This window comes from Mangrovimonas cancribranchiae (genome assembly GCF_037126245.1).
Lineage (GTDB): Bacteria > Bacteroidota > Bacteroidia > Flavobacteriales > Flavobacteriaceae > Mangrovimonas > Mangrovimonas cancribranchiae.
In genome coordinates, this window is sequence record NZ_CP136925.1 from 2,843,432 (window position 1) to 2,958,774 (window position 115,343).

Below are 115,343 nucleotides of genomic sequence, written 5' to 3' on the forward strand. Positions count from 1 at the left end.
AGTAGAGTGCTAACAAAATACCAATAGCTAATATGGTGTTTAAAATATAGGATAATATTATTTTATTACCATAAGCTGGTAACTCCAACTGTTTTAAAACGTATGTATGTATAAAAAAAGCAATTACAGCTGTAATTGCTATTATAAAAATATATTTAAGTAATTGTAAGTTATTCATTTAACTTATTAACTTGCTTTAAAACAACATATAATGATATAGCAACCCCAAGTAACGTACAAATAATTAAGAATAACTTGCCTTGGGTAAATTTAGCATCTAACCACTTACCCAATAATACAAATAGGTAGATTGTTACCCCCATTTGAATAGCTATTCCAGATAAGGTTGCTAAGTTTTTAAGCTGATTGTTCTTGTTTGGTTTTTTGTTTCCCACTTTGGTTAAATTCCTTTACAGCACCTTTCATAGCACATGTTACATTAAACGTGGCGCCAGGTTCTACGGCTAATTTACCAACTACAACTTCGCCTTCCACATAAGCCGATGTTTTTAACGTTAAGGTTCCTTGCAGCGATAGTTTTCCTGAAAACTTTCCTTCAAAATGCGCATCGGTTCCTTCTAGTGTTCCTTTTACAAATCCTGTTTTTCCTACAACAACTTTTCCGGGTGTTTTTACATTTCCCTCAATAGTGCCGTCTATTCGTAAATCGCCTTCACTCACAAAATCGCCTATCAGTTTTGTGCCTTTTGCAATAATATTTTGACTTGATGTTGTTGATTGGTTGTTTTTATCTTTTTGTTTTTCAGAAAACATGGTTAAGTTTTTTAATTATTATTTATTTGGAGCTCTAAATAGGTTTCTAAGTTCTTATGTATTTGAATGGTTCTATAGTTTGTTGACGAGGTAATAAAATATTGATGTATAATTTTATTCTCTTTTTGTTCTTGCAATGATAACGCATAGCCATTGGCACCATCAAAACTGGTTAAACCATGAACAACAACAAACGTGGTATTGCTATTATAAACATCTAACGACGTTTTTAAATTAAACACCTTAACCTCTTTTATTTGTTCGTTTAAAGCTGTTTTAAAGTTTGCAACAACCTCCTCGTCTTTAGTCTTGTTAAAGTAGTAAACCACTTTAAAACTATTCTCGTCTTCTGCATCTGTAAACGTATCATCTTTAAGTGCTGGCAACACTTCGTCTACAATGTTCTGCGCCTCTATTCCCTCGGGTGTGTTGGCATAATTTAATGCCACATAGTTAATTGCCTTGGAGTATTCTTGAAATCCGTTTAACCTTCCAATAGCTAAAGCTTTTAGTAATTCGAACTTTGGCACCATAGGATCGCCTTGAAACAGAGTAATTTTATCGTCGCATTCATCAATTATAAATTGATAATTTTGGTTGCTTAATTCTTTATACAGATTTTGATAAATACTTTCTGGGCTGTTTTCATCTTTTAAATTTGCTTGTTCAGGGTTTAGAAGAATTTTAGCGTAGCGTGATTCTGGATAATTAGTAATAATATCGTTTTTTGCTATTGATGCTTCGTCTTGCTGATTTAAAACCTCATATATTTTGTACAAATTATATTTTGAAGGTAAGATTAACTTCTCCTCTGGATTGTTATCTAAAAGGCTTAAAAACTTATCTTTTGATAATTGATATTCTTTAAACTTCTCTTTATAAATAACACCTAATTGATAGTAGGCAAAGTTTCTTTCTTTAGCGATACTATCTATCACCTTATCATCTTGAGGTAATTGCTCGATATAGTAATTAGGATCGAAAGTTTCCGAATCTGTATCTGCTGTTGCTAATTGGCCTAAATTTGTATTATTGTTTTTGGTAGATCTTTTAGAGGACCAACGCCAATCATCTTCTAGAGGGCGATCGCCCCATATTCTAACAAACTCATTTTTCCCGTAAGCTACTGTAGTTGAATTGTAAAAATAAAAACTAGATTCTTTACCTGAAGGCGTCATGCCTCGAGAGGATTTCCCTTTAATGTCATTATTTACTGTAGCTAAACCCTGTTGCCTTTCTACACTTTTTTGTTTTTCTTTTTCTTCTTCGGCTTGCGCTTTAAGTTCGGTCGTAAAGGCTTCAAAATACGCTAACCTCTCATCGTCGCTCATGGCAACCAATGTTAAAATACTATCTGTAGCTTTTGCAACATCTTCGTAATAAATAACATCTTCTAAGTTATCTCTTTTACGCTTTATGATTCGATAGGGCTTTTTGTTTTTCTCCATGTTTAGCATGGTACTATCGTAATAAGCACCTGCTATTTTATAATTGGCATAATCAAACTCGTAATCTCCTAAAATTTCATAATTTCTTGCTTTAAGCTTTTTATCTCTGGAGTTGGTTCTTAACGATTTGTTATAATTGGCTAATGCTAAAGAATCTGATCCATTAATCATATGGTATTCGCCAATTTGATGATAAATTTTATCTAAAAACGGTCTATTCTCTCTGTTTTTTTCTAAGTCTGTTAGTAGCTCTAAAAATTCTAATTTATTACCATCGTCATAATTAAAGTTTTTTGCTTTTTGAATATGTGCATTAATGAGGTAAACACGTGGTGTTCGCCTGTTTAACTCTATAATTTTATCAAACGCATAGTTGGCGCTGTCTTTTTTTCCTAATTCGTTATACAGTTGCCCTTGTATAAAACGATATCTTCCACGCTCGTCATGACTCTTGGTGTTTTGAGCAGCAATTTCTAATTGCGTTATGGCACTATCTAAAGATTTTGTGTTAATATAAGCTTGCGCTAACATAGATGTTGCATCGGCTAAATCTTGTCCTTCTATGGCGTCTGCTTCTTCTAAAAGTTCTTTTAAATTTTCTATAGCTAGTTCGTCATTTTCTAAACGAATGTTTGTTTTTTCACGCCATACTTTGGCTTGGTTAATTTTATCGCTTGAAGGATATCTGTAAAGGATGTAGTTAAATGCTTCTAGAGCTGGAATAAAGCGTTGATCGAAATATCGTGCTTCCCCCAATAGTAAATAAGCCTCGTCTATTTGTGGATTTTTTTCTTTACCATTAATATTCATACCGTGCATTTGTACGGCTTTGATGGCTTTTTCTTCTGCTCTTGAGAAGTTTTCGTTTTTATTTTGACCTGGAAGCATGACTTCTTCCATAATCTGCATACGTTCTATAGGAAGAATTTCCCAATAGTCGTCTTCGTAACTCTCGTTTAACGATTGACGCCCTAGCTCTAACGCATTATACCCATTAAAAAGGGTGTTGTATTCTGCTGTGACAGCATGATAATTTCGGCTTAAAAAACGATCTTTTTTTCGTGAACAAGAACTCACGACTAATATGATGCTAAACAGAACTACTATAAGTCTAAAAGATGTCTTCAACGTTGATTGTATTTGGTTCATACATAACTAAAAACAGCTACATATATTATGTGTAGCTGTAAAAATAAGCATCTTTTTGGATTAAGCTAAAAATAGGGACGGTTTTTAAACCGCTTCCGAACCAGAGAAATGCGCTTCCAATTCTTTTAAAGTAGCTTCACTAGTAGTAATGTCTTTAATAACTTCGCCTTTTTCCAAAACCACAATGCGCTCACAAACTTCGGTAACGTGCATTAAATCGTGACTAGAAACAAGCACGGTTACACCTTTGGTTTCGGCCAAATCCTTTATAAGGCCTTTTAAGCGGATTTGCGTAGTTGGATCGAGATTAGCAAAGGGTTCATCCAGAATAACAACTTCTGGATTACCAATTAAGGCTGCCACAATACCGGCTTTCTTTTGGTTTCCTTTACTTAAATCGCGTAAATATTTTTTCTGATTTAAAATTTCACCATTGAAGAGCTCCTCAAACTGTGTTAAAAAGGCATCGACATCGGCTTTGTTTTGTCCTCGTAACTCGCCAATAAAGTAGAAATACTCTTCGGGTGTCAAGTAACCTATCAAAAAACTTTCGTCTATAAATGCAGAGGTATGTGGTTTCCAGTCTTCGCTTTCATTAACTTTTATGTTGTTATTCTTCACATAACCTGTTGTAGGCTTTATTAAATCCAGCAACAAGCTAAAATACGTAGTTTTACCAGCGCCATTGTTGCCCACCAAACCAAAACTTTGTCCTTTTGGAATATCTAGGTTTTCTATATTCAATACGGTTTTGCTACCGTAGGTTTTTGAAAGATTAGAAGTTGTTATCATTGTTTTGCGTTATTTTAAGAATCTTGACTAAAAGCGTCTATCATTTTATATTTTGAAGCCAGATATTTACCGACTATGCTTTTCATTAGTTTTTGGTGAAGCACAATGCCCACAACACCAATTAAAGCCAAGGCTAAACAGGCTATTTCAAAATTAACCAACCAATTTACCACACCAAAAATGGCCAATGGCACTAACATAAGTGGAATACCAATTAGCCATTGCACAGCTCCCGTACCTTGATAGTTGAATGCAGCACGTTGGTTTAAATCTATTTTTTTTCTGTTGAAGGAACCGCCCCATAATATTACGTGTGTATTAACACCTATGTTGTAAATGGCGGCTGCCAAATGTGCCAGGAGAATGTTCCACCCAAAATACACATAAGGAATGCTCAACACGAACATCACGACCACACTAAAAGCCATTAAGTTGAATTTTGACTTTAAATACTGCTTGTACTGAATATTTTGGCTCATCAACATTTTGTAATATCCACTATCCCAAGCAGGCACAAATTGCCCAAAATTAATAAGGAAAATTCCCGTCACAAAAATACCTACAAAACCAAACATAAAAGGCTTATCGGCGTAAATGGGGTTGGGGTAGAAAAACAAGCCGTACAACAACCCAATAACTAAAATAAACACTGATGAACGCGGTCGTTTGTTGCGCCAAATTAACCGCAAATCCAATTGCATAAACGGTGCCGAATCGCCAAACTTTCTGGTCCATTCCAGATTGGAAGAATTTACTTCCTTCACATGCGATTTTAAAGAGCTATCCAAGAACAGTTTCTGGCGAAGCATTTTGAAATTCATCATATACAACCCAATTAATACCAAAATTGGAATGCCGATTAATAAAGGATTGTTATAAATACTATTTATGCCGTTTGACACCAAATCGGTAAACGAAATAATATTGAAGTAATCCAAGGCAAACAATCCGCCAGCCAATACGATAACGGGAAGAAAGGATAATTCGGTTTCAGACGAAAAGCTTTCCAGAATAAAATTCAGAAAATTAATAATAAGCGTGATGCACAATAAGGTGAGCATCCAAACCAATACCGAAACCGTTGGGTAATCGTTAATCAACAACATCACACCAAACGGAATAATTGCAAACATTGGTAAGAAGTTAAAAAACGACAACGCTGATTTTCCCAAGACATAATTAACCACCTTGCTACGTTTTACAGGTAAGGTTAGCAAAGGTTTTACACTCATTACGGGTAACTTCTGAAAGAAAAACCGCATCAACACATCGGCAATAATCCAGTAAAACAGGTAACTGTTTACGATTACTAGCGGATCTTGATCTGGAAATTGATCTTTTAACAAAGGATATAGAGCCACACCCAAAGCCAAAAACATCACAACAAAATACAGGGCAAAAAACACCAAAAGGATATTGAGTGCCATACTTTTTTGCCAATACGATGACCTAAAATATTGTTTCCATTCGAGGTTGAGAAAGTGCTTTAATGTCATTTTTTAAGGATGGTTTATTGCATTAGTACACATTTGTAGTGATTTGTTACATATTATATTCAGGATAGGTTTCTTTTAAGTGTTTTTGCGCGTTTTTAGGGATGACAACCGTACTGATATAAACATAGATAATGGTTAGTACATTAAGCAGTGAGAACAAAAAAGCCATTAACATTGAAAAATGTTCAGCCTCAAATACGTTAAGAACGTTATATATCTGCGGAAAGAACAGAATGGGCATCGCCAAGGCATTGCTTAAAATAACTTGCTCCAATAACCATAATTTCTTGCCTTCCTTTTTTTGACGTTTTCGTTTTAAAGAAAATTTAGTTCCCATTACAATGCTGTAAACCGAAACAATAAATAACATTACTCCCAAAATTATGCCCCCCCAATTCAGTTCTAAACAAGGTGTAAAACCCAAGCAACAAACTGATGGTCAATAAAACCTGTGGTAGCCTAAACCAATCCTTGGCATAGCTTAATAGCAGCTTAAAATACTTTTTGTGCATGGCTTTTTCACGGGCTTCCACCACGTCCATAAAACCAAATACACCAAATTTTTTAAAAGATTTATCCCGGGCTTCTTCAAAACTTAGATGTGGATTTTCCTCCCAAATGGCTTCAATATCGTTTGCCATATGGTCTACCAATTCAGTTTGTAAATCGTAGTACTCCACATAATGTTGCCTAGTGAATTTGTATAACTGCTCGATATGTTGCTCGGTAATGGTCACGATACGTTTTGGTATTTGTTTTTGTAATAAATGATGTGTCCTCTTAAGACTTTTATAAAGTTTATGAATAGCATTACATAAATTACTGAAAGCACTAAAGCTGTAATATTTTTGTAACTCTCAGGAATAAACCCAATGATAATATCCAAGACAAAACTAGCACCATAATGAAGAAAAATTAAAACCCACATCAACTGTTCAATCGCAATGTAAGAATCCTTAACAATAAACTGTTTTGACACATACCAAACCAAAACCAATAGAATAACGACAACCAATGATATGGCTTTCCAGTGTGTATATAAATTTCCTAAAGCGTTATATATTAATTCCTGCGAATAAAAGAACACCATAAAAACAAGCAAACCCAGCAATAGCGATACAGGTTTTACCATGGCTTTGCCCAACTCCAAAAACAGACGTTTGGTGGTTTTCTTTCTAAAAACTTTAAAGTCATCCAACAACTGTTTTTTGTTTGCAACCATATAGCTTTTAAACACCTCACGAAAAGATTCGTTTGGGTGTTTTGCCCATTCTTGTTCAATGCCAGAAGCCACGTGATCTATCATTTCCAAACGTACGTCTTTGTATATTACCTCAGAATTTTGCAAATAGGTATCAATAAAATGGATTTGATCTTGATTCAGCTTCATATTAAGTCGTCCATTTTGGATTCAACAAGACTTGCATCGTCTCAATATAACGCTCCAATTCATTGAGCTTGCTTACGGTTTCCTTGGCGCCTTTTTCGGTGAGTTTATAATATTTTCGCAATCTATTATCCACACGTCGCACCTCAACTTCTAGCAAACCGTCAGCCTCCAATTTATGCAAGGCTGGATATAGGGCGCCTTCAGTAATTTTTAATTCGCCATCGGTAAGCGCCTTTACCTTTTGGGTGATTTCGTAACCATACATTTTAGGATGCTCCGACAAAAGCCTTAAAATAATGGTCGTTAAACTACCTTTATACAATTTTGAATTTGACATAAAACAAATATACCTAAAATTCTTATGTATAAAATACTTAGGTATTATTTTTTTCTTAATTTCAACGGTATAAGTCAACGCTTCCTTATTTTTGCCAAAAATTTATTCTATGGCAACGTTTCATAAACTCACTATAAAACATATTATTAGAGAAACTTCTAAAGCAGTAAGTATTGCTTTTGAAGTTCCCGACGAATTAAAATCTGAATTTCTATTTAAAGCGGGACAATACATTACCTTAAAAACCACTTTAAACGGTGAAGAAATCCGCCGTGATTATTCCATTTGTTCAACACCGCAAAGTGGCGACCTAAAAGTAGCCGTAAAAGCTGTTGAAAATGGGACGTTTTCGCAATATGCCAATACACAATTACAAGAAGGCGATACGCTAGATGTTGCGCCACCAAATGGTCGTTTTACGTTTGAGCCTGATACATCGGCCAACAGAACCATTATGGCTTTTGCTGCCGGTAGCGGAATTACACCTGTTATTGGCATTATAAAAACCCTTTTAACTGAAGAGCCTAATAGCAAAGCGGTTTTAGTTTATGGCAACAAAACCCCCGAAGAAGCCATTTTCTTGCAAGAATTAATCGCATTGCAATCGCAATACAGTGATCGGTTTTCCTTGCAATTGGTGTTTAGTCAAACGCAAGAAGACGATGCACTTTTTGGACGTATTGAAAAAAGCTCTATCAATTTCAGCATAAAGAGACATATAAAAGACGCTGATGTTGACGCCTACTATTTATGTGGTCCAGAAGGTATGATTACCACAGTAAGCGACGTCCTAACAGAAAGTGGTATTGCCAAGGACAAGATTAAGTTTGAACTGTTCCAAGCCTCAACTCCAGAGCCTTCTAACGGAACTGATATTTCTGAAGGGCAAACCCAAGTCACGGTTATTTTAGATGATGAGGAAACCACCTTTGTGATGGACAACAAAAAATCGGTTTTGGAAGCAGCGTTAGCCGAAGATCTCGATGCACCATATTCTTGCCAAGGCGGCATTTGTAGTAGTTGTTTGGCACGACTTAAAGAAGGTGAAGTAGATATGCGCCAGAACAATATTTTAACCGATAATGAGGTTGCTGAAGGCTTGGTACTAACCTGTCAATCACACCCAAAAACACCTAAGATTATCGTAGATTATGATGATATTTAGAATTCCTGAAAAGCAGGAATCTCTTAAAAAGAGACACTGAAATCGAAAAGTCGATGAGTCTATCTCGCTTCACTTGAAATGACAACCTGTACTTTATCTACAACCCTTTCAACTGGAATACTTCCGGCTGCATTTTCATAACCTTCAGGAAGTTTATCACCATAAACCGAGGTTGGTATTTTTGGATATTGGTTCCTATCGGCTAGTAAACAATAATCTTCTGGTTGGTTAAATGGTGCAAAACCAGCATACGGATGCGTCACGCCCCAAATGGTAACCGTTTTTATACCTAACATAGCTGCTAAATGTGCGTTACCCGAATCCATAGAGAGCATCACATCAAGATTGGAAATCACATCTAATTCTTCTTTGAACAGTAATCGACCGGCAAGGTTAACTAGATTTTTATTATCGCACCAAGACTCTAAAATTTCGGCTTCGGCTTGGCTACCAAAAAGAATGACTTTATACGTTTTTGAAAGTGTTTTAACGACTTGTTGCATCATTCCCAACGGATACATTTTACTCTCGTGAGCCGCAAATGGCGCCACGCCAATCCATTGTAAATGATCTTGTCCGAGCAATTTTTTGGAAGCTTCAGAAAGTTGCCTGCGTTCTGGAAATTCTGGATTTGATAAATCAACAGGAAACCCTAAGTTTTTAAATACATCGGCATACCGCTGATAGGTTGTTTTAAGTTGCTGAAAACTTTCCCCTAAAACCAAGGCTTTCTTCTCGGCGCGACCTTTATCTATTTGAGTGGTTTTTATTCCGAATAGAAACGTTTTTAAGATTTTTGATCGTAAGACATTATGCAAATCTGCAATGGCGTCAATTTGTAGGGTTTTAAGTGCTTTGGATAGTTTCCAAAGACCTAAAACACCTTTATGTTTTCCTTTTACATCAGCGATATAAACCGTAACATTAGGAATGTCTTCAAAAAAAGGCGCAAAAAAACCGCGCGTAAGCACGGTTACTTTTATATTAGGGTATTGTTTAGTAAAAGCTCTCAACACAGGAACTGTCATCGCTACGTCACCCATTGCGGAAAGACGAATAACAATTATGTGACTGGGCTTTAACATCTATTCCTTAAAGAGATCCTGCTTCTGCAGGGCGTTTTTACTTTCTAGCACGAAGTACTGGGTTAAGCTCGTCGTCGTTGTACATTTTCATTTGCTTGTACACTTTCATATACTTATCGCCATTGGCAATATCGTTAAGCAAATCGTCGATAGCAGTCGATAAATCTACGCGTTGTTCAAGCAACACGTCTAATTTTTTCTGGCAAGCGTCTCGATGGTCTTGAGAAGCATCTTCACGAGTTGCCTCCACATTCATATGATAAATTTTCAAGGCTAAAATAGATAATCTATCGATGGCCCAAGCTGGGCTTTCGGAATTTATTTTAGCATCTGGCTTTACGGTAACGTCTTTATATTTATCTAAAAAATAACTATCAATAAACTCTACCGTATCGGTTCTATCTTGATTAGAAGCATCAATTTTTCGTTTCAGAGCCAAGGCATCAACGGGGTCGATATTTGGGTCTCTAATAATATCTTCGTAAGCCCATTGTACTGTGTCTATCCAACATTTTCTGTATAACAAATGTGCGATTAAATCCTCGTTTTTGTCATATTTATTATGGAAAGGTTGCTCTACGGTATTTTTGATTTTGTACGTGTTTATAGCCTCTTGAAAAATGCGATTGGCTTTGTCTGAAAACATATCTTTTTAATTTTGAAGTACAAATATAGGTGTATTTCTTAACTTTACTCGATAATCGAGATTTGAATATTACAAAACTGTTTGCTAAATAAATATATTACATATGCACCTACATAACCTTGCCGAAACCAATTCTATTTTAAACACATTTATTGCCGAAATGCGCGATGTAAATATCCAAAAAGACACGATGCGCTTTCGACGAAACATAGAACGTACTGGCGAAATTTTAGGGTATGAATTAAGCAAGTCTCTTAACTTTTCAAACAAGGAAATCACGACTCCTTTAGGCTCTGCAAACTCTAATCTTATTAGTGATGATATTGTGTTGTGTTCCATTTTGCGTGCTGGAGTCCCGCTTCATAATGGGTTGTTAAATTATTTTGACAATGCTGAAAATGCGTTTATTTCAGCCTATAGGCATCATAAAGACAATCCTGAAAGTTTTGAGATTATTGTAGAGTATTTGGCTTGCCCAGACTTGAACAACAAAACCTTAATTCTAGCCGACCCCATGTTGGCCACCGGCCAATCTATGGTTTCTACTTTCGAGGCTTTAAAACCTTTTGGCACACCTAAAAATATTCATTTGGTTAGCGTTATTGGAGCTCAAGAAGGGGTTGATTTTGTCTCAAAACATTTTGATACCAATACCCATTTATGGATTGCCACAGTTGATGAAGCATTAAATGAAAAAGGCTATATTGTTCCAGGTTTAGGTGATGCTGGCGATTTAGCTTTTGGGCAAAAATTACAGCACTAAACTAGCCAAAGGTGTTAAAATTAATAGCCAAAGAAGAACTTCTTTAAACCATTTTTCCGAAGCTATTTCAATATAATTTGTTAGAATAATGGATAATGGTGCAAACAAAAAAATGAATTCAGCACCAGACTTTTCGGGTGCAATCACTAAAATTCCCGCTGCTATTAATACAGCAATTAACACCAATATATAAGAAGGTTTGTAACTTTTAGATTTTGCTTTTAAATTTTTTAGGTAATAGAATAACGACCAAATAAAATAGGATAGAATAATGGTTGTTGAAATAATAATTTGCCTAGAGTTTAGGTTAGTAAAGTCAAGACTTATGCTGTAATTAAACTGTTTGAAATAAGAGTTTAAATCATTTCCTAAAACAATTTGAATACACACCGCAATAATGGCGACGGTTAAGATACCCAAAAAAGGAATAACCCAGTTTTTTACATCTACAATTTTAAAAAGTAAAAGTGCAGCAAAAATCAACACAAAAAACAAGCAAGACCAAAAGTACAGTAAAGTCGCCAAGCTTATCCAAAACGCGGCATCAAAGAGTTTTTTCTTTAACTCTTTTTTAGATCGTAGACTTATAATACGTCGCATAGCAAGTAACACAAAAAGATTTGCTATAAGAATTTTAGAGTTTAAAAATGATTGCGGAATCATTATTAAAAACAATGTAAAAAACAGAATACGATAGCTGTTTTTCTTGGTAAGATTGTTTTTTCCTGTTACAAAATCGAACACAAATACCGAAAACAAACACACCCCAAACAACCCCATTTGTTTTAAAATTGAAACGGTATTTAGCTCAACCGTAACTAACGTTGTTTTAGCCCATATAAAAGCCACCAATAGCATTAGGCTAACTACCAAAAAATGAATGGGCTTTGCTTTGCTAAAAAAACTTGAAATCATTGATATTGTTCGTATATTTGCTCTGTAAATATATAGATAAACCCTTTAAGCTCGTAAAGAGCACCTTAAATTATATACAATGAAAGATTTTTTCTACGCTATTCAAGACCTTTTTGTAAATGTATTATTTACACCACTTGACGCTTTAAGAGCATTAGAACTAGACAATTGGTTTGCCGCTAATGGCCTTAACTGGATTTTTATGGCAGTTGGTTTTGTAGCTTTTATTTATTGGATGGGTCAGTTGAAAAAATTCAACGACAACAACGAAGAAAATAAAAGTATTACAGCGCATAAATACTTATAAGTCGAAACCAATATCTTTACGATAATACATCTTATCAAAATGTAGTTTTTCTATATTTTGATAAGATTTTTTTAGTGCTTCTTTGTAAGTTTTACCATAACTAGTCATAGCTAAAACACGTCCACCAGAAGTTACAATTTTTCCATCTTTTACTACAGCTCCAGCATGAAATGGTATAGAACTTTCTATATCTTCTAATCCGGTGATTTCTTTACCTTTTTCGTAAGCTTCTGGATAGCCGCCTGAAACCATCATAACCGTAGTTGCAGCACGGTCGTCAATCTCAACATTAATTGTATTTAATGTTTGATTAGAAATAGCTTCAAAAATATCGACTAAATCATTTTTTAATCTTGGTAAGACCACTTCGGTTTCTGGGTCGCCCATTCTTACATTATATTCTATAACTTTTGGATCGTCTCCTACTTTTATTAAACCAATAAAAATAAACCCTTTATAAGGTAAGTTGTCTTTTTGAAGTCCTAAAACCGTTGGTTTTACTATGCGTTCTTCAATTTTATTAAGAAAGTCTTTAGTTGCAAACGGCACTGGGGAAACGGCTCCCATGCCACCAGTATTTAGGCCTGTGTCGCCTTCGCCAATACGTTTGTAATCTTTGGCTGTTGGCAGTACTTTATAATTCTTCCCATCGGTTAACACAAAACAACTCAACTCAATACCATCTAAAAATTCTTCTATAACAACTTTAGAACTTGCGTTTCCAAACTTCGCATCAACAAGCATATTTTTAAGTTCGGCTTTGGCGTCTTCCAAATCGTTTATAATTAAAACGCCTTTTCCTGCTGCTAATCCATCGGCTTTTAATACATAAGGAGGATTTAAAGTTTCTAAAAATTGATAACCTTCTTCTACAGTCTCCTTATTAAAGCTTTGGTATGCCGCCGTTGGTATATTATGACGACTCATAAATTCCTTGGCAAACTCCTTACTTCCTTCTAATTCTGCAGCGGCTTTTTGTGGACCAATTACAGCAACGTGTTTTAGCGCGTCATCATTTAAAAACATATCGTGAATACCTTGCACCAATGGGTCTTCTGGACCAACAACAACCATATCGATGTTCTTATCGAGAACCAGTTGTTTAATCGCTTTAAAATCGGTTACACCAATGTTTACATTTTCTGCAATTGCGGCAGTACCTGAATTTCCTGGTGCGACATAAAGCTTAGTACATTTTGAGCTTTGGGCCGTTTTCCAAGCAAATGTATGTTCTCTTCCTCCAGAACCTAAAATAAGAATTGTCATAGTTGTGTTGTTTGCCGCAAAAATAATTGCTTTTACGCTTAAAAAATAATTAGATTTGAAAAAAGATACGATGGCTATTTACAAATTGCTTCTTAAATACATGATTTTGCCTATTGGCAATGTGTTTTATGGTGGTCATTATCTTAATTTTTTGACGCAGTGGGATGATTATGATGCCATGTCGGAAGATGAATTGGAACACATTCAAAAGAAAAATCTTGACAGCATTTTAAGCCATGCCGCGAAAACGGTGCCTTATTATAAATCATTATCGTATTCCTCGCTTGCAGACTTTCCTATTTTAACAAAAGATATTTTAAGGAGTCATAAAAATGATTTGGTTTCAAGTGATTTTGATATTACATCGTTAGACAAACATCATAGTAGCGGTAGTACAGGTATACAATCGTTTACTTATATGACCCAAGAACACACCTTTTATTTAAGAGCCTTACAAACACACTGGTGGCGTTGGAGTGGTTATAATTTTGGAGATTATTTACTACAGTTTGGTATTTCACAAAAACGCCCATTGCTTAAAAAATTAAAAGACTTTTTTTATAGATGTTACTACAACAAGGCCTTTGGAATATCTGAAACAACTTTGAGACACATCCTAAAAAACATTAGCAAAAAAAAAGGCATTTACATTGCTGGTTATCCTTCGGTTATTAATCAATTGGCAATGGTTGAAAACAATCTTAAATTAACGCCTAATGTTTCTGGTATTATTTGTTTTGGCGATAAATTATTTAATCATTATACAACCAATATTAAGCAAGCTTTTGGTGACTCGGTTACTATAATAGACACTTATGGTTGTGCCGAAGGTTTGCTTATGGCCTGTAAATATGATTTAGAGCATTACTACATTATGTCGCCTCATGTTGTTTTAGAAGTTGTTGATGATAACGGAACCCCTGTAAAAGATGGTGAAATGGGACATGTTTTGGTGACTTGCTTAACTAACAAAGCAATGCCTTTAATACGATACAAACTTGGAGATTTAGCCATTAAATTACCTAAAGAGCATTATCCAAAAAACCGAAAACTAAACTATCCGTTATTACAAAAGGTTGTCGGTCGGGAAACCGATATTATAAAAACCACAAAAAACATCACCCTTAATATACATAGTTTTACAGGTGTTTTGGAATATTATCAAGAGATTAAACAGTATAAGGTTATTCAAAATAGTTTAGAGTCTATTACAATTCAATATATCGCCGACTCCAATTTTAATGAAGCTTGTTTAGATGAGATTAAAACAAAACTAAATACATTAACCCAACAATGTTTAAATATCTATTTTGAAAAAGTCCCTTATATTGCTCCAACCAAATCTGGTAAACCTCAAATTATTGAATCTAATTTAAATAAATCATAAACATTACTATAGTTGCTGGAGCTCGACCAAATTTTAGAAAAACAGTTTCTAATGTGCTTAAAAAATAGTGTGATATTATAAATGAAAACCATCTGTATTTTAACCAGTTATTTTCCACCAGAAACAGGTGCTGCATCAAACCGTATAGCTCATATGGCTCATGGTTTAACAAAACAAGGCTATAATGTTACAGTAATTACACCGTTGCCTAACTATCCTACTGGCAAAGTGTTTAAACCGTTTAAAGGACGGTTTAAACACACTTCTATAGAAAATAATATCACCATTCATAGACTTTGGATATATGCAAGTAATTCTAAAAATAAAATAAAACGTCTTATAGCCATGCTTTCTTATAGTTTTAGTCTAGTGTGGTTTTTTCTTTTTAATAAACTTCCGCATAAAATCATTATACAATCACCACCGCTTTTAGTGGCTTTTACTTGTATGTTGTTTTTAAGAAAAAGCAAACATAAACTTATATTAAATGTAAGTGATTTATGGCCTATAGCTGGTTTGGAATTAGGAACTTTTAAAAAGAATTTGAGCTATCATATTCTAGAGAAAATCGAACATTATAACTACAAAAAAGCTGATTTAATTTTAGGTCAAAGCAATGAGATTTTATCACATATAACATCTATTCAGGCCAAAAAGGAAACCATTTTATATAGAAATTATCCCGATTTTGAACCACCTAAAATTGATAAAAAACACGTATCAAAAGGGAAAATAAAAATAGTATATGCTGGCTTATTGGGTCACGCTCAAGGCATATATAAACTGTGTCAGAAACTAGATTATACTAACATTGAATTCCATATTTACGGTATGGGTGCTGAACAACAAAAGATTGAAGCTTATATTTCAAAGCATAAGGAGTTATCTATTTTTTATCACGGTGGCGTTTCTCGTGAAGAGCTTCATGTGGCTTTAAAGACATATGATCTCACTATTATTCCTCTATTAAATAGAATTTATGGTTCTGTGCCTTCAAAAATATTCGAGTATGCGAGACTTGGCTTACCTATGATTTATTTTGGTGGCGGCGAAGGTGAAACTGTTATTAAAAAATATGCTTTAGGCTGGATTGCAGAATCTGGTAATTACAACCATTTAAATCGTGTTATTAATTCAATATCCTTATCGCAAATAAACTCAAACGTTAAAAGTGATATCCAAAAACAGGCATTAACACATTTTGATTTTAAACAGCAGCTTAAAAAGCTCTCCAAAGCTCTTTAATAAGCTTTTTCTTCTCCTTTAATCGCGTTTATAAAGGTTTTGTAAATAATTTTTAAATCAAGGAAAATTGACCAGTTTTCTATGTAAAAAATATCAAACTTTACACGACCTATTATGTCTTTTTCAGTTTCAACCTCTCCTCGAAAACCACTTATCTGTGCTAAGCCTGTAATACCTGGTTTAACAAAATGGCGCACCATAAACTTATCTATTTTCTTGGCATACATATTTGTATGACTTACCATATGAGGTCTTGGCCCAACAACCGACATGTCGCCAAACAACACATTAAAAAATTGTGGTAATTCATCAATACTAGTTTTTCTAATAAAACGACCAACCTTAGTAACACGTTGATCCCCTCTAGTAGCTTGGTGTAAATGAGCATCTTTATTAGGTGTCATTGATCGAAATTTATAGCAATCGAACTCCTTATAATTAAACCCATTACGAGATTGCTTAAAAAACACAGGGCCTTTAGATTCTAATTTAATTAAAATAGCTATTATCGGTGTTAACCACGATAGAATAAAAATAATAACCATACTAGAAAATAGAATATCAAAGCCTCGTTTAATAACCAAATTGATAGAATCCTCTAGTGGTATATTCCTTAAAGACAATATTGGAATATAATCGTAATATTCATACTTAAGTTTTTTAGAATAAATCTCTTTATTATCAGGTAAAAACTTAAGAATTTTCAAGTTATTATCTGCAAAATCAACAACTTCGCTTATTTGGGAGTTTGACAATTCTGAAATAGAGCAATAAATTTCATCGATATCTTCCTCTTTAATATAATTAAAATAACCGCTTAAATCGACATTTTTTTTATCGCTAAAACTAAAGGTTTTTTTATGCACATACCCATATTCAGGGTTTTTATTAAAAAAATCTTGTAGTGCCAACGTTTTTTTATTCTCTCCAAAAATTACTGTACGTCTATAATTACCACCAAAAGCTGTTCGATACTTTTGGAGTAAATAATATAATGTGAATTTAAAAATTGTTATTAATAAAAATGAAGCAAAGACATATTTAAAAACCATATTGGGTTTAATCTCTAAATCGGTAAATAACCCAGAAAAAGCAAACACAATTAAGGTGAATAACACAAGCTGCCTAATAATTAAAGATAATATGGTAACCTCTCTCGTGTAACGATAAACTTCATAAAATTTAGAGGGAAAAGAAAGAACAATCCATGCTAAAGAAAAAAACAAAATAAACAACAAAGGGTTTATTTCTTTAAAAAAATACAATAACCCCAAACCATGAATAATACTTAAATCTATTAAGTATGATATAGGTCTTATATATCCTGAGTACCTTCCGTGTTTTAATCCTGGCATATAGACTACTTAATAATATGTTTGGTAAAGTCTTTGTGTTCGCTTCTAAACAATTCTTCTTCGTTTAGCTCTTTAAAATAATCAAACGTTTTTTTCATGCCCTCTTGACGCTGAACTTGTGGCTCCCAACCCAATAGGTTTTTGGCTAAATCTATATTGGGTTGACGTTGCATAGGATCATCTTTGGGCAACTCTTTGTATATAATTTTTTGATCTGTTCCAGTTAATTTAATAATCTCTTCGGCAAAATCTTTAATTGAAATTTCGTTAGGGTTACCAATATTAACAGGTGATGCATAATCGCTAAACAATAGTCTATAAATGCCTTCTACTTGATCATCGACATAACAAAAAGATCGTGTTTGAGAACCATCGCCAAAAACAGTTAAATCCTCGCCACGAAGTGCTTGCCCCATAAAAGCAGGTATAACACGACCGTCGTTTAATCGCATTCTTGGACCATAGGTATTAAAAATACGTACAATTCTAGTTTCCAAACCATGAAACCTATGATAAGCCATAGTAATAGACTCTTGAAAACGCTTCGCTTCATCATAAACCCCTCTTGGCCCTATAGTATTAACATTACCATAATAGTCTTCGGTTTGTGGATGCACTAAAGGGTCTCCATATACTTCAGAAGTTGAAGCAATAAGTATTCTTGCTTTTTTAGCTTTAGCTAAACCTAAAAGGTTGTGGGTTCCTAAAGAGCCTACTTTTAAGGTTTGTATAGGAATTTTTAAATAATCTATAGGGCTAGCAGGCGATGCAAAGTGTAATATATAATCTAACTTACCAGAAACATGGACAAACTTAGAAACATCATGATGATAAAACTCAAAATGTTCTAATTTGAATAAATGTTCTATGTTTTTTAAATCGCCTGTAATTAGGTTATCCATACCAATTACATGGAAACCTTCTTTGATAAAGCGGTCGCATAAATGCGATCCTAAAAAACCAGCTGCGCCAGTAATTAAAACTCTTTTCATTAACCTATAATTTTTCTACCAATGGAGCTGTAATAGAATCCTTGGTTTTTAATATCTTCTAAATCATACAGATTTCTGCCATCAAAGATAATAGGTTTGTTCATATTTTCTTTCAGTTTATTAAAATCTGGTGTTCTAAAGATACTCCATTCTGTACAGATAATCAAAGCATCCGCCTGTTTAGTAGCTGCGTACATATTATCTATATATTGTAAGGTGTTTCCAAATCGCTTTTTAATATTTGGCATGGCTTCAGGATCGAAAACCTGCAATTTTGCACCTTTTTTTAGCAAATGCTCCATAATATAAATAGATGGTGCTTCTCTAATATCATCGGTTTCTGGTTTAAAGGCTAAGCCCCAAATAGCAAAGGTTTTTCCTTTTAAATCACCATTAAAATAAGATTCGATTCTTGGTAATAAAATGGTTTTTTGCTTATTGTTGATTTGAATTACCGAATCCAGAATTTGAAAGTTGTAATCGTTGTCTTTTCCTGATTTATGTAATGCTTTAACATCTTTTGGAAAACACGACCCACCATAACCAATACCTGGAAAAAGGAAGCGTTTGCCAATACGAGAGTCGGTTCCCATACCGCGTCTTACCTTATCAACATCTGCACCAACTTTTTCGCAAAAGTTAGCAATTTCGTTCATAAAGGTAATCTTGGTTGCTAAAAAGGAGTTTGCAGCATATTTTGTAAGCTCAGCCGATTTCTCGTCCATAACAATAATAGGGTTACCTGATCTTACAAAAGGTTTGTAAAGCTTTTGCATTAAAGCTGTTGCTCTTTCAGAGCTTAATCCAATAACAATGCGTTCTGGTTTTAAAAAATCATCTACTGCGAAACCTTCTCTTAAAAATTCTGGGTTGGATACCACATCAAAATCGACATTGGTTTCTTTAGAGATGACTTCGGTCACCTTATTGGCTGTTCCTACTGGCACGGTACTTTTGTCTACAATAACTTTGTAGTCGTTTATTAATTGACCGATGTCTTTAGCGGCTCCTAAAACATACGATAAATCGGCAGAACCGTCTTCATCTTCAGGTGTTGGTAACGCTAAAAAGATAATATCGCCATGGTTAACACCTTCTTGTAAGGAAGTTGAAAACTTCAAGCGATTTGCTTTAATATTTCGGTCAAATAGTACATCTAGGTGTGGTTCGTAAATAGGCACCACTCCGTTTTGCATTTGTTTAACTTTATCTTCATTGATATCTATACAAAGGACATCGTTTCCTGTTTCTGCTAAACAAGTTCCTGTTACCAAGCCTACATAGCCTGTTCCTATTACTGATATGTTCATTTATTTTGTTTTAATTGTAGCAAAAGTAGGGAATATTTAATATGATATAATGTTTGAAAGCTTAATAAATTTATATGAAACCCGTTATGGCTTTAGCCTTTTTTTAAGTCTAGCTTTCATACTGCTGCGAGAAATCAACAAGGGGGTAATGCTTTTGTTGTTTAGTTTAACTAGCGTATAGTTACTTTCTTTGGAGTTGTATATAAGTTTTTTGTTGTTTTTAAAATATAAGTAAAAATCACGATTTTCAATGAACATTTGGTTTTCTGAGTTTTCAAGCAACATACTTTTAATTGTTAAGGTATTATCAATAATGTTCTCGCCTAGGTCAATTTGCATGTCAATAGGTTCTTGTTCAAGGCAAAATTCGATAAACCGCCCTTCTAAAACGCCTTTTACTGTATCTCTTATTTGGTTTTTGGTTCTGTAAATTAACTCTGTTTTGTTGTTTTGATTCATTTGCGTTTCAATCCTAACTCTGAATTTATACTCCTTTCCATTACAACATTCATAACAGGATGTAGTAACAAGTGGGAGAAAGCACAAAACCAGATAAATATTCAAAAATTTTCTCATTTGATAAAAATAATCAAAATATAAATTAAAGATGCTTATTGTTTATCGTATACGATTAATATTGTTAATTTAGATGTTAAATTAATTTGATTGAAATCAATGAAAATTGGAATAGACGCCAAATGGTATTTTAATGGTCACCCAAGTGGCAAAGTTGTTGTAGAAAATCTTGTTAATAAGCTTATTGAAGCAGATTTCTCTAATGATTATTACATTTTTTTAGATAAAAAAGACAAGAATCTTGTTTTTCCGTATAAACAAAGCAATGTTTATTTAATATATGTGCCAAACAGGGTTAATGCTTTTACAAATTTTTTCATTCTTCCCTTTTATACATCCAAGTATGGTTTAGATGTTTGCCTCTATCAAAATTATGCCCCGTTATTTGGCGCAAAAAAAAGAGTCAACTATGTTCACGATGCTTTGTTCATAGATTTCCCAGAATATTTTTCTCTTTCTGAAAGAATCTATTTTTGGCCAATGAAATATTTGTCTAAATTTTCTGATCACGTTATAACTATTTCTCATTCTGAAAAGGAAAGAATGGCAACTCATAGGTTTTCAAAAAAAGATAAAATAAGTGTTGTTCATCATGGTTTAGGCTTAACTAAAGAGCCTAATAGTGCTACTAATAATTTAGATATATTTAAAAAATATAATCTCCCAAAAAGTTATATTTTATACCTTGGTCGATTAAATATTCGAAAAAACATACAGTCGCTTTTAAAAGCTATGCCTAACATTGATGATGCCACTAGTTTGGTAATTGTTGGTAAAGACGACCATAAAACCATGGATTGGGATTCGCTTATAAAACAATTAAACATAACAACCCGTGTTTATAGGTTAGGTTTCGTTCCTGAAGAAGACATTTCGTTTTTGTATAAAAAGGCTTGTGTTTTTTGTTTCCCTTCTTTTGCTGAGGGTTTTGGTCTACCTCCACTAGAAGCTATGTCTTATGGCGTGCCAACAGTTGTTTCAAACACTACTTCTCTGCCTGAGGTGTGTGGTGATGCCAGTTTGTACATAGACCCCAACAACGAAAAGGACATTGCTTTACAGATTAACACTATTTTATCAGATGATAACCTCAAAGAAACTTTAATAAAAAAAGGTAGATTAAGAGCAAAGTCCTTTAGTTGGGAAAAGGCAGCTCGGCAGGTTTTAACCATTTTAGAATCATTATAACTATTAGTTTATGGACTTATCTATCATTATTGTCAATTATAACGGAGAAAAATATTTATCTGATTGTTTGGATTCTATTGAAAAACAATGCCAAAATGTTTCGTATGAGATTATAATTTGGGACAATGCTTCTAAAGATAATTCTATACAATTACTCAAAGACAATTATGGCAATAAAATAAAGCTTTTTGTGTCTAATGATAATTTAGGGTTTGCTGGAGGTAACAATGCGGCTGCAAAACACGCTAAAGGAAAATATTTACTATTGTTAAACAATGATACTATTTTACTAAAGTCTCCTAAGCTTGCAATAAAATTGATGGAAAAAGAAAGCAATGTTGGGGTCGTGGGAATGAAAATGTTAGGCAGTGAAAAAGAATATAGGTATTCTGCAGGAAGGTATCCTAACCCAATAAGATTATTAAAGTTGTCTCTTTTGTTTGAAAAAAGAGGGAGTTTTAAAACTGGGCGTTTTAAAACTAAAACACCGAAAACAATCGATTGGATTGAAGGTTCTTTTTTATTAACTAAAATAGATATTTGGAAGAAATTAAAAGGGCTAGACGAAAGGTTCTTTATGTACGCTGAGGATATTGACTATTGCAAAAGAGTAAATGATCTAGGTTATTTATTAAAATACATTCCTATAAGTGGTTATATTCACTATGGAGGATATGGGGACAGTAGGCAACATATGCTAAAAAAAAGCTTAAACCTTTATGTGGATATACATATAAATGGAATAAGTAAAATTTTATCTAAATTAGCATTAATTATTAATTTTAAGTTCAAAGATGCTAAAAGGTCTTTTAAAAAAAATTCTTGAGAAAAACGGTAAAAATTATACACCAGATCCTAATCTATCAGATAAATTTATTCTACAAGTGTTTAAATCACGTTTTATAATGCTTGTAAGAGGTCTTTACTTTTTTCAACGTAAGATTTTTATTGGTAAAGCTGTAAAAATAAAAAATAAAAGGAACTTTAAATTTGGGGCAAATTGTACACTAGAGAAATATGTTTCAATTGATTGCTATGCTAAAAATAGTGTTGTTTTCGGAGATACAGTTAAAATAGGAGCTTACTCTACAATAGGTGTTACTAGCCATATGTCCAAATATGGTTTAGGCTTGAAGATAGGTAACAATAGTGGTGTGGGTGAATATTCTTTTTTTGGTTGTTCAGGAGGTGTTGTAATTGGAAACGATGTTATTATGGGTCCTTATGTAAGTTTTCACTCAGAAAATCACAACTTTTCAGATAATTCTAAACTTATTCGAGAACAAGGTGTAACTTCTGAAGGGATTGTACTTGGTAATAACATTTGGGTAGGAGCAAAGTCTACTTTTTTAGATGGTTGTGAGATTGGCGACAATTGTGTTGTTGCTGCAGGCTCTGTTGTAAGAGGCTCTTTCCCAAAAAATGTAGTTATTGGTGGTGTTCCTGCTAAAGTTTTGAAATCAATATAATATGTGTTTATAGCCTATCTAGTCGTAGCCATAATTCTTTATTTGAGCCTTAATAGAAGTATTAAGCCACTCTTTTTCTTCATCATTCAAAACATTTTTCCAATTTCCTATTTTTCCTTTGTTAAACGTCGAGCTTTTTGAAGAGAAAATATTGTCACAAATGTTATTTAGTTCTTTATCTTCAATTTCAACTGAAATGAATTGAGATATTTTATTTACAGCCTCTATTTGTTTTTGTTTGTCCCCACCTCCATTAGGTCCAATAAGATGCTCGAATTTTACACACAAAACTTCTTGTTGATCCTTCCAAGTTTGAAACTTATTTAACACTTCAGGAAAAGGTTCTAATACGTCTTTATTTCCTTCAATCATTGCTTTTAGCTTATCTAACCTGGTATCATATTGCTTAATAAATTTGTGAGACTTTTGTGTCGTATCCATTTTTTCTATGTAGTTCAAATGAGATAAAAGTACATCTCTTGGGTCTCGTACAAGGTGAATTATTTTTACATCATTGTTGTTTGCTGTTTTTAATATAGAATCATGATATTGCATATGAGACAGCAAAAATTGTCCTTTTTTTAATGATGATATAGTTGGTAGTTTAGACTCTATTGGATTTTGTGTTTCTATTTTAAGTGTTCTTTTTCCACAATGCCTCATTAATGGTAATTGGAAAAACAAACTCTCTAGAAGGTGTGTTCCTGACTTAGGTAATGAATTTAATACAACTTTAGGTCCAATTTCTCTTCCTAATTTTTGAGATTTTTGTAATCCATGTAAAAAGATTTCCTTTTTCTTTAAAATATAATATTTATATTTTTGATATTTGTTGCTTGCCTTCATTACAATTATTTATTGACATTATTAAAATATACATTAATCCAAAAAACATAATTCCTCTTTGCCTCCATAATACAGACTCTGTAAAAAACAAAGCTATAGTAATAACGGTAAACGGAAAAACAAAATTAAAGTATGCGCTTTTTTTTACTAAAATTATCAAAACTAATGCAAACAAAATAAACCCTATTAAGCCTAATTCTGTTAAAACCTGTATATATTGATTGTGAAAATTATAAGATTGAAAAACTTCAGGTGTATTTAGGCGTTTATGTATTACTTCTATCTCTTTTTCTGAAGCATCAAGACCAACACCAAATACATATTCAAAAGGCTTATTAACAATTTCTTTGAACACTCTAATTTGAAGGAGCCTAGCTTCAAGCCCTGTATATACTCGTCCTTTTTTAAATGATTCATTTTTGAAAATCTCGATATACGAAGTATCAAACTCACTCGTAAATCTATTTTGAAGTGGCTTAACAAAAACAAGAGCGCTTAAAGTTAAAAGCACTACCACCAAGAAACTCAAAGCTTTTAAAAACTTACTTTTTATTCTAAAAAAAATAATTCCCAAACTGGTCAAAATAGTAGTGAAAAGTATCGTTTTTGAACTTAAAAAAACCAAGAAAATAAATAAAAAAGATACGATAGTAAGATCTTTAATGCCTTTTCTTAATGTATTTAATTTAAACAAAAAAAATGAAGAAATAATATATGAAACATAGATGGCGTTTAAATTTAAAGGAGATACCAAATCATGATAAAATAGGAAATTTCTATATTGGTATTTTTGGTACTTTAGTATGGCCATTAAGAACAGTATAACTCCTAAAACACATAATAAAACAGCATATTTTTTAAGCATTAATCGAAATTTTTGTTCTGATATCTCAGGTAAAAAAACACCAACAAGGGCAAACACAAATAAAGGAAGTTGCCTGCCAATACCATGCAATGTTGAGCTCAAATCTTGAGACCACAACAAAGAGATAAAAAAGAGAACAGAAAAAAACAACAAAGGTAAAGCTAGCTTATTAAGCTTAAACTTTTTTTCTTTTATAATCCAAACAAAAGAATATATGGCCCAAATAACAAAAGTTAGGCTACTAAAAAAATACCCAAATGGAATAGAAACAAGCAATAACAAACTCACTCCAAAAAACCCTGAATCCCAAGATTTAGTTATGTTGATCATTACGACACTGAATTAAATAGTCTAAATACTGCTCATTTATTATTGGCCAATTATATTTTTCTCTAATTTTAGAAATATTGTTCTCTATTTTAATTAGATTATCTTGTTTGTTAATTGATATCATTAAATTTGATACCTCATCTACAGATTTAAAATAGAATGCGTCTTCTTCTAAAATAGCTTTGTTGAATACATTTTTATGTGCAGCAATTAAAGCTCTAGAACCCATAGCCTCTAATAAAGATGGGTTTGTCCCTCCAACTGAATGGCCATGAAAATACAACTGACAGTAACACCTTAAATGATTTAAAAAATTTAAATCATATACAGCTCCTATAAAACGAATGTTTTTGTTTTTAGAAAACTTCTCTTTTAAATATCTTCCAAAAATAGTTGTTTCGGCATTACCTACTACACAAAAGGTTTTTTTAGAATTGCTTTTCACAAAACCATCCAATATCATTTCTATATTGTTTTCAGGTTCCATTCTTGCTATTAACACAAAATATTCATTAGGAATCAAATCATAATTAGCAATAATTTTTTCATTTGAAGGCGAAAAGATACTAGAACCGTAGGCTATAAATTTAGATGTTACATCATACTTTGTCTTTATATAATCTTGAATTCCTATTGAGTCTGAAATTAAATAGTCACTTGTTTTAATAGCCCATTTTTCAGCATACATTAAAAACTTTTGAACTTTTTTAGAATATTTGCTTCTTTTCCATTCCAAACCATCCATATTTGTAACTATTGTTGCTTTTTTAGGAAGAAACCTTCCCCAAACCGAACTACTCGTATACCCTAATTGCAATATAATGTCAAAGTTTCTTTTTCTTGCATCTTTTATGCAGTTTAAGTCATAAATAAACTGTCCTACTGTTCCTATTTTGTTTTCTGGATCATAACAATGAATTAAGGTAACGTCCTTATATTTTTTTTCTTGATACGGATGGTTATGAGAGTTATATACAAATACATCATGGCCTTCTGTTTGAGCATGAACAGCAAAAAACTCCGCAAACTGTTCAAAGCCACCATGATGATTAGGTATCCCTCTTGTCCCTAAAATCCCTATTTTCATATATGCTTATTCTTTAAAAGTAAACTTTCCTTTTTAATCTTTAACCCAAGCATTAAACCTAATAAAATGGCTAAGGTATAACCCATATTATAAATTCCTGTTATTACTAACGTAGAAAAAGTAAGATACATACCCAATCCTGAAATTATCCTATTAAACATTATACTCTCATAAGCAGGTGTGCTTTTATAAATACCTGCATATAATGAATGTAACCAGAACAACAAAAATAAAAGACCTAATACACCTGATTTAAAAATCACATATACATAGCCATTATGGATATGAGGAATAAATTGTAAATCCGATTCTCCTAATGGAGCTTCAAACCCTAAATCTACTAATCCTCCTAGACCCATTCCGGAAATGTAAGGTAACAGGCTACCTTCGTTGCCCATCGTATCAAATGCTTTTTTGGCTTCGTAAGCCCTCCAACCATCCCAAAGCTGGCTGTGGTCAGAAGTATCTATTTCAGAATCAAAAATCTCTGAAGGAGCCATTTGTAGTTTATAAAAAAAAGATTCGATTCCTGTTGCTTGTCGATCAATATCCATAAACTGTAGGGACACCATAAATGTCACAAAAAATGCAAACACTCCGATTAAGTAAATGACTTGTTTTTTATTTATTTGAGTAAATCCATAAAAAGATATTAAAAAGATAGCCAAAGCAATAAATGTAGTTCGAGATAAGTATAGTGTGATTGAAATAAAAACAACAACAATAAACCACCTTTTAAATCTTTTAGAAAACAAATCAAACTCTTTCTTTCTCAGAAAAACTACAAAAAAACTAAAAATAAAAGCCTCAAAATCACTACCCTTCCCTCCAATATATCTAATTAAAGCTGTATCCCATTCTCCTTTTAAAAATATTATGATAGTTAAGATATGAATAATGGATGTAATAAAACAAATAAGCACTAAGGCTTTTAAAATAAATCTTTTATTATTGAACATTTGCACAAAATAACACCCAAAACAAATAGCTATTATTGGCTTTGTTAAATATAAGGTGTCTTTTATAATATCATAAAATTGAGGATTGTAAAACACTGAGCTAAATAAAGCTATAATAAAAATAGCTATCAGTGGTAATATCATATTTAAAAAGTCAGTATATACCTTAAATCTTTTTAAAAAAAAGTAGGCGCTAAAAAAAAATAAGACTATAAATTTTAATTCAACTCCTGTTTTTGAATTAAAAAAATACAGTAATAAAAAAAACATTACTGCTAAAAGTTTATCTTTTGATATTTTAATACTCGTTATTCTTTCCAAATTGATAAGTTTAATTCAAGCTTTTTTTCTAGCATTTCAACTTCTTCAATATAGTACTTTGAAAAAAATTCTTTCTTACTTTCTAAAGATAATCTATCTTTTTTTCCCTCTTTTAGGTTAAGTGACTCTAAAGATTGCATAATTTTTCTTTTAAAATCTCTAGATTTTATAAACTTTCCTATTAATTTCTTGAGGACATTATCTTTATATATAAACTTTTGTATTTTTTTAAATCTAGGAGATGATGCAGGGTTACTTATTCTACTAGTATCATAAGAATACTCTGGAAGCCCTATAAAGTCAGAAATCTCGTTAATACTTTTCTCTGTATTCTTGATAAAGTCTTCAAAAAGTACTATTTTAATATTATCAATACCGAAATATTTTTCAAAAGCTAATATTTGATTTAAATAATAACCCCTAGAAAGATAACTATAATGCATCGCATCTGAATCGGTTTTTATACGATCTTTTTCTAAACTTAAGGCTTTTTCAAAAGTTAAGCTTTCTAATCCTCTTCTTTTAGTCATAAGATAATGAGAGTATGCTCTATCTATAGGGTTTCTAATTATAAATAGAATTTTAGTCTGACCAAAAGTCTCATATATACGCTTAGCAGAGTCTTTGAAGTAAGAATACTCTGGGTCAACCTCTCCAATGAACTTTGATTCGTCTCTTTCTTTAAAATAGTTATTAATATAATAGTCTTTACCTTTAGCATAAAGACTTTCATTTGAAAAAAAATGAGTTTCTTTTTTACTTGGTAAACATAAGTCTGGATGCTGGCTTAATATGTCATGAAGCGTTGTAGTCCCTCCTTTTTGTGTGCCTATACAGAAAAAATCAATTTTATTCATTAGTATTTAAATTTAAAAAAACTAAAAAAACCTAGTGTTTTTTTAATATAAATAATACATAAAGTGTTTAATAAAACATTAGATATTAAACTAGCTATCGCAGCGCCTTTAATGCCTAAGCTTTTTATTAAATAAAAATTTAATATAACATTTATAAATGCACTAATTAATGTAAAGTTTCTAAACTGTTTTTGATTATTTGTCATATTCAACACTTGACCAACACTTCCAGACATTGCATTAAAAAGCATTCCCAATGAAATGATAACTAATGTTTGGCCCCCTACTACAAACTCATCTCCAAAAAGCAGTAAGATTTTTGTTCTAAACAAAATTAAAATCATTACCAATGGAAACGCTACCCATGTAATTAATTTTGTTGCTTTTTGAACTTCTCTTTTAATTCCTTCTATATTATTATCTGAAAATAATTTAGATATTTTTGGCGCAAGAACAGTGTTAACGGAAGCAATTATTATAAGAGCTAAAGACGCTAGTTTAAAAGCGACATTATAAACACCTAACTCACTCTTACTTACCATAGCGCCTAGCATAAAAGTATCTGTCCAATTTGAAATAAACAAAAAAGAAGCACTAATCATCATTGGCGTAGATAAACTTAGAATTGACTTATAACCTATACTCTTTTTTATATTTAATGGTATATTAAAAAAGGAAAATAGTAGAATTAACCCAAATATACCATAAGAGAATAAAAACCCTAATATTATATAATATCCGGGAAGTTGAAATTGATATGCAATTAATACACAAATTAAAATTAACAAGTTTGGAAATAAGAAGTAATAGTTTCCAAATTTTGTAAACTTTTCTTGTACTGTCAAAAAACTAGCTGTAGTTTTATGTAGAACAAACATAAAAAAGAAAATACTTATAAAAAGTAAATAGTTTGAAAATTTTTGATTATTAAAAACTTTTATGGCTATTAAATCTTTAAAAAAGTAAAGTAAAACACCAAAGACTAATGACGCTACAAAAGTTAAGATAATAGACTTCTTTAAAAAGTTAGACTGAAGTACTCCTTTAAAATAGTGATCATTAGTTGACCCTAACTTAACAATTGCTGTCTCCAAACCTAAGCCAAAAAACATTGCTCCAAAACTAATAAACATTTGCCCTAAAGATACCAAACCGTAGACTTCAGCTCCAAATAGATTTGTGGTTAGCATTATCCATAAAAAACTTAAAACTAAACCTAAGACTCTTCTTAAAAATACATTTCCAGAATTGACAAAAAGCTTTTCTAAATCAAATATCGTAAGAAGCTTATTAGCTTTGTTTTTTATTTTAGTTATCATAGTAACTATATGTTAACTCTAAAAAAAATACAGCTAGCTAAAAAAACATATTTCTTTAAAGGTTTAACTGTAAAGTATCTTCTTTTAGAAAAAATTAAGATCAATTTTATCCTCTAAAGTCTTTCTAGAAAAAAACATCGGTTTCTGCTTTTCGTTTTTAACTGCTTTAATAGAGTTATTCTCTTTATTATATGATGCTGCTTTATTATGTTTAAAAAACTGGTAGAACAAACTATCAGGTACATCTATTTTATTATCTCCATAGCTTAAAGATACTTTGTTTATTTTTAGGACTTGATCTCCATTCTCTCCAAACTTCACTAAAATTCTCGTTGGAAGGATTTCTTCTGGTAAATTGAAATTTATTGATTGATTACCATTTGAGCCTAAAACTTCTTTTTCTAACGACTGCTTTTTAGATATTTGTTGGGTTTCAGGAGTTAAGTAGTAAAAAACTATTTTGTCATCACTTTTAATTTCAGCATCTAACTTAAAAGAAAAAAAAGGTCTGTTTTTTTCTTTTGTAATCTCTTGAGAAGGACCTACATCTTCTTTATTCGACTCTTTCTTTTCTTTACAAGAAAAGATGACTAAAAATAGAGCTGTTACAATAGTAAATATTCTTTTATTCATAATTCATTTATTAGATTAAACTATCATCCCTGCAGCAACGGTCTCATTTGTTGCATCATCTACTAAAATAATACTTCCAGTCGTACGATTCTCTCTGTAAGCATCAATCATTAATGGTTTTGTGGTACGTATTTTAACTTTAGCAATATCATTCATTGCTAAATCAGTATCGTCACTATTACGCTCTAAAGTATTGATATCGTATTTGTAAACGACTTCTTTAATCATAGCTTTTTGATCGTTAGACGTGTGTTTAATGGTGTATTTTGCTCTAGGTTTAGCTGCACTATTATTTAACCAACATAACATCACCTCTATGTCTTGAGATGGCTCTGGTTTATTATTAGAACGTACAATCATATCACCACGACTTATGTCTATATCATCTTCTAAAGTAATGGAAACAGACATTGGTGCGTAAGCTTCTTCTAATTCTTTATCATGAAGGTTGATACTTTTTACTTTTGAAGTAAACCCAGAAGGCATTACTGTAACCTCATCACCTGTTCTTAAAATACCACTAGCTACACGCCCTGCATAACCTCTATAATCTATAAAACCGTCGCGTTGAGGTCTTATTACAGTTTGTACCGGAAAACGTGCATCTACTTTATTAATATCGCTACTAATATGCATTGTCTCTAAAGTATGTAACATCGGTGCACCTTGATACCAAGGCATGTTTTCAGATTTGTTTACCACATTATCGCCTAACAGTGCTGACATTGGTATAAAACGAACATCTTTTACAAGCATTTTTGAAGACACTTCTTCAAACTCTGACACAATATTATTAAATACTTCTTCAGAAAAATCAACTAAATCCATTTTGTTTACACAAACAATAATGTGTGGTATTTGCAATAACGACGCTATAAATGCATGACGTTTGGTTTGCTCAATTACGCCATGTCGTGCATCAATTAGAATGGTCGCTACGTTAGCTGTTGACGCTCCAGTAACCATATTACGCGTATATTGAATATGTCCTGGTGTATCAGCAATAATAAATTTACGCTTTGGCGTTGTAAAATATCTATAAGCAACATCAATGGTAATACCTTGCTCGCGTTCGTCTCTTAAGCCGTCTGTAAATAATGCTAAATCGACACCTTCGTGACCTTTTTTCTTACTTGTGTTTTCAATAGCTTCTAGTTGGTCTTCAAAAATAGATTTAGAATCGTATAGCAAACGCCCTATTAATGTACTTTTTCCATCATCTACACTTCCTGCAGTTGTAAAACGTAATAATTGATTGTTGTCTAACATGTTATTCTTTATATGAGCTGCCAAATTGTATTCGGCATGACAGTTAATTTTTTATTTAATTTGATTAAAAATATCCTTGACGCTTACGGTCTTCCATAGCAGATTCTGATCGCTTATCGTCACTTCTGTTTCCGCGCTCGGTATTTCGCATACCAGCAACCTCAGCAGCAATCTTCTCTAATGTGTCTGCATTAGACTCTACGCCTCCTGTAATCGTAATATCTCCTAACGTTCTAAAGCGTATCTTTTTTGTAACGATTTCTTCGTGATCTTCTAATACTAAAAACTCAGAATTTGGAATCCAAGAGTCTTGTCTCCAAACTACTTCACGTTCGTGAGCAAAGTATAACGATGGGATAGCGATATTCTCACGTTTAATATAATTCCACACATCCATTTCTGTCCAGTTACTTATTGGGAATGCTCTAAAGTGTTCGCCTTCAAAATGCTTTCCATTAAAAATGTTCCACAGTTCTGGGCGTTGGTTTTTAGGATCCCATTGTCCAAAATCGTCTCTATGAGAAAAGAAACGCTCTTTAGCCCTTGCTTTTTCTTCGTCTCGACGTCCACCACCAATCGCACAATCTATTTTATTGGCCTCAATAGCATCAAGAAGTGTTGTAATTTGAAGGGCGTTACGCGTAGCATTTTTTCCTTTTTCTTCGGCAACACGACCTTCGTCTATAGATTCTTGCACAGAACCAACAATAAGCTGCGCGCCTAATTCTTTAATGATATTATCTCTAAATTCGATGGTTTCAGGAAAGTTATGACCTGTGTCCACGTGCATTAATGGAAATGGTATTTTAGCTGGATAAAAAGCTTTTTTAGCCAAATGTGTTACCAAAATGGAGTCTTTTCCTCCTGAAAATAAAATCACTGGGTTTTCAAATTGTGCCCAAACTTCACGTAAAACAAAAATTGCTTCACTCTCTAATTCATCTAAATAATTTAAATAGTACTTACTCATCGTTACTCGACAATTTTGGTGTTATATATTCTACGATTCGTTGCGCTGCCGCTTCTACCGATTCGTGTTCTGTTTGTATTTCTATATCCGGATTTTCGGGCGCTTCATAAGGCGCCGAAATTCCTGTCATGTTTTTAATTTCTCCTGCGCGTGCTTTTTTGTAAAGGCCTTTTACATCACGACGCTCACATTCTTCAACACTGGTGTTTATATAAACTTCAACAAAGTTAACATCTTTAACAATACTTCTAATGTTCTCACGGTCTTTTTTATACGGCGAGACAAAAGCAGCAAGGGTGACTAAGCCAGCATCTACCATTAAATTAGCTATTTCAGCAATTCTACGGATATTTTCGGTTCTATCTTCTGGAGCAAAGGTTAAGTCTTTATTAATTCCTTTTCTAATGTTATCGCCATCAAGTGTATATGTTTTTATGCCTTTTTGATGCAGTTTTTGCTCAACAACATTAGCTATTGTTGATTTTCCTGATCCAGACAAACCCGTAAACCATATTAAAAATGACTTATGATTATTGTGTTTTTGCCTATCGTTTACAGAGATTTGATAACTATGTGGGATGATATTTTTTTTCATACGTCTTCGTTTTTTCTTTCTGACAGTCCAAAGTCTATTTTATACCAAATACGCTCATGTAGGTAATATAAAACCATTTTTGTAATAATCTCTGCAAATCCTATTTTTAGTGCAGACAAAGGGTCTCCAGAAATAATCCAAGCCAATGTCATCGTATCAATTGTTCCTACCAATCGCCAAGTTATGGTTTTGGCTATATGACGTTTTCTACTCTCTAGTAAAACACCATCTTTTGATAGGTTTATTTTATACCAAACACGTTCATGAAGATAATATAAAACTGTTTTTGTGGTAACTTCAGCTAGGCCTATTTTTAAGCCAGCTAGTGGATTTCCAGTAATTATCCAAGATAGAATAATGGTATCTAAAGTACCAACAATCCGCCAGGTAATAGTTTTTGCAATATGTCGTTTATAGGAAACGTCTGCCATATTATTGACTTACTAAAAAGTAACTGTTTAGTAAATTCTCTTTATTGTATTGAAGGGGTTGATTGGTTTCTTTTGAAATGACTTCTAGGCCTACAGCATTGCAAATAGCTTGTCCCGCAGCAGTATCCCACTCCATAGTTGGTGCATAACGTGGGTAAACATCGGCATTGCCTTCGGCTACTAAACAAAACTTTAAAGAACTTCCTTTAGAGACTATCTCAACCTCTTTACCCTCTGCCTTTAAGCTTTCTACAAAATCTAAGGTGTCTTGATTCATATGCGAACGACTGCCAACAACTGCTACTTTATTGGTATTGTTTTGTTTGGGTTGTAAGGGTTCTACTAAATCCAATATAGTTTCAACAGTAACATCATGTGACTCTAAATTTGCCTTAAACGCTTCGTTTTTTTCTACATCAGCAAAATAGATGGTTTTTACGGCAGGCACATAAATAACACCTAAAATTGGTTTACCGTTTTTAATTAATGCGATATTTACTGTAAACTCGCCATTTCTTTTTATAAATTCTTTGGTACCATCTACGGGATCTACTACCCAGCAGGTTTCCCAAGTTTTTCTAACAGCGTAATCTGTTTGTTTATTCTCTTCAGAAATAATGGGTATTTCTGTTGGAATCAAGAACGAATTAATAACATCATTAGCGCGTTTATCGGCCTCTGTTAATGGCGATTTATCGTCTTTTATTTCTACATCAAAAGCGGTGTCATACACTTGCATGATAACCTTTCCTGCTTGTAATGAGGCTTTTATTGCTGTTTGTAGGCTTTTATTATCCATTGTTTGAAAATAAGAATACAAAATTATCATTAATATCCACTTAATCAAGATAATTATATAAAATAACGTCTTAATTGTAAATGCGTTATGGATACGCCGTAGATTTCCCGTAGATAGTCCGTATAAGTAAGCGATTTTTCTTACAAAGAGCTTAGGTTTATATAGCAAGCATGTTTTGAAGGCTATTTTCCCAATTAATTAGGCCATAGCTAAAAGTCTCCTCGACTTTTTTAGTACTTAGCACACTATAGTTTGGTCTGACGGCTTTTGTGGGAAATTCCGATGATGCTATTGGGATAATTTTTACATGCAACTTTGACAGTTCTTTTATCTTTTTAGCAAATCCAAACCAGCTAGTTTCTCCTAAGTTACTAAAATGATAAACGCCATAATTAGTAGATTGACTTGAAATAATATAATAAATAAACTTAGCTAAATCGCCAGCATAGGTTGGAGACCCTATTTGATCATCGACAACATTTAAAGCGTCCTTTTCTTTAAATAAACGCAACATGGTTTTCACAAAATTATGGCCATATTCCGAGTACAACCATGAAGTTCGTATTATAAAATAACGGTCTAGAATATCTTGTAAAAATATTTCACCTGTTAATTTTGATTCACCATAAATATTAATTGGCGTAGTTGTGTTAGTTTCTTTGTAAGGGGTTCTATTTTTGCCATCAAACACAAAATCGGTAGAAATATGAATAAGTGTAGTGTTATGCTTCTTGCAGACCTCTGCGATATTTTTTACACCTTCAGCATTGACTTTAAACGCTAATTCTTGATTCTCTTCGGCTACATCTACAGCGGTATAAGCGGCACAATTAACGCAAAAATCAAAGTTTTCTGTTTGAAATGCATTTTCAAGTTGATCTGTATTGGTAATATCTAAATCTGAAGAGCTTAAAAACACAAACTCTATAGAAGAGTTATTTTTTAAAACAACATCTTGTAAACATTGACCTAACTGACCTTGACTACCTGTTACCAGTATTCTTAAAACCATTAAAAATATTCTTTTAAAGTTGGTAAATCAGCATCTTTTTCTGATACAAGAATTTCTTCATTAGAAAGTTTCCAATTAATATTTAAAGTGGGGTCATTAAACATAATACCTGCTTCAGATTTTTTGTTGTAATAATTATCGCACTTGTAAGAAAAAATAGCTGTTTTACTTAGCACAGCAAAACCATGGGCAAACCCTCGAGGAACGAAAAGCTGTTTTTTATTTTCTTCTGTTAATTCAATAGATATATGCTTTCCAAATGTGGGAGATTTTGGCCTAAGATCAACTGCTACGTCTAAAACAGCTCCTTTAACAGCTCTAACAAGCTTAGCTTGAGCAAAATACCCTGTTTGAAAATGTAAGCCCCTTACTACTCCTTTAGTAGAAAACGATTCATTATCTTGTACAAACGTAACAGATTTGCCTATTAAATTATTAAATTGTTTTTGATTAAAGCTTTCAAAAAAATACCCTCTATCATCTTTAAAAAGATGAGGTTCAAGAATAAAACAATCTTTAAGCTTAGTCTCTGTTATTTTCATTCTCTTTTTGTATTAGGCCTAATAAATTTTTGCCATAACCACTTTTCATCAATGGTTTTGCTAAATCTTTAAATTGTGTTTCTGTAATGTACCCCATTTCAAAGGCAGCAGCTTCAATAGATCCTATTTTAAGGCCTTGGCGCTCTTCAATAACCTCAACAAATTGCGAAGCTTGCATTAATGATTGAAATGTCCCTGTATCTAACCACGCCGTTCCTCTATCTAATATACTTACATTTAGTTTACCTTGTTCTAAATAGGCTTTATTTACATCGGTTATTTCTAACTCGCCTCTTTCGCTAGGGGTGATATTTTTGGCAATATCGATTACACTATTATCATAAAAATAAATCCCCGGTACAGCATAATTGGATTTTGGCTCTTTAGGTTTTTCTTCTATAGAAATCGCTTGTCCATCATTATTAAATTCGACTACGCCATAACGCTCGGGGTCATGAACTCTATAAGCGTATATAATACCTCCTTCTGGGTTATTGTTCTCTTGTAATAATTTTGACAACCCACTACCATAAAAAATATTATCGCCTAAAATCAAAGCAACTTTATCATTACCCACAAATTTTTCGCCTATTATAAACGCCTCTGCTAAACCATTTGGTTGGTCTTGTACAGCATACTCAAAACGACATCCATATTTTTCGCCATCACCTAATAAATCTTTAAAAAGGGGAAGGTCTTTTGGTGTTGAAATAATTAAAATTTCCTTAATACCCGAATACAATAGTGTTGATAATGGATAGTAAATCATTGGTTTATCATATACTGGCATAAGTTGCTTACTTACCGATAATGTTAAAGGGTGTAGCCGTGTACCTGAACCTCCTGCTAGAATAATTCCTTTCATTTATAATACTGTTTTTCATAATATAATTGATACGCACCACTTGTTACATGGTTTAACCACTCTTGGTTGTTTAAATACCAATCTATTGTTATAGACAATCCTTGCTCAAATGTTACTGATGGTTCCCAACTTAATTCTTTATTAATTTTGTTGGCATCTATGGCATACCTTAAATCATGACCTGGTCTATCTTTTACAAATGTGATTAGTTTTTTAGATGTTCCAGAAGTTCTTCCTAATTTTTTATCCATTTGGCTACAAAGCAACTGTACCAAATCTATATTTTTCCATTCATTAAATCCACCTATGTTATAGGTTTCAGTATTTTTTCCTTTATGGAAGACTAAATCAATAGCTCGAGCATGATCAACAACATATAACCAATCTCTCGTGTAATTGCCATCGCCATAAACTGGCAATGATTTATTATTTATAATATTATTAATAAATAACGGAATAAGTTTTTCAGGAAATTGATTTTGCCCATAGTTATTAGAGCAATTAGAAATCACATAGGGAATATTGTACGTTTCACCATAGGCTCGCACGAAATGGTCTGAGCTTGCTTTTGATGCTGAGTAAGGTGAATTTGGAGAATATGGTGTTGATTCTGTAAATAATCCTGATTCTCCTAATGTGCCATAAACTTCATCGGTACTAATATGATAAAAACGTTTACCTTCAAAATTACCTTCCCATAATTCCTTAAAAGCGTTTAACAAATTAAGTGTTCCTATTATATTTGTTTTTACAAATGCTAAAGGATCCTTAATAGAACGGTCTACATGAGATTCAGCAGCCAAATGAATAACACTCTCGAATTGGTGTTTTTGAAAAAGATGTGTAATTAAATTCTCATCATTTATATCAGCTTTAATAAAATGATAATTGGTTTTAGCCTCAACATCTTTTAAATTTTCTAGATTACCCGCATAAGTTAAGGCATCAAGGTTGTAAATTTCATAATTAGGATACTTATTAACAAATAACCTAACGACATGAGACCCTATAAAACCTGCACCTCCTGTAATTAATATGGTTTTATTCATATGATAAAACATATTTGGTTAGTCTTCTAATTAAATAAACAAAACACAATAAAACGAATGCTATAACAGGAAATATTAAAATATACATATTCCAAATGCTTGAATATTTAGCTCCAACATCTTGAAAGCTAGATAAGGTATCGAAAAAGACATCTTCTTCTACTTTTTGAGATTCTAAGTCACTTAACTCTTCCTTTAATTTCATTTCTTCTTTAAGTAACTCAAACTCTTTTGTTTTTGTTTTTTCCTGAATAAAGGACATGCCATCTCTTGTTGAATAAGAACCCTCTTTAGATTTTGACTCTTCTGTCATAACGTTAATATAAACTTGCTTAAGAGAATCAATCTCTTTAAGTGATGACAACACTTTTTCTTTCCTAATAGCAATTAAAGAATCGCGTTTTTTCATTTTCTTTTTAGAATAATAATTCTCAAAAGTTGAATTAAAGCCCTCCTCTAAAGACCTAAAAATATTCTTTTTAAAAGATCTAACACTAATTTCAAAAATATCCCCTGAGTAAATGCTTCTGTTCTCAATAAAATCATCAAAACCAATATCTTGTGCTCGAACACTATCTATTGACTTTATAAATTTGTCGTATTGAAGTATTTTGTCATTTTCATTTTCAGGGCCTGGATTAATTTCAAATTCAATTAGTTTTGCAGCATCTTCATTAGTAATATCAAACAATTCTGATAGTTGGTTATAATCCCTCTCACCTATTAAGGCATTATAATAATTAATATTTGTAACCAGCTGAAACTTAGAGTCAAAATAGGGTTTAACAAGCATTTGAGACTCATAAACATCTTTCTGGGTTCTTTGTAAAACAACCCCTACAATAGCAGCCAACAACATAACTATTGCAATAAGTTTAAAGTTTTTAAATATAGCCTGTAAAGCATAAATAAACACTGAAAAAATAGCCTTAAAAATAACCCCAATAAAATGAAATAGCTTGGTAAATAAATTACCAATCATATTAAAGATTTGAATTAAATCTATTTCTTCAGAAGGTGTATGTTCTGGTAAATTTTTACTCATTTGATGTTATGATTAATTAAATATTTGTTTTAAAATTTGTCTTGTAATTAAATAGGTTGGCTTTACACCAGAGGTGCCTAAACCACCAGAGGCTAATGTGCTTCCTGTTTCTAAGGGGTTATCACTAGCATAATAAGCATATCTTACTTTAACCTTTTCATTTATATTTCCTCTAACGCGCGAAGCCGCTTGTATGGCTTTTTGGTAATGTGCACCTTCCATTTCCAAACCTATAACATTCCACGTAGAATTGTAAAAGAATTTTAAAATTTCTTTGTTCTGTAATGAGGTTCCTAAAACGGTTATCATAGCGCCTTCATACACATCTATGCCTTGGTCTTCTATATCACTCTTAGACAATTCGTTTTTAAAGGGGTAATTATCTGCGGTGCCTTCAAAAATGTGTGCCGATGGAATCATAATATCGCCTTTGCCACCTTCTAAAATTCCTGCTTTGCCCATAATAGATATAGACTCTACATTTAAATGAGCGTTATTCCCATTAATTTTAATGGGTTTTAACAACTCATCCATAGTTTCGTAAGCTTGTTCCCCAAATGCATAATCCATAACAAAAATCACAGGTTGCTCGCTTGACTTTGATTTAGATGTGACTTCTAAATCGGTTTTTTCTAAATCTATCTTAGATGTATCAAAAATTTGTACGTCAATATTAGTTCCTGAGTGATCTGGTATATATATCATGCCATTCTGCAACGCTAGTTTTTCTACTTTATTGCGTAAAGCTTTGTTTTTACCTTGACTTAAGTCTTCATAAACTTCAAAAATAGATTTTTTGCTAAGTTCAGATTTCAAAGCTATTGGTGCAAAAAGCGAATTCATAACACTGTGCATATTAGCACTTATTATATGAATAGGTTTTTCTAGTAAACCATGCTTTTCTAATACTTGCTTAATGTTATCTGCCCAAATTTCGCCATGAATATGATGCCCTAAACGCTCTCTTAATACTGGACTAAAGGTTACCGTTCTTTTATTGCTGTTTACTTGTTCTTCTATGGCTAGTTTTCCTAACCAATAAACAATATGAAGTAAGCGTTCTGGTTGTGTTGGCGTAGCAAAATCGCTATAAACTTGGGTAAGCTTACTAAAGGTTCTTCCTAAAATATTGGCTGTGTGCGTTATAGCTATTTCACGTTCTTTTTGAGTAAGCTTTTTTGTGGACAAAACAGCTTTCTCTAGCTTAATCCAATCTCTGGTTGTTGTACCTTGTTCATCTATTAGAACACGGTTACTTATTTTATGAGACTCTACAAACAAAAACGTAAGATGCGTTAAAATATCGTAAATTTCAGATCGTCCTCTTGTTACCTCAATATTCATTTGTTCTTCATCAATACGGTAACAATTACGTCTTCTTTTGGGTGGAATAATAGGTTTAAAATGGGAACTCCCATAACCTTCGTCACTAGTAAGGTTAATGTAAGTACATTCTTCAATGCCTTGTGGTAATCTATCTATAACGTATAAAAGGCCTTCTAATTCGGCTTTTTCTTCGGCTACAGAACCATAAATTTCTGGACGTAGTAGTAGTAATGCTTCACGTAACGTTTCGCCAGAAACACCCATGGGTTTATAAAAGCCTCTATTAAACAAATGGCGCATAGTAATATACATGCGCTCTATGGCATTTGAACTTTCTTGAGCTCGTGTTCGTCCTTGATGTTTTCCTTTATTCATAAAAATAGTTGCCGACAAATATAATATTATTTGATTAAAGCTAATGTAATTAAATTATTAGCAATAGACCTATCATTTGATAATCTAGGTAGTTTGTTTTGTCCGCCTAATTTACCTAGACTTTTCATATGTTCTTGAAAGCCATTTTTCTTGACCATGGTGATTTTTAATGGTTGTAGAATTTTCCCTTCAATTAAATCTAAATAATAACTGTTTTGTTGCTGAAGTGACCTATCAATTTTATTGATAAACTCCTGCATATCTTTAGGCTCTTTTTCAAATTCTATAAACCATTCATGATATGGTAAGCCTTCTTCTGGCGTTATTTGTGGCGCTACCGTAAACTCATTTACTGCTACTTGTGTGCCTTCAATGCCATCTTTTAAGGCTTGTTCCACCTCTTTACCAATAACATGTTCACCAAAGGCCGAAATAAAATGTTTTATTCTTCCTGAAACAATCACGCGATAAGGTTTCGTGGATGTAAATTGAACCGTATCGCCAATATTATAACCCCATAAACCTGCTGTAGTAGAAATAATCATGACATAGTTTACACCAACCTCAACATCTTTTATAGTTATTCGAGTTGGGGTTTCATTGAAAAACTCATCGGCTTTTACAAACTCATAAAAAATCCCTGAATCTAACTGAAGCAACATACCTTTTTCGTTTTGCTTATCTTGAAAAGCAAAAAAACCTTCGCTGGCTGGGTACAACTCAATACTATCGACTTGTCTTCCTATTAAATTTTCAAATTTAGACTTATAGGGTTCGTAATTTACACCTCCAAAAATAAATAAGTCGAAATTTTTAAAAACATCACCAACCTTTTTTCCTGTTTTCGTCACAATTCTTTCAAAATACATTTGTACCCAAGATGGTATTCCAGAAATAACGGTCATATTCTCTGGTAGCGTTTCTTTTACTATGGCATCTACTTTGGTTTCCCAATCTTCAATGCAATTGGTCTCCCATGATGGCATACGGTTTTTTTGAAGATAGTTTGGCACATAATGCGCTACAATTCCCGATAATCGCCCTAATTCGATACCGTTTTTTTTCTCTAATATTGGACTACCTTGTAGGAAAATCATTTTGCCATCAATAAATTTCGTGTTTCCTGTTTCGGCAACATACATTAAAATAGCGTTTCTTGCTGCTTTAATATGCGTTGGCATACTTTCTTTGGTAATAGGAATATATTTTGCTCCCGATGTTGTTCCAGAGGTTTTAGCAAAATAAATAGGTTTTCCTTTCCATAGAATATTTTCCTCTCCATTAACAACGCGTTCTACATAGGGTTTTAAATCCTCGTAATCTCTTATAGGAACACGCTTTTTAAAATCTTGATAGGTATTTATACTAATAAAATCATGATCTTGTCCAAACACAGTAGAAGCTGCTTCACTAATTAAATTTTGAAAGACTTTTTCTTGTGTTTCAATAGGATTATTAGCCCATTTATTTATGGACTTTGCTACAAGTTTTGCAAAAGGTTTTGCTAATACAGATTTTATTGATGGCATTTAATTAAAGTCTATAAAGTTTGTTGGATTAATAGGATACCCATCTTTCCAGAGTTCAAAATGTAGGTGTGTTCCTGTAGAATATTCACCAGAGTTACCCACCATAGCTATAACTTCTCCGGTTTTAACTAAATCGCCCTGTTGCTTGGTTAACGAACTATTGTGTTTGTAAACAGAAATTAAGCCATTACTGTGTTCTACAATAATAACATGGCCGGTTTCGGCAGTCCACTCAGCAAAAATAACCGTTCCATCGGCAGTAGATTTAACAGGTGTATCTTTAGAAACAACAAGATCTATAGCATAATGTTTTTTATTAGCATTGTATGCTTCAGAAATAGTGCCATTTACAGGAGGAAATAAGACAAAGTTAATTTTAGAAGTTGCCGTTTCAAATAAATTGTATTTATCTTCCTTTTCAACTTTTTCTCGTAATAAAGAATCGGCTTTTGTTGGTTTTAAATCATCTTGAGTAATATCCAATTTTATCTCTTCTTGTATAGAGTCTTTATTAAATTCTTCGGTGCTAATTTCTCCATGAAGCACTTTTTTAATCGACTCGTAATAACGTTCGTTTACTGTTAAAACGTTTTCTAAAGAATCGACTTTATAAGTTAAAGCCACAGCTTTCTTTTTTAACGCTGTTGACGAATATCCTGGTATATATTCTCTTAATGGCGTAAAAGCAATAAGTATGGTGGTTGCTGCTATTAAAACTATAACCGAAATAGACATAAGCACAAAAACATTTAAGCGTGTAAGCTTAAAAGATAAACGTTCTTCAAACGTATCTTCATTTAGAATAACTAAACGATACTTATGAAACAGCTTCTTTTTTATTTTTTTTGATGATTTCTTCTTAGACATATTACTAACAAAATTAGTCAAAATAAGTGCAAAAGATAACGCCTTTTACTAAAGTTTATTTTTTAAATGTTGTATTTGAAGTTTAATTAGTAACTTTGTACTTCAAATTAAGATGTTATGATTTCAGCAAGTATATTTTTAGCAATAGGACCATGGCAAATAGCCTTAATTGTTGTAGTGGTTTTATTATTATTTGGCGGTAAGAAAATTCCAGAATTAATGCGCGGTTTAGGTAGTGGTATTAAGGAGTTTAAAGACGCCAGTAAAGATGAAGATGCTCCAAAAGAAAAAGAATAATCAATATAATTGATGTTATAAATAAAAAGCCTTGCTAATTGCAAGGCTTTTTATTTATAAGGTGTTTTATTTATTTAAATTGAATGGATTTAAGTATGGCTTCCAATTCAAACATATATTCGCGTTTTTCTACCGATGGTGCAAACGCAAACCCTTCTAACACAAGTTGCCTGTTATTGGCTTTATCATCTATAATATAATTAATAAACGGCCCCGACATAAAGGCATTTTTAACGTCCCAAAGGCCTTTAGTTTCTAAAGCAGGTTTATCATCTATAGTTGTTTCAAAAATAAAAGGAGCATAAGCTTCTTCGGTAATCATATAAGAACCATCTACCGGACCTGGGATATGCGCTTTACCAATAGAATCTCTTAATTTAATAATATTACCAGCAAGACTATCGTTGCGTTTTATAGTTCCATATGGAAGCTCGTAAATCATGATATTAGTTGTTCCTGTGGTTATATCTTTTCTAAGCCAGAAAAACCCATCTTCTTCCACACCAATTCTATAGGCTGAGGGGAATTTTATTGAAATTCCTAAGTTCTCCTCGATAGCTTTTGTTTTATGTAAAGACAAAGCCATTCTACGCTGCTTTTCTTTTATTTCAGTCTGCTTTAAAGCTTGAATAATGCGTTTGCTATTGGTTTCTATTAGTTTTGCTATTTCTTCATTAGAATTTCCACTTACAAGAACAACTCTTTGCGGTCTTGCAAATACATTCGATGCAATTTTTACTTCAGCTTTTTTAGCTGTTTCTATTTTTAAAACGGTTCTATTTTGTGCTACAAATCCAGAAAATACTGATGGTGGAATTTGACTCATACTAAATAGAGGCTCATCTTGAGGTAAACCATCTACTGGACTTGCTAATGTTTCTCTAATGGCTTCTCCAACTTGCCCTTCCCATAAATCGTTCTCTATAACAACCGATAGGTTATTTATCTTCCCTGAAGATTCTGGTAATATCTTCCTTTTTTCACCCTTCTTGTTATCGTTACATGATAAAATTAATGTGCAACACATTAATAACGTAAATAATTTTTGCATAATAGTTGGTTTTTCTGTTATCCTTTTGAAACTTTTAATACCATTCCTGGTTTTAAATTATTCCCACTAATATCGTTCCAATCTCGAATATTTTGAACAGAAATTCCAGGAAACTTTTGCGAAATGCTCCAAAGCGAATCGCCTTTTTGCACTTTATAAGTCGTTTTTCCTTTAGTATTAACTGTTGCTTTAGGCTTAGCTGTATTAACTGCAACTGGGTTTCTAGGGTAAATTGTTAGTCGCTGCCCTATTCTTAAGTTATTGCTTCGCAAACCATTCCAGCGTTTAATTTGGCTTACGCGAACGCCATACTTTCTGGCTATTTTTCCTAAATAATCACCGCTTTTTACACGATATCTTATTTTGGTATCAGAGTTAAAAAATTGTGGCAAGGGTTTTTCGCGTTTATCAAATTCGGCTTTTGCCAAAGCATAAATATCGGTTTCGTTAGTTACAAATTTGCCAACAGCATATCTAGGTAATCGTAAATAATAATTCTTTCCTTCGATAAGCGGAATAATATCCAGTTTGTATGATGGATTTAAAAACTGAAGTTCTTCAACGGGAACCTCTGTGGCTTCAGAAACTTGGTCTAAGGTAATCATTTGCTTTACGCGAATAGTATCGGTTTCTAAATGATGAAACAAGGGTTTTTCGGGTTTAAAACCGTGCTCCTCGGCATATTCAAAAATATACATCGTCGCCAAAAACGCAGGAACATAACCTGCCGTTTCCCGCGGTAAATTATGACGAATGTTCCAGTAGTTTTGATACCCGCCAGATCGCCTAATCGCTTTTGATACATTTCCAGGACCAGAGTTATAGGCTGCCAAAGCTAAATCCCAATCACCAAAAATCTCGTACAATTTAGATAAATATACGGCTGCTGTTTTGGTCGATTTTATAGGATCGCTACGTTCATCAACATAACTACTTACATCCAAGCCATATTGCTTCCCTGTAGCAAACATAAACTGCCACAACCCCGTGGCGCCAACACGAGATCGTGCTCGTGGTTTTAAAGCCGATTCTACAATAGCAAGGTATTTCATCTCCAACGGGATGTTGTAATTATCAAACTCCTTTTCAAACATAGGAAAATAGAAATGGCTTAATCCCATTAAGGTCTCCATAGAACGCCTTCTGCGTTTTAAAAAGTTTTTAATCACACTTTCCAAAGACGGATTATACTCTACATTAAATGGTGTTCTAGCGTTTAGCCTTTCTAATCTGGCCTTAAGTGTATCGGTTGATAACTCGGGATAATCTACCTCTTTATATTCTAACTCCGAAACGGTTTTGTAAATGGTGTCAAAAAGAGCGTTGCTGTACAATTCATCCAACCATTTTTCGTCTAGCTTCATTGCTAAATCGTGATCTGCTTTAAGCGTTTTAAAGCTTAACGAATCTTGTTCTGCAGAAATTTTGGTAACAGGAATTGTCTTGCCATCCGAAATGGTATCGCTAACACGAGTGGTGGTTGAAACGTTTGTCGAATCAATTTTTTCTTGTGTAACATTAGGCTCTTGAGCATAGGCTGTGCCACAAAATATAAGACATAAAAACGTGATGCTAAATAAGCGCATTTATAAATTCATTTATGAACGTAACGAAAGATACGTAAAATTCGTATAAAGTAATTTTTATTGCTGAATGGCAGCAATGCCTGGTAATGTCTTCCCTTCTAGACTTTCTAGCATAGCGCCACCACCTGTACTTACGTAGCTTACCTTGTCTTCGAAACCAAATTGCTTAACAGCGGCCACCGAATCGCCACCGCCAACAAGGGAGAACGCACCGTTTTTAGTAGCTTCTGCAATAAAATCTCCAAGAGCAATAGTCCCTTTAGAGAAGGTTTCCATTTCAAAAACACCTAGTGGTCCATTCCATAAAATGGTTTTACATTGCAAAACCACTTCTTTAAAAAGTTCTAACGACTTTGGACCTGCATCCAAACCTTGCCAGCCATCAGGGATTTTAGTAACATCCATAATTTGGGTATCGGCATCGTTGCTAAATGCATTGGCAGCCACAACATCAACAGGTAAGTGAATTTGCACACCTTTTTCTTTGGCTTGTTTTAAAATATCTAAGGCCAGTTCCATTTTATCATCTTCGCAAATAGAATCGCCCACACTACCACCTTGCGCTTTTACAAAAGTAAAGGTCATTCCGCCGCCAATAATCAAGTGGTCTACTTTGTCTAGAATATTTTCTATAATCGTAATTTTTGAAGACACTTTTGCACCACCAAGTACAGCAAGAACAGGTTTTTCACCAGACGTCATTACTTTGTCTATGCTTTCAATTTCTTTGGCCAATAAGCTTCCAAAACATTTGTTTTCTGGGAAAAACTCGGCAACAACTGTAGTTGAGGCGTGCGCTCTGTGCGCTGTTCCAAAAGCATCGTTTACATAAACATCGCCAAGTTTCGATAATTGCTCAGCAAATGCTTTATCGCCAGATTTTTCTTCATCGTGAAAACGTAAGTTCTCCAATAGTAAAATTTCTCCTGGCTGTAGGTTTTTAACTGCTTCTTCGGCTGCTTCACCAACGCAATCGGAAACAAATTTTACCTCAACGCCAATAATTTCAGAAACTTTAGGTACAATATGTTTTAACGAAAATTCGTCTTGTACGCCTTTTGGTCGTCCTAAATGCGACATTAGCACACAACTTCCGCCATCTTCCAAAACTTTAATAATGGTTGGCTTTGCCGAAACAATTCTAGTGGCATCGGTTACTTCAAACGCATCATTTAAAGGCACGTTAAAATCTACGCGAATTAAGGCTGTTTTATTGTCAAAATTGAAGTCGTTTATTGTTTTCATCTGGTTGATTATTTTATAGTCTTAAACCACAAATGTAACCAATTAAATCACGTCAAAAAATCTGTTTTTTATCGAAAACGTTTTCAGCTTTTCAGAACCATTAAAAAACATATCTTTGCTTTATGCTGTTTTCAGAAGTTATAGGACAAGAACATATAAAAAAACATTTAACTACAAGTGCCGACAATGGGCGGATTTCACACGCACAACTGTTTGTTGGGCCAGAAGGTTGTGGCACTTTACCAATGGCAATTGCCTATGCGCAATACATTTTATGCAAAAATGCTGATGGTGAAAACACCGGTGGAAATGATGCTTGCAACCTCAAGTTTAACAACCTTTCGCATCCCGATTTGCATTTTGCCTTTCCTGTTGCAGCCAACGATAAGGTTAAAAAACACCCGGTTTCGTCTAATTTTTTAGAAGAATGGCGTGAGTTACTAAATGAACAACCTTACGGCAACTTGTTTGATTGGTACAAAAAGTTGGGCATTGAAAACAAACAAGGTCAAATGGGTGTTGATGAAGCCCAGGATATTGTAAAGTCCTTAGCCTTAAAATCGTATGAAGGCGGTTATAAAGTGATGATTATCTGGATGGCCGAAAAAATGAATACCGCCGCTGCCAACAAGCTTTTAAAACTGATTGAAGAGCCGCCAGAAAAGACCATTTTTATTCTTATTACCGAAGACGAAGAGCAAATTATAAATACCATTTTATCGCGTTGCCAAGTCTTGCATTTTCCACCATTAGCCGAGGAAGACATTAAAAACACGCTAGTTAAAAAATTTGACATTGCCGAGGCCGATGCGACCAAAATTGCGCATCAAGCTAATGGTAATTTCAATAAAGCTTGCGATTTGGTATATCACGATTCTGAAGATATTCAATTTGAAGAATGGTTTGTGTTTTGGGTACGTTCGGCTTTTAAAGCCAAAGGTAATAAAGGTGCCATTCACGATTTAATTTCTTGGAGTGAAACCATCGCCAAAACAGGTCGTGAGACCCAAAAGCAGTTTTTACATTTTTGTTTGGATTACTTTAGACAAGCGCTGTTATTAAACTACAACGCTCCCAATCTCGTGTTTGTAGAACCCAAAACCGAAGGATTTAAACTGGAAAAATTTGCGCCTTTTGTTCACGGCAATAATATTATGGATATTAGCAACGAATTGCAAGATGCCATTTATCATATTGAGCGTAATGCCAACGCAAAAATCGTGCTTACCGATTTATCCATAAAACTAACCCGTTTATTACATAAAAAAGCCAGCTAATTGCCGGCTTAATTTTTATTGAAACGTATACGTTTGTTTATCTACTTGGGTGACTCTAAAGTACCCAAAAGCATAATTTTCTGGATGTGTTGGATTGGTGCAATTTCCTCTTACTTGCGCCGCATTGGAACTAAACGGATCGCCTTGGCTATCGTATTGCTCGATTAACAAACGCATAAAATTGTAGTATTGCTCCGAAATACCATACAAACTAACGTTTACAACATCGCCGGCTTCAAAAGGAGTTTCCTCACCGTCTTCGTCATCGTCTTTTTCAAAGAAATCGTGTATCTCGTTACCATCTACAAATTCATCTGATAAATCTTCCAGATAAGGAAACATATCGCCTTCCACATCATACTTAATTAAATAGTAATTTTCAACATTGGCAGGATCATCAAAATAAAGATTAAGTTCTAATAGTTCATCATCAAAGCCACCTTCGGTACTTTGTGTGACATTATTTATATCGGAAACCGGCATTAGAGTTTCCGTGGCTTCATAGGTTTCGTCGTTATGAATGACTTCCAAACTATACGTATTGTTTAAAATAGGCACAAAATTGGTTGTGGTATATGTGCCGTCATTTTGGTCGGTAAATGAAAATATATCGCCTGTATCGTTGTTGGTAACCGTAACCATTGCGCCTGTGACCATTGTGTTTTCTTCGGTCTCAAAATATGGTGTAGACATCCTTAACATAATGGTTTGCTCGTTTCCTGTTGTACCTTTTTCCCAATCTAGAGACGCTTCAATAACCAAGCGTGGTTCTGCTGTTGGCACATCAACATCAATGACATCTTCGCAAGATGTCAATAAAAGGCTAAATGTTAAAATTGCTATGATATATCGTGTCATTTTTTTAAAATTTGAAGTTATACGTTACCGATGGAATTACACCAAAAATGGAAATTCTTGTAGCCTCGTTTACGCCTGTTTCCCTATTTTGATTAAAACTAACGGAAGCTGCATTTTTTCGGTTATACACATTGTAAATGCCAAATACCCATTCCGATTTCCAGCGTTTATCTGGGTTGTTATTAGGTTTAAACGTTGCTGAAACATCTAATCTGTGATATGCTGGTAAACGGTCTTCGTTTCGGTTTGAATAGGTTGCTACCGAAAGGCCTTCGTAAGTATATTGCCCGTTTGGATACGTTACTGGACGTCCTGTTTGAAACACAAAATTTGAGCTAAGGCTCCATTTGGTGTTCAATTTGTAAACGCCCGTTAGCGAAATATCGTGTGTACGATCGTATGGCGTATTGTACCAATCACCATTATTTATACCTGGTCCGCCAGCATTTCCGCCTAAAGCACGTTGTTCAGATTTTGACAATGTATACGCCAACCACCCCGTAAAATCGCCTTTGTTCTTTCTAAATAGCACTTCCAAACCATAAGCTCTAGCTTCTCCATTTAAAATCTCGGTTTCTATGTTGTTATTTCCTATTAAACTAGAGCCATCTATATAATCAATCCTGTTATCAACGTGTTTGTAATACGTTTCCAATTCTAAGGCAAAGGCATTGTCTTTAAATTTCTTGTAATAACCCAATGCAAACTGATTTGAAATTTGGGGTTTTATGTATTTGCCGCTTGGTGTCCATACATCCAACGGCGTTACCGATGAGGTGTTTGATAATAAATGTAAATACTGTGTGGATTTGGTATAACTCGCCTTAACCGAAGACATCTTGTTTAACTGATAGGATACCGCTAAACGCGGTTCAAAATTACCAAAGGTTTTTATGCTTTCGCTTTTACTATAATAGGTTTCGTTGGCTACTTCACCGCGCTCGTAAATGCCTAAATCGCTGTTGTAAATAACAGGTTGGTTATTGACATAATTAGTAATATTTTGGCCGCCAAGTCTAGAAAATGCACTATATCTTAACCCGTAATTTAGGGTTAATTTATCTGAAATTTGATGTTCGGAACCAATATAAGCTCCACCTTCAAAGGCTCTTTTTTCATCTAATTTTAAGTAATTAATTGAAGAGGATTCTGAAGCTGGTTTTACTTCACCAGGATTAACGTTGTAGGTCAACCCACTAATACCAAAATCTAGTTTTAAGTTGTTGTTTACGTAGTAACCCAAATCGTATTTAAGGTTGAAATTGGTAATATCTGCCGTCCAATCCAGTTCAATAAAATCCAATAGAATTTGATAGTCGTATTTGCTATAAATAAACGACAGGTTTGAAAACAATTTATCGTTAAACACGTGATTCCAACGTAGGTTTCCCGTAGCGTTTCCGTAATTATTTTCTATAATTTTAGAGAGGTTAAACACATCACGCCCAAAGTAACCCGATAGGTATAACCTATTGTTTTTATTAAGTTCGTAATTGGTTTTTAAATTCAAATCATAAAACGAAATTTTATCGTCTTCAACCTCTTCTATCAATGGCATAAATAAATGCGCATACGAGGCTCTTCCAGCAACTAAAAACGAGCCTTTATCCTTAAATAATGGCGATTCTGCAGCCAATCGGCTAGAAATTAACCCAATGCCGCCGTTAAGTTCAAACTGTTTGCTGTTACCGTCTTTTTGACGTACATCCAAAACAGACGATACACGACCACCATACTTTGCAGGAATATCACCTTTATAGAGTTTAATGTTTTTTATGGCATCGGCATTAAAAACCGAGAAAAATCCAAAGAAATGCGAGGTGTTGTAAATTATGGCCTCATCAAGAAGCACTAAGTTTTGATCGGCCGCACCACCACGCACATGAAATCCAGCAGAACCTTCGCCATTATTGGTGACACCAGGAAGCAACTGAATGGATTTTACCACATCGACCTCGCCTAAAACTGCTGGCATTTCCTTAATGGTTTTGGCATTGAGTTTTGACACACTCATTTGGGGTTTACGAATGCTTACCATTTCCGATTCTTCTGCCGTAATAATCACTTCATCCAACGCAGTTGATGAAGCCTTTAATTCTATATTTAGTTTTTGGTCTTTGTTTAAGGTTAATTCTTGCGAATAAGATTCGTAACCAACATAGGAAATAATTAACGTATAGTTGTCTTTTGGCGCAGTTAACGAAAAAAATCCATATTCGTTTGTAATACTTCCAATGTTGGTGTCTTTTAAATATACCGTGACACCAAGTAAGGTTTCGCCATTGGTATGGTCTTTAACAGTACCACTAAGGGTGAATTTTTCTTGAGACTGGCTAAAAATGCTCGAAAGTAAAAAGAGGGTTAAAAAGAGGGGTTTCATTAATATAATATTGTTTTCAGATCGATAAAATTAAGGAATAATCACTGTAACTAACGTTTTCGGTTTTATGTCTTTGTTAAAAGCATATTGCTATTTACAAGTGATTAAACGATTTAGCGCGTATAATGTTACGTTTAAAAAATATTAACCATCACAAAAACAACATAACTATATAAAAATCAATATGTTAAACAAAAAAGCCAGATAAAAATTATCTGGCTTTTTTAAAATAATAATCAATTAATTACTTAATTTTTTGCTTTGTAAGCGTCGTTAAGTTCTTTTAAAATTGTTTCGGTTAGATCGTTTTCATCTTTTCCATACATAACGCTTCCGCCTTCATTACTTCCTAAAATATAAGTGTAACCATGTGTTTCGCCGTAAGATTTTACATAGTCTTTAACTTTATCTATTAACGAATCTATCTCTGTCTGGCTTTCTTGTTGAATTTGTTGTTCTTCAAATTGAATTTTTTGTTGAAGCATTTGCTGTTTCTTTCCTAAAGCTTCGTATTGTTCTTGTGCTTTCTGCTGAGATAATTTTCTAGCATTTAATTGAAATTCTTGTGCTTCTAATTGAAATGCTTGACTAATACTATCGGTTCGTTTTTGAAAGGCATCGATTTTAGTTTGAAATTTTTTCTCGATATCAATTTTCTCTTGGTAGTCATTAATTAAAGTACCATTGTCTACAAAACCTATTTTTTGTTGCTGACAAGATGTAAACAATAAAACAGATAAAACTAAAGCTAAAGTGTATTTCATTTTTTATGTATTTATTTTCTGCAAATGTAATAAAGTTGTTGAGTGAAAACGTTAAAACTAAATATATTAGTAAAAGTTATACTAAAATAAATAATTATAATTTTTTCTTATTAAAAAACCTTTCTAATAAAGCCTTAAATAGCGTTTGTGAAAACACTTGACACAATACGGTGTTTAAAAACAGAAAAGCTCTTAAAACGCCTTAAAACAAGTTTTAGTCCTTGTTTAGGATATAAATTAACGAAGAATACTCTCCACTTCGTTTGGCCTTAATATTAGACTGCAATCCTGTCCAAAAAGCTCGTAATGGATTTTTAGATCCTGTTTTATATTCTTCGGATAGTAAGCTAACATAAAACGCATCAAACGGCATTGGTTTTATATTTTCGACTTTTAAATGTTGTTTTGAGAATAATTTAGAAATTGACGTTTTGGAAAAATGCCAAAGATGCCTCGGCACATCATAAGCAGCCCAAAATTTTTTATAATGGTTAGCATCGTAACTTTTAAAGTTTGGAACAGCTATCACTATTCTACCGTTTGGTTTTAATAATCTATGCAACCGTTTTATTTCATTATCTAAATTTGGTAAATGCTCTAGAACATGCCAAAGTGTAATAACATCAAAACTTTCGTTTTCGAAAGTTTCTAATGTATCAATCTGGTAAACTTGATTATTTGTTTTAGAGTTTGCAATAGTTCTTGCATGAGAATTTGGCTCAATACCAAAAGCATTCCAATTATTTTGTAGGGCTGTTTGCAAAAAATCTCCTGTGCCACAACCAATATCTAACAGCTTTTTCTCCGAAGACGCAAATGAATTAATGAGTTTTAATTTTCGCTTTAAAGAAATAGAACGAACTAGATGATATGTTTTTTCAAACAAATTACGTTTGGCATCGGTGTGCGAAATATAATTATCACTTTTATAATATTCGGAAAGTTTTTCGGCTTTTGGTTGTGGATATGTTTCTAACATATCGTATTCCGAATTATAAATTAATTGAAAATCTTCACCAGAAACTGAATGATCTTTTACGGTTAAATAGGTTGATTTGTTATTCATATTTAAATTCTGGAAACAAGTTTGGAATGACAAATTTTATGTTTTTAACTTAATCGTTCCACGTGGAACGATTAAAAATTTATCGGCCCATATAAACTAAAAGCACAGAAATATCGCTTGGAGAAACACCACTTATTCTTGATGCTTGAGAGATCGTAACAGGTTGAATTTTGTTTAACTTTTCACGCGCTTCCATACTCATAGATTTAAGTTTAGAGTAATCGAAATTAGGCGGTATTTTTATTCCTTCTAACCTATTTAATTTATCAGCATTGTTCTTTTCCTTCTCGATATATCCAGAATACTTCACTTGTATTTCGGCTTGCTCAATAACTTCGTTATCTAAATTGTGAGATTGAATATATGCATCTACAGCTTTAAATTGACGCATATCATCAATGGTGATTTTAGGTCTAGAAAAGATTTTAAACATCTTATCGGACTGCTTCATTAACGATGATTTCTTAGCTTCTAAAACAGGATTTGCTTCTTCTGGTTTAACACTGGTCTCTCTAAAAAACGACACAAACGCATCAGAGTTTTGCTTCTTTTCTTCCATGCGTTTCATACGATCTAATTTTGCTAAACCAATCTCATACGACTTTGGTGTTAACCTAAAATCGGCATTATCTTGACGAAGCAGTGTTCTATATTCGGCGCGTGAAGTAAACATTCTATAAGGCTCTTCTGTTCCCTTTGTAATTAAATCATCTATTAAAACACCTATATAAGCTTCACTTCTACTTAACGTAAAAGCATCTTTTTCTTGTACTTTTAAAGCCGCATTTATACCTGCCATTAATCCCTGGGAACCCGCTTCTTCATACCCAGTCGTTCCATTAATCTGACCAGCAAAATAAAGCCCATTAACAAGCTTAGTTTCTAAAGTATGTTTTAATTGTGTTGGCGGAAAATAATCATATTCGATAGCATAACCAGGTCTAAAAAACTTTACATTTTCAAAACCAGCAACAGAACTTAGTGCTTTAAATTGAACGTCTTCTGGGAGCGATGTAGAAAACCCATTTACATAAACTTCTACTGTATTCCACCCTTCAGGCTCAACAAACAATTGGTGCCTATCTTTATCTGCAAATCGGTTTATTTTATCTTCAATAGAAGGACAATATCTTGGCCCGGTACTTTTAATTCTACCATTGAACATTGGCGATCTTTCAAAACCATCACGCAATAAATCATGAACTTCAGGGCTTGTATATGTCATGTAACACGATCGTTGTTCGGTTAACGGTTTTGTAATATTCAAATAAGAAAACTTTTCAGGATTATCATCTCCTGGCTGTTCAATCATTTTAAAATAATCAAGAGAACGCCCATCAACTCGTGGCGGTGTTCCAGTTTTCATTCTACCCGAATCGAAACCAAGATCGACAAGTTGCTCAGTAATTCCAGTTGCAGCTCTTTCTCCTGCTCTTCCACCACCAAAATTTTTATCACCAATATGAATTAATCCGTTTAAGAAAGTTCCGTTTGTAAGGACAACTGTTTTAGATTTAATTTCTAACCCTAAAGATGTTTTTACTCCAACAACCTTATCGCCTTCAACTAGGAGTCCAGAAACCATTTCTTGATAAAAGTCTAGATTAGGTGTTTGCTCTAACATATTTCGCCATTCTTCTGCAAATCGCATACGGTCACTCTGCACACGAGGACTCCACATAGCGGGTCCTTTTGATTTATTGAGCATTTTAAATTGAATAGCAGTACGATCGCTAACGATACCACTATAACCTCCAAGAGCATCAATCTCGCGCACGATTTGCCCTTTAGCAATACCTCCCATAGCAGGATTACAAGACATTTGTGCAATGTTTTGTAAATTCATGGTAACCAATAGTGTTTTGGCACCCATATTTGCAGCGGCAGCGGCAGCTTCGCTACCAGCATGTCCTGCACCTACAACAATAACATCATATGTATCTCTAAACAAACTCATAGTGTTTCACGTGGAACAATTAGGGTTAAACTTAAATTTTCGGGGTGCAAATATACGTTGATTTATTGAGAATCAAGCAATAGCTTCATATAGTGCTCTTCTTTAGAACGCATGAGTGTCTTTTGGCTTTCCGATTTATCCTTATATCCGCAGTAATGAAGAATACCATGTATTATAACACGAGACAATTCGTTGCTTAGTTCAACATTAAAATCTTGTGCGTTTTCGCTAACACGTTCTATAGAAATATAAATATCTCCATGTAGCTGTTTTCCTACCGAATAATCAAAACTAATAATATCTGTTAAGGTATCATGGTTAAGAAATTCTACGTTAATTCTGTGTAGATAATCATCATTACAGAAGATGTAATTTATATCACCTTCTTTACAATCTTCTAGCTTAATAACATTAGAAATCCAATCCTTGTATGAAGATTCGTTTGATATTTGAAAGTCGGTTTCGTAATTAAAGCTAATCATTAGTATTAAAATATTCTTTCACTTTTTTGTTATATCTTGGCTGCAAAGGTAAGGCTTGTCTGTTGAGAATTTCATTTGTATTGAAATATTCTTTAATGTCTGGAATATTACTGTTGCTGTTATTATTGAAATTGCTATTATTTGTTCGCGATTCACGTTTATTATCTTGTCCTTGTTTAAAAGTTGCATTTTCCAATTTTAATAATTGGTGCTTTAGTTGCATCATTTTTTGCAAGGTTTGGTTAGTAAATCCTTTATTTAATAAGTAAAGTTCAACATCTTCCATTTGTTTTAACAGCTGTTTCGCTTCATTAGTATAACCACTTTTACTAAGCTTATCCTCTAATGCTTTGCGTAATTCTTGCTGTTGCTGATATATTTTAAAAACCTCACCATAAGACTCTTCACTTGGGCTACCTTCTCCTTTATTATCACTAGCTTTACCTTCACCACTTTTCGGTTTACCAGACTCACCTTGCTGTTCTTTTCCTTCGCCCTCTTGCTTTGGTTTACCTTGATCGCTTTTTTTCATACCTTCTTGCATCTGCTTGTTAAGCTCTTCTTGGCTCATAATAATATCTGGTAATTGCATATCGGTACTTTGACCACCTTGGCCTTGACCACTCATTTGCATTTGCATAGAATTCATAATATTACTTAAAAAATCGGCCAGATTATTAGCTGCTGTTATAGTATATTGTTGGTAAGAAACACCTTGAAATATTCTATTTTCAGAAAACACATCGAGAGCTTTGTCCATATTAAAAAACGAATCGGAAATCTCCTTATTAACAAGTTCAGAAATTTTAGGTTGTCTTAATGATAACGCAAATAAACTATCGTCTATATGTGAAAAATGTTCTTTTAAACTATGTTGCTCTTTTAAATAATTAGCATATTTATTGTGGTTGACATCGATACGTTTAAACTGATTCATTAGCTGCTCTTGATCGAAAGAAAAAACGAGTAAGTTATCTAATATTTGGCGCAACATTTCCATATCTTCTTGCATTTGTTCTCCTCCTCCAGACATCATTGCCATAGATTGTTGCATTTGCTGGCTCATCTTTTTCATTTTTTGACCAGCCTGCTTTTGTTGTTGTGAGGCATTATTAGCATTTTGTTTAGCGTTTTCTTTCTTACCGTTTTCTGTATTCTGCTGTTGTTCTTTTAATTGCTCTGAAGCTTGTTTTTGGTTCTCATTTACTTCTTGCTCAGTTTTATCTGTATTTGGCATTTTCATAGGATCTATTAAACTTTCATTGTCCTTTTTTAAATCATTCATTTGTTTTTGAAAGTCTTTAAATGCCTTATTTAAACTATCTTGTTTTGCTTTAGAATCTTTGGTTTTTTCTTTATTAGAAAGTTGTAATTGTTCCTCGGCCATTTGGTCTAACTCCTTTTGAAGTTTTTCCATTTTCTTTGTGATGTAGTACTTTTTTGTAAGCTCTAAAAGTTGTTCTAAACTGCGTTTTTGATTTTTATTTTGTTTTGCTAACTGTTCTAACTTTTCTGATAATTCTTCTTTATTAATTTTCTCTTGAAGTTTTTCCAGCTCTTTAAGTAAATCTTCATTTTGTTCTAATTGCTTCTCATTCTCTTGTAAACGTTGTTTTAGGTCTTGTTTAAAATCATCTTTTTGTTCTTCATTCTGAAATTCCTCAAGGTTATCTTGTAACTTCTTATTGAAGTTTTTCATCATTTCTTCTTGTTGCTCTTGACGTTTTAAAAAGTTTTGAAGTTGGCGTTTATCATTAAAGTTTAATTTAGATTTTTCTTTTTGTGTTTTGGAGATCTTTTCAAGTTCCTTATCGTTTTCATTAAATTTTTCTAACGATTTATCCAATTGCTTAATCGTTTCACTTTGTTGATTAAGTTGTTGATTCTCTACTTCTTGAGACGTTAACTTTCTATAAGTAAAGACTTGGCTTTTAGATTGCTTACCTTTATTAAACACATCATTATCAGATACTTGAAAATATACTTGGTAACTAACACCTTCTTTTAAATTAAGATTATTAGGAAATATTTGTGTGAATTCGGCAACATTAGATTTAGGTATCAGCATGTCTTCAACTTGCTTTTCTAAAGGGTTATCAACGGCATAATACACCATTTGTAAATTATTTAAACCATAATCGTCGCTAAGTTGGCCGTAAAAATATAAGGTTTGTTGGTCTAAACTATCTACAGCAGATTTAACTGATATTTCAGGATATTGATCTTTTATAACATCAATAGAAAAACTTAAGTTTTCGTAATCTTTTAGGTTACTATTACTAGTTGTAATGCTATAATTTAAATTTTTAAATATGTGCTTTGTAGTACTAAACGACTTGTTATTAGCCGTAAAGCTTGTAGTATCGGTAGCAAGCATAAACACCTCTTCTGTAGCTTGGGTAGTAAGCCTCCATGTTATTTTGGTACCACTAGGAATTGTAGCATTTCCAGTACTCTTAATAGATTCGTTGGGTTTACCAATATACGATGGATAATCTAACACCATTTCAAAATCGGTAATTACAGGCGCTTTTATAACCTGTAAGGTGTATGATTTAGAATGTACATTTCCAGAATGAAAACTAAAAGAAATATCGTTTAATGGTTTGCTTATAGTAAATTCAAAATTTCCATTAGAGGTATTATTTAGAAAGTAATTTTCATCATTAAAGGAAATTTGTACATTTTCTGGAACAATGTCTCCGGCTGTTTTAACAAGTACTTTATAATCGTTTCCTTCAACAACTTGTAAAGACTCGTTAATGATAAAAAACTGAAAAGGCGCTGGCGGTTCGTAGGCTGTTTTATAGTTAACAACACGATTATAACTATCGTTAAACCACTCTATTTGTCCAGAAATATAGCTTATTAATAGTATTAAAATAGGAATAGCCGCATATTTTAAATACGTATTGTTTTTCTTAAAATCAATCGCTAATTTAAACGGAATTGGTGTTAACGCTTCCGATTTTTGCTCGATACTCGCCAGTAACAATTCAGAGTGTTGGTTGTTTTGTTTAAGCTGAAGCACATTAAGCAACTTATCGTTAACTTCAGGAAAATGATTTCCTATAATATTTGAGGCATCAATAGCATCAATACCTTTTTGCAGCTTGAATAATTTGGCAATAGGAAGTAAAATAAATTTAAAAAAGAGCGCTAATTCTACACCAATAAATACCCAAAACAATATAGTTCTTGCTGTTGGGTTTAACCATAATACATATTCTATAAACAGCGTAAATAAAAAATATAAAAATCCAATAGTGAAAAATAAAATAGCACCTTTAAGCAATTCGTTATAGTAAAACCGCTTAATAAACTGCTCTAATTTGGCTTGTATTTTCTCAAAGTTACTCACTGGCATCCCTAATTATACTGTAAACATACTAAACTACAATTTTATTTTTCAAAGTCTTTATAATAATGTGTTAATTGTATCTTTGCATTAAATTTAAAAAACCATGGAAAACGTTCGTGTGCGATTTGCACCAAGTCCAACCGGACCTCTACATATAGGTGGTGTTAGAACTGCCCTTTTTAACTATTTATTTGCTAAAAAATATAACGGAACATTTGTACTTCGTATTGAAGATACCGATCAAAATCGGTATGTAGAAGGCGCCGAAAACTATATTATAGAATCTTTAAAATGGTGTGGTATTCCTTTTGATGAAGGTCCAGGAAAAAATGAACAATTTGGTCCTTACCGCCAAAGCGAACGAAAACATTTGTATAAAGAATATGCCGATAAACTCGTTTCCGAAGGTAAAGCCTATTATGCCTTTGATACTGCCGAAGAACTTGATGCACATAGAAAAGATCATGAAGCTAAAGGAAAAACCTTTATTTACAATTGGCACAACAGATTAAAACTACAAAACTCCTTAGCCTTATCGGCTGAAGACGTACAAGCAAAACTTGATGCAGGTGAAGACTATGTGATTCGTTTTAAAAGTCCGCAAGACGAAACACTTCATTTAAAAGATATTATTCGTGGTGATATTAAAATAGATACCAATACGCTTGATGATAAAGTATTATTTAAAGCCGACGGCATGCCAACCTATCATTTAGCAAATATTGTTGATGATCATTTAATGAAAATTACGCATGTTATTCGTGGTGAAGAATGGCTGCCATCTTTAGCTTTACATTACCAATTATACAAAGCTTTTGGGTGGGAAGCACCACAATTTGCGCATTTACCACTAATTTTAAAACCTACTGGTAAAGGAAAATTAAGCAAACGCGATGGCGATAAATTAGGGTTTCCTGTATTTCCATTAGCATGGAAAGACGAAAAAACAGGCGATATTTCTAGAGGTTACAGAGAAGATGGTTATTTTCCTGAAGCCGTCGTAAACTTTTTAGCCTTTTTAGGTTGGAACCCAGGAACAGAACAAGAAATTTTCTCATTAAAAGAGTTAATAGACGCTTTCGATTTATCTAAAGTAAATAAAGCTGGTGCACGATTCGATCCAGATAAAACAAAATGGTTTAACCACCATTACATGCAAGAACAACCTAACACGGTTTTAGCACAACAATTTAAAATTGCCTATAACGATAAATTAAAAGATATCGATGAGGCCTACATAGAGCTTGTTATTAGTTTAATTAAAGAACGTGCTACTTTTGTTTACGACTTTTGGAATTTAGGACACTTTTTCTTTGAAACACCAACCGAATTAGACGAAAAAGCCGTTAAAAAAGCATGGAAAGAAGGTACGCCAGAACTTATTAAAGACCTTATCCTTGTTATTGAATCGATTGACGATTTTACAGTTGAAAACATGCAAACCGTTATTAAAGGCTGGATAACTAATAACAACATTGGTTTTGGTAAAGTTATGATGCCACTACGATTAGCGCTAGTTGGCGCTTTACAAGGTCCCGATGTTTTCGAGATTATGTTTTTAATTGGTAAAAACGAAACCATTAACCGATTAGAAAATATTATTAATACTTTATAAAAAACAAAAAAGCGCGTTTTTCAACGCGCTTTTTTTATGCTTAATAATACCGTTAAAAGGTAATCATAGCTGTAAAAGCAAACATAGATTGGTTGCCTTTAATCTTTTTATCATTTCCTGTTAGATCTAAATTATCATCTTTATCTAACTTTCCTAACATATTGGTAAAGCCATAAATATACTGTGCCTTTACTCTAAAATGACTAAATCCTGCTGATACGCCAACGGTTCCATCAATATTAAATTTATTGACATCAGAAATATCTTTAGCTAAGAGATTATCATAATTAGCAACTATAAAATTTTCGTATTGGTCGTCTTGCAGTTTTAATTCGCCATTATACTGAAGCATTGGACCAATATCTATAGTTAAAAAGCTTTTAATAAGTTTTACATGCATTAATAAGGCTATTTGGGCTGTAAATACTTTATAGTCTAAAAACTGAGATTCTGCTGGTAACGTAACGGGACGTGTGGCAATACCTACTTCATTTTCGGCTAATTGTATAGTATAACTTATATTGTACCATTTATGTGGAAGATCGACAGTGGCCGATGCGCCAACCATCCATCCATTACCAGGTTTGGTTTCAAAATTATCGGTTAAAATATCGTATTGTGTAATCCCGCCGTAAATTCCAAAGCCATTTTTAATGGCATATCGCCTATGTTGTGCCTGAGAAATTGTAACAAATCCTATGCAAAAGACTACTAATAAAATAAAGTACTTGTTTTGTTTCATTGTATATGTGATTAAAACAAATATAGCTTAAATTAGTAAACATTAGTTAAAACCTTAAAACCATCACTTATGGGCCAATTTATTTTTATTCCTATTATTTTTTTTGGATTACTTATTTTAATCTCTTCTTTCTTTATTGTTAAACAACAGTCTGCTGCTATAATAGAACGTTTTGGGCGTTTTCAAGGTATTCGTCATTCTGGTTTACGTATAAAAATTCCTCTAGTAGATCGTGTTGCTGGACGTTTAAGTTTAAAAATTCAGCAGTTGGATGTAATTGTTGAAACCAAAACTTTAGACGATGTGTTTGTGCGCTTAAAAGTATCTGTACAATATGTCGTAATTAAAGAAAAAGTGTACGATGCATTTTATAAACTAGACTATCCGCACGACCAAATTACAAGTTATGTGTTTGATGTAGTTCGTGCCGAAGTGCCAAAAATGAAATTAGATGATGTTTTTGTTAAAAAAGATGATATTGCTATTGCTGTAAAATCAGAGCTTAACGATGCCATGTTAGACTATGGTTTTGATATTATTAAAACCCTTGTTACCGATATTGATCCAGATGCTCAAGTAAAAGCTGCTATGAACCGTATTAATGCCTCTGAGCGTGAAAAAATAGCAGCTCAATACGAAGGTGATGCACAACGTATTTTAATTGTTGAAAAAGCTAAAGCCGAAGCCGAAAGCAAGCGTTTACAGGGACAAGGTATTGCCGATCAACGTCGTGAAATTGCACGTGGTTTAGAAGAATCGGTAGAAGTATTAAATCGTGTAGGCATCAACTCGCAAGAAGCCTCAGCTTTAATTGTAGTGACGCAGCATTACGATACGCTACAATCTATTGGTGAAGAAACCAATAGTAACTTAATTTTATTGCCTAATTCGCCACAAGCTGGTAGCGATATGCTTAACAATATGGTGGCAAGTTTTACAGCTAGTAACCAAATTGGCGAAGCAATGAAAGAAGCTAGAAACAAAAAGAACGATGAGGAATAACATATGACCTTTCCTTTCAAAAAAAGTAAAAAACGCTTCTACTTTAATCTATCACTTGGTATTCTTTGGATTATTGTTGGATCGATAGGTGTTTTTATGGACGATACTAGATGGACCGATTATATTTTTTTAATCATAGGATTGTTCTATCTAGTATCCTCTTTTTTGGATACACAAACACATCATTTAATTATTACAAAAGATGTGATAAAAGAAGATTTCTTCTTTGGGAAGTCGATTAATATTAAAAACATCAATAATATTTCTGAATTTGCTGGCGATATTATTTTAAAAACACCTTCAAAAGAACTTACCATACACAAACAAGCCTTTGAAAACGAGGTTTTCAGTAGTATCAAACAACAGGTAGAACGCCTAAAATTAGACTTAAATTAATGCTCTTCTTGATACTTTTTAACTAACGCCTTCAAACTACTTAAATAATCTTCTAACGCTTTATTATCAATATTAGGATGTTCCATATTTGGGATAGTAATTGGATTTTCATCTAAATACTTATACAATTCTGGATAATTAGATTCTATATCTCTAGTTAATGTTGAAATCTCCTGTAATAAATCTTGTGTGGTTTTCATAGATATAGCCTTTAGTATAAAATACAAAAAAACACTAGAGTATTTAAATTATTTAAGCTTAAAAGGCTGTTAAACTTTTATTTAGAAAACGGATGACGTTCCTGCCAACCCTTTTTAGGGTTCATAAGTTTAAAAATATGTTTAAACAACCTATTTAAAATACCATTTGTGTGTTTCATATACATTGTCATAGGGTAAGCCTTCGCTCCTACCGAACTCTTAATAGTCATAGCTGTTCTAGCATAAACAATGGTTTTAAAGTTGTTATTAACGCCAAATGCAATCATATCGTACAACATATTTAAATACAGTTGCATATTGTATTGGTAGCGTTCATCATAACCTAAAAAATAGGTTTCCAAATCGTTATTATTGTTCAAAATAAGCGTATAAAACCCAACTAACTCCTCATTTAAATAATAGCCAAAAACCTTAAAGTTGTCTTGAAGCTTTTGTTTGTAAATTAAAAAATGATTCTCTGGTAAAATAAACGTATTGAATTTAGCATTATCTGACACCGTTTTATATAATTCATAAAGTCTTTTAGATTGTTCTTTAATGGTTTGTAAATCCAATTCTTTGCAAACAATACCATTATACTTTTTTCTAGCACGTTTATAACGACGACGGTATTTTTTGTTTAAAGCTTTTAAATAATCATCAAAGCTACGCCAAGATTCTGAAACTTGAAACAACATATTGGGTTGTACTTTTACGTTATAAAAGCCTTTTTTAGAGAAGTTATCCCGTTCTTGATGAAGAACATCAGTATTAAAGAAATCCTTTAGTAGAAATAATCTTATGCGTTTTTGGGAATGGTCTTTAATTTGTTGTCTAAGATTTTTAAATACCTTAAAAATTGTTTCTGAAAATTCTGAAACAGAAATGGCATTAGATATAAAATAACCATGTTGCCCAGTATGTGTTAAATTACCTAAAACAAGAATATTCCCTTTTAAAATAAGTGATACCAAGCTTTTAAAACGTTCTCTAAAACAAGAGTCGTTATTGTTTCTAAACATATCTTTTACATACAACTGCACGCGTTGTAAAACGGCAACCGCTACCAAATTATCATGTTTAAAAACACCAACATAATACAATGAAATATTGTTAGGTGAAGCCGTTTCAATAGCTTTAAGATAATTAGAATGCAAAAAAATATCGTGCGATACCAAAGTATCCCACGAATTTGGAAGTTGTTTATATGTTGTGTAAATCTTATAGTTTATCAAACCACAAAAAAAGACTGATACTTATAATCAGTCTTCTATTTTATATATTCATTACAATTTTATTGCCATCTGCAAACAATACCGCCCATAATAGCTAGGGTTACAATCCAATATCCAGCATTTATTAAAATGTATTTGGTGCCTTTTCTTTCAAATAAGGCATTGGTTCCTAAAATTGGTAACGCAATAAAAACACCCGCTATTGTACCGTGTAAAGCACCGTGTTTAAAGGTTCTAAAAGCATTACCATAATCGTCCATAAAGGCTTGAAAAGACGGTTCTGCCATACTAGGATCGCCACCAACCATGCCTAAAGCTCCTGTTTGATGAATGGTTATAAATTGTAAAGCAAAAGCTAATAGGAAGGCAAAAATAAAAGCCAAAATAAAAATCTTAGCCATATTACCTCCTTTCATTTTCTCCTCGGTCATTTCTGCTGCTCTTGCCCAAGCGTATCCAAAAACTTTAGGATTGTACCAAATGGCACCTATAACAAGCGCCGAAGCTGCAGCTGCTAAAAGAGCTAAAAAGTTAATTTCCATAATATGATATAATTAGTTAGTAAACTAAATATAGTGATTATTGGAATAAAAAACTTTTTTAAAGTAAATGAAATAAAAAATCCCAAGCATAAAACTTGGGATTTATCTCTTTTAAAATGTGCTTTTACAAGTTAGAAACCTCGTTAACCAACTTCTGATTTTTATCGTTCTTGGCCTTTGTAATAAATGCTACAATCTCATCATTTTTTTCCAAGCCTTTTTCCAACAAAACGCCTAACGTAATAGCTGTAGCTATGCGTGTTCCTGCTTTTTTAACCGAAGTATTGAATAACGGTTGCAAATCATCATAAGACACATCGGTTGCAAGTTTCTTGATGTTTTGCTTAGCAGCATCAAATTTATCGTCTGGTAAACGATCTAGCTTCTTCCCTATTTTCTTGATATCTTCAATAGCAGGTCGTTGTTGTTGTGGCTTAGGCTGATTTTGCTGCTTTGATTGTGGTTTTTGTTTTGCCCAAGTATCACGTAATCCTACAGTTTTATTGAAGACTAATTTATCTGAAGTAGAATCGTTATCAACATTAAAATATCCTAAACGTTGAAACTGAAATCTGTCTGATACTTTAGTTTCTTGCAAACTTGGTTCAACAAAAGCTTCAACAATATTTAGAGAATTAGGATTTAAAAATGCCATAAAGTCTTTGTCTTGATGACTGTCTGGAGCTTCGTCCATAAATAACCTATCGTATTCTCTAACTTCGGCTCTTACCGCATGTTTTATAGACACCCAATGCAACGTCCCTTTTACTTTTTTAGAGGTGTCTTCAGAATAGGTACAATGAATTTCTTTTATCTCGCCCTTATCATCTTTTACCACATCATTAGCTTGAATGATATACGCATTTTTTAAGCGTACTTCGCCACCCAGTTTTAATCTGAAAAACTTATTGCTAGCTTCCTCTTTAAAATCAGCTTTTTCAATATAAAGCTCTCTTGAAAATGGTACTTGTCTAGAACCAGCACTAATATCTTCCGGATTATTTTCAGCTTCAAACCACTCTTCTTTATCTTCTGGATAATTGGTAATAACAACCTTAACTGGATCTAAAACTGCCATCACGCGGGGTGCTGTTTTATTAAGATGATCGCGAACACAAAATTCCAATAACGATACATCTATCACATTTTCGCGTTTAGCAACGCCTACTTTTTCTATAAATGTTCTTATAGATTCTGGTGTGTAACCGCGACGTCGTAAACCTGAAATAGTAGGCATTCTAGGGTCGTCCCAGCCATTTACTATACCATCTTCCACTAATTTAAGCAGTTTACGCTTACTCATAATGGTATAACTAAGATTCAAACGTGCAAACTCACGCTGTTTAGGTAGCATAGGATACGTGTTTTTAGAATAATCGTATACTTGCTCCTTAAACCAATTATAAAGTTCTCTATGTGGCTTAAATTCAAGCGAACATAAGGAATGTGAAATTTGTTCGATATAATCGCTTTCACCATGCGTCCAATCGTACATTGGGTAAATGCACCAATTATTTCCGGTTCTATGGTGTGCTTTTTTAAGAATACGATACATGATAGGATCGCGCATCAACATATTGGTATGCTTCATATCTATTTTAGCTCGTAAAACGTGTTCGCCTTCTTCAAACTCACCATTTTTCATACGGTTGAACAAATCTAAATTTTCTTCAACTGTACGATTTCTGTAAGGTCCATCTACTCCTGGTTGCGTTGGTGTTCCTTTTTGCTCAGCCATAGCTTCGCTAGATTGCGAATCGACATAGGCTTTGTTTTCTTTTATTAATAACACTGCCCAGTCGTATAATTGCTGAAAATAATCGGACGAATACAATTCATCTGCCCATGTATAACCCAACCATGCTATATCGCGCTTAATAGCATCGACATATTCCTGTTCTTCTTTTGCAGGGTTTGTATCATCGAATCTTAAATTAACAGGCGCGTTATATTTTAATCCTAAACCAAAGCTAATCCCTATGGCTTTGGTATGTCCAATATGAAGATACCCATTAGGTTCTGGCGGAAAACGAAAACGAAGTTTATCTTTTTCTAAGCCATTAGCTAAATCCTCTTCAATAATATGTTCTATAAAATTTAGTGACTTTTCACTCATAATTCTTATCTAAAAATAGGCTACAAATTTAAAGGAAATAACTCTAAAATAAGTGAATAATATATCTTTGTAAAAAAATAGTATTTTGGGAGTTATAAAAGTTGAAAATATTAGGGTTTTTGCCCATCATGGTTGTCTTAAAGAAGAAACTAAAATAGGTAGTGATTACCGTGTAGATTTAAAAATTAAAGCTGATTTACAAAAATCGGCAAAAACAGATCTTTTACATGATACGGTAGATTATGTATTTTTAAATCGTATTGTACGTGAAGAAATGCAACAACCCTCACATTTATTAGAAACGGTTGCTAAACGTATTATTACTAGAATTTTAAAAGAAGATAAAAAGATAAAAAAAGTAAGTATTGCTGTTAGTAAACTAAATCCTCCTATTGGTGGTGATGTAGAAATGGTCACTATAAAAATGACAAAAAAGCGAAAAAACTAAGACTTGGTGGTATAAAAAGGGATTTTTTGTTACATTTGCGGTCTAATAATGGCGTCGTGGCCGAGTGGCTAGGCAGAGGTCTGCAAAACCTTGTACAGCGGTTCGAATCCGCTCGACGCCTCAACAAAAGCTTCTAGTTTATTCTGGAAGCTTTTCTTTTATAGGATTTATTTGTTCTATTTTTTCTTTTAATAGCTCTTTTTCGTTTGGAAAAAATCCTTGAACTAAAAGTAATACACCAAATCCTAAAATAACTAAAGCTATAATTTTCTTGGTTTTAAAAATGCGTCGCGGTGTTAATTTTCGTCTAATACGCTTGGCTACTGCTATTTTAAATAAATCTACTAAAAGGTAGGTTACTAGCATGGTGACTATAAAAACTTCAACGCCATTTTTACTTGTTGTTATAGAATTAGCAATAACAATAAATCCAAGCCATCCTGCTAAAACACCAATGTTTATAAAATTTAGAAGAAAGCCTTTTACAAACAACATACCGTAGTTTTTCTTGATTTGAACACGATGATATTCTTTTACAATAGAACGAAAAGATTTTGATGTTTTGGTAAAAGAAATAATGCCATAAGCTACAAGTAACACCCCACCAAATATGAGAAAATTAGGATCGTCTTTTATTTTTTGAAGTAAACTATTAGCACTATAAAAAGCAACTAGAATGAATAAAATATCGGCAAAAATAACGCCTAAATCGAAAATTAAAGCACTTTTAAATCCTTTGGTTGCACTAGTTTCTAGAAGTACAAAAAATACAGGTCCTATGGTAAAAGCTAATATAATACCAAATGGAATGGCCGCTAAAATATCATTTATCATAAAACCTTAGTAATTGTCTTACAAAGGTAGAAAAAATAGTGGGTTTAATTTCTGTATTCTATACTTCCACCTAAAGCTTTGCTTTCGTTTACATTTTTTGGCTTTCCGTAAACAATAACTTCGCCTCCTGCTCTAATTTTAATATCGAGATTTTCTTGAGCTTTAACTCTAGCTTCACCTCCAGCTTTTATGGTTACTTCGGTATCTTGAGACTCTAGTTCTTGTCCATTATAAATACCGCCTGTACTTAAGTCTATAAGCTGTTTTTTGGCTGTTCCAGAAGTTTTTACTTCGCCTCCTGTAATGGCTTTAATATCTAAAATAGTTACGTTTGTCTGTAATTTTATTTGGGCACCTTCTTGCGTTTTTAGTGTAAGATCTATTTGTTTAAATACATCTTCTGAACTTATAAAAGCACCTTCGTTAGCATCGATAATTTCTAAATTGGTAAAATAAACTTTTACATAGGTATCGCGCCCATTAAAAGTTTCACTTAAATCCATACGAATTTTTAATACTCCATTTTTATTAACAATAGCAACATCTTCTTTATTTCTACCAGAGATTTCAACCTTGTTCTCGTCGCTTTTAATAAGTTCAACATCTATTAAATCAAAAGCTTTTAGCTTAGTAAATTCGCCTATTGTTTTAGTTATGGTATTTTGTGAATTTGCAACTAACGATACGGTTACAGCTAAAATAAATAGTAATTTTTTCATTGTTTTTCTTTTCCTTATTTCTCAACAAAAACTATTCCTTATGCTTTCCTAAAAGATAAAAATCTAAATGTTTTTTAACCAAATCGGTGTCTTTTACCTTAACAACAACCTCATCTCCTAATTGATACATGTGTTTTGTTTCTCGGCCTATAATGGCAAACTGAGATTCATCAAACTCGTAATAATCATCTTTTATGTCACGAATTCGTACCATACCTTCACATTTATTATCGATAATTTCTACATAAATTCCCCAATCTGTTACACCAGAAATTACACCAACAAATTCTTCATTTTCATGGTCTTGCATAAAGCGTATTTGCATGTACTTGATGGAATCTCGCTCGGCTTTTGTGGCTAAATATTCCATATTACTGGAATGTTGACACTTTTCTTCGTAAATGGCTTCGTTGGCAGATTTTCCACCATCTAAGTAATGTTGTAATAAACGATGTGCCATAACGTCTGGATAACGACGGATAGGCGATGTAAAATGACTATAATAACCAAATGCTAAACCGTAATGACCAATATTATGTGTGGTGTATTCTGCTTTACTCATACTACGTATGGTTAAAGTATCGACAAGGTTTTGTTCCTTTTTTCCCACGACATCTTTTAACAGGTTGTTTAACGATGAGGTGACACTTTTTCTATCTTTAAAATTAAGTTTATACCCAAAACGACCAACTACATTTTGTAAAGCAGCTAATTTACTGTCGTCTGGTTCGTCGTGTACACGATAAATAAAGGTTTTTTCAGGTTTTTTCTTTCCTACAAATTCGGCTACTTTTTTATTAGCCAAAAGCATAAATTCTTCAATTAATTTATTGGCATCTTTACTCGTTTTAAAGAATACACCTATTGGATTGTTGTCCTTATCTAAATTAAATTTTACTTCAACTTTATCAAATGAAATTGCTCCAGATCGCATGCGTTTACTACGCATTTTTTTTGCTAATTCGTCTAGTTTTAAAATAGCATCGGCTATATCTTGTTTTGTTTGATAAGTGTCTCCTGTTAAAGATACTTCTTTAGGAATGGTATTCGTCTTAGATTCGATAACTGCTTGAGCTTCTTCGTAAGCAAATCGGGCATCGCTATAAGTTACCGTTCTACCAAACCATTGGTCTTTTACTTCAGCTTTATCATTGATTTTAAAAACAGCTGAAAACGTATATTTTTCTTCGTTTGGACGTAATGAACAGGCTTTGTTTGATAAAATTTCTGGTAACATAGGTACCACACGATCTACAAGATAAACAGATGTGGCGCGTTCGTAAGCTTCGTCATCTAAAATCGTATTTGGTTGTACATAATGCGATACATCGGCAATATGAATACCTATTTCGTATAAACCATTTTCTAAGACTGTAAATGATAAAGCATCGTCAAAATCCTTGGCATCTTTTGGATCGATGGTAAAGGTTAAATCTTGACGCATATCGCGACGTTTGGCTATTTCTTCTTTGGTAATAGACGTGTCTATTTTATTAGCATAAGCTTCCACTTCATGAGGAAAATCGTGAGGCAACCCGTATTCGGCTAAAATAGAATGAATTTCGGTACTGTGTTCTCCTGGTTTTCCTAAAACTTGGCGTATTTTCCCGTAAGGTGAATCTGCTTTTTCTGGCCAATCTTCTAACGATACTAAAACTTTATCGCCATCTTCTGCATTGTTGGTTTTGTTAATAGGTACAAAAATATCTTTATACATTTTTGGGCTATCTGGAATAACAAAAGCATAGTTACTATGTAATTGTACAACACCAACATAATCGGTTTTAGCGCGTTTTAATACTTGGGTAATTTCGCCTTCTAATTTACCACGTTTTCTGCGCTTAAAGAGGTAGAATTCTACTTCGTCGCCATCTAAAGCACGATTAATATTATTTGAGGCTATAAATACATCATCTTCAAAATCTTCAGAAATAATATAACCAGATCCTTTTGAAGTGGCATCTAAAATTCCTGTATGATATTGTGTTGTTACAACAGCTTTAAATTTACCACGTTCTACTTCTTCTATGTCTTTTTTGGCTTTAAGCTGCTGAAGTTTTTTTATAATTTGGTTTCTGCTGCTGGCATCGTTTACACCAAGTTTTGCAGCTATTTGCTTGTAGTTAAAGCTTTTATTTCGTTCCTTTTTTAAAATACTAAGAATGGTATTTGTAAGGTTTGAAATTTTATTATTTGATCGTCTTCTTCGTTTCTTTCTTCCCATCTACTTATTTCTAATTATAACAAATCTAAGCTTTAATATAGTAAGAACATTAGCTTGACAAAAAGTTTATTCACATTTAATACTATATTAATTATTCTTCTTTTAAAATTTTAAAAAAATATTAATGATTATTATAGGGTGTTAATAGCTAGTATAACTTTTTTAAGTTTTATTTTGAAAATACATAGTTTACGTTCTGTTAATATTTAATTAACATAGGTTTTAATTTTAACTGTTTCATTTTTAAGGGAATTTAAAATGTTATTAACAGTTGTTTACAACGTGATTTCACAATTATTTTTTGACATGTTTTTTTAAAAACGATGTTAGTAATCCACAATTTTGATGCTGAAAAGTCGTCTAAAAAAACTAGAGTTATAATTTGCTTTATTCATTCCTATTTTGCTTTGTAATTTTTTATGACTTTTAAAAATTTTTCTTTTAGAAAGAAATAAACAGTTATTAACAACTTATAAAAAATGGTTGTTAAAGTAATTAACATTATAAAAAAGTATGATAAATTAATCTTAGGTAATGTACTTGGTTTTGTACCTTTACACCACAAAACAACACATACTAAAAACATGACTATTTCAATTGGAAACGACCACGCAGGAACCGACTACAAATTTGCTGTAGTTGAACATTTAAAAAACAAAGGATTTACTGTAAATAATTATGGTACAGACACTAATGATAGTGTAGATTATCCAGATTTTGTGCATCCTGTTGCTAAAGATGTAGAAAACAAAGTTGTCGATTTTGGTATTATTATCTGCGGAAGTGGTAATGGTGCTAATATGACAGCTAATAAACATCAAGGTGTGCGTTCGGCACTTTGTTGGAACAAGGAAATTGTTGCTTTAGCAAGACAACATAATAATGCTAATATTTTAAGTATTCCAGCAAGATTTACTGCTTTACCACAAGTTTTAGAAATGGTTGATACGTTTTTAGAAACTGCTTTTGAAGGCGGACGACACGAAAACCGTATAAATAAAATACCTGTTTCGTGCTAAATGGCGCATTCTCATTCACATAACCACTCACATCATTACGATATGAAAGGTAGAAATTTAATAATTTCTATCTTATTAAATATTATTATTACTGCTGCTCAAGTTATTGGTGGATTGGTTTCTGGAAGTTTATCTCTATTAAGTGATGCCTTGCATAATTTTAGCGATGTTTTATCTTTAATAGTTAGTTATGTAGCCTCTAAACTTTCAAAACAAAAGGCTTCTTTAAATAGAACGTTTGGGTATAAACGTGCCGAAATTTTAGCCGCATTTGTTAATGCTTCTACTTTAATAATTGTGGCTATAATTCTTATAAAAGAAGCTTATGAACGTTTTCAAGAACCACAAGAAATTGAATCTAATCTGGTAATATGGTTATCGCTTATTGCTATTATTGGTAATGGATTTAGTGTTTTATTACTTAAAAAAAGTTCTGAAAATAACATAAATATTAAGTCGGCGTATTTACATATGCTAACCGATATGTTAGCAAGTGTTGCTGTATTGGTTGGTGGATTATTAATGAAATATTACCAACTGTTTTGGGTAGATAGTTTATTAACCTTTCTTATAGCATTATATTTAATTTATGTAGGTTACGATTTATTAAAAACATCTACTAAAATGTTGATGTTGTTTACACCAGATCATATCGATTTAAAAGCGGTTGTTAGAACTGTTAATAAACTAGAAAAAGTAAAAAAACTGCATCATGTTCATATTTGGAATTTAAGTGATGATGAATTGCATTTAGAAGCTCATTTAGATTTACAAGAAGACATTTCTACTTCAGAATTTAATACTTTGTTAATAACTATTGAAGCCTTGCTTCACGATAAATTTAATATCAATCACATTACTATTCAACCAGAATATAAAAAGGATGACTCTAAAGATGTTATTGTTCAAGATTAACTCGATTATCGAAATTTAAAATATGTTAACAAACAATAAAACCAAATATTAATATCAAACAGCTTAACAAAATGAAACAAATTTACATTTTAACCCTACTATTATTTACAATAAATCTAGTTAATGCTCAAGTATCCAAAACAGACACAAATTCTGAAACATTAGATGCATCAATAGCAACTAGAATTTTAAACTATTCAAGTGCTGAAATATCCGGAAATATAACCAAAATTGAATTAGATTTAACACTAACTATAACTGATAACTCTGGTTGTGCACCAGGAGCATTTGGAGTTCATAATGATATTGCCGTAAGTCTTACTTCCCCTAATGGTACAGAAGTGCATATAGTACAAGATTTTGCGGGTATACTAATAGGTAGTCCACCAGTCGAAATTACATATCAAGATTTAGGTTATCCATCAATTGTTAATGAAACAGCAACATACAGTGATGATGCCACACTTTTAGCAGATGACCAAACATTTTTTGGCGCAGGAACTTGGAAACCTCACAATTCATTTAGTGCCTTTAATGGAGAAAATCCAATTGGAAACTGGACTTTAAGAGTTGCTGATGGAAGAAGTCATGGTTTCCCTGATTTTACTTGTTATTTAAATGCTACTCTTAGAATAACTACAGATACAAATTTAAGTATCAATGACTTAGATTTGAGTGACAGAATTAAAATTTACCCAAATCCATCTTCTGATTTTATTCAAATTTCTGGTTTAAATAAATCAGAAAAATATAATTTATATGATATACAAGGTAAAAAAATAAGTAATGGGATTATCCCTGATAATAAAAAAATTGAAATCCGAAATCTTAAGAACGGTTTATACTTCTTGCAATTTGAAAATAGAGGTACAATAAAGTTAATAAAAGAGTAGACTTAAAAACAATAACGTTTTCTAGTATATAGATTATTTATAGTCAGTTTATTAAATAACTTAGGTTTTATTTGGCTTGTGACTCAACCGAAAAATAATCACTAATTTGCACACGATTAAACATATATAAAACCGTTATCAAGTACCTTATAGTCATTTAAAATACTATGCTTAAAATAACTGTAAAAGATTACGACGAATTATCTAAAATCGAATTGTACGACACTTTACAATTACGCAGCGAGGTATTTGTTGTAGAGCAAGATTGCGTATATCAAGATATAGACGGAAAAGATCAAAAAGCGTTACATGTTTTAGGGTATAAAAACCATGTTTTGGTAGCTTATACACGGCTATTTAAACCTGGCGATTATTTTAAAGAAGCTAGTATTGGTCGTGTAGTAGTTAAGCAATCTGAAAGGGCTCATAAATATGGTTATAATATTATGGAAGCCTCTATTAATGCTATAAAAACGTATTATAATGAAACTAATATAAAAATATCGGCACAATGCTACCTTAAACAGTTTTATAATAATCTAGGATTTAAAGAAATAGGCGAGGAATATTTAGAAGATGGCATTCCTCATATTGCTATGTTAAAAACTTAATTTTCATTGTCTTCATCGCCAGCGTAAGTAACTAAAATTTCTACACGACGATCGAATTTTGGCTCGCCACCAAGCGGAAATTTTCTGCGCATACCTACATATTTCATTCGGCGTTTATTAACCCCTCTTTTTGCTAAATAATCGTAAATATATTTGGCTCTAGCAACAGATAAATTACGTTTTCGTGTTTTTCTATCAATAGCATCTCGGCTATATTTTGTACAACAAACATGGCCTTGGATAGTAAAATAAACGCTTTCTCTCTCTATTAGAATTTTGGCAATTTCTTCAAGAGTTTTTTCAGATTCTGGGAGTAAAATACTGTATCCTGTTTTAAATAAAATGTTTTCTAATTTTATTTTATCGCCTGCTTTTAGGTCGCCTTTTAATTTTTCTTCGGTAGTAAGCTTTTCTTTAGGAGCTTTTAGTTTTCTTGGTGGATTGTATGGTTGAACAATAATTTCTACTTTACGGTTTAATCCTCTTATTTTATGAATATCTTCTTCTTTAACAACTTTAAGGAGTATTTTACCTTTTCCATCAACATTGGTAATCACATTTTCATCGAATTCGTTGTTAGAAAAAATGGTTTTTATAGCATCGGCACGTTGTTGCGAAAGCACTAAATTATAATCGTCGCTACCACGATCGTCTGTAAAACCATAAATAGATACTTTTTCTATATCTAAACCCTCAATATCGAATAAAAATCCAAGTAATCTACTGTATTCTGTTTCGTTTACCTCGTATTTATCGGTTTCAAAAAATACTTCGTGAGTAAATTTTTTGTCTTGAGAAAAGCTATTTAAACATAGACTTAAGCAAACAAGTATGTATAATTTTTTAATCATTTAGAATAGAAAAATATAAAAAGTAAGTTAATTTTTTTATTAAAAATGAATTTTTATCTTAAATAATCGTAATAAGTTTTAATATTTGAAAGAATATGGCTTGCTTTTTTTATTTCAGGATTATGGGTTTTATAGTAATCGTATAAGCCTTCGCGATACACGTAGCGTTTCACAATCTCATCGGTTAGTAATGATAAAATTTGCTCTTTATTTTCATTAAGTGCAATATCTTTAGATGATTTTAAGTTGTTTAATAAGCGATTATAATCGGATTTAATATTATCGTCTAATGCTTCTTTAATGGCTTTTTCATGTACGTTATTTAAAGCTTTTTCTGTTTCGGTAACAAATGTAAAGTTGTTAGTTTTTAAGTAGCTTTTAAAGGCTTTAAAATCGGAATCGGTAAGTTTAAAGTTTTCAATATTATCTATATCATTTTTATAGTAGTAATTAGTGGCATAATCGAAAATTAAAAAGTCGTTTAGAATTTCTTGAGTAATAGCCGAGTTTTTGGTAATTGGCATTTGCTCGTCTGGTAAAATTCCGCCACCATCAAAAACAGTTCTACCATTTTTAGTTTTAAACTCGTTGTATTTGGTTTTATCTATTTTAACGGCATTTCCTTCGTTATCTCTATTCCAGTAATCTAAAGCTTGAATACATCTTCCAGAAGGTGTGTAATAACGCGATATAGTAACTTTAAGTTGGGTACCATAGGTTAGCTTTTTTGGACGTTGTACTAAACCTTTACCAAAACTTCTAGATCCAACAATAACGGCACGATCTAAATCTTGTAACGATCCTGAAACAATTTCACTTGCCGAAGCACTTTTTCCATTAATTAACACAACTAAAGGAATTTCGGTATCTAAGGGTTCTCTTTGGGTATAATAGGTTCTGTTAAACTTTTTTACTTTAGATTTTGTTGTAACTACCAGTTGTCCTTTTGGTACAAAAAGATTAACCACATTAACGGCTTCGTGTAATAAACCACCTGGATTGTTACGTAAATCTAAGATAATACGTTTAGCACCTTGTGCTTTTAAATCTTTAACAGCATAGGCTGTTTGCGAGGATATTTTACTATTAAATTTACTTAATACTATATAGCCTACATTATCATTAATTATTGAAAAATATGGTACGGCATCAATTTCTATTTCTGAGTGTTTAATGGAAGCTTGGTGTTGTTTTCCTTGTCTTACATAAGTAACATTTACAGTAGAATTTGAAGTGCCTTTTAAGAGTTCTCCTGCATCGTCTTTATAATTTGCTACGGTTATATTATTTACTTTTATAATTTGGTCTCCAGCTTTTAAACCAGCTTTATCGGCAGGATAACCTTTGTAAGGTTCTATAATAATAAGTTTATCTTTAAGTGTTCTTACTTTTGCGCCAATTCCTGTATAATCTCCAGTTTGTCTTATGCGTTCGGCTTCTACATCTTGTTCGTTATAAAATCTGGTGTACGGATCTAAATCGTTTAACATGCTTTTAATAGCTGTATCCATTAAATCTGCAGGATTGGTTTCATCAACATAATTCATGTTGAGTTCTTTAAAAAGGGTTGTAAAAATTTCTATTTGTTTAGCAATTTCAAAGAAGTCGTTTTGAAAGGCGCTTCCAGCAAAAAATACGGTTACTGCTAGTACTGGAATAAGTATTTTTTTCTTTAAAAATGTTTTCATAAGAACTTAAGTTAAAGCTTAGTTTTGGCTATAAATTTTTCAAACAATTGCTGTGTTTTATGGTTTACTTCATCAAATGTTGTGCCTTGTTTACCAATGTACAAAATCATAAACGCATATTGTGTTTCTATGTTGTTAAAATAAGTCGCTTTATTTAAACGGTAGGATTCTCGTAATAATCGTTTTATATGATTTCTATCAACGGCATTTTTAAAATGTCTTTTAGAAACCGATACGCCTACTTTTAATTTATGTGAAGTATTAAAGGAGGTTTCTAAATACACGAGTCGTAATGGATATGCAGAAACACTTTTTCCTTCTGAAAACAGTTTAGAAATAAGTATTTTACTTTTAAGTTTTTCGGTTTTATTAAAGGTTCTATCCATTTAGTAAAGGTAATAATCAGAAATAAAAAAACCACTCAATAAATGTATTGAATGGTTTTAGTGTGTTTTTATTTAATTACTTACTGTGTTTTTTTATTGTTTTCTGGATTAATATCTGCCATTACATGATTTGGATCAATTTCAACAGAAGTAATTGTTTTTGAAGTGTTAAACGTATAGGTTGGGTAAGCCCAAGCCCAATCGTTAATTATTGTAGCTGTTGTTGGTTTTTCACCACGCATCATTTGTAATGGGATATAAAAATCTTCAGTGGTTCCATCGTTATAGGTTACGGTAAGATCTATTGGCATTGGCATTAATCCAACACGTTCTAAAGTTATTGTATTATCACTAATGTTTTTTACACTATAATCTATGGTGTTTGTTGTTTGTGCAAAATCTGTTAAATACCAATCTAATTCTAGTCCAGAAATTTTTTCAGCAGAACGAATAACATCTATAGGTCTTGGATGTTTAAATGCAAAGTCATTAAAGTATTTTTTAATGGTTTTATTTAAATTATCTTCTCCAATAATGTAGCCTAATTGTGCCATAAAAACAGCGCCTTTACTATAAGCTGAAATACCATAAGCTTGGTTGTATTCATACCTATCTGCATGTGTGGTTAAAGGTTGCTCTTTACCAGATTTTGCTAAATAAATGTATCCTCTGTAAGAGCCGCTATGTGGGTTTTCGGCATTTTCATTCATAATTTCATTCATAGCTAAATTAGAAATATAGCTTGTAAATCCTTCATCCATCCACTCGTGTTTAGCTTCGTTTGTGGCTAATAAAAACTGAAACCACGTATGGGCTAATTCGTGAGCTGTTACACCAACTAAACTTCCAAATTTTCGTTGTCCTGTAATTAAGGTACTCATGGCGTATTCCATACCACCATCGCCACCTTGCATAACAGAGTATTGTTCATAAGGATATTTACCAATATGCTCGCTAAAATATTGTATTAACTCAACCGTTTTAGGTTGTAATTTTTTCCAATTATCAAGATATTGTTTCTCTAAGGTATTTTTATAGTAAAAATGAAGCATTGGACCGTTAGGCACTTGCATGGTATCGTGAATATAATCGGGATCTGCAGCCCAAGTAAAATCGTGTACTTTTGGTGCTTTGTAAGTTAGCGTTTTTTTGTTACCGGTTATTTTTGGCTCTCCTTGAAGGTAACCTGTAGCTCCAACAACGTAATCTTTATCAATGGTTAAATTAACTTCAAAATTTCCCCAAACACCGTGAAATTCTCTTCCTATGTATGGATCGGCATGCCAGCCTTCAAAATCGTATTCGGCCATTTTAGGATACCATTGCGTCATAGATAAAGCAACACCTTCTTTATTATTTCTACCAGAACGGCGAATTTGAATAGGAACCTGAGCATTAAAATCCATAGTAAAAGTTACCGATTCTCCTGGTTGAATAGGTTGTGCTAAGTCTACTTCTAAAACAGTACCAACCGTTTCATGTTTTAAAACAGTACCATTTTGTTTTAAAGAATTTACTTTAATATAGCCTATTTCATCGGGTTGTAATTTACTTATTCTATCTCCTACTCGCGAGTCTGGATCGGCAATAGTTCTTGAACGTACATCCATTTCGCTACCTGGTTGAAAGGCATTAAAGTATAAGTGATAAAATACCTTATTTAACACATCGGGAGAATTGTTGGTATAAACTAATGTTTGTTTTCCTTGATATTGATAGTTGTTTACATTCATATCAATATCCATAGTATAATCTACATGTTGTTGCCAGTATGTAGCTATATTTTGTTGAGTTGTTGCTTTTTGACTAGTAGCGGTTTTGGTGTTACCACAAGCAAACAAAATAATGGTAGATAATAGTAAAGAAACTTTTTTCATTAGGTAGGTTTTAATAAAAAAGGCTACACCTTTAGATGTAGCCTTTTATAATTTATAAAAGACTTATTGTTGACTAGCTAAAATAAGTGCATTGTAAGCATTAGCAATTTTAGTAGATTTACTTAAATCTGCAATAGGTTTTACATTGTTAGCATCGCCACCAACAACAACTTGAGTTTTTAACGCTAAACCAGAGTCTAAAATTACTTGTTTTACTTGAGCTGCAGTTAATTTAGGGTAGTAAGAACGAATTAAAGCAGCAACACCTGCTACAGCTGGAGCAGCCATAGAAGTTCCGCCTTTTGTATCGTATTCGTTTTCTGGCGTTGTTGAATAAACTTTGGCTCCAGGAGCGAAGATATCAACATTTACTTTTCCGTAGTTAGAAAACCCTGCAACCATGTTTGATCCATATTTTGGTGCTAAGGCTCCAACTGTAATAAAAGTATCGCCTACTTCTGGACCATTATCAACTTGATCGTTAGGGTAAACAGCTTTTACATCTAAATCAATACCTTCGTTACCCGCTGCATTTACAAAAACAACATCGTTTTTAGATGCATAAGCAATAGCGTCTCTTACCCAATCGCTATGTGGTGAGTAATATTTACCAAAACTACCATTAATTACTTTTGCGCCATTATCTACAGCATAACGAATAGCTAGGGCAATATCTTTATCATATTCATCGCCATTTGGTACGGCTCTTAAACTCATAATTTCAACATTGTTAGCAACACCATTTGCACCTAAACCATTGTTGCGTTCTGCAGCAATAATTCCAGCAACGTGAGTTCCGTGACTTTCGCCTTTTTCGCTTGGCATAACGTTACCGTTACCATAGCCTACGTCGTTTAAATCGTTAGGGTTATCGCCTGTTTTTCTACCATTAAATTCTTTGTTAATGTTGTAGTTTAATTTATCTGAAAAATACTCAACACCTTCTTTAACTGCAGATAATGCTTTATCTGTAGAATCGAACCCATTTCCGTACATGTATTTTAACATACCTACAGCTTGGGTTAAGGTTTCGTTACCTTCGGCATTAATACCATTTACATCTTCTGGTGTGTAGTCTTCTTTGTTTAAATGTTTTGCTACAGCTTCATCGGCATTTTTTATTTGTTGGTAAATTTGCTCGTACTGTGTTTTTTGCCCAAGTGTTTTTTGATATTCTTCATCATATTCTGCTTTAGCACGGTCGTATTCTGGGTTGCTTGTATCTCCAGAGGCTAGAATTCTTACATATTCTAATTGTTCGTCGTAAGCATCGCCTAAGAAATTCCATCCATGAATATCATCGATATACCCATTGTTATCGTCGTCTTTTCCATTACCTGGAATTTCATCTTCATTAGTCCAAACAACACCATCTAAATCTTCGTGTTCTATATCAATTCCGCTATCAATAACGGCAACAATAACTTTTTTACCTTTTTTATCTTTTATGATTTCACTGTAAGCCTTATCAACACTCATTCCTGGAATGGTATCTTTAATAAGGTCTAGGTGTCCCCAATTTTCTTTTTCGGCTTGTGTTAACTCCGAAACTTTTAAAGGTACAGTATCTACATTTTCTACAGGAGTAGATAAAATTTCTGACGAACCGCCACAGCTAGATAGTATGGCTGCTGCAACTGCCGAAAATAAAACAGGTTTTAGTAATTTCATGTTATTAATTTATGTTTAGTTAAAAATATCATTACAGGTAAAAGTTTCGTTTAATCGCACGCCTTTTTCTGTGTGTTTTACTGTAATGATTTCATTATGTGCGTCGTGCTCCAAAAATAAGTAATAATTATTATCTGCCGCTAGGTTTAGAAATTTTTCTTTTTCATCTAAAGTCAGTAGTGGTCTTGTATCATAACCCATTACAAAAGGTAGCGGTAAGTGCCCAACAGTAGGTAATAAATCGGCCATAAAGCAAATGGTTTTTCCGTTGTAATGTATCATTGGAATCATTTGTTTGTCTGTATGTCCGTTTGCGAAAAAAATATCGAATCCTAGTTTGGAGTTTTTTAGTAAATCTTGTTCTGGAAGGTTTGTAAATTTAAGTTGCCCAGACTCTTCCATGGGTAAGATGTTTTCTTTTAAAAAAGAGGCTTTTTCACGATTATTTGGGTGTGTTGCCCAGTCCCAATGGTTTTTATTACTCCAAAAGTGGGCATTTTTAAAAGCAGGTTCGTAGCCTGTTCTATCTTTGTTCCATTGTATGCTTCCACCACAATGGTCGAAATGAAGATGTGTCATAAACACATCGGTAATATCGTCTCTATGAAAGCCATATTGTTTTAGAGATTTATCAATAGAGTCGTCTCCCCAAAGATAATAGTACCCAAAAAATTTATCACTTTGCTTATCTCCCATACCAGTATCGATTAAAGTTAAGCGGTTGCTATCTTCTATTAATAAACAACGTGCTGCAATATCGATCATGTTATTAGAATCGGCTGGGTTTGTACGGTTCCAAAGCGATTTAGGGACTACGCCAAACATAGCACCACCGTCTAATTTGAAATTTCCAGCTTGAATGGGATATAGTTTCATAAAAATGATTTCTTTTTAAGATGTCGCAAATTAAAAAATACTCATCAAAAATCACCTTTTAATGGGGATTATTGAGAATTATTTAACAATTTATTGCAATATATTTGAATAGCTTAATGGTTATGAAACCATAAAAATTTAATTTATTTTTATAAAAAGCTATTCTTATGAAAAAAATCGTGAATTCACCGTTGAAGATTAAAAAACTAAAACTTTTAAGATTTGGGCGCGATTTTAAACCAGATGAAGAAGTTATTTTAAGAGATTATTTAGCTATTGAAAGAACGCGATTGGCTAACGAGCGTACCTTATTATCTTACATAAGATCGTCTCTTTATTTGCTTTTAGGAGGCATTGCTTTTTTTCAATTAAAGAACTTTCCTGATTTTAGATATTTAGCTATTCTATCGTTAGTTTTTAGTGCGATATTTTTTGTTATAGGTATTTATCGGTTTATGCTTTTAAAGAAAAGCTTAAAACGGCTTTATTATATGTCTGAAGAAAAGGAAGACGACACGAAATAATATTTTACGCTTAGGTTATGAGTACAGAACTTATCATAACGTTATCCATCATAATTTTTGGAGTTATTCTATTTGTTAGAGATTACTTTACAATTGATACAACTTCAATTATTATCATGGCGTTGTTTATAGTTACAGGTGTGTTATCTCCAGAGGAAGGTTTTTCGGGTTTTAACCATCCAGCAACAATAACACTAGGGTGTATTTTTGTTATTAGTGGAGGTATTTTTAATTCGGGAATTTTAGATGGTTTAAGCTATAGAATAATCAAGTTAGCCAAAACAAATTACACTGTTGCTTTAATAGTATTTTGTAGTATATCTAGTTTATTTTCTGCCTTTATTAACGATACTGCTGTTGTAGCTTTACTTTTACCTATTGCACTAACTGTTTGTCGAGAAACAACTATAAAACCTAGTATGCTGCTTATACCTATTTCTTTTGCTGCATTGTTTGGCGGCACATGTACACTTATTGGAACCTCAACTAATATTTTAGTAAGTAGTTATGCAACCAAGTATAATGTTGCAGAGTTTGGTATGTTCGAGTTTAGTGCTGCTGCATTGTGTTTGTTGGTAATAGGCTTTTTGTATATGGTTTTAATGGCTCCTTTATTATTGCCTAAGGCTAAAAATACAAGTGAAGATTTAACCCGAAAAGCCGAAAAGTATATTACCGAAATAGAGGTTGAACCCAATTGTCAAGAAAATGGCATGTTACTACAACATACACAGTTGGTTAAAAGTTTCAATATTAATGTATTGTCTATTTTAAGAACAGGTGAGCTTAAACATCAATTTTCTACAGATACAAAAATACAATCAGGCGATATTTTAAAAATTATGGTTATGCCTGAAACACTTAATAGACTTTTAGATATAAAAGGCTATAAAGTAAGTGGAACAAGACGTATGAAAGAAGCCGAAGAAGAAACCGAAAGCTATAATCTGCATGAAGTTGTTATTCCCTTTGGGTCTAGTCTTTCGGGAAAATCTTTAAAAGAATTAAATTTTAGGCAACAATATAAATGTTCTGTAATTGCAATAAGACAGCGAGGCGAGATTATGTATGATAAACTCTCTACAACAAAACTAACCGAAGGCGATATGTTGTTACTTATTGGTCATGCCAAAGAAGTAAATGAATTAGAAACCGATAATCTAATTGTAAAACTATCTGAATACGAAAAGAAAAGAACAAATTATCGTAAAGCTATACCGGCTGTTTTAATAGGAATTGGGGTCATTCTAGCAGCAACATTTCATCTTACTACTATTTTAATAAGTGCTATGATAGGCGCTTTATTAATGATAGTTACAGGAACCTTAAAACCTGTTGAAGCCTATAAAGCCGTAGAATGGAAAGTTATTTTTATGATGGCAGGGGTACTTTCTATGGGAACAGCCTTAGAAAAAACAGGAGGAGCCAAACAAATAGCTTATTTTATACAAGATAATTTAGGACAATATGATGCGCACTTTACGTTAAGTGCTTTGTTTTTAGTAACCGTACTATCTACAAATTTAATTTCTAGCAAAGCCACTGCAGCACTTATGACACCTATTGTTATTAGTCTCGCAGCAGCTATGGAAATTAGTTCCAGACCTTTTTTAGTAGCTGTTATGTTTGCTTGTTCATTAACTTTTATGACACCTATGAGTTATCCCACAAATACTATGGTTTATGCTCCTGGAAATTATAAGTTTAGCGACTTTTTAAAAGTAGGTACACCATTAAATATTGTTATATGGTTAGCGGCATCATTTATTATTCCGTATTTTTTTCCTTTTTAAAAGGTTATAAAAAAATCATTATATTTTTTGAAGAAACTCCATATTTGTAGTAATATTACCACTAAAGGCTAAAAATAACACATGGTAGAATTAGCAGGAATTATCATTTTAGGAATTTTGGCACAATGGGTTGCCTGGCGATTAAAAATACCAGCCATTTTACCCTTAATTTTAATAGGTTTATTGGTAGGGCCTGTCGCATCTGAGTTTATAAACCCTGATGGTAAAAAATGGATTGAACCTATTTGGAATGGTGAAGAAGGCTTATTTCCTGGAGAGAGTTTATTTTATTTTGTGTCTTTAGCTATTAGTATTATCCTTTTTGAAGGCGGCTTAACCTTAAGAAAAAATGAAATAAAAAATGTAGGCCCTGTTATTACTAAGCTTATTACAGTTGGTACCATCACTACCTTTTTTGCAGCTGCCATAGCTGCTTATTATTTATTTGGTTTAAGTTGGGAAATTTCTTTTTTATTTTCTGCCTTAATTATTGTTACTGGACCAACAGTAATCACGCCAATTTTAAGAAACATTCCGTTAAAAAAAGATGTCTCTGCGGTACTAAAATGGGAAGGTATTTTAATAGATCCCATTGGCGCTTTAGTGGCTGTATTGGTTTTTGAATTTATTAGTGTTGATGCGGGAGGCGAGTTTACCAAAACAGCACTTATTGAGTTTGGTAAAATAGTCCTTTTTGGCTTTACTTTTGGCTTTACCTTTGCACATGCTTTAAACTTTATCATTAACAAAAAATGGGTGCCACACTATCTATTAAATGTATTTGCTTTAGCATCGGTTTTAGGGGTTTTTGTCTTATCCGATAGTTTTGCGCACGAGTCTGGATTACTTTCTGTTGTGGTTATGGGTATGGTTTTAGGTAATTCTAAATCTCCTTATCTTAAAGAATTGTTGTATTTTAAAGAGTCTTTAAGTGTCCTTTTAATTTCTATTCTATTTATTCTTTTAGCGGCCAATATAAATATGGAAGACTTATACCTAATTTACAATTGGAATACCGCTATATTATTTGCTATTGTTGTTTTTGTAATTAGACCTTTAGGGGTGTTTTTAAGCACTTCAGGATCTGGATTAAAACTGAATGAAAAGCTATTTATTAGTTGGGTTGGCCCACGAGGTATTGTTGCTGCTGGTATTGCGTCTCTTTTTGGATTAAAATTAGCAAAAGAAGGTGTTCCTGGGGCCGAATATATTACACCCTTAGTATTTGTTATTGTGCTAGGTACGGTATTACTTAACGCTACAACGGCAAGATTATTTGCTAAAGTTTCTGGTGTATTTTTAACAAAATCGGAAGGTATTTTAATAGTTGGCGCTTCTAAAGTATCACGTTTAATAGGGCATTATTTAGAAGAACACAATCGCCATGTTGTGTTAATAGATAGTAATCAAAATAATATTAAAAAAGCCGAAGAACTAGGGTTAGAAGCCATAAACTCTAATATTTATTCTGATAATCTTCTAGATAATATAGAACTTAACGATGTTGGGTATTTAATGGCTTTAACACCAAGTACAGATATTAATAAATTTGCTATTACAAAATTTGGTGAACAATTTGGTGAAAACGGGTCGTTTAGATTGGTTACCAAAGAAGAAATGAAAGATGCTAACAAAAACCCTAAAGAAGGGTTGTTTAGTCATACAGACGATTTTAACTCCTTAATGGCAGTTACATCAAAGTTTCCTTCAATTCAAGAAATCGACCTTGAGAACAAAGAGCATTACGATAGCTTAATAGATATTACCGATAAGGATAAAGATATTATTCCTTTATTCATTAAAAATGATAAGAAGGAATTTATAATTATTTCCTCGTTTAACCATGAAAACAAAATTAAAAAAGGCTACCAATTAGTTTATCTAGGAAAACCTTTTGATGTTGAAAAAGTAGAGGCTAATCGTTAAGCTTTAATACCGCCATAAAGGCTTGTTGTGGTATTTCTACATTACCAACAGCGCGCATACGCTTTTTACCTTTTTTCTGCTTTTCAAGTAGCTTACGTTTACGCGAAATATCACCACCATAACATTTAGCGGTTACATCTTTACGTAAAGCTTTAATGGTTTCACGGGCAATTATTTTGGCTCCAATAGCAGCTTGTACTGGAATATCAAATTGCTGACGCGGAATAAGCTCTTTTAACTTCTCACACATCTTTTTACCAATATCATAAGCATTATCGGCGTGAATTAATGCTGATAACGCATCCACTTGCTGGCTATTCAATAAAATATCAACACGTACTAATTTAGACTCTCTCATGCCTATTGGTGCGTAGTCAAAAGAGGCGTAACCTCTGGAAACAGATTTTAGCCTGTCGTAAAAATCAAAAACAATTTCGGCTAAAGGCATGTCAAAAGTAAGCTCAACACGTTCCTGTGTTAAATACGTTTGATTGGTTATTTGACCGCGTTTTTCAATACACAAACTCATTACTGGGCCAACAAAATCGGCTTTAGTAATAATACTTGCTTTTATAAAAGGTTCTTCAACACGATTTAAGGTAGAAGGTTCCGGCAAATCGGTTGGATTATTAACAATAACAATCTCGTCTGGATTTTTGTTAGTGTAAGCGTAATAAGACACGTTAGGAACAGTTGTGATAACGGTCATATCAAACTCGCGTTCTAAACGCTCTTGGATAATTTCTAAATGAAGCATTCCTAGGAATCCACAACGGAAACCAAACCCTAAAGCTGCCGAACTCTCAGGTTGAAAAACTAAAGAGGCGTCGTTAAGTTGTAGTTTTTCCATAGAGGTACGAAGTTCTTCGTAATCTTCGGTATCTACAGGGTAAATACCAGCAAAAACCATAGGCTTTACATCCTCAAAACCGCCAATAGCATTTTGAGTTGGGTTTTTGGCATCGGTAATAGTATCACCAACTTTTACTTCTTTGGCTTCTTTAATTCCTGTTATTAAATAGCCTACATCGCCAGCGTTTATCTCTTGTTTAGACTGTTGTTTTAGTTTTAAGGTTCCTACTTCATCGGCATAATAATCTTTACCGGTAGCAATAAACTTAATGTGTTGCCCTTTTTTAATTTTCCCGTTAATAACACGGAAATAAGTTTCTACACCACGAAACGGATTGTAAACAGAGTCGAATATTAAAGCTTGTAAAGGCTCATCTGGGTTTCCTTTTGGTGCAGGAACACGATCTATAATAGCAGTTAAAATTTCTTCAATACCAATACCTGTTTTAGCACTTGCGGGAATAACCTCAGAGGGATCACAACCTAGTAAATCTACAATATCATCAGTAACTTCTTCTGGATTAGCACTTGGTAAATCGACTTTGTTTAATACTGGAATAATTTCCAGATCGTTTTCTAAGGCTAAATAGAGGTTTGAAATAGTTTGCGCTTGTATACTTTGCGCCGCATCGACTACTAATAATGCCCCTTCGCAAGCCGCGATACTTCTAGATACTTCGTAGCTAAAATCAACATGACCTGGGGTGTCAATTAAGTTTAATATGTAATGTTCGCCATTATGAATATAATCCATTTGTATGGCGTGCGATTTAATAGTAATACCACGCTCACGCTCCAAATCCATGTTGTCTAATAACTGATTTTGCTTTTCCCTTTCGGTTACAGCACCAGTGTAGTCTAACAATCTATCGGCAAGCGTACTTTTTCCGTGGTCAATATGTGCAATTATGCAAAAATTCCTAATGTTCTTCATAAAACTCCTTACACTAAAAATAGAAATGCAAATATAGGTGTTTTATTAACGTTAAATAGCAATATTGTTAAGATGTTGATATACTTAAGGGTTTCCGTATTAAAAATTTATAAACAAATAGTATATTAGCAGCGTAAAGCTTAATAATTTGATAACTTTTAAAAGAATAACCCAATTCTGCTTTGTTTTGCTTTCTACATTAACGTTCTCGCAAGAGTTTAATGTTTCTGGTAGTATACAAGATATTTATGGAGAACCTATTTCTTTTTCTAATGTTATGTTGTTAACAGAAACAGATTCTACTATAGTAAAAGGAACATCAACCGATGATAATGGGGTTTTTAAATTACGCTCTGTAAAAAAAGGAACCTACTTACTTAATGTGACGTTTATAGGTTTTGAAGACTATTTTAGCCAAATTAATGTGGCTTCCGATGTAACTCTAGAACCCATTATTTTAAAGGAAAGCACAGAGAATCTAGACGAGATAAATATTACTTACCAAAAACCTACTGTTAAAAAAGAACCTAATAAAATTGTTTTTAATATAGAAAATACTGCTTTATCTCAAGGCAATATGATGCAGGTATTAAAAAGCACGCCTGGTATTATGGTTATTGGCAACAGTATAAGTGTAAAAAGTGAAAGTCCAACGGTTTTTATAAATGGAAGGAAAGTACATCTATCTTCTACCGAGTTAGCACAACTTTTAGAAAGTTCTGATGCTAATAATGTACAGTCGGTTGAGGTGGTTACAAATCCATCGGCTAAATACGATGCTTCAAGTGGAGCCGTTATAAATATTATGATGAGCAAAAACCTTGTTACTGGTTACAGAGGTAATATGTTTACGAATTATACACAAGGTGTTTTTCCTAGATATAATGTAGGAACAGGTCACTTTTTTAAATCAAATAAGATTAATCTTTACGCAAGCTATAGTTACACACAGGATAAGTTAAATAGAGATAATGAAGATAGAATAAACTACTATAACGGTAATACTATTGATGAGGTTTGGGAGTCTAGATTAAACAGAAACACCTGGTCTAAAACACATAATGTAAGTTTTAACTTTGATTATCAGTTTAACGACAAGAATACGCTAAGTTTAGCGTCAACCATGCTTTGGTTACCCGATTTTGAATATAAATTAAATAACCACACTGATATTTTTGATGATTCTAATAACCTACAATCCTACTTTAAAGCGTTTAATGTAAACGATGATGAAAAGTATAACCTAGGGTTTGATTTAGATTACGTTCATAATTTTAATGATGATGGCGAAAAACTATCGTTTAGTTCACACTTTACGACTTACGATTACCAACGCCATCAAAACGTAAATAGTGATTACTACACAAATAATGGTATTTTTTTAACCGACACGAATTATTTAACCGATAATAATCAAGACACTAAAATAGTTACAGCAAGTTTAGATTATACCTTACCAGTAAACAATTCGTTTATACTAGAAACAGGTATAAAAACATCTAATGTTTTAACTAATAGCGACATTACTCAATATGATATTATAAACAACCAGCCTATTTTAGATGCCAACAACACCAATGCTTTTGAATATGATGAATTAGTGTTGGCCGCTTATGCTAATATTTCCAAAGACTGGGAAAAATGGAGTATAATAGCAGGATTACGTACCGAACAAACAAATGTAGAAGGTCTTTCGGTTACCAATAACCAAAAAACAACACAGGATTATTTAAAGTGGTTTCCTAATCTTAGTTTAAGTTTTAATCCTAACGAAAACCTTTCACTTTATACAAACTATAAAAAGAGTATTAATAGACCAGATTACAAAAATTTAAATCCGTTTCAATTTTACTTAAACGATAACACTATAGTTTCTGGAAACCCAAATTTACAGCCTGTAATAATAGATCATGCTGTTGTTGGGGCATCGTTATCAAGCGCTTATTTTATTGAAGCTTATTATAAGAAAATGAGCCATAATATTTATGAAATTCCGCTTCAAGATAATACTAATACTACCGTAACCTGGGTTCCTATAAATTTTGATGAGACTATAGAATATGGTTTCGATTTTTTAACCAACTTTTATGTAAATGACAGGTGGTTTGTTTATGCCGTAACATCATTTTACAATGTAGAAGATGTAAACACATTACAAAATCAAAAAGTTAAACAAAGTCAGTGGTCTAATTATAGTGTGCTTCAAAATTATTATACCTTTTTAAAAGACAGATCGTTAACACTTAATCTTACCATGTACTATGAAAGTAAGAACTTACAAGGGTTTAGGTTGTTAAAAGATAGGCTTGCATCTAATATAGCCATCTCAAAATCGTTGTGGAATAAAAAAGCTGTCATCTCTTTAATGGCCGAAGATTTATTTAACACACAAGACTACGATTATACAACAAGATTCCTAAATCAAAATAGTAGAAGCAAAGCCAATTTTGATAATAGATATATAAAAATAGGCTTCCGTTATAAATTTGGAAACACCTTGTTAGATACAAACAAACGCTCTAAAAACTTACAAGAAAGAGAACGATTATAAGCACTAGATTAATCTATCCATTCTGCGATAAATAAATTTGTATCTCTGGTGCCGCCATTATTTCGGTTTGATGAAAAAATCAATTTTTTCCCATCATTAGAAAATACTGGAAACGCATCAAAAGTTTTACTATGCGTAATGCGTTCTAAATTCTTTCCATCAAGATCTATCATATATAAATTAAAAGGAAACCCGCGTTCCGACTCGAAGTTAGACGAGAAAATAACCTTTTCTCCAGACGGATGGAAAAACGGACTCCAATTAGCATTTCCTAAGTTGGTAAGTTGGCGTAACTCGCTCCCATCGGCATTACAAATGTAAAGCTCCATTTGGGTTGGTTGTACCAAACCTTCAGCTAATAAGTCTTTATATTCTTTTATGTCTGCTTCGGTTTTTGGTCTAGACGAACGGAAAATCAATTTTGTGCCATCTGGCGAAAAGAAAGCACCGCCATCGTAGCCTAATTCATTGGTAATCTGTTTTACATTGGTACCGTCAATGTTCATGGTATATAATTCTAAATCGCCACTACGTGTTGAGGTAAACACAATTTTATCGCCTTTTGGAGATACTGTTGGCTCGGCATCATAGCCAGGTTCGTTGGTAAGTTGCTTTACAATATTACCGTCTAAATCGGCTACAAAAATGTCGTACGAATCATAAATAGGCCAAATGTACTTCCCGTTTTTACGTAAAGGTGTTTCTGGGCAAACACTATCGCCTAAATGCGTAGATGCATAAATAATATGTTTGTTATCGGGTAAGAAGTACGAACATGTAGTGCGTCCTTTTCCGGTACTTACCATAGGCGGAATTTCGGTTTCCCAAGTCTCACCAACATTCATCAAAAACATTTGGTCGCAGCTTACATTCCATTTTTTATTATTAGATTGAAACACCAGTTGCTTATCATCAAAACTCCAATAAGCTTCGGCATTATCGCCACCAAACGTTAATTGCTTTAAAGACTTAAAGTGTTTTTCGCCAGGATATATCAAGGTATCTACCCATTTGGTAGCACCAGAATCGGCATCGGTGACTTTGGTCTTCTCATTTTTGCAAGATATTGTTACTACAAAAAGTAGCGATAAAAGGTAAAATGTTGACTTCATACTATAATGCTTGTAACTTATGGCAATTATTGCCTAATTTTGCGCTAAAATAAGTTTATTATTATGAAACAAGTATCTCTATTGGTTCTTTTTATAACGCTATGGGGTTGTAAACATGAGTACACCTACAAAAATAAAATACAAGAAGATGTAGCTTTTTTAGCTAATGATAAACTAGAAGGTCGTGAAACTGGAACCGAAGGAGAACAGAAAGCTGCTGCTTATATTGTAAAGCGTTTTAAGCAAATAGGCTTGTCGCCTAAAGGGACACAGGATTTTTACCAAACGTTTTCGTTTAAGCCAAAAACCAATCCTCACGAAGATGTAAAATTTGTTACTATGGCAGAGGATAGTACTGTTACAGGAACCAATGTGTTAGGATATATTGACAACCAAGCTGAAAGCACCATAATTATTGGCGCACACTACGACCATTTAGGCTATGGTAGCGAAGGCTCGTTATATCGCGGAAAAACTAAAGAAATACACAATGGCGCCGATGATAATGCAAGTGGTGTTGCAGTTATGTTAGATTTAGCTGGAAAGCTAAAAAACCAAAACACAGCGAATAACTATTTGTTTATGGCGTTTTCAGGAGAAGAAATGGGACTTTTAGGGTCTAATTATTTTACTAAAAATGCGACCTTAGATTTAGGAACAGCTAATTACATGATTAACATGGATATGGTTGGCCGTTTAAAGCAAGATAGTACTTTGGCCGTTTATGGCGTAGGAACCTCACCACGTTTTAAGCAAACGTTAACGTCAACCAACGGCAATTTTAAGTTAATAGAAAACGAATCTGGTGTTGGCCCATCAGATCATACGTCTTTCTACCTTCAAGATATACCTGTGTTACATTTCTTTACAGGACAACACGAAGATTACCACAAGCCTAGCGACGATACCGAAAAATTAAATTTTGAAGGCATGAATTTAATTTCTGATTATATTTTCGATGTTATCACAGAACTTGACGACAATGGTAAACTAGCCTTTAGAAAAACAAAAAATGAAAGCGAAGAAACACCACGTTTTAAAGTGGGAATGGGCGTTATTCCAGATTATTTATTTGATGGTGAAGGTATGCGTATAGATGGTATTAGCGAAGATAAGCCAGCGCAAAAAGCTGGGTTGCAAAAAGGAGATATTGTAGTTAAACTCGGCGATAGTTTAGTAACCGATATGATGAGTTACATGAAAGCATTATCAGCTTTCAATAAAGGCGATTCAACGACAGTTGTTGTTAAACGACATGGAGAACACGTAAATAAACAGATTCAGTTTTAAATGGTAAAAATTGCAGACATAGAATTACCTGATTTTCCATTGCTTTTGGCTCCCATGGAAGATGTTAGCGATCCGCCATTTCGAGCGTTGTGCAAAGAGCAAGGAGCCGATGTGGTGTATACCGAGTTTATTTCCAGCGAAGGCTTAATTAGAGATGCCGCTAAAAGCACCATGAAACTAGATATTTACGAAAAAGAGCGTCCGGTAGGTATTCAAATTTTTGGTGCTAACTTAGATAGCATGTTGGAAGCTGTTGATATTGTTGAAAAATCGAACCCAGATATTATCGATATCAATTTTGGTTGCCCAGTAAAAAAGGTGGTTAGTAAAGGTGCTGGTGCTGGTATTTTAAAAGATGTTTGTCTTATGGAATCGCTAACAGCCGAAATTGTAAAACGCACCAAACTGCCTGTTACGGTAAAAACCAGATTAGGTTGGGATCACGATTCTATTAAAATTGTTGAGGTGGCAGAACGCCTTCAGGATGTTGGTTGTAAAGCAATTTCTATCCATGGAAGAACCCGAGCTCAAATGTATAAAGGCAATGCCGATTGGAAACCTATTGCCGATGTAAAGAACAATCCTAGAATGCATATTCCTGTATTTGGAAACGGCGATGTAGATTCGCCAGAACGTGCTGTAGAAATGCGCGATAAATATGGATTAGATGGCGCCATGATTGGGCGAGCCACTATTGGTAATCCGTGGTTTTTTAAACAAGTAAAACATTATATAAATACAGGCGAACATCTAGCGCCAATTACACTAGAAGAACGTGTAGAGGCTGCTCGTCGTCATTTACAAATGGCGATTGATTGGAAAGGTGAAAAATTAGGCGTTTTTGAAACACGTCGTCATTACACAAATTATTTTAAAGGGATACCGCATTTTAAAGAATACCGAATGAAAATGGTTACTAGCGATGATTCAAAAGATGTATTTGCTGCGCTTGATGAGGTGCTAGAAAACTTTAAAGACTATCAGTTTGTGTCTTAATTAATTTCAATTAGAGGTTTTGAAATTCTACTTGATGCAATTTTTGAGGCAAGTATACCAAGAACAGAAATAGTAATAAAAACCAAAATAAGATTTTCCCATTTTATTGTCATTGGATAGGGAAGAGAAGGTGTTATCATAACCAAAGAAAATGCTTTTTGTAAGCTGACAATAATGTAGCCTATAGTCAACCCTAAAATACCACCTAAAACCGACATTAAACTTCCTTGGTAAAAAAAGATTTGTCGTATGTGTTTTAGTGTTGCTCCTGTACTATAAAGTGTTTTAAGATTACTTTTTTTGTCAAGAATCATCATAATTATAGAGCCAATAACATTAAAAAGCGCGATAATTAAAACTAGAGTAAAAATGAGGTAAACAGCCAAATTTTCGGTGTTTAGCATTTTGTATAAAGCGTCGTTTAATTGAGCTTTATTTTTTAGTGTAACCTTATCGCCTAAAACTGAAAGAATTTCAGCTCTTGCTTCTTCTTCTGTAGCGTCTGGATTAAGTTTAAACTCAATATAAGAATAACTATTCTCAGGAACTTCTAAAAGCGCTTTAGCCATGTTAATAGGCGTGTAAATATATTTATCGTTTAAAGCTTCATTTACATCAAAAATACCAACATTTACCGCATGAAAAGAGTTGTAAGCATCTTTAAGCGACTTAATTTGTCCTTTTCCAGGTTTTGGTACGTAAAGGTTTAGCTTTTTTCCATAGTCTAAAACCCCAATAGAAAGTGAGTTGGAAATACCTAAACCTGTAACCACTTGATTAGATTTTGAAGTTAACCAATTGCCATAAAAAATAACAGAATCTATGGCAGTTACGGTTTGATAGTTTTCATCAACACCTTTTATATAGGCATTTGGATAGTGTCTGTTTTCATAAGCAACAAATACTCTTTCTTCAATAACTTTTGAATAAGCAGTGATTGTTTTTAGCTTATCAAGTTTATTCGCTTCTTTGTTAGTTAGTTTAAAATACTTTCCTGTTGCCGATTGCGCTTTAAGATCGGGGTCTATAATAGAGGTGAATTCTAAAGTAAAATCTTTTAATCCAGCAAATCCAGAAAGCACAATAAATAACGCAGCCGATCCCATAACAATACCTATAGTAGCAATAATAGTAATGTAGTTTATGGCATTATTGGAACTTTTGGTAAATAGGTAACGCTTGGCGATGTAAAGGGAAAAATTCAATTACGATTTTTTTCGTTTATCTAAAAGATTTGGATCTTCAATAGGGTTATCTTTTCCTTTTAAAGAGCGCTCAATATTATCTATATATTCTAACGTGTCATCTATATAAAACTCAAGTTCTGGCATTCTGCGTAACTGATTTTTGGTGCGTTGTGCAAGTTCGTGTCTTATTAAGTGTTTATTTGATTGAATGCCTTTTAGTAGTTCTTTAGCTTTATCATTTGGAAAAATACTTAAATACACTTTTGCATTCGATAAATCTACAGTAACCCTTACTTTGGTAACCGATATAATAATGCCTTTTAAACCGCCTTGAGTAGCCGCTTTTTGAAGGACTTCAACTAAATCTTGTTGTAAAACCGAAGCTATTTTTTTTTGTCTTTGCGTTTCTTCCATATTCTAACCCAACTAAATCATTAAACTTTTAAGGTACAAAAATAACGGATATTTGATTATTATGTTATTTTTAAAGCGAACATTTCAAAAAAGAACTAAATGAATAAAATAGAACATATAGGTATTGCTGTAAAGAATATAGAGGCTTCTAATACATTATTTAAAAAGCTTTTTAACGAGCCGCATTATAAAATGGAAGAAGTTGCTAGTGAGGGTGTATTAACCTCCTTTTTTAAGTCAGGTCCTAATAAAATTGAGCTTTTACAAGCTACAACAGCCGATAGTCCTATTGCTAAGTTTATAGAAAAACGTGGCGAAGGCATTCATCATATTGCTTTTGATGTTGAGGATATTGAAGCAGAAATTGCGCGTTTAAAAAGTGAAGGGTTTAAGGTTTTAAACGAGACACCAAAAAAAGGCGCCGATAATAAGTTAGTGGCATTTTTACATCCAAAGTCTACTAACGGTGTGTTAATTGAGCTATGCCAAGAGATAAAGGCATAAAAAATCTTGTAGAGTTTTAAAATATGTAGTAATATTGCACACTCTTTTTAAGGGAGCATATTAGCAATAAGCTAATAGGGCCTATAACTCAGTTGGTTAGAGTATCTGACTCATAATCAGAAAGTCCCTGGTTCGAGCCCAGGTGGGCCCACAACACAACGCCTTACTTGATATCAAGTAAGGCGTTGCTGTTTCTTACACAATTCTTTTTATATCACTTATTTATTAGAACTTATTAGATAACAATAAATTAAAAGATTGAAATACGTTTTTTAAGATAAAAAATCTATATTTGAAGCGCGCATTTAAAAGAATAAAATCACATTTAATCGATTTTTTATGCGTTTCAAAGATGTTTTTAACCTGTTTTTATTTTGTTAAATAGGTTTTTTTAATACATTTACAGCAAATGAAGCTACAAAACAAGAAAATAATTGCCTCAATCTTATTTTTATTAATAAGTTTTGTATGTGTTGCTCAGCAAGTAAATGCTCCAGAGCCAAATAGTAATAGACCTCCACCACCACCAGGAGTGCCTATAGATTCAGGAGTTTATATTGTTGCAGGGTTAGCTTTAGCTTATGGAGTATATAAAAAAAGAAGCTTTTTACTTAAATAAGAAAGTTTACTTGTTTATAGCATGTAGTTTTTGAACATACTTTCCAACAACATCAAATTCTAGATTAATTTTACTTCCCACGTTTAATTTATGAAATGTTGTGTGCTCGTATGTAAAAGGTATAATAGCAACACTAAAGGTGTTTATTCCAGAATTAACTACGGTTAAACTTACACCGTTAACAGTTATAGAGCCTTTTTCAATAGTTATATTATTTAGAGTTTTATCGTATTCAAACGTAAATTCCCAACTCCCAGAATTCTGGGTAATAGCTGTACAAATAGCAGTTTGGTCTACATGTCCCTGAACAATATGCCCATCGAGTCTGTCACCTAATTTCATAGCACGTTCAAGGTTTACATAATCACCAACTTTTAAATCACCAAGATTTGTTTTATCTAAAGTTTCTTTAATAGCAGTAACTGTATAGTTATCGTTTTGGATATTTACCACTGTAAGACAAATACCATTATGAGCCACGCTTTGGTCTATTTTAAGTTCATGAGTAAAATTGCAATTAATGGTGATATCCAAATTATCATTTTGTTTTATAATGTTTTTTACTATCCCAAGTGACTCAATAATTCCAGTAAACATAAATCCTATTTATTTTGTCTAAATTTGTAGTCACAAAAATACGAACAAAAACACATCAATTTTAATGAAGGGTAAAGAAAAAATCAAAGTTGGTATTACCATAGGCGATTTGAATGGTATAGGTGGAGAGATTATACTAAAAACGTTTGAAGATAATAGAATGCTGGATTTTTGCACACCAGTCATTTTTGCCTCTGTAAAAACAATAAGTTATTTAAAGAAACATTTTAAATTCAACTTAACCTTTAATGGTATTAACACGATAGACAAAGTCGTACATGGAAAAATAAATGTGTTTAATGCTTGGAATGAAAGGTATAATATAGAGTTTGGTGAAGAAAGCTTAAAATCGGGTGAGTTATCTATAAAATCATTAAAAGAAGCTGTAAAACATTTAAAATCGGGAGACATTAATGCGTTAGTAACAGCGCCAATAAACAAACATAATATACAGTCTGATGAATTTAAATTCCCTGGCCATACAGATTATTTAGCACAAGAGCTTGAAGGTAATAGCTTAATGTTTATGGTAACCGACACTTTAAAAGTAGGGTTGTTAACAGATCATGTTCCCGTTAACGATGTTACTAAACATATATCAGAAAAGTTAATACAAGAGAAGTTAGATATAATAAACCTATCTTTAAAACAAGACTTTAAAGTACGTAAACCCAAAATAGCCGTTTTAGGTATTAATCCACATACAGGCGATAATGGTGTAATAGGAAAAGAAGACGACGAAATTTTAAGACCAACATTGTCTAAAATAAGAGAAAAAGGCATGCTTGTTTTTGGGCCTTATGCAGCCGATAGCTTTTTTGGTTCAAATAATTACAAAAACTTTGACGCTATAATAGCTTCCTATCACGACCAAGGGCTTATACCATTCAAAACATTATCTTTTGGAAATGGCGTTAACTTTACGGCAGGCTTAAGCAAAGTAAGAACCTCTCCAGACCACGGTACAGCATACGAAATAGCAGGAAAAGGAGAAGCTGATGAAAACTCATTTAAACAAGCTGTTTTTACCGCCATAAAAATATTTAAAAACAGAAAAGAGTATAAAAACCTCACTAAAAACCCTTTAAAGCCAAAGCAAAAAAAGATATAAACAAAAAAATGTTTATAAGTCGTTGAGCCTAAACAATATTTTCTTATATTTGCGGGCTCAAATAAGATGTGGTAATGGAGTTATTGAAAGAGTTTACAATTCAGTTTATTGGACTGAAGCTGGGAAAACATCAATTTGAGTACGAAATTGGAAACCAGTTCTTTGAATATTTTGAGTATAACGAGTTTAACAATGCTAACGTAAAGGTTGCTGTTGAATTAACTAAAAAAAGCACTCTACTTGAATTACATTTTAAGTTTAAAGGTGTAGTTAATGTTAATTGCGATTTAACTAACGAGCCATACGACCAAAGCATATCAAACGAATTTAATTTGGTAGTAAAGTTTGGACACGAATATAACGACGACGAAACAGATATATTAATAATTCCTCATGGAGAACATGAAATTAATATACAACAGTATATCTACGAAATCATTGTTTTATCAGTACCAAGAAAGCGTGTACACCCAGGTGTTGAAGACGGTAGCTTAAACTCTGAAATACTAGAAAAACTGGACGAATTAAGTCCAAAACAACAAGAGAATATTGAAAATAAAGAGGATACAGATCCTCGATGGGATAAATTAAAAAAACTATTAACGGATAAATAATTAATATAAAATGGCACATCCTAAGAGAAAAATCTCTAAAACAAGAAGAGATAAAAGAAGAACACATTATAAGGCAGTTGCTCCAGAAATTGCAACGTGTCCTACCACAGGAGAAGCTCACTTATATCACAGAGCTCACTGGCACGAAGGAAAGCTATATTACAGAGGTCAAGTATTAATTGACAACTCTGAGGCAGAAGAAAACGTAGCATAAACTATTATGCACGCATATATTAAAACGCTCATGCTTGAGCGTTTTTTTTATGATTAATTTTTGAATGTCTCAAAAACAACTTAATTTGCGTAATATTTTACTAAAAAAGCTGTAAATTCATATAAAATACTGAGTTTCAGCCCCTTTTTTTGGATAACTAATAAATTAGCAATGAGTAAAATCACAGCAGCCATTACAGCTGTAGGCGCTTACGTTCCAGAGTTTGTGTTGTCGAACAAGGTTTTAGAAACCATGGTTGATACTAATGACGAATGGATAACAACCAGAACAGGTATTAAGGAACGTAGAATACTTAAAGAAGAAGGCAAAGGTACTTCTTATCTAGCCATAAAAGCCGCCCAAAATCTTTTAGAAAAAAAACAACTCGATCCTAAAGAAATCGATCTAGTAATTGTTGCCACAGCAACGCCAGATATGCCTGTAGCATCTACAGCTGTATATGTCGCAAGCCAAATTGGAGCCACAAATGCTTTTGCTTACGATTTGCAAGCCGCATGTTCTAGCTTTTTATACGGGTTATCAACAGCAACAAGTTATATAGAGTCTGGACGATATAAAAAGGTCTTATTAATAGGCGCCGATAAGATGTCTTCTATAATAGACTATACAGATCGCGCAACTTGTATAATTTTTGGAGATGGTGCAGGAGCAACATTACTAGAGCCCAACAATGAAGGCTTAGGGTTTCAAGATGAATTTTTAAGAAGTGATGGTGCAGGAAGAGAGTTTCTTAAAATAGAAGCAGGAGGGTCAATTTTACCTCCAAATGAAGAAACTGTTAAAAACAAACAACATTTTGTACATCAGGATGGGCGTACAGTGTTTAAGTTTGCCGTGTCTAATATGGCAGGTGTTTGCGAAGAAATTATGAAACGAAATAACTTAACACATGAAGATGTGTCATGGTTGGTTCCACATCAAGCAAACCTTCGTATTATAGATGCTACCGCTAATAGAATGGGATTAGAGGAAGCTAAAGTTTTGAAAAACATTCATAGATACGGAAACACAACTTCTGCAACGTTACCTTTATTATTAAGCGATTTTGAAGGACAATTAAAAAAAGGAGATAATTTAATATTTGCTGCTTTTGGTGGCGGATTTACTTGGGGCTCTATTTATTTAAAATGGGCCTATAATTCATAAATCAACTAACAACGATAAACTAAATTAATACCTAATAATCATGGAATTAAAAGACATTCAAAACTTAATCAAGTTTGTAGCTAAATCAGGTGCGAGCGAGGTTAAATTAGAAACAGATGATGTAAAGATTACCATAAGAACAGGAAGCGACGACAAAGAAACAACAACTTACGTTCAACAAATTCCTGTTAATGCACCTGTTGCTCAAGCACCAATGCCAGCTGTACCACAACAGCCAGTACAACAAGCCGCTGCACCAGCTGCTGAAGCTCCAGAAGCTAAAGAAGACGACTCTAAATACATAACAATAAAATCCCCAATAATAGGAACATTTTATAGAAAACCATCTCCAGACAAACCTACATTTGTAGAAGTTGGTTCGACTATAAAAGAAGGTGATGTACTTTGTATTATTGAAGCCATGAAATTATTTAACGAAATTGAATCTGAAGTTTCAGGGAAAATCGTTAAGGTTTTAGTAGACGATTCATCTCCAGTAGAGTTCGATCAACCACTGTTTTTAGTTGATCCATCATAACCTAATTTAAAATTCCAAAAGCAAATCCCAGTTTGTTGGAATTTGGAATTTTTGAGATTTTAAATACAAGACGTTATGTTTAAAAAAATATTAATAGCCAATAGAGGGGAAATAGCCTTACGTGTTATTAGAACCTGTAAAGAAATGGGCATCAAAACGGTAGCTGTTTATTCACTTGCAGATGCAGATAGCTTACATGTTAAATTTGCAGATGAAGCCGTTTGTATAGGACCAGCACCAAGCTCAGAATCTTATTTAAAAATATCAAATATTATAGCCGCGGCAGAAATAACCAATGCCGATGCTATTCACCCAGGATACGGATTTCTTTCTGAAAACGCTAAGTTTTCAAAAATATGTGAAGAGCATAATATTAAGTTCATAGGAGCTTCGGAAGAAATGATTTCTAAAATGGGAGACAAAGCCACAGCAAAAGCTACAATGAAAGCTGCAGGTGTACCATGTGTTCCAGGAAGTGATGGTATTATTGAAGACTACGACGAGTGTGAAAAATTAGCCGAGGAAGTTGGTTATCCTGTAATGCTTAAAGCGACTGCCGGAGGTGGTGGAAAAGGAATGCGCGCCGTATGGAAGAAAGAAGACCTTAAAGATGCTTGGGATTCTGCTAGACAAGAAAGTAAAGCAGCCTTTGGTAATGACGATATGTACATGGAAAAACTTATTGAAGAACCAAGACATATTGAAATTCAAATAGTTGGGGATTCTAATGGGAAGGCCTGTCATTTATCCGAAAGAGATTGTTCAGTACAACGTCGTCATCAAAAATTAACAGAAGAAGTACCTTCTCCTTTTATGACGAAAGCCCTACGTAAAAAAATGGGAGATGCTGCAGTAAAAGCTGCAGAATACATTAAATATGAAGGAGCAGGAACGGTAGAGTTTTTAGTGGATAAGCATAGAAACTTCTACTTTATGGAAATGAATACACGTATTCAAGTAGAGCATCCTATTACAGAACAAGTAATCGACTTCGATTTAATACGTGAACAAATTTTAGTCGCAGCAGGTGTGCCAATTTCTGGTAAAAACTACACACCAAATTTACACTCGATAGAATGTAGAATTAATGCTGAAGATCCGTTTAACGACTTTAGACCATCTCCTGGAAGAATCACTACGTTACACGCGCCAGGAGGACATGGGGTTAGGTTAGATACGCATGTTTATGCAGGATATATTATTCCACCTAATTACGACTCTATGATTGCTAAATTAATAACAACGGCACAAACCCGAGAAGAAGCCATTAACAAAATGAAACGAGCTCTTGATGAGTTTGTTATAGAGGGTATAAAAACAACTATACCTTTTCACAGGCAGTTAATGGATCATCCAGACTACTTAGCAGGAAATTACACGACTAAGTTTATGGAAGACTTTAAAATGCAAGTGCCAGAAGAAGAATAAATTGAAAAGCCCGGAATTTCCGGGCTTTTTAATTTATAATTATTGTTTCATTTATTTCTTTTAATACTTGAGGGACATCATTACATGTAAAGTCAAGATTAAGGTTATATTTATTACCACTTAGCTTATTAATTGATAAATGACCTTCTGTTATCTCATAATAGCCTGTTTGTCCTCTACAAAAACACAATCTGGCAAATAACAACTTTACCTGTTTTAACTGTTCATTTTTAAGATTAACCTCAAGGCTATTATAAGGTAATTCCAAATAGATTATCTCTTGATAATGACTGTCTTGAGTATTTGGAATTTTATTCCTGATGTAATCCATTTTTATAACAATTTCTTTACCATCATTTATTTCAGGATATAAAACTCCAGTACCATCACGCTTTAATTCAAGATGGTTTTGTTGTAAAACATTTAATGTGCATGTACCATTTTCGGGACAGTAATTGTTAAAAGGCGTTTTTTTATTATTTACAGCATACTCTTGTTTGTTAGAACAGTTAAGCAATGTAAAAAATAAGACTATAATAGATATACTTTTCATAATAAAACTACATTATCTATTTTGAATTGTTGTTAAATTTTTGCAATAATGTAATTAAGGTAGTAATTTTAGCAATTAATTAAAAAATTAAATTATGAAGAAAAATTACAACAAATGGACTTTTTTGTTGATTTTAATGCTTTTTTCGATAAATATTTATGCACAAAATAAATCGTTTTGGACAAAAATAGATAAGTCAAAGATAAATCAAGAGAATCTAGTTCAAAGAAAATCAGAACCCAAAAAAAGTACTTTTTACCAATTAGATATTACATCTTTAAAACAAGCGTTAAGTTTAGCTCCAGAAAGAAGAAATTTCACTGGGGAATCGAATGTCATAGTTGACTTTCCTAATGCAAATGGTAAAATAGAAAGCTTTAACGTTATGGAGGCATCAATAATGGCTCCAGAACTTCAAGAAAGGTTTCCTAATATAAGGTCTTATGTAGGTACAAGTCTAAATGATCCTTCAAAATTAATAAGGTTTAGTGTTACACCTCAAGGTCTTCACACCATGACGTTATCTAGCAAAGGGATGCAACTAATAGATCCTTATGGAGCAAATAACACTTATATATCATATTCAAAAGCAGATTTACCTATTTTAGATAATGGATTTATTTGTGGCGTTGAAGATGTAGACACAGAGTTAGAAAGAAACTCAAATTCAAACACAGAATCTTATAGAAATGCTGATGATGGAACAATGAGAGAATTTCGTTTAGCTCTTGCTAGTACTGTAGAATATAGCGCTTTTCATTGGCAAGCGGCTGGATTAACTCAATTTAATACCGAACAAGAAAGGAAAGCAGCTGTTTTAGCAGCTATGGTCGTTACTATGACGAGAGTGAATGGCATTTATGAAAGAGATTTGTCTATCACAATGACTTTAATTCCAAACAATACAAGCATAATTTTTATTGGGATTGATCAATTTTCTAATAGTAATGCATCTGCATTGATTAACGAAAGTCAAGCAGTGATAGACGCAAACATTGGCAGTGCAAATTATGATATAGGTCACACCTTTAGTACAGGTGGAGGAGGATTAGCTCAATTAAACTCGCCATGTACAGCTTCTAAGGCTAGAGGAATAACCGGTTCGCCATCACCTGTTGGAGATGCTTATGATGTTGACTATGTAGCTCATGAAATGGGACACCAATTTGGTGCGCCACACACCTTTAATGGTAATGCTGGAAACTGCGCTGGAGGAAATAGAACTGCTTCTAATGCCTATGAACCTGGAAGTGGATCTACTATCATGGCTTATGCAGGAATTTGCCCACCTCAAAACGTACAAACTAATAGCGATGCATACTTTCATCAAAAAAGTTTACAAATGATTTGGGATAACATTACAATTGGTGCTAGCCAATGTGCCGTAACTACATCTACAGGAAATGCTGCTCCAACTGCTACTGCAGGATTAAATCATATAATTCCAATCTCTACACCATATATGTTAACGGCTGAATCTACAGATGCTGATGGCACAGATTCGCATACCTATACTTGGGAACAGTATGATTTAGGGGCAGCAGGATTGCCTTCATCAGTTTTGGCATCTGGACCTTTAGTTCGTTCTGTAACAGGAACCACAAACCCTACAAGATATATACCTAATATGATGGACTTGATTGAAAATGGCGGTCCCTCAGAGTGGGAGGTCTTATCTTCTGTTTCAAGAGATATTAATTTTAGGGTTACTGTTAGAGATAACGATCCAAGAGGGGGGCAAACAGCTACAGATATTAGAACATTAACAACTACTAGTAATGCAGGTCCTTTCTTAGTAACTTCTCAAAACACATTAACAACTTGGTCACAAGGAAATACTGAAACAATTACTTGGGATGTAGCTGGTACTGATGCTAATGGGGTCAATGCATTATTTGTTGATATTTTATTATCAACTGATGGCGGTCAAACTTTTGATGAGGTTTTAGCTACAAATGTTCCTAACGATGGCTCTCATGATATAACGGTTCCAGATTTATTAGCCGATAATTGTTTGGTAATGGTTAAAGGATCAAACAATGTGTTTTTTAATATCAATTCTTCCAGAATAGCTATAGGGTATAACTTCTCAGACGGAGATGAATGTAATACATATACATTTGATTTAAACCAAACCTTGCCAACAAATGCAACAGCATTTGAACTTATAGAGGTTGAAGTGCCAGGTGCAGGAACAATATCAGATGTTAATGTGAAATACGATATTTCAACATCATCTTTGGGAGATTTACACATGGCTGTTATAAGTGCAGAAGGTACAAGGGCATATCTTTACCCTGCTGGTCCTTGTTCAACAGGATCTAATATGCAGGTTACTTGGGATCATGAATCTACACAATCTGTAGCAGATTTTTGTGGAAACAATCCTGTAACTGGAGTAGCAATGCCTGTAGCAATAACAGATCCAGAGCCATTAAATGCTATATACGGTCAAGAAATGAATGGCACATGGATAGTAATGGCAGCAAATTTAGGAGGAACAAATATGGTATTTAATACGGCAGAGCTAGAAATTTGTAAGTCTGGTACAGCTGCTGTTCTAGCACCAACTAGAGTAACACAAGATACGGTAGAGGTTGAAGTATTATCTTCTGCAACAATTGATGATACCCATCTCGTAGTAACAAGTCCAAATACTGGGAATACTACAGATATAGTTTACACATTAACAGTATTGCCTGTTGAAGGAACACTCTACCTTAATGGATCTGCTCTTGGAGTTAGCGATACGTTTACGCAAGCAGATTTAGATGCAGGAAACGTTACTTATACAACAACAGCTTCAAATGATGCAGTTGATGGATTTAGAGTTGATGTAGATGATAGTAATGGAGGAACACTTCCAAACTTACTTGTTAATATTTCTATCGTAGAGAATTTAAGTACAGATGAATTTAATTTTGAAGTATTTAATGTTTATCCTAACCCATCTCAAGGATCTTTTACTGTACAATTAAGTACAATGGACAATGTAAGTCTTAGTATGATGGATATAAGAGGAAGAGTTGTTTATAACGAAAGTTTTAATAACAGCAACAATACATTTATCCAACAAGTAAATGTAGGTGAAATAGCTTCAGGTATTTATTTACTACAGGTTGAAGCAGAAGGACGAAAGTCTACCAAAAAACTCATTATCAAATAGATAATTTTAAACTATAATTATAAAAGCTCCTGGTTTTTCAGGAGCTTTTTTTATTTTTATAAAAAAGTTATGACCTTCTCATATTGGGAAAATACATCCTGGTTTTCAAATATTGATTTTACTATTATTGGTAGTGGTATTGTTGGTTTAAATTGTGCTATTTCACTAAAAGAAACCTACCCAAAAGCTAAAGTACTTGTTTTAGAAAGAGGAACCTTGCCTCAAGGTGCTAGTACAAAAAATGCAGGATTTGCATGTTTTGGAAGCTTAAGTGAAATGTTAGACGACTTATCATGTATGAAGAAAAAAGATGTAGTAAACCTTGTTGAAAAGCGCCATAGAGGTTTAAAATTATTAAGAGAACGCCTTACAGATAATGCTATAGATTATAAACATTATGGCGGGTATGAATTATTCACAAAAAACGATAAACTATTTAACGCCTGTTATTCTAAATTAGAAGAAGTTAACCAACTTTTACATCCTATTTTTAAAGCAAATGTTTTTAAAGTACTCCAAGACAAGAACAAGTTTCAAGGTATAAATAAGAATGTTATATATAATGCTTTTGAGGGACAAATAAATACAGGAAAAATGATGTCAGCCTTATTAAAAAAAACACATTTAAAAGATATTCTAGTATTAAATAATATAGAAGTAACTAAATTTATAGAAGGTAACGACAAAGTTTATGTAAATACAAAAGCATTTCAATTTTCTACAAGTAAACTATTTATTGCTACTAATGGCTTTGCTTCAAAACTAATCAATGAGCAAGTAAAACCAGCAAGAGCTCAAGTGCTAATTACAAAGCCCATAAAAAACCTTCATATTAAAGGAACATTTCATTTAGACAAGGGGTTTTATTATTTTAGAAATATTGATAATAGAATCCTACTTGGTGGCGGAAGAAATTTAGATTTTAAGCAAGAAGAAACGTTTAAATTTGGTCAAACAAGACTTGTAGAATATAAACTTAAGGAGCTTTTGAAAACTGTTATTCTGCCAAATACAGCTCATGAAGTTGATTATTTTTGGTCTGGAATTATGGGGATTGGTTCTTCAAAGAAAGTAATTGTTAAACAGGTTTCAAATAATGTCTTTTGTGGTGTAAGGCTTGGAGGCATGGGTGTTTCCATAGGAAGCTTAATAGGAGAGGAGTTAGCTAAGTTTGCATAGTGGCTAATCGATTTTTAAAAAAACATTTACTCCTTCTTGTAACGCTGTATCATAATGAAAGAAAATAGAAACCCCGTTTCTTATTCCCTCAATTAAATAATAATCTCCTTGAAAATAAGACTGTTTTACCGCAACCTCTATATTCGATTTTTTTACTACTGTTAATTGGTTGGCGTAAACTAATTGTCCATTAATATTATTATGTTCACAAAAAAAAGAAGCCACTAATGGGATGTTAGGATTTTTATAAAGGCTTTTAACGGTATCTTTAAAGGCAATCTTTTGATCTTGTAAAACAAGAACTCTATCGGCAAAGCCTAAAACATCATTTTTATCGTGCGTGGCAACCAAACAGGTAATGTTTTCTTGTTTTAAAAAATTAAAAACATTACGTCTTAAGCTACGTTTTTTAAAACTATCTATATGGCTAAAAGGTTCGTCTAGTAATATAACCTCAGGAGCTTTAGCTAAAGCTCTAGCAAGTGCCACACGTTGTTTTTGACCTCCGCTAAGGGTTTTTACTTTTACGCTCTTAAAATCGCTTAATTCAACAATCTCTAGAAGTTGATTAATACGGTCTTTTTTTCTTTCAGGGAAGAAGTTAGAAAGGTGTTTGCCAACATTTTCTTCTACGGAAATAAAAGGCATTAAATCGAATTCTTGAGTAACATATTTCATAAAATCGTAACCAACTACCAAGTTAAATTTTGGACCAAGAATAGGTTGATTGTTCCATGAAATATGGCCGGAATTTAAATCGTATTCACCATAAATAAGCTTTAATAGTGTGCTTTTTCCAGAACCGCTTTCACCTATAATAGCAATATTCTCACCTTTTTTTGCCTTAAAACTAACATGGTTTAAAATGACGGATTTGTTATACGAAAAAACAATATTTTGAACATCAAGCATGGACGAAAAATAAAAAAACCGCTTGAATTTCAAGCGGCTTTTTTGTTTATTTCTTCACAAATTTTCGGGTAATAGTTTTTCCGTTTTTCTCAAGCCTTAAAATGTATAGGCCATTTGATAGATTTGAAACATCTAATTGGTTTTGTTCTAGTCGTTCGTTTTGAACAATTTTACCATTAATATCAAAAACGGTAGCTATTTTATTAATAACGTCTCCTTTAGTTTCAAAGTAAATAGTGTTTTCTACTGGATTTGGATAGATATTTAAATCTGTTAGTGTTTCATCTTCAATAGATAAAGAGTTTCCTTCTACAAAAACATTTAGGGCATTAATATCTACATCTGTAAACACATCAACAGTTCCCGAAGGCCAATAAATGGTTACATTATTGATGCTAGTTTCTGTACCAAGTCCAAAATGGGCGTTTAATGAGCTCATAAATTCAAAACCTTCACCACTTCTTACGTCTCTAATTTGTGTGCCAGAGTTTGTATGTAGTTCTATTCTAGCGCCTATACCATTAAGGTTGCTAGCTGTTCCAACGGTTTTAATTTTTATATAATTGTTTCCATTTCCACCATTGTTTAAGTAGAGTGAACCTCTAAAGACATCTAAAAATCCATCATCATTGGCATCACCAATAGCACCGCTTGGCGGCATGTCTGTTTGGTATATTGTAAAAGAGTTGTCACCATCGTTTAGCAAAATTTGTCCATTACTTAAAATATCTACGTACCCATCGTTATTAAAATCTCCTGGAGCATTTTCTATACCATAAGGAGCGCTGCCTACACCAGCAGTTGCTGTGGCATCAGTAAATGTGCCATCACCATTATTAATCATAAATTTATGTGATCCATCTGCAGATGAACTAGCTCCTACGTAAACATCCATATCGCCATCATTATCATAATCTGCCCAAGCAGACGACCAGGTTTGTACTGGGTCTCCAAGGTTAGAACTGTTATTATGGCCTTGTTCTGGATAATTGCTTTGGTAATAACCTAAATCTGCAACATTGGTAAAAACACCGTTCCCATCATTACGCCATAATTCGTTAATTTTATGAGTAATGTCACCACCACGACATTTAGCAATAAACATATCAATGTCGCGGTCGTTATCAAAATCTATCCAAACAGTTCCGTAATTACCACCACTATTATGTGTACCAAGACCGTTAGGTATGGCGGTAGATGCGCCTTGATAAAAGGTAACATTGCCACTACCATCATTTATAAAATAAACATTTTGGTCTACATCATGGCATACAAAGGCGTCTAGATTACCATCGTTATTAATATCGGCAAAATTTGAACGTTGTGAAAACACATAACTAGTAGTAGCATAACTTTCTGAATACGCACTACCATCACTATTAGCTGTTATTATTGAAACGCCACTACCACCACCAAAAACTAAATCGTTATATCCATTGGCATCTAAATCACCTGCTGCAATACTCCAGCTTGGGCTATTATCAGCACTTATTGGGTGCGATTGATAGAAGAAACCAGTGTCTGTTTGATAATTAATATCAACGCTTGATGAGGACGCTCTTATTAAATCGTCTAAACCGTCATTGTTCATATCTACAAAAGCATAAGAAGACCCGCCAGTCATTGAAACACCAGGGTCTTCAATAAAAACAAAGTCGCCAGGCTCTGGTGGGGGAATTTGAGACCCTTCTGTTAGCATGAATTCAAAACCACCTGCATTCCATCTATCGTCAAAAGCAATATAGTATGTTGTTCCTGAAGTGGCGTTAAATTCTAAGTACGATAAATACCCATTGCCAATATCACCACTATCATCATCACCAGCAACACAAGTTAATGATCCGCAGTTTCCTGTATAAACATGCATACGTGTATCTCCTCCAGAGTTTACTGATAAATCGGTAGTTAAGGTATAAGTAGTAGAAACTGATGGCTGGAAGATGTACCAATAGCCACCTGAGGTACCAGAAGATCCGTTACTTGCACAAATAGGTGCAGGTATCTCTGTTCCTATAATACCTGGAACAGTCACCGTATTGGTGTCGTGTGCCGAAACAGAGATGGCTTCGTTACAAGTATATCCTGCTTGAGCATTAGCAAAACAAGTTGCTAATATAGCAAGGATAAAAAGTAGTTGTTTTTTCATAATTATTATAATTTAGTTGCAATTAGTATTTAAACTGGCTATCCAGTTTTCTATTAAAGTGACACCTTCTTGGTGTACTAATGTTCTTCCTAAAAGGGGCATTCTTACAGATTCATCGGTAGCGCTAATGCGATAATGCATTACAGATCTACTTGGATTCCCTGGGGTTACAATATGAGTTAAACCAACGCCTAAGTCGGTGTCGGGTTCTATGCAAACGCCTTGGTTTGTTGGGTTTTCTGAAGATTCAAAATCGAAACGTACAGGACGATATGCACAATGTGCTTGTTCTGAATGGCAATGTGCACAATTAATATCTAAATAGGCTCTAGCTCTTAACCCTAAAGAAACATTGGTGTCTTTCCAGCTCGGCATAGCGTTGACGTCTTCAGAAGAGATATCGTTCAGATAACCAAATTCACGCCATTTTTGGATTTGATTTTTTACACCATCTGAATAATTATAACTTGTATTTAAATTTCTTGGTTTTGGCCCAATAGGAATAGAAACTTCTCCATATTTATGGCAGGTGTGACATTCTGCGCCAGAAGGCACTCTGTAGTTTACCGTATTTAGATTTCCAGACTCGTCATTCCATTGAAAATCTTCAAAACTTCCATCTAAATCAAGATAAGCCTCATTTTGATCGTTATTCCAAACATAATTTGCGAATACCCATTCCGTTGGCTTTTTTATCATTAACCGGGTTTCAATAATTTTTTTTGTGTCGTTTGGAAGTACGTTGGTATAATAAAAGTTTTTGATTAAAACTGTTCCTTCTGGAAAATCTAGTATATCACCGTCGGAAATATAGGTAGCAGAAGTATTTTTGGGCATCCATACAAACCGCTGTTTTTTAGCATAATCGCTAAATAACGGATTGATTAAGTTGTAAGGTAAAACCCCATAAACAGGTTGAAGGTTGGATATATCACCTTCAAAAAAATGATAATCGGAAAGGTTTTGATAAGGCACATTATCTATATCAAAAACCACAGGAGATGTTTGCTCATCTTGAGGTTTTTCAATATAGTCGTTATTGTCAGAGGAACACGAAAAAAGCAACGTAATTCCAAGAATAAAGGGGGTGAAAATATACTTTTTTAACATAAAATTTATAACCCTAGTAAATTAAGGGTTATAAATTTATTAAAAAAGCGTTAAATCGAGCGGTTTTATGATAAAATATTTATATAAGTGCTTGATTTTTTAAAAACTCGGCAATTTGTACGGTGTTTGTAGCTGCTCCTTTTCTTAAATTATCAGCAACAATCCACATATTTAATGTGTTAGGTAGCGATTCGTCTCGTCTTAATCGCCCAACAAAAACATCGTCTTTTCCATGAGCATGAATTGCCATTGGATACGTATTCGAGCTAGGGTTGTCTTGTAAAATAACACCTTTAGTTTGTGATAAAATATGTTTTACATCTTCTATATTATAATCGTTTTCAAACTGAATATTTACAGATTCGCTATGTCCGCCAGAGGTTGGAATTCTAACTGCTGTAGCCGTTACAGCAATCGTTTTGTCATTTAAAATTTTTTGTGTTTCACGAACTAGCTTCATTTCTTCTTTAGTATAGCCATTGTCTTCAAAAACATCGCAATGCGGTATGGCATTACGGTGTATTTGGTATGGATAAGCCATGTCTCCTTTAGTGCCTTGCATTTCATTTTCTAACTGCTGAACCGCTTTAACACCAGTTCCAGAAACAGACTGATAGGTTGATACAACAATGCGCTTAATGGTATATTTTTCATGTAAAGGCGCTAAAGCCATAACCATTTGTATGGTAGAACAGTTTGGGTTGGCTATTATTTTGTCGTTTTTTGTTAATGTATTAGCATTAATTTCTGGAACAATTAACTTTTTAGTTTGATCCATTCTCCATGCCGAAGAATTATCGATAACAGTTGTTCCAACTTCAGCAAATTTTGGTGCCCATTCTAACGATGTGCTCCCACCTGCCGAAAATAAAGCGATATCTGGTTTTAGGCCAACAGCTGTTGCAAGTCCAACAACAGAATAGTCTTTATCTTTAAATGTAATTGTTTTGCCTACACTTTTTTCTGATGCTACAGGAATTAACTCATCTACAGGGAAATTTCTTTCCTGTAAGACTTTTAACATAACTTCACCTACCATACCTGTGGCGCCCACAACTGCTACTTTCATGATTTTAAATTTGAATTATTTGGCAAAACTAAGTATTAATTCCATTTTTTAATATGAAAAAAGCCCTTGTTTTCAGTTAACAAGGGCTTTTTAACAAGAAATTTTGATATGTTATATTTTTAACTACTTGTTATTTTTTTAACAAATCACGTATTTCAGATAATAGTTCATTATCAGTTGGGCCTTTAGGAGCCTCTGGAGCTGGCTCTTCTTTTTTCTTCATTTTATTAGCGCCTTTTACAACCATAAACATAACAAAAGCAACAATAATAAAATCGATAACATTTGTGAGGAAAGCACCCCAATGTACAGCAACTTCACCTTCTATAACACCTTCGGCATTGGCAACACCTTCTGTGATAATATATTTTAACTCTTTGAAGTCTGAATTGAATATTAAACCAATTAATGGTGAAACAATTCCACCGGTGAAAGAGGTAACAACTTTGTTGAATGCTGCACCCATTACAAAACCAACAGCAATGTCGATTAAATTGCCTTTCATGGCAAATGCTTTAAATTCTTTTAACATGATTATTGTTTTATAGTTAGTATAAATCTAAAATAGGTATTTTTCTTAAATCATGTAGCTTATTCTATAAAAACTCGTTTTATTCGTTTTGAAATATTGGTTATTACCTCGTAAGAAATGGTTTCTGTGGTTAGCCCAAAATCTTCGGCTGTATAATTTTTATCAAATAGAATAACGCTATCACCTTCTTGGCAATCAATATGGGTAACATCAACCATAATCATATCCATACATACATTTCCAATAATGTAAGCTCTTTTACCATTTATAAGAGCATAACCTTTACCGTGACCGTGTTGTCTTCCTATACCATCGGCATGACCAATGGGTAAAGTGGCCGTTTTTGTGGTTTTTTGCGCAATATAGCCTCTGTTATAGCCTAAGCTTTCGCCAGGTTTTAAAGTATGAATTTGAGATATTAATGTTTTTAGTGTTCCAATAGGTAAAAAGTGTTTGTTTTCTTTAGTAGAGTTACCAAAACCGTATAAACCAATACCGCTCCTTACCATATCAAAATGGGCTTCGGGATAGTTTAAAATTCCTGATGTATTACAAATATGTCGCCAAGGCATGTAGCCTGTTTTGTTTTTAAAAGTAGAACAGATGTTATTAAAGCTATTTATTTGCGATAGTGTAAAGGCTTTTTCGTTTAGGTCTTCACTTGCCGCTAAATGTGAAAATAAGGATACTGTTTTAACAGCGTTAGAAGTTTTTAATATTGAGGCAATTTTTGTAACATTTTCAATATTGAATCCTAAACGATTAAGCCCTGTATTAAATTTAAGGTGAATAGGATAGTTGCTCTGATTGAGTTGTGTAGCAACTTGTATAAATTCATTTAAAACAAAATCACTATAAAGACTAGGTTCTAGGGAATGCTGTATAATAGTTTTAAAATTTACAGATTGCGGGTGTAATACTAAAATAGGTTTGGTTATTCCGGCATCTCTTAAGGCAACACCTTCGCTAGTGTAAGCTACAGCAAAGTAGTCAACACCTAGAGTTTGTAGTTTTTTTGCCACAGCTTGTGCATCATTACCATAAGCAAATGCTTTAACAACGGCTAAGAATTTTGTGTTAGGTTGCAGTTTTGATTTTAAATAACTGTAATTGTGTTGTAATGCATTAAAATCAATAAATAAAGTGGTTTCCCTTATTTTATTATTTGGTATCATTTTTAGTTTGTTCAGGAGACAGATCTTCGGCATCATTCACATTCATATTTCTTACCTTATCGCGTTGCAATGATTTAAAAAAAGCGGCACGACTTAAAGGTTCGTATTCGTCAACCTCGCCAAGTAAAACTAAATCATCGTTTTTTGATTTCCTATAGCTATAATTAGCAAGATTTCCTGTTTTGGTGCAAATAGCATGCACTTTAGTAACATATTCTGCTGTTGCCATTAAATAAGGCATAGGGCCAAAAGGATTACCTTTAAAATCCATATCTAAACCAGCAACAATAACACGAATACCTTTATTAGCCAAGTCGTTGCATACGCGTACAATTTCATCATCGAAAAACTGGGCTTCGTCAATTCCTATAACATCGCAACCATCGGCAAGAATAGGAATATTGGCAGCAGCAGGAACAGGTGTAGATCTAATTTCGTTAGAGTCGTGAGACACCACCATATCTTCATCATACCTTACATCAATAGCAGGTTTAAAAATTTCTACTTTTTGTCTGGCAAATTTTGCACGTTTTAATCTACGAATCAACTCTTCTGTTTTACCAGAAAACATAGATCCGCAAATAACTTCTATCCAGCCAAATTGTTCTTTATGATTTACTGTGTTTTCGAGAAACATTTTGTAATTTTAGCACTAAAGCCCGTTGATATTCGTTTTTTGTATAAAGGTGGCGTAAATTTATTAAAAAACAAAAGCATAAATTGCAATAAATTTTAAAAGTTATGAAGAAGAAACTTGAAGCAGAACTAATGAGTATTGCACACAGAATACTCAAGTTAAAAGGACAAGACGATATAGATAAAATGCATAAAGAAGTGGCCAAACTTTACGAAAAACTAACTGTTTTAAAGTTTGCAAAAGAAAATTTAGATGATGAGTTGCCAACTATAGGTAGCGATTCGTCGTTTTTTGATATGCTAGATGTTGCCTTTAATAATAAAGTAAGTGATACGATTGAGGTTGAGGACAAAGTATATATTA

The 115,343-nt window shown here is 33.2% G+C and carries 110 protein-coding genes and 2 tRNA genes (2 of these 112 running past the window's edge); 37 read left to right on the forward strand and 75 right to left on the reverse strand.

Annotated elements, in window-relative coordinates; genetic code table 11:
• The 10 genes from R3L15_RS13150 to R3L15_RS13195 form a co-directional block, all read right to left on the reverse strand.
• Positions 1–178, reverse strand: the beginning of a protein-coding gene (locus R3L15_RS13150) for a DUF6168 family protein (protein ID WP_338732215.1). It extends 212 nt beyond the left edge of the window; the window shows 178 of its 390 coding nt (coding positions 1–178); it begins with the start codon at positions 176–178; the stop codon falls past the left edge of the window.
• Positions 171–395, reverse strand: a complete 225-nt coding sequence (locus R3L15_RS13155; RefSeq protein ID WP_338732216.1) for an AtpZ/AtpI family protein — start codon at positions 393–395, stop codon at positions 171–173. The genes R3L15_RS13150 and R3L15_RS13155 overlap by 8 nt, the downstream gene beginning before the upstream one ends.
• Positions 358–774: a polymer-forming cytoskeletal protein gene (locus R3L15_RS13160; protein WP_338732217.1), complete on the reverse strand. Its 417-nt coding sequence runs from the start codon at positions 772–774 to the stop codon at positions 358–360. The genes R3L15_RS13155 and R3L15_RS13160 overlap by 38 nt, the downstream gene beginning before the upstream one ends.
• Before the next feature lie 11 nt (positions 775–785).
• Positions 786–3,350, reverse strand: coding sequence for a hypothetical protein (locus tag R3L15_RS13165; protein WP_338732218.1), 2,565 nt, complete (start codon positions 3,348–3,350; stop codon positions 786–788).
• A gap of 105 nt (positions 3,351–3,455) precedes the next feature.
• Positions 3,456–4,163 carry an ABC transporter ATP-binding protein gene (locus R3L15_RS13170; protein WP_338732219.1) on the reverse strand — a complete coding sequence of 236 codons (708 nt, stop codon included), beginning with the start codon at positions 4,161–4,163 and terminating at the stop codon, positions 3,456–3,458.
• A 14-nt stretch (positions 4,164–4,177) separates the two neighbouring features.
• On the reverse strand, positions 4,178–5,659 hold the full coding sequence (locus tag R3L15_RS13175; protein WP_338732220.1) for a DUF5687 family protein: 1,482 nt from the start codon (positions 5,657–5,659) through the stop codon (positions 4,178–4,180).
• 46 nt (positions 5,660–5,705) lie between these two features.
• Positions 5,706–5,996 carry a hypothetical protein gene (locus R3L15_RS13180; RefSeq protein ID WP_338732221.1) on the reverse strand — a complete coding sequence of 97 codons (291 nt, stop codon included), beginning with the start codon at positions 5,994–5,996 and terminating at the stop codon, positions 5,706–5,708.
• Entirely contained in the window at positions 5,986–6,396 is a 411-nt protein-coding gene (locus R3L15_RS13185; protein ID WP_338732222.1) for a hypothetical protein, read from the reverse strand. Before R3L15_RS13185 ends, R3L15_RS13180 begins: the two co-directional genes overlap by 11 nt.
• Positions 6,393–7,049: a hypothetical protein gene (locus tag R3L15_RS13190; RefSeq protein ID WP_338732223.1), complete on the reverse strand. Its 657-nt coding sequence runs from the start codon at positions 7,047–7,049 to the stop codon at positions 6,393–6,395. Before R3L15_RS13190 ends, R3L15_RS13185 begins: the two co-directional genes overlap by 4 nt.
• A gap of 1 nt (position 7,050) precedes the next feature.
• Positions 7,051–7,386: a PadR family transcriptional regulator gene (locus R3L15_RS13195; RefSeq protein WP_338732224.1), complete on the reverse strand. Its 336-nt coding sequence runs from the start codon at positions 7,384–7,386 to the stop codon at positions 7,051–7,053.
• Between the two features lie 109 nt (positions 7,387–7,495).
• On the opposite strand from R3L15_RS13195, the gene R3L15_RS13200 reads away from it, so the two are divergent.
• Positions 7,496–8,551 carry a ferredoxin--NADP reductase gene (locus R3L15_RS13200; protein ID WP_338732225.1) on the forward strand — a complete coding sequence of 352 codons (1,056 nt, stop codon included), beginning with the start codon at positions 7,496–7,498 and terminating at the stop codon, positions 8,549–8,551.
• A 59-nt stretch (positions 8,552–8,610) separates the two neighbouring features.
• On the opposite strand, the gene R3L15_RS13205 is transcribed toward R3L15_RS13200, so the two are convergent.
• Together R3L15_RS13205 and R3L15_RS13210 are read right to left on the reverse strand one after the other, a co-directional pair.
• The gene (locus R3L15_RS13205; protein WP_338732226.1) at positions 8,611–9,636 is read right to left on the reverse strand and encodes a glycosyltransferase family 9 protein; all 1,026 of its coding nucleotides are present in this window, start codon (positions 9,634–9,636) and stop codon (positions 8,611–8,613) included.
• A 37-nt stretch (positions 9,637–9,673) separates the two neighbouring features.
• The gene (locus R3L15_RS13210; RefSeq protein ID WP_338732228.1) at positions 9,674–10,282 is read right to left on the reverse strand and encodes a DUF4254 domain-containing protein; all 609 of its coding nucleotides are present in this window, start codon (positions 10,280–10,282) and stop codon (positions 9,674–9,676) included.
• Positions 10,283–10,385: 103 nt separating this feature from the next.
• On the opposite strand from R3L15_RS13210, the gene upp reads away from it, so the two are divergent.
• The gene (gene upp / locus R3L15_RS13215; RefSeq protein WP_338732230.1) at positions 10,386–11,045 is read left to right on the forward strand and encodes a uracil phosphoribosyltransferase; all 660 of its coding nucleotides are present in this window, start codon (positions 10,386–10,388) and stop codon (positions 11,043–11,045) included.
• Here the strand turns inward: upp and R3L15_RS13220 are convergent.
• Positions 11,034–11,960 (reverse strand): DUF6427 family protein, encoded by a 927-nt coding sequence (locus R3L15_RS13220; protein ID WP_338732232.1) that lies wholly within the window; start codon positions 11,958–11,960, stop codon positions 11,034–11,036. The two genes, upp and R3L15_RS13220, sit on opposite strands and share 12 nt — an antisense overlap.
• 79 nt (positions 11,961–12,039) lie before the next feature.
• Here R3L15_RS13220 and R3L15_RS13225 point away from each other — a divergent pair, with 79 nt between their 5' ends.
• Positions 12,040–12,267, forward strand: a complete 228-nt coding sequence (locus R3L15_RS13225) for a DUF6341 family protein (protein WP_338732233.1) — start codon at positions 12,040–12,042, stop codon at positions 12,265–12,267.
• Here the strand turns inward: R3L15_RS13225 and purD are convergent.
• Positions 12,262–13,533, reverse strand: coding sequence for a phosphoribosylamine--glycine ligase (gene purD / locus R3L15_RS13230; protein ID WP_338732234.1), 1,272 nt, complete (start codon positions 13,531–13,533; stop codon positions 12,262–12,264). The genes R3L15_RS13225 and purD overlap by 6 nt on opposite strands.
• A 55-nt stretch (positions 13,534–13,588) precedes the next feature.
• On the opposite strand from purD, the gene R3L15_RS13235 reads away from it, so the two are divergent.
• Positions 13,589–14,920 carry a hypothetical protein gene (locus R3L15_RS13235; RefSeq protein WP_338732235.1) on the forward strand — a complete coding sequence of 444 codons (1,332 nt, stop codon included), beginning with the start codon at positions 13,589–13,591 and terminating at the stop codon, positions 14,918–14,920.
• Positions 14,921–15,001: 81 nt separating this feature from the next.
• A complete protein-coding gene (locus tag R3L15_RS13240) occupies positions 15,002–16,165 on the forward strand; it encodes a glycosyltransferase family 4 protein (protein ID WP_338732237.1) in 1,164 nt (387 codons plus the stop codon).
• Here R3L15_RS13240 and R3L15_RS13245 read toward each other — a convergent pair.
• The 4 genes from R3L15_RS13245 to R3L15_RS13260 all read right to left on the reverse strand — a co-directional run bounded on the left by R3L15_RS13245 (position 16,162) and on the right by R3L15_RS13260 (position 20,281).
• Positions 16,162–17,520, reverse strand: coding sequence for an undecaprenyl-phosphate glucose phosphotransferase (locus tag R3L15_RS13245; protein ID WP_338732239.1), 1,359 nt, complete (start codon positions 17,518–17,520; stop codon positions 16,162–16,164). The two genes, R3L15_RS13240 and R3L15_RS13245, sit on opposite strands and share 4 nt — an antisense overlap.
• Before the next feature lie 5 nt (positions 17,521–17,525).
• Positions 17,526–18,512 carry a UDP-glucuronic acid decarboxylase family protein gene (locus tag R3L15_RS13250; RefSeq protein ID WP_338732240.1) on the reverse strand — a complete coding sequence of 329 codons (987 nt, stop codon included), beginning with the start codon at positions 18,510–18,512 and terminating at the stop codon, positions 17,526–17,528.
• Positions 18,512–19,822, reverse strand: coding sequence for a UDP-glucose/GDP-mannose dehydrogenase family protein (locus R3L15_RS13255; protein WP_338732242.1), 1,311 nt, complete (start codon positions 19,820–19,822; stop codon positions 18,512–18,514). Before R3L15_RS13255 ends, R3L15_RS13250 begins: the two co-directional genes overlap by 1 nt.
• 84 nt (positions 19,823–19,906) lie before the next feature.
• Entirely contained in the window at positions 19,907–20,281 is a 375-nt protein-coding gene (locus R3L15_RS13260; RefSeq protein WP_338732244.1) for a hypothetical protein, read from the reverse strand.
• Positions 20,282–20,497: 216 nt separating this feature from the next.
• On the opposite strand from R3L15_RS13260, the gene R3L15_RS13265 reads away from it, so the two are divergent.
• The 3 genes from R3L15_RS13265 to R3L15_RS13275 are packed head-to-tail and all read left to right on the forward strand — an operon-like array spanning position 20,498 to position 23,055.
• Positions 20,498–21,586 (forward strand): glycosyltransferase family 1 protein, encoded by a 1,089-nt coding sequence (locus tag R3L15_RS13265; RefSeq protein WP_338732245.1) that lies wholly within the window; start codon positions 20,498–20,500, stop codon positions 21,584–21,586.
• Between the two features lie 10 nt (positions 21,587–21,596).
• Positions 21,597–22,412, forward strand: a complete 816-nt coding sequence (locus R3L15_RS13270; protein WP_338732246.1) for a glycosyltransferase family 2 protein — start codon at positions 21,597–21,599, stop codon at positions 22,410–22,412.
• On the forward strand, positions 22,381–23,055 hold the full coding sequence (locus tag R3L15_RS13275) for an acyltransferase (RefSeq protein ID WP_338732247.1): 675 nt from the start codon (positions 22,381–22,383) through the stop codon (positions 23,053–23,055). Before R3L15_RS13270 ends, R3L15_RS13275 begins: the two co-directional genes overlap by 32 nt.
• A gap of 18 nt (positions 23,056–23,073) precedes the next feature.
• On the opposite strand, the gene R3L15_RS13280 is transcribed toward R3L15_RS13275, so the two are convergent.
• From R3L15_RS13280 to R3L15_RS13375, 20 genes are all read right to left on the reverse strand, one after another.
• Complete coding sequence (locus R3L15_RS13280) at positions 23,074–23,901, reverse strand: sulfotransferase domain-containing protein (protein ID WP_338732250.1); 828 nt, start codon at positions 23,899–23,901, stop codon at positions 23,074–23,076.
• Positions 23,870–25,096 carry an O-antigen ligase family protein gene (locus R3L15_RS13285; RefSeq protein ID WP_338732252.1) on the reverse strand — a complete coding sequence of 409 codons (1,227 nt, stop codon included), beginning with the start codon at positions 25,094–25,096 and terminating at the stop codon, positions 23,870–23,872. Before R3L15_RS13285 ends, R3L15_RS13280 begins: the two co-directional genes overlap by 32 nt.
• Positions 25,080–26,183: a DUF1972 domain-containing protein gene (locus tag R3L15_RS13290; RefSeq protein ID WP_338732254.1), complete on the reverse strand. Its 1,104-nt coding sequence runs from the start codon at positions 26,181–26,183 to the stop codon at positions 25,080–25,082. The genes R3L15_RS13285 and R3L15_RS13290 overlap by 17 nt, the downstream gene beginning before the upstream one ends.
• Complete coding sequence (locus R3L15_RS13295) at positions 26,180–27,463, reverse strand: O-antigen ligase family protein (RefSeq protein ID WP_338732255.1); 1,284 nt, start codon at positions 27,461–27,463, stop codon at positions 26,180–26,182. The genes R3L15_RS13290 and R3L15_RS13295 overlap by 4 nt, the downstream gene beginning before the upstream one ends.
• A complete protein-coding gene (locus R3L15_RS13300; RefSeq protein WP_262732440.1) occupies positions 27,451–28,320 on the reverse strand; it encodes a sulfotransferase in 870 nt (289 codons plus the stop codon). Before R3L15_RS13300 ends, R3L15_RS13295 begins: the two co-directional genes overlap by 13 nt.
• Positions 28,320–29,639, reverse strand: coding sequence for a flippase (locus tag R3L15_RS13305; RefSeq protein WP_338732257.1), 1,320 nt, complete (start codon positions 29,637–29,639; stop codon positions 28,320–28,322). The genes R3L15_RS13300 and R3L15_RS13305 overlap by 1 nt, the downstream gene beginning before the upstream one ends.
• A gap of 84 nt (positions 29,640–29,723) precedes the next feature.
• Entirely contained in the window at positions 29,724–30,272 is a 549-nt protein-coding gene (locus R3L15_RS13310) for a hypothetical protein (protein ID WP_338732258.1), read from the reverse strand.
• 15 nt (positions 30,273–30,287) lie between these two features.
• On the reverse strand, positions 30,288–31,541 hold the full coding sequence (cysN, locus tag R3L15_RS13315) for a sulfate adenylyltransferase subunit CysN (RefSeq protein WP_338732259.1): 1,254 nt from the start codon (positions 31,539–31,541) through the stop codon (positions 30,288–30,290).
• 64 nt (positions 31,542–31,605) lie between these two features.
• Positions 31,606–32,511 carry a sulfate adenylyltransferase subunit CysD gene (gene cysD, locus R3L15_RS13320; RefSeq protein WP_338732260.1) on the reverse strand — a complete coding sequence of 302 codons (906 nt, stop codon included), beginning with the start codon at positions 32,509–32,511 and terminating at the stop codon, positions 31,606–31,608.
• A complete protein-coding gene (gene cysC / locus R3L15_RS13325) occupies positions 32,504–33,106 on the reverse strand; it encodes an adenylyl-sulfate kinase (protein ID WP_338732261.1) in 603 nt (200 codons plus the stop codon). The genes cysD and cysC overlap by 8 nt, the downstream gene beginning before the upstream one ends.
• Positions 33,103–33,537, reverse strand: coding sequence for a DUF2061 domain-containing protein (locus R3L15_RS13330; RefSeq protein WP_338732262.1), 435 nt, complete (start codon positions 33,535–33,537; stop codon positions 33,103–33,105). The genes cysC and R3L15_RS13330 overlap by 4 nt, the downstream gene beginning before the upstream one ends.
• A 1-nt stretch (position 33,538) precedes the next feature.
• A complete protein-coding gene (cysQ, locus tag R3L15_RS13335; protein ID WP_338732263.1) occupies positions 33,539–34,336 on the reverse strand; it encodes a 3'(2'),5'-bisphosphate nucleotidase CysQ in 798 nt (265 codons plus the stop codon).
• Between the two features lie 157 nt (positions 34,337–34,493).
• Positions 34,494–35,348 (reverse strand): dTDP-4-dehydrorhamnose reductase, encoded by an 855-nt coding sequence (rfbD, locus tag R3L15_RS13340; RefSeq protein ID WP_338732265.1) that lies wholly within the window; start codon positions 35,346–35,348, stop codon positions 34,494–34,496.
• Entirely contained in the window at positions 35,348–35,890 is a 543-nt protein-coding gene (gene rfbC, locus R3L15_RS13345) for a dTDP-4-dehydrorhamnose 3,5-epimerase (protein ID WP_338732266.1), read from the reverse strand. The genes rfbD and rfbC overlap by 1 nt, the downstream gene beginning before the upstream one ends.
• Positions 35,871–36,755, reverse strand: a complete 885-nt coding sequence (gene rfbA, locus R3L15_RS13350) for a glucose-1-phosphate thymidylyltransferase RfbA (protein WP_338732267.1) — start codon at positions 36,753–36,755, stop codon at positions 35,871–35,873. The genes rfbC and rfbA overlap by 20 nt, the downstream gene beginning before the upstream one ends.
• Positions 36,752–37,804, reverse strand: a complete 1,053-nt coding sequence (rfbB, locus tag R3L15_RS13355; protein ID WP_338732268.1) for a dTDP-glucose 4,6-dehydratase — start codon at positions 37,802–37,804, stop codon at positions 36,752–36,754. The genes rfbA and rfbB overlap by 4 nt, the downstream gene beginning before the upstream one ends.
• Positions 37,797–38,849: a hypothetical protein gene (locus R3L15_RS13360; RefSeq protein ID WP_338732269.1), complete on the reverse strand. Its 1,053-nt coding sequence runs from the start codon at positions 38,847–38,849 to the stop codon at positions 37,797–37,799. The genes rfbB and R3L15_RS13360 overlap by 8 nt, the downstream gene beginning before the upstream one ends.
• 12 nt (positions 38,850–38,861) lie before the next feature.
• The gene (locus R3L15_RS13365; RefSeq protein WP_338732270.1) at positions 38,862–40,550 is read right to left on the reverse strand and encodes a DUF6909 family protein; all 1,689 of its coding nucleotides are present in this window, start codon (positions 40,548–40,550) and stop codon (positions 38,862–38,864) included.
• A gap of 26 nt (positions 40,551–40,576) precedes the next feature.
• Positions 40,577–42,079, reverse strand: a complete 1,503-nt coding sequence (locus tag R3L15_RS13370; RefSeq protein ID WP_338732271.1) for a GH3 auxin-responsive promoter family protein — start codon at positions 42,077–42,079, stop codon at positions 40,577–40,579.
• Positions 42,080–42,946 carry a M23 family metallopeptidase gene (locus R3L15_RS13375; RefSeq protein WP_338732272.1) on the reverse strand — a complete coding sequence of 289 codons (867 nt, stop codon included), beginning with the start codon at positions 42,944–42,946 and terminating at the stop codon, positions 42,080–42,082.
• Positions 42,947–43,063: 117 nt separating this feature from the next.
• Here R3L15_RS13375 and tatA point away from each other — a divergent pair, with 117 nt between their 5' ends.
• Positions 43,064–43,243 carry a twin-arginine translocase TatA/TatE family subunit gene (tatA, locus tag R3L15_RS13380; RefSeq protein ID WP_338732273.1) on the forward strand — a complete coding sequence of 60 codons (180 nt, stop codon included), beginning with the start codon at positions 43,064–43,066 and terminating at the stop codon, positions 43,241–43,243.
• A gap of 70 nt (positions 43,244–43,313) precedes the next feature.
• Here the strand turns inward: tatA and R3L15_RS13385 are convergent, their stop codons facing one another.
• Genes R3L15_RS13385 through R3L15_RS13395 form a run of 3 tightly spaced genes read right to left on the reverse strand, consistent with a single transcriptional unit; the run spans position 43,314 to position 47,125 of the window.
• Positions 43,314–44,294 carry a DUF4837 family protein gene (locus R3L15_RS13385; RefSeq protein WP_338732275.1) on the reverse strand — a complete coding sequence of 327 codons (981 nt, stop codon included), beginning with the start codon at positions 44,292–44,294 and terminating at the stop codon, positions 43,314–43,316.
• 17 nt (positions 44,295–44,311) lie between these two features.
• On the reverse strand, positions 44,312–45,880 hold the full coding sequence (locus R3L15_RS13390) for a LysM peptidoglycan-binding domain-containing protein (RefSeq protein WP_338732277.1): 1,569 nt from the start codon (positions 45,878–45,880) through the stop codon (positions 44,312–44,314).
• A 57-nt stretch (positions 45,881–45,937) separates the two neighbouring features.
• Positions 45,938–47,125, reverse strand: a complete 1,188-nt coding sequence (locus R3L15_RS13395; protein WP_338732278.1) for a phosphoglycerate kinase — start codon at positions 47,123–47,125, stop codon at positions 45,938–45,940.
• Positions 47,126–47,247: 122 nt separating this feature from the next.
• Between R3L15_RS13395 and R3L15_RS13400 the strand changes: the two genes are divergently transcribed.
• Positions 47,248–48,402, forward strand: a complete 1,155-nt coding sequence (locus R3L15_RS13400) for a DNA polymerase III subunit delta' (protein WP_338732279.1) — start codon at positions 47,248–47,250, stop codon at positions 48,400–48,402.
• 15 nt (positions 48,403–48,417) lie between these two features.
• On the opposite strand, the gene R3L15_RS13405 is transcribed toward R3L15_RS13400, so the two are convergent.
• The 7 genes from R3L15_RS13405 to R3L15_RS13435 form a co-directional block, all read right to left on the reverse strand.
• Positions 48,418–49,260: a DUF4249 domain-containing protein gene (locus R3L15_RS13405; protein WP_338732281.1), complete on the reverse strand. Its 843-nt coding sequence runs from the start codon at positions 49,258–49,260 to the stop codon at positions 48,418–48,420.
• A gap of 4 nt (positions 49,261–49,264) precedes the next feature.
• Complete coding sequence (locus R3L15_RS13410; RefSeq protein WP_338732282.1) at positions 49,265–51,640, reverse strand: TonB-dependent receptor; 2,376 nt, start codon at positions 51,638–51,640, stop codon at positions 49,265–49,267.
• A 248-nt stretch (positions 51,641–51,888) separates the two neighbouring features.
• The gene (locus R3L15_RS13415; protein WP_338732283.1) at positions 51,889–52,404 is read right to left on the reverse strand and encodes an OmpH family outer membrane protein; all 516 of its coding nucleotides are present in this window, start codon (positions 52,402–52,404) and stop codon (positions 51,889–51,891) included.
• A 214-nt stretch (positions 52,405–52,618) separates the two neighbouring features.
• Complete coding sequence (locus tag R3L15_RS13420) at positions 52,619–53,470, reverse strand: class I SAM-dependent methyltransferase (protein WP_338732284.1); 852 nt, start codon at positions 53,468–53,470, stop codon at positions 52,619–52,621.
• A gap of 79 nt (positions 53,471–53,549) precedes the next feature.
• Positions 53,550–55,421, reverse strand: a complete 1,872-nt coding sequence (gene mnmG, locus R3L15_RS13425; RefSeq protein WP_338734146.1) for a tRNA uridine-5-carboxymethylaminomethyl(34) synthesis enzyme MnmG — start codon at positions 55,419–55,421, stop codon at positions 53,550–53,552.
• 68 nt (positions 55,422–55,489) lie between these two features.
• Positions 55,490–55,909 (reverse strand): rRNA maturation RNase YbeY, encoded by a 420-nt coding sequence (gene ybeY / locus R3L15_RS13430; RefSeq protein ID WP_338732286.1) that lies wholly within the window; start codon positions 55,907–55,909, stop codon positions 55,490–55,492.
• Positions 55,902–59,276: a DUF4175 family protein gene (locus R3L15_RS13435; protein ID WP_338732287.1), complete on the reverse strand. Its 3,375-nt coding sequence runs from the start codon at positions 59,274–59,276 to the stop codon at positions 55,902–55,904. Before R3L15_RS13435 ends, ybeY begins: the two co-directional genes overlap by 8 nt.
• 97 nt (positions 59,277–59,373) lie before the next feature.
• Here R3L15_RS13435 and gltX point away from each other — a divergent pair, with 97 nt between their 5' ends.
• The gene (gene gltX / locus R3L15_RS13440) at positions 59,374–60,885 is read left to right on the forward strand and encodes a glutamate--tRNA ligase (RefSeq protein WP_338732288.1); all 1,512 of its coding nucleotides are present in this window, start codon (positions 59,374–59,376) and stop codon (positions 60,883–60,885) included.
• 52 nt (positions 60,886–60,937) lie between these two features.
• Here gltX and R3L15_RS13445 read toward each other — a convergent pair whose 3' ends face one another.
• A complete protein-coding gene (locus R3L15_RS13445; RefSeq protein ID WP_338732289.1) occupies positions 60,938–61,627 on the reverse strand; it encodes a hypothetical protein in 690 nt (229 codons plus the stop codon).
• Positions 61,628–61,696: 69 nt separating this feature from the next.
• On the opposite strand from R3L15_RS13445, the gene R3L15_RS13450 reads away from it, so the two are divergent.
• Both R3L15_RS13450 and R3L15_RS13455 read left to right on the forward strand, forming a co-directional pair.
• A complete protein-coding gene (locus tag R3L15_RS13450) occupies positions 61,697–62,629 on the forward strand; it encodes an SPFH domain-containing protein (protein WP_338732290.1) in 933 nt (310 codons plus the stop codon).
• Positions 62,630–62,632: 3 nt separating this feature from the next.
• Positions 62,633–63,025 carry a hypothetical protein gene (locus R3L15_RS13455; protein ID WP_338732292.1) on the forward strand — a complete coding sequence of 131 codons (393 nt, stop codon included), beginning with the start codon at positions 62,633–62,635 and terminating at the stop codon, positions 63,023–63,025.
• Here the strand turns inward: R3L15_RS13455 and R3L15_RS13460 are convergent.
• The 4 genes from R3L15_RS13460 to R3L15_RS13475 form a co-directional block, all read right to left on the reverse strand.
• A complete protein-coding gene (locus tag R3L15_RS13460) occupies positions 63,022–63,225 on the reverse strand; it encodes a hypothetical protein (protein WP_338732293.1) in 204 nt (67 codons plus the stop codon). The genes R3L15_RS13455 and R3L15_RS13460 overlap by 4 nt on opposite strands.
• 77 nt (positions 63,226–63,302) lie before the next feature.
• Positions 63,303–64,460: a GNAT family N-acetyltransferase gene (locus tag R3L15_RS13465; RefSeq protein WP_338732294.1), complete on the reverse strand. Its 1,158-nt coding sequence runs from the start codon at positions 64,458–64,460 to the stop codon at positions 63,303–63,305.
• A 59-nt stretch (positions 64,461–64,519) separates the two neighbouring features.
• Entirely contained in the window at positions 64,520–65,002 is a 483-nt protein-coding gene (locus tag R3L15_RS13470; RefSeq protein ID WP_338732295.1) for a DUF1761 domain-containing protein, read from the reverse strand.
• A gap of 124 nt (positions 65,003–65,126) precedes the next feature.
• The gene (locus R3L15_RS13475) at positions 65,127–67,118 is read right to left on the reverse strand and encodes a glutamine--tRNA ligase/YqeY domain fusion protein (RefSeq protein ID WP_338732296.1); all 1,992 of its coding nucleotides are present in this window, start codon (positions 67,116–67,118) and stop codon (positions 65,127–65,129) included.
• 85 nt (positions 67,119–67,203) lie between these two features.
• Between R3L15_RS13475 and folB the strand changes: the two genes are divergently transcribed.
• Positions 67,204–67,566, forward strand: coding sequence for a dihydroneopterin aldolase (gene folB, locus R3L15_RS13480; RefSeq protein WP_338732298.1), 363 nt, complete (start codon positions 67,204–67,206; stop codon positions 67,564–67,566).
• Between the two features lie 50 nt (positions 67,567–67,616).
• Positions 67,617–67,687, forward strand: a tRNA-Cys gene (locus R3L15_RS13485).
• A gap of 17 nt (positions 67,688–67,704) precedes the next feature.
• On the opposite strand, the gene R3L15_RS13490 is transcribed toward R3L15_RS13485, so the two are convergent.
• Genes R3L15_RS13490 through rnr form a run of 3 tightly spaced genes read right to left on the reverse strand, consistent with a single transcriptional unit; the run spans position 67,705 to position 71,343 of the window.
• Positions 67,705–68,400, reverse strand: coding sequence for a LysE family transporter (locus tag R3L15_RS13490; protein WP_338732300.1), 696 nt, complete (start codon positions 68,398–68,400; stop codon positions 67,705–67,707).
• A gap of 44 nt (positions 68,401–68,444) precedes the next feature.
• Entirely contained in the window at positions 68,445–69,119 is a 675-nt protein-coding gene (locus R3L15_RS13495) for a head GIN domain-containing protein (RefSeq protein ID WP_338732301.1), read from the reverse strand.
• Between the two features lie 31 nt (positions 69,120–69,150).
• Complete coding sequence (gene rnr / locus R3L15_RS13500) at positions 69,151–71,343, reverse strand: ribonuclease R (protein ID WP_338732302.1); 2,193 nt, start codon at positions 71,341–71,343, stop codon at positions 69,151–69,153.
• A gap of 584 nt (positions 71,344–71,927) precedes the next feature.
• Between rnr and rpiB the strand changes: the two genes are divergently transcribed.
• The 4 genes from rpiB to R3L15_RS13520 all read left to right on the forward strand — a co-directional run bounded on the left by rpiB (position 71,928) and on the right by R3L15_RS13520 (position 74,781).
• Complete coding sequence (gene rpiB / locus R3L15_RS13505; RefSeq protein ID WP_338734147.1) at positions 71,928–72,362, forward strand: ribose 5-phosphate isomerase B; 435 nt, start codon at positions 71,928–71,930, stop codon at positions 72,360–72,362.
• Positions 72,363–73,277 (forward strand): cation diffusion facilitator family transporter, encoded by a 915-nt coding sequence (locus R3L15_RS13510; RefSeq protein WP_338732303.1) that lies wholly within the window; start codon positions 72,363–72,365, stop codon positions 73,275–73,277. It begins immediately after the preceding gene.
• Between the two features lie 71 nt (positions 73,278–73,348).
• Positions 73,349–74,170, forward strand: coding sequence for a T9SS type A sorting domain-containing protein (locus R3L15_RS13515; RefSeq protein ID WP_338732305.1), 822 nt, complete (start codon positions 73,349–73,351; stop codon positions 74,168–74,170).
• 167 nt (positions 74,171–74,337) lie between these two features.
• The gene (locus tag R3L15_RS13520; RefSeq protein WP_338732306.1) at positions 74,338–74,781 is read left to right on the forward strand and encodes a GNAT family N-acetyltransferase; all 444 of its coding nucleotides are present in this window, start codon (positions 74,338–74,340) and stop codon (positions 74,779–74,781) included.
• Here the strand turns inward: R3L15_RS13520 and R3L15_RS13525 are convergent.
• From R3L15_RS13525 to R3L15_RS13550, 6 genes are all read right to left on the reverse strand, one after another.
• On the reverse strand, positions 74,778–75,632 hold the full coding sequence (locus tag R3L15_RS13525) for an OmpA family protein (RefSeq protein ID WP_338732307.1): 855 nt from the start codon (positions 75,630–75,632) through the stop codon (positions 74,778–74,780). The genes R3L15_RS13520 and R3L15_RS13525 overlap by 4 nt on opposite strands.
• A 53-nt stretch (positions 75,633–75,685) precedes the next feature.
• Complete coding sequence (locus R3L15_RS13530; RefSeq protein ID WP_338732308.1) at positions 75,686–77,320, reverse strand: S41 family peptidase; 1,635 nt, start codon at positions 77,318–77,320, stop codon at positions 75,686–75,688.
• An 11-nt stretch (positions 77,321–77,331) separates the two neighbouring features.
• The gene (gene rnpA / locus R3L15_RS13535) at positions 77,332–77,706 is read right to left on the reverse strand and encodes a ribonuclease P protein component (protein WP_338732309.1); all 375 of its coding nucleotides are present in this window, start codon (positions 77,704–77,706) and stop codon (positions 77,332–77,334) included.
• 80 nt (positions 77,707–77,786) lie between these two features.
• Positions 77,787–79,583, reverse strand: coding sequence for a M1 family metallopeptidase (locus R3L15_RS13540; RefSeq protein ID WP_338732310.1), 1,797 nt, complete (start codon positions 79,581–79,583; stop codon positions 77,787–77,789).
• Positions 79,584–79,646: 63 nt separating this feature from the next.
• Positions 79,647–81,254, reverse strand: a complete 1,608-nt coding sequence (locus tag R3L15_RS13545) for a S8 family peptidase (RefSeq protein WP_338732311.1) — start codon at positions 81,252–81,254, stop codon at positions 79,647–79,649.
• A gap of 15 nt (positions 81,255–81,269) precedes the next feature.
• Positions 81,270–82,130, reverse strand: coding sequence for an MBL fold metallo-hydrolase (locus R3L15_RS13550; RefSeq protein WP_338732312.1), 861 nt, complete (start codon positions 82,128–82,130; stop codon positions 81,270–81,272).
• Between the two features lie 167 nt (positions 82,131–82,297).
• Between R3L15_RS13550 and R3L15_RS13555 the strand changes: the two genes are divergently transcribed.
• The 3 genes from R3L15_RS13555 to R3L15_RS13565 all read left to right on the forward strand — a co-directional run bounded on the left by R3L15_RS13555 (position 82,298) and on the right by R3L15_RS13565 (position 86,373).
• Positions 82,298–82,654 carry a DUF202 domain-containing protein gene (locus R3L15_RS13555; RefSeq protein ID WP_338732313.1) on the forward strand — a complete coding sequence of 119 codons (357 nt, stop codon included), beginning with the start codon at positions 82,298–82,300 and terminating at the stop codon, positions 82,652–82,654.
• 17 nt (positions 82,655–82,671) lie between these two features.
• Positions 82,672–84,447, forward strand: coding sequence for an SLC13 family permease (locus R3L15_RS13560; RefSeq protein WP_338732314.1), 1,776 nt, complete (start codon positions 82,672–82,674; stop codon positions 84,445–84,447).
• Between the two features lie 81 nt (positions 84,448–84,528).
• Positions 84,529–86,373 carry a sodium:proton antiporter gene (locus R3L15_RS13565; protein ID WP_338732315.1) on the forward strand — a complete coding sequence of 615 codons (1,845 nt, stop codon included), beginning with the start codon at positions 84,529–84,531 and terminating at the stop codon, positions 86,371–86,373.
• Here the strand turns inward: R3L15_RS13565 and lepA are convergent.
• Positions 86,363–88,159 (reverse strand): translation elongation factor 4, encoded by a 1,797-nt coding sequence (gene lepA / locus R3L15_RS13570; RefSeq protein ID WP_338732317.1) that lies wholly within the window; start codon positions 88,157–88,159, stop codon positions 86,363–86,365. The two genes, R3L15_RS13565 and lepA, sit on opposite strands and share 11 nt — an antisense overlap.
• A 187-nt stretch (positions 88,160–88,346) precedes the next feature.
• Here lepA and R3L15_RS13575 point away from each other — a divergent pair, with 187 nt between their 5' ends.
• Entirely contained in the window at positions 88,347–90,710 is a 2,364-nt protein-coding gene (locus R3L15_RS13575) for an outer membrane beta-barrel family protein (protein WP_338732318.1), read from the forward strand.
• Between the two features lie 8 nt (positions 90,711–90,718).
• Here the strand turns inward: R3L15_RS13575 and R3L15_RS13580 are convergent, their stop codons facing one another.
• Positions 90,719–91,822 carry a hypothetical protein gene (locus R3L15_RS13580; RefSeq protein WP_338732319.1) on the reverse strand — a complete coding sequence of 368 codons (1,104 nt, stop codon included), beginning with the start codon at positions 91,820–91,822 and terminating at the stop codon, positions 90,719–90,721.
• A 63-nt stretch (positions 91,823–91,885) separates the two neighbouring features.
• Between R3L15_RS13580 and R3L15_RS13585 the strand changes: the two genes are divergently transcribed.
• On the forward strand, positions 91,886–93,112 hold the full coding sequence (locus R3L15_RS13585) for a M28 family peptidase (protein ID WP_338732320.1): 1,227 nt from the start codon (positions 91,886–91,888) through the stop codon (positions 93,110–93,112).
• The gene (gene dusB / locus R3L15_RS13590) at positions 93,113–94,108 is read left to right on the forward strand and encodes a tRNA dihydrouridine synthase DusB (RefSeq protein WP_338732321.1); all 996 of its coding nucleotides are present in this window, start codon (positions 93,113–93,115) and stop codon (positions 94,106–94,108) included.
• Here dusB and R3L15_RS13595 read toward each other — a convergent pair.
• Positions 94,105–95,313, reverse strand: coding sequence for an FtsX-like permease family protein (locus R3L15_RS13595; protein ID WP_338732322.1), 1,209 nt, complete (start codon positions 95,311–95,313; stop codon positions 94,105–94,107). The two genes, dusB and R3L15_RS13595, sit on opposite strands and share 4 nt — an antisense overlap.
• Positions 95,314–95,709: a 30S ribosome-binding factor RbfA gene (gene rbfA, locus R3L15_RS13600; protein WP_338732323.1), complete on the reverse strand. Its 396-nt coding sequence runs from the start codon at positions 95,707–95,709 to the stop codon at positions 95,314–95,316.
• A gap of 99 nt (positions 95,710–95,808) precedes the next feature.
• Between rbfA and mce the strand changes: the two genes are divergently transcribed.
• The 3 genes from mce to R3L15_RS13615 all read left to right on the forward strand — a co-directional run bounded on the left by mce (position 95,809) and on the right by R3L15_RS13615 (position 96,832).
• Positions 95,809–96,213 carry a methylmalonyl-CoA epimerase gene (gene mce, locus R3L15_RS13605; RefSeq protein WP_338732324.1) on the forward strand — a complete coding sequence of 135 codons (405 nt, stop codon included), beginning with the start codon at positions 95,809–95,811 and terminating at the stop codon, positions 96,211–96,213.
• Positions 96,214–96,290: 77 nt separating this feature from the next.
• Positions 96,291–96,364 (forward strand) — tRNA-Ile (locus R3L15_RS13610).
• Between the two features lie 258 nt (positions 96,365–96,622).
• Positions 96,623–96,832 carry a hypothetical protein gene (locus tag R3L15_RS13615; protein WP_338732326.1) on the forward strand — a complete coding sequence of 70 codons (210 nt, stop codon included), beginning with the start codon at positions 96,623–96,625 and terminating at the stop codon, positions 96,830–96,832.
• 6 nt (positions 96,833–96,838) lie between these two features.
• Here R3L15_RS13615 and R3L15_RS13620 read toward each other — a convergent pair whose 3' ends face one another.
• Positions 96,839–97,429, reverse strand: coding sequence for a riboflavin synthase (locus tag R3L15_RS13620; protein ID WP_338732327.1), 591 nt, complete (start codon positions 97,427–97,429; stop codon positions 96,839–96,841).
• Positions 97,430–97,493: 64 nt separating this feature from the next.
• Here R3L15_RS13620 and pdxA point away from each other — a divergent pair, with 64 nt between their 5' ends.
• The 6 genes from pdxA (at position 97,494) to accC (ending at position 102,501) form a co-directional block, all read left to right on the forward strand.
• A complete protein-coding gene (gene pdxA / locus R3L15_RS13625; protein ID WP_338732328.1) occupies positions 97,494–98,540 on the forward strand; it encodes a 4-hydroxythreonine-4-phosphate dehydrogenase PdxA in 1,047 nt (348 codons plus the stop codon).
• 74 nt (positions 98,541–98,614) lie between these two features.
• Positions 98,615–99,154 carry a DUF177 domain-containing protein gene (locus R3L15_RS13630; protein WP_338732329.1) on the forward strand — a complete coding sequence of 180 codons (540 nt, stop codon included), beginning with the start codon at positions 98,615–98,617 and terminating at the stop codon, positions 99,152–99,154.
• A gap of 10 nt (positions 99,155–99,164) precedes the next feature.
• A complete protein-coding gene (rpmF, locus tag R3L15_RS13635) occupies positions 99,165–99,368 on the forward strand; it encodes a 50S ribosomal protein L32 (RefSeq protein ID WP_036120317.1) in 204 nt (67 codons plus the stop codon).
• Positions 99,369–99,539: 171 nt separating this feature from the next.
• On the forward strand, positions 99,540–100,535 hold the full coding sequence (locus R3L15_RS13640; RefSeq protein WP_338732331.1) for a beta-ketoacyl-ACP synthase III: 996 nt from the start codon (positions 99,540–99,542) through the stop codon (positions 100,533–100,535).
• Positions 100,536–100,575: 40 nt separating this feature from the next.
• Positions 100,576–101,073 (forward strand): acetyl-CoA carboxylase biotin carboxyl carrier protein, encoded by a 498-nt coding sequence (gene accB / locus R3L15_RS13645; protein WP_338732332.1) that lies wholly within the window; start codon positions 100,576–100,578, stop codon positions 101,071–101,073.
• A 75-nt stretch (positions 101,074–101,148) separates the two neighbouring features.
• Positions 101,149–102,501, forward strand: a complete 1,353-nt coding sequence (gene accC / locus R3L15_RS13650; protein ID WP_338732333.1) for an acetyl-CoA carboxylase biotin carboxylase subunit — start codon at positions 101,149–101,151, stop codon at positions 102,499–102,501.
• A 28-nt stretch (positions 102,502–102,529) separates the two neighbouring features.
• On the opposite strand, the gene R3L15_RS13655 is transcribed toward accC, so the two are convergent.
• On the reverse strand, positions 102,530–103,054 hold the full coding sequence (locus tag R3L15_RS13655; RefSeq protein WP_338732334.1) for a hypothetical protein: 525 nt from the start codon (positions 103,052–103,054) through the stop codon (positions 102,530–102,532).
• Between the two features lie 94 nt (positions 103,055–103,148).
• Between R3L15_RS13655 and R3L15_RS13660 the strand changes: the two genes are divergently transcribed.
• On the forward strand, positions 103,149–106,220 hold the full coding sequence (locus tag R3L15_RS13660; RefSeq protein WP_338732335.1) for a reprolysin-like metallopeptidase: 3,072 nt from the start codon (positions 103,149–103,151) through the stop codon (positions 106,218–106,220).
• A gap of 69 nt (positions 106,221–106,289) precedes the next feature.
• Entirely contained in the window at positions 106,290–107,399 is a 1,110-nt protein-coding gene (locus tag R3L15_RS13665; protein ID WP_338732336.1) for an FAD-dependent oxidoreductase, read from the forward strand.
• A gap of 3 nt (positions 107,400–107,402) precedes the next feature.
• Here the strand turns inward: R3L15_RS13665 and R3L15_RS13670 are convergent, their stop codons facing one another.
• The 7 genes from R3L15_RS13670 to R3L15_RS13700 form a co-directional block, all read right to left on the reverse strand.
• Positions 107,403–108,311: an ABC transporter ATP-binding protein gene (locus R3L15_RS13670; RefSeq protein ID WP_338732337.1), complete on the reverse strand. Its 909-nt coding sequence runs from the start codon at positions 108,309–108,311 to the stop codon at positions 107,403–107,405.
• 46 nt (positions 108,312–108,357) lie between these two features.
• Positions 108,358–110,457: an FG-GAP-like repeat-containing protein gene (locus R3L15_RS13675; RefSeq protein ID WP_338732339.1), complete on the reverse strand. Its 2,100-nt coding sequence runs from the start codon at positions 110,455–110,457 to the stop codon at positions 108,358–108,360.
• 12 nt (positions 110,458–110,469) lie between these two features.
• Complete coding sequence (locus R3L15_RS13680; RefSeq protein WP_338732340.1) at positions 110,470–111,567, reverse strand: SO2930 family diheme c-type cytochrome; 1,098 nt, start codon at positions 111,565–111,567, stop codon at positions 110,470–110,472.
• A gap of 79 nt (positions 111,568–111,646) precedes the next feature.
• Positions 111,647–112,636 (reverse strand): aspartate-semialdehyde dehydrogenase, encoded by a 990-nt coding sequence (locus R3L15_RS13685; RefSeq protein ID WP_338732341.1) that lies wholly within the window; start codon positions 112,634–112,636, stop codon positions 111,647–111,649.
• Between the two features lie 130 nt (positions 112,637–112,766).
• Positions 112,767–113,168: a large conductance mechanosensitive channel protein MscL gene (mscL, locus tag R3L15_RS13690; RefSeq protein WP_338732342.1), complete on the reverse strand. Its 402-nt coding sequence runs from the start codon at positions 113,166–113,168 to the stop codon at positions 112,767–112,769.
• Between the two features lie 59 nt (positions 113,169–113,227).
• Positions 113,228–114,343, reverse strand: a complete 1,116-nt coding sequence (alr, locus tag R3L15_RS13695; RefSeq protein WP_338732343.1) for an alanine racemase — start codon at positions 114,341–114,343, stop codon at positions 113,228–113,230.
• A complete protein-coding gene (locus R3L15_RS13700) occupies positions 114,330–114,980 on the reverse strand; it encodes a thymidine kinase (protein ID WP_338732344.1) in 651 nt (216 codons plus the stop codon). The genes alr and R3L15_RS13700 overlap by 14 nt, the downstream gene beginning before the upstream one ends.
• A gap of 104 nt (positions 114,981–115,084) precedes the next feature.
• Here R3L15_RS13700 and R3L15_RS13705 point away from each other — a divergent pair, with 104 nt between their 5' ends.
• Positions 115,085–115,343: the 5' portion of a hypothetical protein gene (locus R3L15_RS13705; protein ID WP_338732345.1), read on the forward strand. It continues 473 nt past the right edge of the window; only the first 259 of its 732 coding nucleotides appear in the window; its start codon is at positions 115,085–115,087; its stop codon lies beyond the right edge, outside the window.

Bases quoted from the DNA above. Each gene is read 5' to 3' on its own strand.
- R3L15_RS13160 (WP_338732217.1), bottom strand. From the start codon at position 774: ATGTTTTCTGAAAAACAAAAAGATAAAAACAACCAATCAACAACATCA.
- R3L15_RS13170 (WP_338732219.1), bottom strand. From the start codon at position 4,163: ATGATAACAACTTCTAATCTTTCAAAAACCTACGGTAGCAAAACCGTA.
- R3L15_RS13175 (WP_338732220.1), bottom strand. From the start codon at position 5,659: ATGACATTAAAGCACTTTCTCAACCTCGAATGGAAACAATATTTTAGG.
- R3L15_RS13180 (WP_338732221.1), bottom strand. From the start codon at position 5,996: ATGGGAACTAAATTTTCTTTAAAACGAAAACGTCAAAAAAAGGAAGGC.
- R3L15_RS13190 (WP_338732223.1), bottom strand. From the start codon at position 7,049: ATGAAGCTGAATCAAGATCAAATCCATTTTATTGATACCTATTTGCAA.
- R3L15_RS13195 (WP_338732224.1), bottom strand. From the start codon at position 7,386: ATGTCAAATTCAAAATTGTATAAAGGTAGTTTAACGACCATTATTTTA.
- R3L15_RS13200 (WP_338732225.1), top strand. From the start codon at position 7,496: ATGGCAACGTTTCATAAACTCACTATAAAACATATTATTAGAGAAACT.
- R3L15_RS13205 (WP_338732226.1), bottom strand. From the start codon at position 9,636: ATGTTAAAGCCCAGTCACATAATTGTTATTCGTCTTTCCGCAATGGGT.
- R3L15_RS13210 (WP_338732228.1), bottom strand. From the start codon at position 10,282: ATGTTTTCAGACAAAGCCAATCGCATTTTTCAAGAGGCTATAAACACG.
- upp (WP_338732230.1), top strand. From the start codon at position 10,386: ATGCACCTACATAACCTTGCCGAAACCAATTCTATTTTAAACACATTT.
- R3L15_RS13220 (WP_338732232.1), bottom strand. From the start codon at position 11,960: ATGATTTCAAGTTTTTTTAGCAAAGCAAAGCCCATTCATTTTTTGGTA.
- R3L15_RS13225 (WP_338732233.1), top strand. From the start codon at position 12,040: ATGAAAGATTTTTTCTACGCTATTCAAGACCTTTTTGTAAATGTATTA.
- purD (WP_338732234.1), bottom strand. From the start codon at position 13,533: ATGACAATTCTTATTTTAGGTTCTGGAGGAAGAGAACATACATTTGCT.
- R3L15_RS13240 (WP_338732237.1), top strand. From the start codon at position 15,002: ATGAAAACCATCTGTATTTTAACCAGTTATTTTCCACCAGAAACAGGT.
- R3L15_RS13245 (WP_338732239.1), bottom strand. From the start codon at position 17,520: ATGCCAGGATTAAAACACGGAAGGTACTCAGGATATATAAGACCTATA.
- R3L15_RS13250 (WP_338732240.1), bottom strand. From the start codon at position 18,512: ATGAAAAGAGTTTTAATTACTGGCGCAGCTGGTTTTTTAGGATCGCAT.
- R3L15_RS13255 (WP_338732242.1), bottom strand. From the start codon at position 19,822: ATGAACATATCAGTAATAGGAACAGGCTATGTAGGCTTGGTAACAGGA.
- R3L15_RS13260 (WP_338732244.1), bottom strand. From the start codon at position 20,281: ATGAATCAAAACAACAAAACAGAGTTAATTTACAGAACCAAAAACCAA.
- R3L15_RS13265 (WP_338732245.1), top strand. From the start codon at position 20,498: ATGAAAATTGGAATAGACGCCAAATGGTATTTTAATGGTCACCCAAGT.
- R3L15_RS13270 (WP_338732246.1), top strand. From the start codon at position 21,597: ATGGACTTATCTATCATTATTGTCAATTATAACGGAGAAAAATATTTA.
- R3L15_RS13275 (WP_338732247.1), top strand. From the start codon at position 22,381: ATGCTAAAAGGTCTTTTAAAAAAAATTCTTGAGAAAAACGGTAAAAAT.
- R3L15_RS13280 (WP_338732250.1), bottom strand. From the start codon at position 23,901: ATGAAGGCAAGCAACAAATATCAAAAATATAAATATTATATTTTAAAG.
- R3L15_RS13285 (WP_338732252.1), bottom strand. From the start codon at position 25,096: ATGATCAACATAACTAAATCTTGGGATTCAGGGTTTTTTGGAGTGAGT.
- R3L15_RS13290 (WP_338732254.1), bottom strand. From the start codon at position 26,183: ATGAAAATAGGGATTTTAGGGACAAGAGGGATACCTAATCATCATGGT.
- R3L15_RS13300 (WP_262732440.1), bottom strand. From the start codon at position 28,320: ATGAATAAAATTGATTTTTTCTGTATAGGCACACAAAAAGGAGGGACT.
- R3L15_RS13305 (WP_338732257.1), bottom strand. From the start codon at position 29,639: ATGATAACTAAAATAAAAAACAAAGCTAATAAGCTTCTTACGATATTT.
- R3L15_RS13310 (WP_338732258.1), bottom strand. From the start codon at position 30,272: ATGAATAAAAGAATATTTACTATTGTAACAGCTCTATTTTTAGTCATC.
- cysN (WP_338732259.1), bottom strand. From the start codon at position 31,541: ATGTTAGACAACAATCAATTATTACGTTTTACAACTGCAGGAAGTGTA.
- cysD (WP_338732260.1), bottom strand. From the start codon at position 32,511: ATGAGTAAGTACTATTTAAATTATTTAGATGAATTAGAGAGTGAAGCA.
- cysC (WP_338732261.1), bottom strand. From the start codon at position 33,106: ATGAAAAAAAATATCATCCCACATAGTTATCAAATCTCTGTAAACGAT.
- R3L15_RS13330 (WP_338732262.1), bottom strand. From the start codon at position 33,537: ATGGCAGACGTTTCCTATAAACGACATATTGCAAAAACTATTACCTGG.
- cysQ (WP_338732263.1), bottom strand. From the start codon at position 34,336: ATGGATAATAAAAGCCTACAAACAGCAATAAAAGCCTCATTACAAGCA.
- rfbD (WP_338732265.1), bottom strand. From the start codon at position 35,348: ATGGTTTTAAGAATACTGGTAACAGGTAGTCAAGGTCAGTTAGGTCAA.
- rfbC (WP_338732266.1), bottom strand. From the start codon at position 35,890: ATGAAAATAACAGAGACTAAGCTTAAAGATTGTTTTATTCTTGAACCT.
- rfbA (WP_338732267.1), bottom strand. From the start codon at position 36,755: ATGAAAGGAATTATTCTAGCAGGAGGTTCAGGTACACGGCTACACCCT.
- rfbB (WP_338732268.1), bottom strand. From the start codon at position 37,804: ATGAATAAAACCATATTAATTACAGGAGGTGCAGGTTTTATAGGGTCT.
- R3L15_RS13360 (WP_338732269.1), bottom strand. From the start codon at position 38,849: ATGAGTAAAAATTTACCAGAACATACACCTTCTGAAGAAATAGATTTA.
- R3L15_RS13365 (WP_338732270.1), bottom strand. From the start codon at position 40,550: ATGAATAAAGGAAAACATCAAGGACGAACACGAGCTCAAGAAAGTTCA.
- R3L15_RS13370 (WP_338732271.1), bottom strand. From the start codon at position 42,079: ATGCCATCAATAAAATCTGTATTAGCAAAACCTTTTGCAAAACTTGTA.
- R3L15_RS13375 (WP_338732272.1), bottom strand. From the start codon at position 42,946: ATGTCTAAGAAGAAATCATCAAAAAAAATAAAAAAGAAGCTGTTTCAT.
- tatA (WP_338732273.1), top strand. From the start codon at position 43,064: ATGATTTCAGCAAGTATATTTTTAGCAATAGGACCATGGCAAATAGCC.
- R3L15_RS13385 (WP_338732275.1), bottom strand. From the start codon at position 44,294: ATGCAAAAATTATTTACGTTATTAATGTGTTGCACATTAATTTTATCA.
- R3L15_RS13390 (WP_338732277.1), bottom strand. From the start codon at position 45,880: ATGCGCTTATTTAGCATCACGTTTTTATGTCTTATATTTTGTGGCACA.
- R3L15_RS13395 (WP_338732278.1), bottom strand. From the start codon at position 47,125: ATGAAAACAATAAACGACTTCAATTTTGACAATAAAACAGCCTTAATT.
- R3L15_RS13400 (WP_338732279.1), top strand. From the start codon at position 47,248: ATGCTGTTTTCAGAAGTTATAGGACAAGAACATATAAAAAAACATTTA.
- R3L15_RS13405 (WP_338732281.1), bottom strand. From the start codon at position 49,260: ATGACACGATATATCATAGCAATTTTAACATTTAGCCTTTTATTGACA.
- R3L15_RS13410 (WP_338732282.1), bottom strand. From the start codon at position 51,640: ATGAAACCCCTCTTTTTAACCCTCTTTTTACTTTCGAGCATTTTTAGC.
- R3L15_RS13415 (WP_338732283.1), bottom strand. From the start codon at position 52,404: ATGAAATACACTTTAGCTTTAGTTTTATCTGTTTTATTGTTTACATCT.
- R3L15_RS13420 (WP_338732284.1), bottom strand. From the start codon at position 53,470: ATGAATAACAAATCAACCTATTTAACCGTAAAAGATCATTCAGTTTCT.
- ybeY (WP_338732286.1), bottom strand. From the start codon at position 55,909: ATGATTAGCTTTAATTACGAAACCGACTTTCAAATATCAAACGAATCT.
- R3L15_RS13435 (WP_338732287.1), bottom strand. From the start codon at position 59,276: ATGCCAGTGAGTAACTTTGAGAAAATACAAGCCAAATTAGAGCAGTTT.
- gltX (WP_338732288.1), top strand. From the start codon at position 59,374: ATGGAAAACGTTCGTGTGCGATTTGCACCAAGTCCAACCGGACCTCTA.
- R3L15_RS13445 (WP_338732289.1), bottom strand. From the start codon at position 61,627: ATGAAACAAAACAAGTACTTTATTTTATTAGTAGTCTTTTGCATAGGA.
- R3L15_RS13450 (WP_338732290.1), top strand. From the start codon at position 61,697: ATGGGCCAATTTATTTTTATTCCTATTATTTTTTTTGGATTACTTATT.
- R3L15_RS13455 (WP_338732292.1), top strand. From the start codon at position 62,633: ATGACCTTTCCTTTCAAAAAAAGTAAAAAACGCTTCTACTTTAATCTA.
- R3L15_RS13460 (WP_338732293.1), bottom strand. From the start codon at position 63,225: ATGAAAACCACACAAGATTTATTACAGGAGATTTCAACATTAACTAGA.
- R3L15_RS13470 (WP_338732295.1), bottom strand. From the start codon at position 65,002: ATGGAAATTAACTTTTTAGCTCTTTTAGCAGCTGCAGCTTCGGCGCTT.
- R3L15_RS13475 (WP_338732296.1), bottom strand. From the start codon at position 67,118: ATGAGTGAAAAGTCACTAAATTTTATAGAACATATTATTGAAGAGGAT.
- R3L15_RS13490 (WP_338732300.1), bottom strand. From the start codon at position 68,400: ATGATAAATGATATTTTAGCGGCCATTCCATTTGGTATTATATTAGCT.
- R3L15_RS13495 (WP_338732301.1), bottom strand. From the start codon at position 69,119: ATGAAAAAATTACTATTTATTTTAGCTGTAACCGTATCGTTAGTTGCA.
- rnr (WP_338732302.1), bottom strand. From the start codon at position 71,343: ATGGGAAGAAAGAAACGAAGAAGACGATCAAATAATAAAATTTCAAAC.
- rpiB (WP_338734147.1), top strand. From the start codon at position 71,928: ATGACTATTTCAATTGGAAACGACCACGCAGGAACCGACTACAAATTT.
- R3L15_RS13510 (WP_338732303.1), top strand. From the start codon at position 72,363: ATGGCGCATTCTCATTCACATAACCACTCACATCATTACGATATGAAA.
- R3L15_RS13515 (WP_338732305.1), top strand. From the start codon at position 73,349: ATGAAACAAATTTACATTTTAACCCTACTATTATTTACAATAAATCTA.
- R3L15_RS13520 (WP_338732306.1), top strand. From the start codon at position 74,338: ATGCTTAAAATAACTGTAAAAGATTACGACGAATTATCTAAAATCGAA.
- R3L15_RS13525 (WP_338732307.1), bottom strand. From the start codon at position 75,632: ATGATTAAAAAATTATACATACTTGTTTGCTTAAGTCTATGTTTAAAT.
- R3L15_RS13530 (WP_338732308.1), bottom strand. From the start codon at position 77,320: ATGAAAACATTTTTAAAGAAAAAAATACTTATTCCAGTACTAGCAGTA.
- rnpA (WP_338732309.1), bottom strand. From the start codon at position 77,706: ATGGATAGAACCTTTAATAAAACCGAAAAACTTAAAAGTAAAATACTT.
- R3L15_RS13540 (WP_338732310.1), bottom strand. From the start codon at position 79,583: ATGAAAAAAGTTTCTTTACTATTATCTACCATTATTTTGTTTGCTTGT.
- R3L15_RS13545 (WP_338732311.1), bottom strand. From the start codon at position 81,254: ATGAAATTACTAAAACCTGTTTTATTTTCGGCAGTTGCAGCAGCCATA.
- R3L15_RS13550 (WP_338732312.1), bottom strand. From the start codon at position 82,130: ATGAAACTATATCCCATTCAAGCTGGAAATTTCAAATTAGACGGTGGT.
- R3L15_RS13555 (WP_338732313.1), top strand. From the start codon at position 82,298: ATGAAAAAAATCGTGAATTCACCGTTGAAGATTAAAAAACTAAAACTT.
- R3L15_RS13560 (WP_338732314.1), top strand. From the start codon at position 82,672: ATGAGTACAGAACTTATCATAACGTTATCCATCATAATTTTTGGAGTT.
- R3L15_RS13565 (WP_338732315.1), top strand. From the start codon at position 84,529: ATGGTAGAATTAGCAGGAATTATCATTTTAGGAATTTTGGCACAATGG.
- lepA (WP_338732317.1), bottom strand. From the start codon at position 88,159: ATGAAGAACATTAGGAATTTTTGCATAATTGCACATATTGACCACGGA.
- R3L15_RS13580 (WP_338732319.1), bottom strand. From the start codon at position 91,822: ATGAAGTCAACATTTTACCTTTTATCGCTACTTTTTGTAGTAACAATA.
- R3L15_RS13585 (WP_338732320.1), top strand. From the start codon at position 91,886: ATGAAACAAGTATCTCTATTGGTTCTTTTTATAACGCTATGGGGTTGT.
- dusB (WP_338732321.1), top strand. From the start codon at position 93,113: ATGGTAAAAATTGCAGACATAGAATTACCTGATTTTCCATTGCTTTTG.
- rbfA (WP_338732323.1), bottom strand. From the start codon at position 95,709: ATGGAAGAAACGCAAAGACAAAAAAAAATAGCTTCGGTTTTACAACAA.
- mce (WP_338732324.1), top strand. From the start codon at position 95,809: ATGAATAAAATAGAACATATAGGTATTGCTGTAAAGAATATAGAGGCT.
- R3L15_RS13615 (WP_338732326.1), top strand. From the start codon at position 96,623: ATGAAGCTACAAAACAAGAAAATAATTGCCTCAATCTTATTTTTATTA.
- R3L15_RS13620 (WP_338732327.1), bottom strand. From the start codon at position 97,429: ATGTTTACTGGAATTATTGAGTCACTTGGGATAGTAAAAAACATTATA.
- pdxA (WP_338732328.1), top strand. From the start codon at position 97,494: ATGAAGGGTAAAGAAAAAATCAAAGTTGGTATTACCATAGGCGATTTG.
- R3L15_RS13630 (WP_338732329.1), top strand. From the start codon at position 98,615: ATGGAGTTATTGAAAGAGTTTACAATTCAGTTTATTGGACTGAAGCTG.
- rpmF (WP_036120317.1), top strand. From the start codon at position 99,165: ATGGCACATCCTAAGAGAAAAATCTCTAAAACAAGAAGAGATAAAAGA.
- R3L15_RS13640 (WP_338732331.1), top strand. From the start codon at position 99,540: ATGAGTAAAATCACAGCAGCCATTACAGCTGTAGGCGCTTACGTTCCA.
- accB (WP_338732332.1), top strand. From the start codon at position 100,576: ATGGAATTAAAAGACATTCAAAACTTAATCAAGTTTGTAGCTAAATCA.
- accC (WP_338732333.1), top strand. From the start codon at position 101,149: ATGTTTAAAAAAATATTAATAGCCAATAGAGGGGAAATAGCCTTACGT.
- R3L15_RS13655 (WP_338732334.1), bottom strand. From the start codon at position 103,054: ATGAAAAGTATATCTATTATAGTCTTATTTTTTACATTGCTTAACTGT.
- R3L15_RS13660 (WP_338732335.1), top strand. From the start codon at position 103,149: ATGAAGAAAAATTACAACAAATGGACTTTTTTGTTGATTTTAATGCTT.
- R3L15_RS13665 (WP_338732336.1), top strand. From the start codon at position 106,290: ATGACCTTCTCATATTGGGAAAATACATCCTGGTTTTCAAATATTGAT.
- R3L15_RS13670 (WP_338732337.1), bottom strand. From the start codon at position 108,311: ATGCTTGATGTTCAAAATATTGTTTTTTCGTATAACAAATCCGTCATT.
- R3L15_RS13675 (WP_338732339.1), bottom strand. From the start codon at position 110,457: ATGAAAAAACAACTACTTTTTATCCTTGCTATATTAGCAACTTGTTTT.
- R3L15_RS13680 (WP_338732340.1), bottom strand. From the start codon at position 111,567: ATGTTAAAAAAGTATATTTTCACCCCCTTTATTCTTGGAATTACGTTG.
- R3L15_RS13685 (WP_338732341.1), bottom strand. From the start codon at position 112,636: ATGAAAGTAGCAGTTGTGGGCGCCACAGGTATGGTAGGTGAAGTTATG.
- mscL (WP_338732342.1), bottom strand. From the start codon at position 113,168: ATGTTAAAAGAATTTAAAGCATTTGCCATGAAAGGCAATTTAATCGAC.
- alr (WP_338732343.1), bottom strand. From the start codon at position 114,343: ATGATACCAAATAATAAAATAAGGGAAACCACTTTATTTATTGATTTT.
- R3L15_RS13700 (WP_338732344.1), bottom strand. From the start codon at position 114,980: ATGTTTCTCGAAAACACAGTAAATCATAAAGAACAATTTGGCTGGATA.